Origin of the sequence: Nakamurella deserti (genome assembly GCF_003260015.1) — a bacterium.
In the GTDB taxonomy this organism is placed as follows: Bacteria; Actinomycetota; Actinomycetes; order Mycobacteriales; family Nakamurellaceae; genus Nakamurella; species Nakamurella deserti.
The window spans coordinates 346,030-461,372 of sequence record NZ_QCXS01000002.1; the positions used below are offsets into that span (position 1 = coordinate 346,030).

The following is a 115,343-nucleotide window of genomic DNA, read 5'->3' on the forward strand; positions in this document are numbered from 1 at the left end:
GACGTCACCGCTGATGGTGGCGGCGGAGATGCCACGGGCGATCAGCTCGGAGCCGACGTTCTCCGCGGCGTCCTTGGTGCGGGTGAACACGATGGTCGCGTCGGCCGCGCTGATCTCGATGACGCGGGCGAGCGCATCGGTCTTGCGGCTGAACGGGATGACCGCGTACGTCTGCTTGACGTTCTCCACCGTCGACGACTGACGGCTGACCGCGATGTCGATCGGGTTGGTCATGTGCTGGTCGGCGACGCGCTTGATCGGCGGCGGCATGGTCGCGCTGAACAGCGCGGTCTGGCGACCGGTCTTCGGAGCGTTGGTGAGGATGTTCTCGACGTCCTCGGCGAAGCCCATGCGCAGCATCTCGTCGGCCTCGTCGAGGACGAGGAACTTGAGGTTGCCGAGCTTGAGGGTGCCGCGGTCCAGGTGGTCGATGATCCGGCCGGGGGTGCCGACGACGACCTGCACACCGGAGGACAGGGCCTTCAGCTGCGGGACGAAGCTGGCGCCGCCGTAGACGGCGAGCACGCGAACCTGCGGGAGGTGCTTGGCCATCGTCTCGATGGCCTCGCTGACCTGCAGGGCGAGCTCGCGGGTGGGGGTCAGGACCAGGGCCTGGACGTCGCGGGAGGACGGGTCCATCGCGGCGAGCAGCGGCAGACCGAAGGCCGCCGTCTTGCCGGTGCCGGTCTGGGCCACACCGGTGATGTCCTGGCCGGCCAGCAGGGCCGGGATCGCCGCGGCCTGGATGGGCGACGGCGTGGTGTAGCCGAGATCGGCCACGGCCTTCATCAGGGCCTCGGGGAGTCCGAGGTCGGCGAAGGTGAGGTCAGCGGACTCGAGGTCAGCGCTGACGGTGTCGGTGGTGGATGCGGACAGTGCGGGGACAGCAGGGGATACCATTGCGCCATTTCTCACAGGATCGGAGTTGTCTGGCGCGAGCTGTCAAGCGATGCACCGGCGTCGCATCCGTGCGACGAACTCCGTGAACTTCTTCAAGTTACCCCGATCGGGTGGCAAAGTCGAGGGTCGGGTCGAGGTTCGTCGGGTCACACTCCAGGATCGCCGACGATTCGTCACCTGTACGGCCCCTTCCGCCGACGAAACGTCGGTGCTGAGCGCCGTGTGCGTCGGGAAGAATGGTCCCGGCGCCGGACCCGTCCACGGGACCCCGGCACACCGCCGCCGGGCCGTCTACCCGGGGGAGGCCACCGCAGCCGTACAGCGCTGCCGAACCAGAGGAGTCCGCCCGTGATCCGCACCCACGACGCCGGCACGTTGAGAGCCACCGACGACGGGCAGACCGTCACCCTGGCCGGCTGGGTCGCCCGCCGCCGGGACCACGGCGGCGTCATCTTCGTCGACCTGCGGGACGCGTCAGGCACCGTCCAGGTCGTGTTCCGCGAGGGCGCGATGGCCGAGCAGGCCCACCGGCTCCGCGCCGAGTTCTGCGTCGCCGTCACCGGCGCGGTCAGCGTCCGTCCGGAGGGCAACGAGAACGCCGACGTGCCCACCGGTGCGATCGAGGTGCTGGCCGATGAACTGGTCGTGCTCTCCGAGAGTGCGCCGCTGCCGTTCCAGATCGACGACCACGTGGAGGTCGGCGAGGAGACCCGGCTCAAGTACCGCTACCTCGACCTGCGTCGCTCCGGTCCGGCCGCGGCGCTGCGGCTGCGGTCCGCGGTCAACAAGGCCGCCCGGACCGTGCTGGACGGTCACGGCTTCGTCGAGATCGAGACCCCGACGCTGACCCGTTCCACCCCCGAGGGCGCCCGCGACTTCGTGGTGCCGGCCCGTCTCCGGCCTGGCTCCTGGTACGCGCTGCCGCAGTCCCCGCAGCTGTTCAAGCAGCTGCTGATGGTCGCCGGGATGGAGCGGTACTACCAGATCGCCCGCTGCTACCGGGACGAGGACTTCCGCGCCGACCGGCAGCCGGAGTTCACCCAGCTGGACGTCGAGATGAGCTTCGTCGACCAGGACGACGTGATCGCCCTCGGCGAGCAGGTCGTCGCGGCCCTCTGGAAGCTGATCGACCACGAGATCCCGCTGCCCATCAAGCGGATGACCTACCTCGACGCGATGGATCGCTACGGCTCCGACAAGCCCGACCTGCGCCTGGATCTGGAGATCCACGAGATCACCGCGTACTTCGCGAACACGCCGTTCCGGGTCTTCCAGGCGCCCTACGTCGGCTACGTCGTGCAGGCCGGTGGCGCCTCGCAGCCCCGCCGCTCGTTCGACGCCTGGCAGGAGTGGGCCAAGCAGCGCGGCGCCCGCGGACTGGCCTACGTGACCGTCGCCGAGGACGGCAGCTTCGGCGGCCCGGTCGCCAAGAACCTGTCACAGGAGGAACGCGACGGCCTGCTGGAGGAGACCGGCGCGAAGCCCGGTGACGCGGTGTACTTCGCCGCCGGTGCCCGCAAGCCCACCCAGGAACTGCTGGGTGCGGCGCGTCTGGAGATCGGCCGTCGCGCCGGCGCCATCGACGAGAACCGCTGGGACTTCGTCTGGATCGTCGACGCACCGCTGTTCGAGTCGACCGCCGAGACGACCGACGTCGCGGTCGGCAGTGGCGCCTGGACGGCGGTGCACCACGCGTTCACCTCGCCCAAGCCCGACTCGATCGACACCTTCGACACCGATCCGGGGTCGGCGCTGGCCTACGCCTACGACATCGTCTGCAACGGCAACGAACTCGGCGGCGGCAGCATCCGTATCCACCGTCGCGACATCCAGGAGCGGGTGTTTGCCGTGATGGGGCTGACGGCGGAGGAGGCGCAGGAGAAGTTCGGGTTCCTGCTCGACGCGTTCTCCTTCGGCGCCCCGCCGCACGGCGGCATCGCGTTGGGTTGGGACCGGGTGGTCATGCTGCTGTCGGGCGCGAGCTCGCTGCGGGAGGTCATCGCGTTCCCGAAGTCGGGTGGCGGTTACGACCCGCTGACCGCCGCCCCCGCGCCGATCACCCCGCAGCAGCGCAAGGAAGCCGGCGTCGACTTCGTGCCGCCGGCGGCCTGACCCCGGTCCGGGAGGTGCGCACCGCGCACCTCCCGGACACCGGGCGCCCGATCGGCGGCACCGATCGCCGTTGCCGCGGCGAAACAATGCCGCCCTACAGTGACCCCGGCACGTCCACCCGCCACCATCCGGCCGTCACGGTCCGGCCGACGCCAGGGTCGACGACGCCAGGGTCGACGACGACGAGGTGGACGACAACAGGTGAGTGACGACCAGGGTGGACGACGACAGAGGGGGTCCGCGTGGGTGTCACCGTCTCGGCCGGTCACCTCGTGAACCGCGTCCCGATCGCGTGAGGACGACCCTGCTCCCCGCCACCGACCCGGCTTCCGCTGCGACCGAGGGTCCCGCTGCCGCCGCTCCCGCTGCGGCCGACGGCCCCGCTGCCGACGCTCCTGCTGCGGCCGACGGTCCCGCTCCCGCTCCGGCCGACGGCCCCGCTCCCGCTCCGGCCGACGGTCCCGCTCCCGCTCCGGCCACCGGTCCCGCTCCGGCCGACGGCGCCGCTCCCGCTTCGGCCGACGGTCCCGCTGCCGACGCTCCCGCTTCGGCCGACGGTCCCGCTCACGCTCCGGCCACCGGCCCCGCCGTCGCACCGGCCACCGGCCCCGCTGCCGCCCCGGCCCCGCTGGTCGGGGCCTACGCCGGACGCCGTGCGGCCACACCGGGGCGGTCGGGTCCGCGGTACGACGAGATGATCGACGCCACGGGCACGGTCCGGCCCGGCTGGTCCGAGATCGCCGCCGGCCTGGACGGCGTCGGCACGGCGGGCCTGCACCGCCTGCAGCGTCAGGTCGAGCGGCTGCTCGACGACGACGGCGTCACCTACACGCCCGTCGGCGGGGCCGGCACCATGCCCCCGGCGGGAGCCCCTGAGCAACGCGGCACACCGACGCCCGGACCGGACCCGGGCGATCCCCTCGCCCCCGAGCGGTGGCGGCTCGACCCGGTGCCGTGGGTCGTCGACGCCGCGGAATGGGCGGGCCTGTCGTCGGCGCTGCGGCAGCGGGCCACCCTGCTGGATCTGGTGCTGACCGACCTGTACGGACCGCGGACGCTGATCCGGCGCGGGCTCATCCCGCCGGAGCTGGTGTTCGGCAGCCACGCCTACCTGCGGCGCGCCCACGGACTGACCGTGCCGGGACCGCACCAGCTGTTCCTGCACGCCGCCGACGTCGTCCGCGGCCCCGACGGCGCTTTCGTGGCCATGGGAGACCGCACCGAGGCGCCGTCCGGGGCCGGCTACGCGATGGCCGACCGCCGGGTGATCGCCCGGGTCGCGCCGGACGTCGTCCGCCGGTCCGCGCCGGAGAGCCTGACGCCGTTCTTCCGCAGCTTCCTGCTCGCGCTGCAGGCGGTGGCGCCGCGGTCCGCCGAGGATCCGCGGGTGGTCGTGCTGAGCCCCGGCACCCACTCGGAGACGGCGTTCGACCAGGCGTTCCTGGCCGGCCTGCTGGGTCTGCCGCTCGTCGAGAGCGAGGACCTGACGGTCCGCGAGGGCCGGGTGTGGATGCGGGCACTGGGTCGTCACGAGCCGGTCGACGTCATCCTCCGGCGGGTGGACGCCGCCTACGTCGATCCGCTGGAGCTGCGCCCGGACTCCCGGCTGGGCGTCGTCGGGCTGCTGCAGGCCGCCCGCCGTGGCAGCGTCTCGGTGGTCAACACCCCGGGCAGCGGCATCCTGGAGAACCCGGGACTGCTGCCGCTGCTGCCCGCGCTGGCGGACGCGCTGCTCGGCGAGGAGCTGAGACTGCCGTCCGCGCCGACCTTCTGGTGCGGTGAGCCGACCGGTCTGTCGCACGTGCTCGCCTCCTTCGACGACATGGTGCTGCGGCCCACCGACGGCGTCGGACGCGGCCGCATCGTCGGCCGGCTGAACCGCGCGGCCGCCGCGGAGTTGCGGAACCGGGTCCGGGCCCAGCCGACCCGGTGGGTCGGCCAGCCGTTCGTGCCGTTCTCGGTGGCGCCGGTGGCCGACGGTGACGGCCTCCGGCCGGGGCAGGTCGGCATGCGGCTGTTCGCGGTGGCCCAGCAGACCGGTTACCTGGTGATGCCGGGCGGCCTCGGCCGGGTGCTCCCGCTGGACCAGCAGACCCGCGCGGCGTCCACGCCGACCGCGGCCAAGGACGTCTGGGTGCGGTCGGCCTCCCCGGCCGTGGCCGTCGACCGGACCGCGACCCCGTGGGCGGCCGACCGTCCCGCGACGGTCGGCCCGTCCGGCGCGATGACCTCCCCGCGGGCCCTGGAGGACCTGTTCTGGTTCGGCCGCTACACCGAACGCACCGAGGACTTCGCCCGGCTGCTGATCGCCACCTGGGACCGGCTGGACGAGTTCCGCCAGCGCGGCACCGCGTCGGAGACCGAGCTGACCCCGGTGCTGCTCGCCACCGTCACGCACTCCAGCGCCACCTACCCCGGCTTCACCGGCCGTCCCGCCGAGGTGCTGCCGGAGCTGCGGTCGCTGGTGCTGGACGGCCGTCGGTCCGGCAGCATCGCGCAGGCGCTGCGGGGTCTGACCGAGGCGGCCAGCGGGGTCCGCGACCAGTTGTCCCGGGACACCTGGCTGGTGCTCGCCGGGGTCGAGCGGGCGCTGGCGACGCTGCGCGACGATCCCCACGACCAGGGGTCCACCCTGCAGAACACGCACACCGCGGTGCTGTCCGGGATGCTCGCTCTGTCCGGGCTCGCGGCGGAGAACATGATCCGCGATCCCGGCTGGTACGTGATGGACATCGGCCGCCGGCTGGAGCGCAGCCTGCAGCTGGTGACGGTGCTGCGCTGGGCGCTGGCCCGGGTCGCCCCGCCGGCGGTCGAGGTCCAGCTCATCGAGTCGGTGCTGCAGTCCGCCGAGTCGATCCTGACCTACCGTCGCCGCTACCGGGGTCGCACGGCCGTCGGCACCGTGCTGGAGCTGCTGTTGCTGGACGCCGGCAACCCGCGTTCGCTGGCCTTCCAGCTGCAGACCCTCGGCGCGGACCTGCGCGCGCTGCCGGACGCGTCCGGCACCGCGCTGCCCGACCGGCTGCTGGACGACCTCGTGGCCACCGTGCGCCGCACCGACATCGCCGACCTCGACCACGCCGACGGGCAGGGTGAGCGCACCGGGCTGGTCGTCTTCCTCGAGGAGATCCGGGGGGCGCTCACGGCGATCGCAGCCGCGGTGGCCGCGCAGCGCTTCCGGCACCCCGCGCCGATGCGGCCGCTCGACCGGCCGTGGGACCTCGGCGTCGCCGGCGGTGCGTCATGACCGCCGCGGACCGGGTCCGCCGTTACGCCATCGAGCACCGCACGACCTACAGCTACTCCGACGACGTCTCCGCCAGCTACGGCCGTGGTCACCTGCGTCCGCGGGACCTGGCCTGGCAGCGCTGTCTGGAGCACGAGGTGGTCACCAGTCCCGCCGCGGCCGACGCGTCGCACGGCGAGGACGTGTACGGCAACCGGGACTTCTTCTTCCACGTCACCGCCGCGCACCGCACGCTGGAGGTGGTCAGCCGCTCGCTGGTCGAGGTGCGAACGCCCCGTCCCGATCCCGCGGCGCTGGCGCTGCCGTGGGAACAGGCGCGGCCCCGGCACGCCGGGGAGCCGGACGCGGTCGACTTCGTGGTCGACTCGCCGCGGATCGACCGCCCGGACGCCGTCGGGGACTACGCACGGCCGTCCTTCCCCCCGGGACGGGGGATCCGCGCGGCCGTCGTGGACCTCACCCACCGCATCTTCGCCGACTTCACCTACCGCTCGGGGTCGACCACGGTCACCACCGGGGTGGCCGAGGTGCTCGCCCGCCGCCAGGGCGTCTGCCAGGACTTCGCGCACCTGGCGGTGGCGTGCCTGCGATCGCAGGGGTTGGCCGGCCGCTACGTGTCGGGCTACCTCGCGACGCAGCCGCCGCCCGGGAAGGAACGGATGATCGGCGTCGACGCCACCCACGCCTGGGCCGCGGTGTGGCTGCCCGGCGGTGACTGGCTGGCGTTCGACCCGACCAACGACCAGCTCGTGGACGAGCGGTACACGACCGTGGCGTGGGGTCGCGACTACGGCGACGTGCCGCCGCTGAAGGGTGTGATCTTCACCGATGCGACGACCTCGTCGATGAAAGTGCAGGTCGACGTGGCTCCGGTGGGTATAGCCGAGTCCGGCGACGGGGGCAGCCGCCCGCTTCCCGGCTGAGCTCCACCCCGTCGTCCGCTGCGCGGTACCGGCTGCGCAGCCCATCGGCGTCACCTGTGGAGGAACCACCCTCATGCGCGATTTCGCGTGCCCGAACTGCGGCCAGCGACTGGCCTTCGAGAACTCGCTGTGCCTGTCCTGCCGGTCGGCGGTCGGGTTCGACCCGGCACTGATGGCGTTCGTGGTGGTCGGCCCCGACGGGGTCGTGCAGGACCCGAACCCGCCGCGGCGGATGTGCGCGAACCTGCACCGGTCGGCCTGCAACTGGGTGGTCGCCGACGCCGACGGCAACGAGCTGTGCCTGTCCGACCGGTTGACCCGGACCCTGCCGCCGCACGACGACACCGAGGCGATGGCGGCCTACGCCGACGCCGAGCAGGCCAAGCGGCGGCTGATGGTGGAGCTGCTCGAGCTGGGGCTGCCCGTCGTCGGACGCGACGAGGACCCGGAGAACGGGCTGGCGTTCGACCTCAAGTCCAGTCGCGACGAGCAGGTCCTCACCGGTCACGCCAACGGGCTCATCACGCTCAACCTCGCCGAGGGTGACGACGTGCACCGCGAGCAGCTGCGGATCTCGATGGGCGAGCCGTACCGGACCGTGCTCGGCCACTTCCGGCACGAGATCGGCCACTACTTCTTCTTCACGCTCATCGGCACCGGACCGCTACGGGCCGACTTCGAGGAGCTGTTCGGCGATCCGGACGCCTCCTACCAGGACGCGCTGGACCGGCACTACTCCGAGGGTGCGCCGGCCGGCTGGGAGTCCGACTACGTCTCCTCCTACGCCACCATGCACCCGGCGGAGGACTGGGCAGAGAGCTTCGCCCACTACCTGCACATCCGCGACACCGTCGACACCGCAGCCGCCTTCGGCTTCGCGCCGTCGGGTGCCGCCCTCGACCGCAACCTCCCCGGCGAGGCCGGCTTCGACCGGTTGATCCAGCTGTGGCTGCCGCTGTCGTGGTCGCTGAACATGATCAACCGCTCGATGGGCCACAAGGACCTGTATCCCTTCGTCCTGCCGCCGAAGGTGCTCACCAAGATGAAGCTGGTGCACCGCGCGGTCGAGGCGGTTCCCGCTTCCTGAGTCCCATGTTCTGCCGCGGCGGTCGACCCTCGGGTCGGCCGCCGTCGCTGTGTCCGCACGGCGAGCGGCGGTGGCCGGCGGGCCGGTGAGGGGCGTGGGCGGTCGTGGGGGTTCCCGGGCTGCGTTCCGGCCGTCCCGCGCCTACGGTGGATCCATGGCAACGATCGCCTGGGTGGGACTCGGACACATGGGCGCGCCGATGACGGCGCGGCTGGTCGCCGCGGGACACGAGGTCCGTGGGCACGACCTCGACGCCGAGGCGGTCCGCGTCGCGGTGGCCGGTGGGGTGGTCGCGCCCGGTTCGCTGGCCGCCGCCCTGGACGGCGCCGACGTCCTGATCACCATGCTGCAGCGGGGGTCCCAGGTGCGGGCGGTGCTCGCCGAGGCGCTGCCGCTGCTGCCGCCGGGCACGCTGGTCATCGACTCCTCGACCATCGCCATCGACGACGCCCGCGAGCTGCACCGGACGGTCGCCGAGGCGGGCCTGCCCTTCCTCGACGCCCCGGTCAGCGGCGGCGTCCCGGGGGCGACCGCGGGCACCCTCACGTTCATGGTGGGCGGCGCGGCGGCGGATCTGGAGCGGGCCCGGCCGGTCCTGGAGCCGATGGCCGGGCGGATCTTCCACATCGGCCCGGGCGGGTCGGGCCAGGCCGCCAAGATCGTGAACAACCTGATGTTGGGCATCACCCTGGCCGCGACGTGCGAGGGTGCCGTGCTCGCCGACCGGCTCGGGCTCGATCACCGCGTCTTCCAGCAGATGGCCAGCGTCTCGTCGGGCGACAGCTGGGCGCTGCGCACCTGGTACCCGATGCCCGGCGTGCTCGAGACCGCCGCGGTGAACCGGGATTTCGACGGCGGCTTCGTCGTGGACCTGATGGCCAAGGATCTCGGGTTGGCGCTGGCGGCCGGGGCCGCGACCGGCACCGGTCTGCCCTTCACCGCCGAGGTGGCCGCCGGTCTGCAGAGGCTGCGGGACGCGGGGCTGGGCGGGAAGGACAGCTCGGTGTTCGTCAAGCTGGTGGACGGCTCGCTCGACTGAGCCGGCCGCGCCCTCAGTCGGCGGTGGCCTCCGCGAGCGCGGTGGCGTCGGCGGAAGTCCTCGGTGCGGCGTCGTGGGCGGTGGCGGCGTCGGCCGGGGCCAGCTGCCGGGCGAAGCCGACGGCCACCCCGGCCGCCACCACGAACCCGGCCGCCCCGAACCAGAACGCGGCGGCCGGCGCGAGGTGCTCGGCCAGCTTGGTGGCGACGAACGGCGCGATCGCGCCGCCCATGAACCGGACGAAGCTGTACCCCGCCGAGGCGATCGGCCGGTCGACCGGCGCGATGACCATGACGGTCTGGGTGACCAGTGTGTTGGCGCAGCCGGAGAACAGCCCGGACACGACCACGCAGGTGGCCAGCGTGGCGGGGGAGTCCACGCCCAGCGCCATCACCACGAGGATCACCGTCAGCGCCCCCATGATGACGGCGAGGCTGCGGTGGGTGCCGAGCCGGCGCTGGGCGATCGGCGCGACCCACACCGACGACACGGCCACCAGCACGCCCCAGCCGAAGAACACCCAGCCCAGGGCCAGTGCGCTCATCTCCATTGGATAGGGCGCGTAGGCGAGCAGGGTGAAGAAGCCGACGTTGTAGAAGAACGCCACGACCGCGATGACCGCCAGCCCCGGGTGCCGCAGCGCCCGGAACGGCTCCAGCAGCCCGTACCGGCGGGTGGGGGCGGCCACGTCGCCGAGCAGTACGACGGTGGCGACGAACGCCAGCGCCATCAGCACCGCGACGCCGAAGAACGGTCCGCGCCAGGAGATGTCGCCGAGCAGCCCGCCGACCAGCGGGCCGGTGGCGATGCCGATGCCCAGTGCGGACTCGTACAGGATGATGGCGCCACCGATCCCGCCGCTGGCCGCACCGACGATCACCGCCAGCGCGGTGCCGACGAACAGCGCGTTGCCCAGACCCCAGCCGGCCCGGAACCCGACGATCGCGCCGATGGTGTCCGACGACCCGGCCAGCGCACTGAACACCACGACCATCGCCAGACCGGCGAGCAGCGTGCGCTTGGGTCCGAGGCGGCTGGACACCCACCCGCTGAACACCATCGCGAACGCCATGATGAACAGGTAGGAGGTGAACAACAGCGAGATCTGCGACGGCGTCGCGCCGAGGTCCTCGCGCAACGTGGGCAGGATCGGGTCGACGAGCCCGATGCCCATGAAGGCGATGACACAGGCGAAGGCGACGGCCCAGACCGACTTCGGCTGGTGCAGCAGGCCGGTTTTCGCGGGAGCGGAGGGAGTGGTGGGGGTGGTGGAGTGCGTGGTCACGACGGACAATTTAGCACTGCTAACGATCGTCGTCACGCCGTCGACCGTGGCGCCGCTCACGGTCGCGGGTACGGTCTGTGGCGCGGTGCGCGCGGCGCCGCGGGTGGCACGACGGACGCCGGGACGACGGCAGCGGGGGAGGCGACCATGAGCGACGACGGACTCTTCGCCGACCCGACGCAGCCCGCCGCCGGGGTCTTCACGACGACGCCGACCGCGACGGCGCCGCGGTTCGACGCCAACGCCCCGCTGGCGGCCCGGATGCGGCCCCGTACCCTCGACGAGGTCATCGGTCAGCAGCACCTGCTCGGCCCCGGCGCGCCGCTGCGGCGGCTCGTGCACGGCGGCGCGCCGTCGTCGATGCTGCTGTACGGCCCACCCGGCACCGGCAAGACCACGCTGGCGACCCTCGTCGCGGGGGCCACCGGGCGGCGGTTCGCGCAGCTGTCGGCGATCGCCGCCGGGGTCAAGGAGGTCCGCGGCGTCATCGAGCAGGCGCGGTACACGCTGCGCAGCACCGGTGAGCAGACCGTGCTGTTCATCGACGAGGTGCACCGCTTCAACAAGGCGCAGCAGGACTCGCTGCTCGGTGCCGTCGAGGACCGCACCGTCATCCTCATCGGGGCGACCACCGAGAACCCGTTCTTCTCGGTGGTGTCGCCGCTGCTGTCCCGTTCGCTCATCCTGCAGCTGCAACCGCTCACCGACGACGACATCGTCGGGGTCCTGACCCGCGCGGTGACCGACGACCGCGGGCTGGCCGGCCGGGTGACGCTCGCCGACGAGGCGCGCGCCCACCTCGTCGCGCTGTCCGGCGGCGACGCGCGACGCTCGCTGACCGCGCTCGAGGCCGCCGCCGACTCCGTGCTGGACGAACACCCCCGGGCGACCCGGGAGGAGCCGGCCGCGGTCGATCTCGCCGCCGTCGAGCGGGCCGTCAACCGGGCCGCCGTCCGCTACGACAAGTCCGGCGACCAGCACTACGACATCATCAGCGCGTTCATCAAGTCGATGCGCGGCTCCGACGTGGATGCGGCGCTGCACTACCTGGCGCGGATGATCGAGGCCGGCGAGGACCCGCGCTTCATCGCCCGCCGGCTGATGGTGCACGCCAGCGAGGACGTCGGGATGGCCGACCCGACCGCGCTGCAGACCGCCGTCGCCGCCGGACAGGTCGTGCAGATGGTCGGGATGCCGGAGGCGAAGCTGGCACTGGCCCAGGCCACCATCCACATCGCCACCGCACCGAAATCCGGCGCGGTGACCTCCGCGCTGGGTGCGGCGATGGGCGACGTGCAGGCGGGCAGGAGCGGATCGGTGCCGCCGCACCTGCGCGACGGGCACTATCCGGGAGCGGCGAAGCTCGGCAACGCGCAGACCTACGTGTTCCCGCACGCGCTGCCCGACGCCATCGCCACCCAGCAGTACCCGCCGGACGAACTCGTCGGGCGCGACTACTACGAGCCGACCGGCCGGGGCGCCGAACGCGCCCTGGCCGAGCGGGTGCCGCGGCTGCGCCGGGCGGTCCGCGGGCAACCCGGGAACACCACGACGGAAGGATGCAACGCATGACGACCTACAGGGCGATCCGTGTCGAGCAGACCGGCGGTCCCGAGGTGCTCCGGCTCGCCGAGCTCGAACCCGCGCCGCTGGGGCCGGGGCAGGCCCGGGTGCGGATCGCCGCCGCCGGGGTCAACTTCATCGACATCTACCACCGGGACGGCAGCTACCCCCGCAAACTCCCGTTCACCGCCGGCCTCGAGGGCGCCGGCACCGTCGTGGAGGTCGCCGACGGGGTCACCGAGGTCACCGTGGGCGACCGGGTCGCCTGGGAGAACCTGCCCGGCTCCTACGCGGCGGAACTCGTCGGCGAGGCGGCCAAGCTGATCCCGGTGCCCGACGACGTGAGCGACCTCGACGCGGCCGCCTTCCCGCTGCAGGGCCTCACCGTCCAGTACCTCACCACCAGTTCGTACGCGCTGCGGGCGGGCGACGACGTCCTCGTGCACGCCGGGGCGGGCGGGGTCGGGCAGCTGCTCATCCAGGTCGCGTCGCGGCTGGGTGCGCGGGTCGTCGCCACGGCCTCCACGCCCGAGAAGCGGCAGCTGTGCACGGACGCCGGGGCCGCCGACGTCATCGGGTACGAGGGCTTCGACGAGGTGGCGCGCGATCTCACCGGCGGGCAGGGCGTCCACGCCGTCTACGACGGCGTCGGCAAGGACACCTTCGACCGCTCGATGAACGCGCTGCGGATCCGCGGGTCGATGGTGCTGTTCGGTGCCGCCAGCGGTCAGCCCGCGCCCGTCGATCCGCGGCGGCTGGCGGCGAAGTCGCTGTTCCTCACCCGACCCAAGCTCGCCGACCACGTCCTCACCCGGGACGAGCTGCTGATGCGGGCGGCCGACGTGCTGGGCCGGATCGCCACCGGCGAGCTCGCGCTGCGGATCGGTGGCCGGTACGACCTCGCGGACGCCGCCCGGGCGCACGAGGACCTGGCCGGGCGCCGCACCACCGGGAAGTTGCTGCTCATCCCCTGAGCCGACGCCCGACGCCCGGCCGGCCGGTGGTCGCCGCAGGCCGGTCCGCCCCGCCCCGCGGCGGAGTTCCGGTCGCCCGCGGGACGGATCCGGCCGGGCGGCACCGGCCGATACCGTGGGGCGGTGCTGACCGAACGCGTGCGGGGCTGGTGGCGACGCATCGTCGTGCCCGGCTGGGTGCGGCCGCGGCCGACCGCCGCCCAGCGACGCACCGACGTCCTGCTGGTGGTGCTGTTCTTCGTGGTCGCGCCGTTCAGCGCGGTGGTGGCGGACAGCCTGGCGTCCGCGTTCGGCCGGACGCTGCCCGACTGGCGCTGGCAGGCGCTGTGGATCGTCGCGCTGGGGCTGCCGCTGATGTGGCGCCGGCGGTTCCCGATCAGCTCGATGCTGGTGGTCGCGGCGGTGTTCCTGCTGTCCCAGTGGGCCGGGTTCCCGGACAACCTGGCGGCGTCGGTCGCGCTGTTCTGGTCGCTGTACTCCGTCGGGGCGTGGTCGCGGCACCGGGTGGCCGCGTTCTGGGCGCGGGTGTTCGTGGTGGCCGGCATGTTCGTGTTCATCGCCGTCAGCTTCGTGCTGGCCGGCGCCGACGTGCTGCCCGACAACCCGCAGACCCAGCCCGGGCCGCTCTCGGCGTACGCGGCCACCGTGCTCAACAGCGTGCTCGCCAACGTCGTGTACTTCGCCGCCAGCACCTACTTCGGCACGGTGTCGTGGACGTCGGCGCGGCGGGAGAGTCAGCTCGCCGACCAGGCCGCGGCGCTGGAGGCGGCCCAGCGGGAGAACGCGGAGCGCGCGGTCACCCGCGAGCGGCTGCACATCGCCCGGGAGCTGCACGACGTCGTCGCCCACCACGTCTCCGTGATGGGCGTGCAGGCCAGCGCGGCGCGGCGGGTGCTGGGCCGCAGTCCCGAGCTCGCCAGCGATGCGCTCAGCGCGGTGGAGAACACCGCACGGGTCGCGATCACCGAGCTGCGCGCGCTGCTCGGGGTGCTGCGCGACGAGGCGCCGACGGACGAGCTGACGCCGGGCGGCGCCGGCACCGCCCTAGGGCCCGCGGGCGAGAGCCTGCACGCCGCACCCGGGGTGGAGCAGATCCCGGCGCTGGTCGGCCAGGCGGAGGGGGCCGGGCTGCAGATCCGGTTCGGGGTGTTCGGCACCCCACGGCCGGTGCCGGCGGGAGTGTCGTTGTCGTTGTTCCGGATCGTGCAGGAGGCGCTGACCAACGTGCTCAAGCACGCGTCGGCGACGAACGTCGAGGTGCGGTTGCGCTACCGCGACGTCTCGGTGGAGGTGGAGATCACCGACGACGGGCTGGGCGCGGCCGGCCGGACCGCCCGGCCGGGAGCGGCGCCCGGCTACGGTCTGGTGGGCATGCGCGAGCGGGTCGCAGTGCACGGGGGCGAGCTGGTGACGGGGCCGCGGGACACCGGTGGCTTCCGGGTCCGGGCGGATCTGCCCACCGACGTGAGCCGCCGCGGGGGCGAGCGGGGAGTGGGGGCCGCCCCCGGCGGGAGGCCCCCGACGGAGCACGACGAGCGGATCGAGGCGTTCCATGAGTGACCCCCTGCGGGTGGTGATCGTCGACGACCACGAGCTGGTGCGCGCCGGCTTCCGCATCATCCTGGACGCCGAGGACGACATCGACGTCGTCGGGCAGGCCGCCGACGGCGCCGCCGGGGTGACGGTGGTGGGCGAGCTGACGCCGGACGTGGTCCTGATGGACGTGCAGATGCCCGGGATGGACGGCATCGAGGCGACCCGGCAGATCCTCGCCGGGAAGGCCGTCGCCTCCGGGGCGCGGTGCGGCCCGGCGGTGATCATCCTGACCACCTTCGACCGTGACGACTACCTGTTCGCGGCGCTGCGGGCCGGCGCCAGCGGCTTCCTGCTGAAGAACTCGAGCCCCGAGGACCTCATCGAGGCCATCCACGTCGTCGGCCGCGGCGATGCGCTCCTGGCGCCGGAGATCACCCGCCGGGTGATCGAGCGGTTCGTGGCCGCCCCGGCGGCGCAGCCCTCGATGCGGCCGGGGGCCGCCGCGCAGCTCGCCGAGCTGACCGAACGCGAACACGAGGTGCTCGTCCGGCTGGCCGGTGGCGCGTCCAACGCCGAGATCGCCGGCCAGCTGTTCCTCGGTGAGGCGACGGTGAAGACCCACGTGTCGCGGGTGCTGATGAAACTCGGTCTGCGGGACCGGACACAGGCCGTCGTGTTCGCCTACGAGAACGGGGTGGTGCGGCCGAGGGTCTGAGGCGTGCGAGCGGCGGTCCGGGCGCAGCCCGGAGATCGCGCGCACGCGACACCGGGAACGGTGCGACACGGCACCCCGCGGCGACGCGCGGACCGCAGCGGTGGTGACCGAGCGGTCCATCCGAGACCCGCGAGCTGTCCGCCCCTTTCGCCCACTCCGGGACCCGTCGACGGCCGCGATGCCCACCGGGACCATCGAGATCCTGGGTGACCCGGGTCCGGAGCCGCGCGCCTCCAGGCGGCCGTCCGGCGTCGGGCCGCTCCTGACGTTCCACTGGCTCAGGGCGCCCGGGCTGCGCCCGCGGGGCCCGGCGGGCCGCCCGCCGGCGGCGCGGTCTCATCCCCGTGACGGACCCGACCACACCGCTCGGCGGACCCGCGCCCTCGGCTCCGCGGCGGATGCCCACGGGTGTCACCGCTGCCTAGCGTCGACAGGGACAGCGTTGACCACGGACGGCCGCGTCATCCAGCCGTCGGGACGAGAGGTGGGACCGTGCTGGAACTCCGATCCGTCAGCCGCCGGTTCGGCGACCGGACGGTGGTGGACGACGTGTCGTTCACCGTCGGCCCGGGACGACTGACCGGCTTCGTCGGCGCCAACGGCGCCGGCAAGACCACCACCATGCGCATCGTGCTCGGTGTGCTGGCCGCCGACCGCGGTGAGGTGCACTGGCAGGGCCGACCGATCACGACGGGGGAGCGCCGCCGCTTCGGCTACATGCCGGAGGAGCGCGGGCTGTACCCGAAGATGAAGGTGGCCGACCAGATCACCTACTTCGGTCAGCTGCACGGGATGTCCCGCCGGGACGCCGCCGCCTCGACGTCCGCACTGCTGGAACAGCTCTCGCTCGACGACCGCAGCAACGACACCCTGGAGTCGCTGTCGCTGGGCAACCAGCAACGCGCCCAGATCGCCGCCGCCCTGGTCCACGACCCGATCGCGCTGATCCTCGACGAGCCGTTCTCCGGGCTGGACCCCCTCGCGGTGGACACCGTGGTCAGCGTGTTGCGCGAGCGGGCCGCCCGCGGTGTGCCGGTGCTGTTCTCCAGCCATCAGCTCGACGTGGTCGAGCGGCTCTGCGACGACGTCGTCGTGATCGCCGGCGGCCGGGTCGCCGCCGCCGGCGAGCGCGACCAGTTGCGGCACGCCCACGCCGGACTGCGCTACCGCCTCACCGTCGACCCGGACGCCGGCTGGCTGCGCGACTGGGCCGCCGCCAACGGAATGCGCGTCGTGGACATCGACGGACCCCGCGCGGTGATCGAGCTGAGCCGTCCCGACCTCGAGCAGCCGCTGCTCACCGAGGCGCTGCGCCGCGGACCGGTCCGTGAGTTCGCCCCCGTCGTCCCCACCCTGTCGCAGATCTTCCGGGAGGTCATCCGATGAGCACGTCCACGCTCGACAAGGCCGCGGCCCCGCCCACCGCCACCGGCACCTCCGAGTGGCAGGCCACCATGCTGGTCGCCAAGCGCGAGATGCGGGTCAAGCTGCGTGACCGGGCCTTCCTCATCGGCAGCCTGTTCACGCTCGTGATCGTGGCGGCGGCGACGATCCTGCCGTCGTTCTTCTCCGGCGGGGCCACCACCGTCGCCGCGGTCGGGGACGCCGCCCAGCGTGCGGCAGCCACCGCCGGTGCCGAGGTCACCGTCGCCGCCACCCCGGACGCCGCCGAAGCGCTCGTCCGCGACGGCAGCGTCGACGCCGCCCTCATCCCCGACACCGCCGGCACGTCGCCGTTCGGGGTCAGCATCGTCGCCCTCGAGGAGGCGCCGACCGATCTGGTCACCAGCCTGTCGCTGCCGACCCCGGTCCAGCTGCTCGAGCCGTCGTCGGTCGACCCGGCGCTGGCGTTCCTGATCCCGTTCGCCTTCGCCATCATCTTCTTCATGACGTCCCTGACGTTCGGGCTGTCCATCGCCCAGAGCGTGGTGGAGGAGAAGCAGACCCGCATCGTCGAGATCCTGGTCGCCGCCATCCCGGTGCGGGCCCTGCTGGCCGGCAAGGTCCTGGGCAACACCGTCCTCGCCGTCGGGCAGATCGTGCTGATCGTCGCCGCCGCGCTCGTCGGGATGCGGATCAGCGGCACCGACCTGTTCTCCGGCGACGTGCTGGCCCAGCTGAGCGAGGCGATCCTGTGGTTCGTGCCGTTCTTCCTGCTCGGATTCCTGCTGCTGGCCGGGTTGTGGGCGGTCGCCGGCGCCCTGGTCAGCCGCATCGAGGACCTCGGCTCCGCGACCACGCCGGTGCAGCTGCTGGTGATGCTGCCGTTCTTCGGCGTCATCTACGGCAGCTCGCAGCCGACGCTGATGACCTGGCTGTCGTACGTGCCGTTCTCGGCCCCCACCGCGATGCCGGTGCGCATCTTCAACGGGGAGGTCGGCGTCGTCGAACCGCTGATCTCACTGGCCGTCCTGGCCGCCACCGCCACCGTGGTGGTGCTGCTCGCCGCCCGTCTCTACCAGGGCTCGGTGCTGCGGACCAACGGCAAGACCTCCTACGCCCAGGCCTGGAAGTTCCGCGAGAAGGTCTGACCCGTCAGGACCCGCGCGGCCGGCAGTCCGGACACCTACTCCGTCCCGACACCGACACCGACACCGACTCCGTCCCGACACCGACACCGACTCCGTCCCGACACCGACTCCGTCCCGACCCCGACTCCGTCCCGACCCCGACTCCGTCCCGACACCCACGGGCAGTCCCGACCCCGACGGGCACCGCCACACCGGCGCGCAGCCCACACCGACCGACGTCGCGACCCGATCGGCGTCCCACCGCCCGGACGGCCCACCCGGCCGTCCGGGCGGTGTCGCGTTCCGCGCCCGGATTCCGCTTCCGTGAGCGGAGCGGCCGCCCACCGGCCCGCCGCTCCGCTTCCCCGCCGGTGGCGCCGGGTAGTCTTCTGCGTGCCCGGCGACCCTTGCCGGCAGCGGAGTGATCCGTTCATCTCGGCCGGCAAGGAGACACCTATGACGGTGGGAGAAATTGCCCTCCTCGTTATCGCGGGCGTATTTCTGATCCTGGCGGTCGTCGCCGTCCTCACGCTGATCAAGGTCGGCAAGACCATGGACGCGGCCCGTGAGGCCATCGCGAACACCCAGACCGACACCCGCCCCGTGCTGCGCAAGGCCGACGCCACCCTCGGGCTGGTCAACACCAACCTCAAGCACATCACCGGGGTCACCAACGCCGCGAGCGCCATCACCGGCAACGTCTCGGGTCTGGTCAGCATCGTCGCAGCGACCCTCGGCGGTCCCGCCGTCCGGGCCGCCTCGTTCACCTACGGCGTCCGCAAGGCCCTCTCGGCCCGCAGCGCCAAGGCCGTGAAGAAGGCGCAGAAGAACGCCAAGAGGCTGAGCCGCTGATGCGCCGCACCTTCTACCTCGCCGTCGGCGCCGCCCTGGGCGTGGCCGCCACCCGCCGCACCCGCCGCGCCAAGGAGCAGGCGATGGCCGCGTTGACCCCGACCTCGGTCGCCGGCAACGTCGCCGACGCCATCGCCGAGCTGGGCAACGCGGTCGGCTCCTTCGCCGCCGACGTCAGGGCCGGCATGGAGGAGCGCGAGTCCCAGTTGGTCGCCGTCATCGACGAAGCCACCGGCGTCGTGGTCCGCACGCCACCGGAGCTCGCCGGTCCGGCCCGGCCGCTGGCCGAGGCCGCCGACCGCTGGAGTCCCCGCCGGCGCAAGCGCACCTGACCCGGCGCTCCGGCGGCACCCGCGGAGGCGCCGTCGGACGACAGCCCCGTCACGGGCGCCCCGCGTGGCCGAGATGCCCGACCCGCCCCGACCGGGTCCGTGCCACGTCGCGGACCTCGGCTCCCGGCGCCCGGTCCCACCGGGTTCGCGACCAGCCGCCCGCACGAGGGATCATGGACGACGGCCGTCGTCCAGCCGCCGGCCGTGCACCACCCGATTCCGCAGCACGCACCACACGAGCGAGGACCCACGCATGCAGACCCTGGAGATCCAACGCCGCTTCCTGGAGTACTTCCAGCGCAACGGACACACCGTGGTGCCGTCGGCCTCGCTGATCAGCCAGGACCCCACCGTCCTGTTCACCATCGCCGGGATGGCCCCGTTCAAGCCGTACTTCCTCGGCCAGCAGACCCCGCCGTGGCCGCGCGCCACCAGCGTGCAGAAGGTGCTGCGGACGCTGGACATCGAGAACGTCGGGCAGACCACCCGGCACTGCACGTTCTTCCAGATGGCCGGCAACTTCTCCTTCGGCGACTACTTCAAGGCCGGCGCGATCACGCACGCCTGGACGCTGATCACCAGCTCCGTCGAGGACGGCGGGCTCGGCTTCGACCCGGAGCGCATCTGGGTGACCGTCTACAAGAACGACGACGAGGCCATCCGGCTGTGGGAGGAGATCGCCGGGCTGCCCGCCGAGCGGATCCAGCGCCGCGGCGGCGAGGACAACTACTGGGACATGGGCGTCCCCGGCCCCGGCGGCCCCTGCTCGGAGATCTACTACGACCGAGGCCCGGAATACGGCCTCCCCGGCGGCCCGGTGGCCGACGAGGACCGCTACATCGAGATCTGGAATCTCGTCTTCATGCAGGACGTCCGCGGGGAGGACAGCCCCAAGTACGACTTCCCGCCGGTCGGCTCGCTGCCGGAGAAGAACATCGACACCGGCATGGGCGTCGAGCGCGTCGCGTTCCTGCTGCAGGGCGTGGACAACGTCTACGAGACCGACCTGATGCGTCCGTTCATCGCGACCGCGGAGCAGCTGTCCGGCCGTACCTACGGCGAGAACCACACCGACGACGTCCGGTTCCGGGTCATCGCCGACCACGTCCGGTCCGCGGCGCTGGTCATCGCCGACGGGGTCACCCCCAGCAACGAGGGCCGCGGCTACGTGCTGCGCCGGCTGATCCGCCGGGTCATCCGGTCCATCCGCCTGCTCGGCGTGACCGAACCCGTGATGGCCACGCTCCTCACCCAGGTCCGCGACCTGCTGGGACCGATCTACACCGACCTGGCCACCGACTTCGACCGCATCCTGCGGGTCGCGGTCGCCGAGGAGGACAGCTTCCGCAAGACGCTGGAGTCCGGGTCGAAGCTGTTCACCGACGCCGCCGCGCAGACCACCGCGGCCGGCAGCAGCGCGGTCAGCGGCTCGACCGCCTTCGCCCTGCACGACACCTACGGCTTCCCGCTCGACCTGACGCTGGAGATGGCCGACGAGGTCGGTCTGAGCGTGGACGTCGCCGGCTTCAAGCGGCTGATGGACGAGCAGAAAGCCCGTGCCCGCGCCGACGCCAAGGCCCGCAAGGGCGGGTTCGCCGACCAGCACGTCTACCGGGAACTGCTCGAGCTCGGCGCCACCGAGTTCACCGGCTACGACGAGCTGACCAGCGAGGGAACCATCCGCGGCCTCATCGCCGACGGTGAGCGGATTCCCGCCGCGAAGGCGGGGGACATCGTGGAGGTGGTCCTGGACCGCACCTCGCTCTACGCCGAGGCCGGCGGCCAGGACTCCGACGCGGGTCAGATCCTCGGCTCCGGGCTGTCCGCCGAGGTGCTCGACGTGCAGAAGATCGCCCGCAAGCTCTGGGTGCACCAGGTCCGCGTCACCGAGGGCGAGCTGACCGAGGGTGCCTCGGTGATCACCGCCGTCGACGCCGCCAACCGGGCGCGCGCCAACCAGGCGCACTCGGCCACCCACCTGGTCAACGCCGCCCTGCGTGAACTCCTCGGCCCGGACGCCCTGCAGGCCGGCTCGTACAACAAGCCCGGCTACCTGCGGCTGGACTTCACCTGGTCCGGCGGGCTGTCCGGGTCCGCCAGGGCCGAGATCGAGGCCGCGGCGAACCGGGCCATCACCGACAACCTCGCGGTCACCACGTCGCTGTCCACCGTGGCCGAGGCCAAGGCCCGCGGGGCGGTCGCGTTGTTCGGCGAGGTCTACGGCGACGTCGTCCGCGTGGTGGAGATCGGCGGCCCGTGGTCGCTGGAACTCTGCGGTGGCACCCACGTCGCCCGCTCGTCGGAGGTCGGCAGCCTGGTGCTCCTCGGGGAGTCCAGCGTCGGTTCCGGGGTGCGACGGGTCGAGAGCTACGTCGGGTTCGACGCGTTCAACCACCTCGCCGCCGAGCGCGCGCTGCTGGAGAACCTCACCGGCCTGCTCAAGGTGCCGTCCAAGGAACTGCCGAGCCGGGTCGCCGGGCTCGTCGAGCGGCTGAAGACCGCGGAGAAGGAGCTCGCCGCGATGCGGGCGGCCGCGGTGCTGTCGTCGGCGGGTTCGCTCGTCGACGGCGCCCAGCGCCTCGGCGACGTCGAGCTGGTCGCCGCGGCGCTGCCGTCCGGCACCTCCGCCGGGGACCTGCGTGCGCTGGCCGGCGACGTGAAGGGCCGCCTCGGCGGCCGCCCGGCGGTGGTGGCGCTCTTCGGTGAGGTGGACGGCACCGTGCCCTTCGTCGTCGCCGTCACCGACGCCGCCCTGGCCACCGGACTCAAGGCCGGTGAGCTGGTCAAGGCGTTCCTGCCCGACATCCAGGGCCGCGGTGGTGGCCGCCCCGAGCTCGCCCAGGGCTCGGGAACGAACGCCGCGGGCACAGACGACGCCCTCGCGTCACTGCGCGTCACCCTCGGTGGATCGAACGGGTGAGGTCGGTCTCAGACGACACACCGCCGGCGCCCGCAGGGGTGCGATTGGGGGTGGACGTGGGTAGCGTGCGGGTCGGTGTCGCGATCAGCGACCCGCACGGGATCCTCGCCACCCCGGTCGGCACGTTCGCCCGGGACGGTCGTTCGGCGGCCGTGCTCGACAGGATCGCTGCCCTGGTGGACGAGAACAACGTCGTGGAGGTCGTCGTGGGGCTACCCCGATCGCTCTCCGGACGCGAAGGTCCCGCCGAGACCGCCGCACGCGATTTCGTCCGTCGTCTGCAGCCGCGCATCGCCGTCCCCATCGTCTTCGTCGACGAACGGTTCACCTCGGTCACCGCGAACCGCATCCTCGCCGAGCGCGGTGTGCGCGGCCGCAAGGCCAGGGCGACGGTCGACCAGGTGGCGGCGGTGCAGATCCTCCAGCAGCACCTCGACATCCGGCGGAGCCGGGGCGACGCGGGGTGAAGGACTCACTCGGACTGTTCGGGCACACCGACGATCCGGACGGTCGCGGCTCGGGGGGAACCGACCACACCGGTGAATACGACATGGCGGAGCTGCGCGCCGCGCTCCGGACGTCCCGCACCGACCAGGCGACCCTCCCGCGCGAGCCGACCCGGGAGCGGCGGGCCCTGCGGCTGGCCGACGAGAACCGGCGGCGACGGCGACGCCGCTCGTCGCTGGTCGCGGTGATCGTGCTGCTCCTCATCGCCGGGGGCACGTTCTTCCTGGTCCGGACCTGGTCGACCGAGGAGGTCGTGCCGCCTGCGGACTTCGTCGGCGCCGGCACCACCGAGACCGTGGTCCGGGTCAACGCCAACGACGGCTCGCGCCAGATCGGCACCGCCCTCTTCGACGCCAAAGTGGTGGCCAGCGTCGAGGCGTTCGTCGCCGACGCCGACGGCGACGACGGGATGCGGGGCATCCAACCCGGCTACTACAAGGTGCGGCAGGGTGCGTCGGCGTCCGCCGCGGTCGCGGCCCTGCTCGACGACCAGAACCGGGTGGGCCGGATCGACCTCATCCCGGGCGTCACCCTGGCCGACACCCGCACCCCCACCGGTGAGACGGCGTCGCCCGGGTACGTCACCCAGATCACCCAGGCCGCCTGCGTCCCGCTCAACGGCGTCGCCGACTGCTTCACCACCGACGAGCTGTGGCAGCAGATCCGCACCGCCGATGTCGCCTCGATGGGCCTCGTCGACTGGGCGGTCCAGCGGGTCGCGGCCAATCCCGACCTGGACCATCGTCTCGAAGGCATGATCGCCCCCGGCGTCTACAACATCCCGCCGACCGACGACCCCGCCGTGGTGCTCCGGTACCTGCTCGGCGCCTCCGCGGTGTACTGGAACACCAGCGGCATCTCGACGCAGGCCGCCGGCGCCAACGGCGACGACCCGTACGAGCTGGCCGTCATCGCCTCCCTCATCGAACGGGAGGCGATCACCGGCGACATGGGCAAGGTCAGCCGGGTCATCCAGAACCGGCTCGGGGTGCCCATGCGGCTGCAGCTGGACTCGACGGTCAACTACGCCAGGAACGAGTCGCAGATCGCCACCACCGAGGCGGACCGCCTCGACGCGGGCAGCCCGTACAACACCTACGCGCACGAGGGGCTGCCACCCACCCCGATCGGCGGGATCGGACCGGACGCGTTGGCCGCCGCCCTCCGTCCCGCCGACGGTGACTGGTTGTACTTCGTCAAGGTCAACCCCAAGACCGGCCAGTCCTGCTTCAGCGCGACCCTCGAAGCACACAACGCATGCGTGGAACAGGCCCGGGCGGCTGGTGTCTTCGGCTGATCCGCGGCGCGCGGCGGTCCTGGGATCCCCGGTCGGTCACTCGCTCTCACCCGTCCTGCACCGCGCCGCCTACGCCGCGCTGGGGCTGACCGGATGGACCTACGACGCCATCGACATCGGCGCCGACGGCGCGCTGCTGCCCGACATCGTGCGGCGCAGCGGGACCGGGTGGGCCGGCTTCAGCGTGACCATGCCCGGCAAACCGGGGGCGGCGGCCATCGCCGACGACCGCAGTACCCGGGTCCGACGGCTCGGGGTGGCCAACACCCTCGTCCGGCACGACGGCGGCTGGGCCGCGGAGAACACCGACGTCGACGGTGTGGCCGGCGCACTCACCGCCGCCGGCGCGACCGGACTGCGACGGGGCCTGATCATCGGAGCCGGCGGCACCGGCATGGCGGCGCTGCTCGCCCTGTCCGAGCTCGGCGTCACCGACCTCGTCGTGGCGGGCCGCCGCGAGAGCAGCACCGCCGCCGCCCTGGAACTCGCGCATGCGCTCGGGCTCGGAGCCCGGCACGCCGCGCTCGATCCGGACGGCATCGCCGCGGTCGCCGCCGAGGTCGACGTCGCCGTGGCCACCGCGCCGGCCGGTGCGCTGGACGCACTGGCCGCACCGCTGGCCGGCGTTCCGGTGCTGTTCGACGCGATCTACCACCCCTGGCCGACCGCGCTGGCCGCCGCGGGTGCCGCCGGCCGCATCACGGTCACCGGGCTGGACATGCTGCTGCACCAGGCGTTCCGTCAGGTCGAGCTGATGACCGGCCGGGCGGCTCCGCGGGCGGCGATGCGGGACGCGTTGATCGCCGCCGCCGGCGCGACGCTGCCGCTGCCGTACTGACGCACGTCGAATCCGCGCGGTGACCGCGCCCCGACGCCGCCGCCGTGACCCGGCCGCTGCGACGCCGCCGCTGCGACCGCGTCGCCGCGACCGCGTCGCCGTGGACCGCGATGCGCCCGCCGCGCGGTCCGGGCCACCGCACGCGTCGCGGCTCGCCGCGAGGACGTCGGTGCGCGGCCGGCCAGGCCGGCCCCGGGAGCCCTAGCCGGGCTGGTCGCCCCCGGGTCGGTCCCGGTCCGGAGCCGTGCGGAACGGTGCCTCGCACCGAGGTGGGGACAGGTCCGTCGCTGCGCGCAGTCGGTCTGACACAGTGGGTCGATGTCCAGCTGGCTCGTCCCCGCGCTCTGCGCCCTCGGCGGTGCCGCCGCCGGCGCGGCGTCCCGGGTGCTGCTCGGCCGGTTGCGCCGGGGGACCGTGGTGCGCCCGGGGCCGCTGGAGGTGGCGTCCGCGCTCCTCGCCGGCCTCGGTGGAGCGTCGTCGTTCCCCGACGGGCCGTGGCCGCTGGTGCTCTGGGTCGGGGTGCTGGCCGTTCCGCTCGCCGCGGTGGACCTGCGCCACCACCGGCTGCCCGACGCGCTGACCCTGCCGGCCGTGCCGCTGACCCTGGTGGTGTGCGCGATCGACCGGTGGTGGGGCGGCGGCACCGGAGACCTGGGGCGGGCGGCGGTCGCCGGCGCCGCCGTCGGCGGGCTGTTCCTGCTGCTGGCGACCCTCCGGCCGGACGCGATGGGCCGCGGTGACGCCAAACTCGCGTTCGGCCTGGGGATCGCGCTGGGCTACGTGTCGTGGCCGGCGGTGCTGCTGGGGATGTTCGGCGGCTTCCTCGCCGGGTCACTCGTCGGGCTGGCCGGCGTGGTGACCCGGCGGTTCGGCCTGCGCTCGGCCATCGCGTTCGGGCCGGCGCTGCTGCTCGGTTGCTGGGTGGTGCTGGCGGTGCCGTCGCTGCCCGCCTGGTTCAGCGGTACTGCTGGAGCTTCCGCTGCAGCAGGTTGGCCTTGACCGTGCGGAAGTACTCGCTGGACGCCGGCAGGTACATCAGCACGATGCCCGCGATGGCGAGGACGGCGCCGATCCACCCGGTGAGCGACGACGTGGACGACGTGTAGGTGCGGTCGGCCACCGTGACCGAGCCGGTCGCGTTGACCGTGGACAGCAGCGACAGCGCGGACAGCACGGTCAGGGTGATGCGGGCCCAGTTGCGGCCGGCACGCATCTTGAACGCGAACAGCAGGTACAACCCGAAGAACACCACACCGACGCCGATGAGGATGCCCTTGGCGACGTTGACGACGCTCTGCACCGACACCCCGTTGAGGTCCCGCTGCGCACTGGCGCCGGCCTCCCGCACGGCCTGGTCCCAGATGTCGGAGTTCAGCGCGAGCACGATGCCGATCAGCGCGATCACCGCGGTCAGGACGTACACGCCGAAGGCCGCGGTGACGGTCGTCGGGGTGGCGGTCTTCCCCGCCGCCCGGCTCGGGTCGTCGTAGCCGCCGCCCGGGTAGCCCTGCTGCGGGTAGTTCTGCTGGGGATACCCCTGCTGCTGCGGGTAGCCCTGCTGACCCGGGTACTGCTGGTGGCCCGGGTACGGCCCGGAGCCGCCCTGCTGCGGGTACGCCTGGCCCTGCTGCGGATACTGCGGGTACTGCTGCGGCTGCTGCGGCTGGTTCTGGGGCGGTTGGTACGGATCCGACATGACGTGCTCCTGGGGCCGTGCGGGCGGGAAACCTCCGGGGCGAAGTATGCCAGCAGGTCACAGCGCGCGACGGGGAATGCGTCAGTCCACCGGGTGGGCCGCCACGACCGCCGCGCAGCCCGCCGGATCGAGGTCGAACACGGTCGCGGCCCCGTCCACCGGGATCACCGAGACGGTGTGCGTGTCGCGGTACAGCCGCACCAGGTTGAACGCCGTGGACCGGGTGGTGTGCTCGTGGCCGGCCGGGCCGAGGGGATCGGTGCGGATGGCGGTGGACCCGGCCACGGCGACCGGCACGCCGCCCAGCGTGCCGCTCTGCGCCAGGTGGTGGTGCCCGGCCAGCACCAGCCGGACGTCGGTGCCGGCGATGACGTCGGCCAACGCGCGGCGGGAGGCCCGTTCGAGGGTGAAGTAGGTCAGCAGCGGGGTCGGCGGCGGGACCGGCGCGTGGTGCAGGACCACGACGGTGCCGTCCGGCGCGGGCGTGCCGAGGATGCGCGAGAGCTCGGCGAGGGTGTCGTCGGTCAGGCGGCCGTGTCCCTTGCCGACGATGGTGCTGTCCAGCGTGACGATCCGCAGCCGGTCGCCGAGCAGGATCCGCTGTACCCGGGGATCGGTGTCGTCCACGCCGAGGAGCTCACGGTGGAACGCCACCCGGACGTCGTGGTTGCCGGTGGCGTACACGAGCGGCACCCCGAGGGGTTCGACCGCGGCCCGCAGCCGCCGGTAGGCGTCCGGGTCGCCGGTGTCGGTCAGGTCCCCCGACAGCACGATGGCGTCGAAGCGGTGCCCGTTGGCCTGCCCGCGGCGCAGCTCGGCCACCACCGCGGCCAGCGTGACCTCCGGATCGACCACGCCGTTGTAGAGCACACCGGTCGACGTCAGGTGGCAGTCCGACAGGTGCACGATCGTGTGTCCGGCGACCTCGGGAGGCTCTCCGTCGGGGGTCACCGGCGTCGGTCCTCCCGCCGTCGGCGGCATCGGCTCAGCGGTCAACGGGGGCCTCCGGATCGGTCGACCAGCGGACGAGGGCGGGCAGCAGCGGCGCGAGTTCGGTCGCGCGCCACGTCGGCGTGCCGAGGCGACGGTCGAAGCGGTCGATGTGCGCGGTGCGGCCGCCCGCCTCGTGGACGGCGGCGAGATCGGCCGCCCAGCGGTCACCGATGCCCAGGACGCGGCGGGGGTCGCCGGTGCGGGCGACGGCGTCCGCGGCGATGGCGCGCAGTCCGTCGGGCTTGCCGGCCCCGCTGATGATCCGGTCCACGGCGGCGGTCAGCCCGACCGCGTCGAGCACCTCCGCGATGCCCGCCTCGGGGGCGTTGGTGACCAGCCACACCTGGTCGGACTCGTCGAGACCGTCGAGCCAGTCGGTGAGTCCGGGTTGCGCGTCGAGGGCGAACGCACTGCGCACGACATCCTCCCGGCTCTGCGCGTAGGCGGCACGACGCGCGTCCAGGGGCACCCCGGCTCCGTCGCTCATGGCGTGGACCACCTCGTAGCCGTCCTCGGCGGTGGCGAAGACGTCGGGGACGCCGGGCGGCGCGACGCGGCCCTCCAGGAACGATCGCATGCCGCCGATGATGAGGGTGGCGGTGGTCGGGTCGACCAGCTCGGCAACGCGCCGGGCGTAGGCCTGGACGGCGAGGTCGCCGACGTAGGCGGTGCCGTCGAAGTCGAGCAGGATGGCGAGCGGCACCGGGCCTCCGTGTCGTGGGTGGGGGCGGGCAGCGGACGTGCCCGTGCCCCGGTCGATCCTGCCAGCCGTCCCGGGCGCCGTGGGGCGGGTCCCGCCCCGTGCGCGGGTTCCCGCCGGTTCCCGCTCCCGCCCTGCACACAATAGACCGATGACCGACCTCTCGAGGCCCGCCGGCCGCCCTGCGGCGGGGACCGTGGCGTGACGCCCCGCACCGGACGGCTGCTCGGGGCCGGCATCGTCCTGACCGGGTTGCTGCTGATCCTGTTCGGATTCCTGACCTGGGCCGACGTCGCCCTCGCCGGCGCCGACAGCTCGTCGTTGAGCGGGTGGGGGGCGATCAGCGGCGGCCCCGGGGCGGCGGCCGGCGACAACATCAACGAGGTGATCACCAGCCTCGGCGGCGTCGGTTCCTACCGGCCGGCCCTGCTGCCGACGGTGCTGGCCGGGTTCGGGGTCGTGGCCGGGCTCGGGGTCGTGGTCCGGACGTCGAAGGTGGCCGCGGCCGGGGCGGTCGCGGTGGGTCTGTTCGTCGTCGGCTGGGGGCTGTACCGGGCGTTGCGTCCGGGCGACGTCGCCGGCCTGCTGGTCGAGGGTGACGTCGCGACCGCCGCCGTCGGCCCGTGGGTGACGTCGGTCGGTGGGCTCGCCATGGTCGCTCTGGCCGTCGCCGTCCTGGCGGCCCGGGCACCGGCGCCGCCCGTCGCGCCGCGCCGCCGGGGCATCCAGCCGCGGCGGTGACTCCCGGTGGGTGCCCCGGGCGACCGGGAGGCCCGCGAGATTCCGTCGGAGGTGCGTACTCGGGGGTGGTCGGGCGGCGGCGCCCGATCAGCGTCCGAGGCCCGGGAAGAAGCCCGGCAGCCGGGCGGCGACCGACGGCAGCAGCGCGCCGGCCACGAACAGCACTCCGACGCCGGCGAAGAGCACCGCCGCGATCAGCCGGAACGGCCCCGGCCCACCGGCCAGCCCGACCGCGACCAGCACCACGATCACCAGTCCGGCGACCCCGGTGAGCGGCCGGCGGTGACGGTCGACCACGGCGAACGTCGGGCGGCTCAGCAGCAGCACCAGCACCGCTCCGACCGGGAGGAACACCCCGCCGGCGTCGAACGGCTCCCCGGCGGCGGCGTCCGACGCGGCGGCCACTCCGAGCAGGGCCAGGATCACCGCCAGCACGATCGCCTTGCGCAGCACGGCGGGCCGCAGCCCACCCGGGTCCGCCTGGGTCACCGTGCCGCTCCCGTCCTCAGCGCGGCCGGTCGCCGTCGCCCGTCGCTCATCGCCCACCGGAGAGCCCGCCCGGGTCAGACGGTGCCGCCGGGCCCGAGTCGACCGGCCACCTGCTCGAGCACCGCGGGGTCACCGACGAACTGCTTGGACTCCCGCGGCCAGTGCACCACCACGTCGGTGAAGCCCAGTGCGGCGGCCCGGCCCACCGCGTCGTCGAAGACGTCGACGCTGCGCAGCGAGAACACCGGCGCGCTGTCGAGGTTGAGGTAGCGGGCCACACCGGGCCGCTCGGCGGTGATCCCGGCGAACCGGTCGGCCAGCTCCGCGATGCCGCGCCACCAGGAGTCGAGGTCGTCGGCGGGGGAGCCCACCGTCGCCCAGCCGTCACCGAACCGGGCGGCGATCCGCATGCTGCGAGGCCCGTTGGCCGCCACCACGATGGGCAACCGGGGACGCTGCACGCACCCCGGAAGCAGATGCGCGTCCACCGCCCGGTAGTGCGCGCCCTCGAAGCTGGTGACCGGCCGGCGCAGCAGCAGTTCGGTGAGCTCGACGAACTCGGCCAGCCGGTCGACCCGCTCCCGCGGCGGCAGGTCGTCCGCGCCGAACACCCGGGAGTCCCAGCCGAGCCCGCCCGCGCCCACCCCGGCGGTCATCCGGCCGCCCGACAGCACGTCCAGCGTCATCAGGTCCTTGGCCAGCGTCACCGGGTGCCGGAAGTTCGGGCTGGTCACCCAGGTGCCGATCCGCAGCGTCGACGTCGCCAGCGCCGCGACCGTCAGCGTCGGCATCGTGGCGTGCCACGGCTCGTCCGCCAGGTCCCGCCACGCCAGGTGGTCGTAGGTCCAGCCGTGTGCGAAGCCCATGTCCTGCAGCGCCTTCCAGCGCGCGGTGGTCTCGGCGGCGTCGAACTGGGGGAGGATGACGACCCCGACACGCATGAATGCCCCTCACTCTCCGGCGCGCGGGCGCGCACCGTGCCGACAGTCGATCAGAACCCGAGGTGCTCGCGGGCCCGGTCCACCGACGGGCCGGCCCACAGCGCCTGGTACACCCCGTTCTCCGACAGCGAGCGCAGATCGGCCCGGTCCAGGTACAGCGTGCCCGCCAGGTGGTCGGTCTCGTGCTGGACGATGCGGGCCTGCCAGCCCCAGTACTCGGCGTCGATGGTCGATCCGTCGGGAGCTGACGCCCTCAGGTGCACCGCGGCCGGCCGGTCGACGGCCGCCTGGTAGCCGGGCACCGACAGGCAGCCCTCGTAGAAGAACGCCCGATCGTCGCCGACCGCGGTGTACACCGGGTTGAGCAGCACCAGGAGATCGAGCGGACGCCGGTCACGGGCGGCCGCGACGTCCTCGGCCACCTCGGCGGAGTCCTCGAGGACGGTCAGCTGCAGGCCGATCCCGACCTGCGGCGCCGCGAGGCCGACCCCCGGTGCGGCGTGCATGCTCTCGCGCATCGCCGCGATCAGCTCGGTCAGCACCGCGTCGTCGAGCTGGCCGTCGTAGCGGTCGGCGGGCCGCCGGAGCACGGGCAGCCCGGCCGGCACGATGGGCAGCGGTCGCGGTCCGGAGAGCAACCGGTCGACCCGGTCGGCGTGCGTCATCATCGCCACCGACCTTATGGCCCCGAGGGTCGGTCGCGTCCCCGTGACTACGCTGACCGCATGCCACGATCCGTCGCGACCACCACCGCCGTGCCGCTCGACGAGCTCCTGGAGTTCGTGCGCACCCGCCGGCACCTGCTGCTCGCCACCACCCGCACCGACGGCCGCCCGCAGCTCTCGCCGGTCAGCGGTGGCGTCGACGGCGAGGGGCGGCTGATCATCTCGACGTATCCCGGACGGGCGAAGACGGCCAACGCCGCGCGCACCCCCGAGGTGAGTGTGTGCGTGATGAGCGACGACTGGGACGGCCCCTGGGTGCAGATCGACGGCACCGCCGAGGTCCTGGACATGCCCGAGGCCGAGGACGCGCTGGTCGACTACTACCGCAGCCTGGCCGGTGAGCACCCCGACTGGGACGAGTACCGCGCCGCGATGCGCCTGCAGAACAAGTCGTTGATCCGCATCACCCCCACGAGGTGGGGGCCGGTGGCCACCGGCGGCTTCCCGCCGGACGTGGCGGCGCAGCTCGACGCCCGCGACGCGGCCGGGGCGTCGGCATGACCGTCGCCCACATCCCCCTCGTCGGCCTCAACCACGGCGGTCCGATGCCGCAGCTGGGGCTGGGCACCTGGCCGCTGGACGACGACGAGGCCGAAGGCGCGGTGCTCGCCGCGTTCGAGGTCGGTTACCGGCACATCGACACCGCCGTCAAGTACGGCAACGAGACCGGCGTCGGACGGGCCGTCGCGCTCGGCGGGCTGGACCGTGACGAGCTGTTCATCACGACCAAGCTGGACGGCACCTACCAGGGCGCCGACCGCGCGGTCGCCGGCCTGCAGGGCTCACTGGAGCGGCTCGGCCTGGACCACGTCGACCTGCTGCTCATCCACTGGCCGCTGCCGGCCCGGGGTGAGTTCGTCTCCACCTGGCGGACGTTCGAGCGGCTCCTCGCCGACGGGCTCACCCGCGCCATCGGGGTGTCGAACTTCAAGCCGGCACACCTGGCCACGCTGGCCGCGGAGACCTCGGTGGTGCCGGCGGTGAACCAGGTGCAGCTGTCCCCGTTCACGCCCCGCCGGGCCGAGCGCGAGTACGCGGCCGCGCACGACATCGTGATCCAGTCCTACAGCCCGATCGGTGCCGGGGGCGAGCTGCTGCACGCCGACCCGGTGCAGGAACTGGCCGGCAGGCACCACCGGACGCCGGCCCAGATCGTGCTGCGCTGGCACGTGCAGCAGGGCCTGGTTCCGGTGCCGAAGTCGGCCGACCCGACCCGGATCGCCACCAACTCCCAGGTCTTCGACTTCGAGCTCGACGAGGACGACATGGCCCAGCTCGCCACCCTGGACCGGGGACCGGACGTGGGCATCGACTCCGACGTGGACGGACACTGACCCGGACCCGGTCCGGACCCGCGGCGCGGGCGGGCGGGGGAGGGGGACGGTCGACCGCGTCCCCGGGGAATGGATCGGCGCCGACGGGACTTGTGCTGGGTCGAGAGCACGTCCCCGACCCGTCAGGAGATTCTTGCCGTGAGCACCGCCACCGCCATCTACACCGCCTCCGCCACCGCCTCCGGTGAGGGCCGCAACGGCCATGTCGCCAGTTCCGACGGTGTGCTGGACTTCGACCTCGCGGTGCCGAAGGAGATGGGTGGCCCCGGCGGTGCGCTGACCAACCCCGAGCAGCTCTTCGCGGCCGGCTACGCGGCGTGCTTCCACAGCGCGCTCAAGGCCGTGGCCCGCATCGAAAAGCAGACCCTCACCGATTCCGCGGTGGTCGCCGACGTCTCGTTCGTCGGTGGTGAGGGTGGTCCGCAGCTCGCCGTGGCGCTGCACGTCGAGATCCCCGGCCTGGAGCACGCCGTCGCGCAGGACCTGGTCGAGAAGGCGCACCAGATGTGCCCGTACTCCCGGGCCACCCGCGGCAACATCGACGTCACGCTGTCGGTCGACGCCGGCTGAGCGCGTCCGACCGGGAACACACGAGAGGCCGGTACCCGTGACGGGTACCGGCCTCCCGGCACTCCGGAGTTCACCGTCGGCGTGCCACCAGCACCCGCTGCAGCACGATGAAGAACAGCACCAGCACACCGATCATCACGCGCGTCCAGCCGGTGTTCAGGTCACCGTCGAACTCCTTGTAGGCATAGATGACGCCCAGGGTCAGCACGCCCAGCAGCGACCCGAGGACGTAACCGGACCCGCCGGCGAGCAGGGTGCCGCCGATGACCACCGCGGCGATCGCGTTCAGCTCGTACCCGATGCCGGCGACGGGGTCGCCGGAGGCGGTGTAGAAGGAGAACAGGATGCCGGCGAGGCCCGCGCACAGCCCGCTGATGGTGTAGACCGCGACCTTGGTGCGCGCCACCGACAGCCCCATCAGGTTGGTCGACGACTCGCCGCCGCCCAGTGCGTAGACGGTGCGGCCGAAGCGCGTGTAGTGCAGCACCACGAAGGCGATCACCAGGACGCCGAGGGCGATGAGCACGGCGGGGGTGGTGTACACCTCGGTGACGCGGGTGCGGCCGCGGGCGTTGGTGGTGGTCGCCTCCCAGAGGTCCACGTGGGCCTGGTTCATCGTCTGGAAGAAGCCGTTGTCGATGGCGATCGACCGGTCGGTGATGACCAGGCACAGGCCGCGGGCGAGGAACATCGCGGCCAGCGTCGCGATGAACGGCTGGATCTTGAAGTGGTGGATCATCATCCCGACTGCGAAGCCGAGGCCACCGCCGACGACCAGGACCACCGGGATGACCACCGGGGCCGGCCACCCCTGCTGCAGCAGCGTCGCCGCCACCACGGTGCCCAGCGCCATCACCGCACCGACCGACAGGTCGATACCGCCGGTCAGGATGACGAACGTCATGCCCACCGCCAGCACGATGAGGAACGAGTTCTTGCTGAACAGGTCGAGCAACGCCTGACCCGAGGTGAAGTTCGGGTAGAGCGTGGCGCCGACGACCAGCATGATCGCGAGCAGCACCACGGTGGCGCCGATCTGGGAGTACTGCTGGAAACGGCTCAGCGGCCGGCGCTTCTTCGGCGGCGCGGGCGCCGGCGAGTCCTGGACAACCGTGGTCATGAGGTCCTCGTCCCTGTTGTCGGGGTCAGGGTGGGGGTCGGGGTGACGGCAGGGGCGGCCGCACCGGCGGTCGTGCCGGGCGTCGCGGGGCTGCTGCCGGAGAGCGGGGTGGCGGTCACCGGGGAGCCGGTCGAGGTGTCGCCGCCACCGGACCTCCCGCGCCTGAACAGGCCGGCGATCCAGGCCCGGGCCTGCGGCGACTGCATGATGCAGACCACGATGACCACGCAGGCCTTGAACACGTCGGTGGTCCGCGGCGACACGGCGATGACGATGAAGTTGTCCATCGTCTCGATGATGAACGCGCCGATCAGCGTGCCGGCCAGCGAGAACCGGCCGCCGGCCAGGGATGTCCCGCCGATGACGACGGCGAGGATGGCGTCCAGCTCGATGAACAGGCCGATGGAGTTCGGGTCGGCCGACGTCGAGTTGGAGGTCAGCATCAACCCGGCCAGGCCGGCGCAGAGGCCCGCGAAGATGTAGACGATCCAGGTGATGGACCGCGACTGCACACCGGCCAGCCGGCTCGCCTCGGGGTTGACACCGACGGACTCGATCAGCGTGCCCAGGGCGGTGCGCCGGGTGAGCAGCGCGGTGATGCCGAAGATGGCGCCGGCGATGAGGATGGAGAACGGCACCGACAGCCAGTAGCCGCCGCCGATGAGCTTGTAGGCGGGGGAGTTGTCGGGGTAGAGGATCTTCTCCCCGGTGATGACCTGGGCGAGGCCGCGGCCGGCGGTCATCAGCACCAGGGTGGCCACGATCGGCTGGATGCCCAGCACCGACACCAGGAAGCCGTTCCAGGCGCCGGCGACGACGGCCATCAGCAGCGCGACGCCGACGGCGGTGAGCACGACGGTGACCGAGCCGCGGTCGCCGGAGTCGATGATGTACATCGACGCCCAGGAACCGGAGATCGCCGCCACCGCACCGACACTCAGGTCGATGCCGCGGGTGGCGATGACCAGCGTCATACCCAGCGCGACCAGGATGATCGGTGCGGCGCGGCGCAGGATGTCCACGACCGGTCCGAACAGGTTGCCGTCGAGGACGGTGACGGAGAAGAACGAGTTGTTCGCGACGAAGTTCGCGACGAGCAGTGCGACGAGGACCAGCGCGGGCCAGACCAGCCGGTTCGCGGTGAGCTTCTTCATGCCGACACCTGCTGTCCGGCCGCGGCGGTGGTGGTGGGCGTCCCGGGGCCGTCGGGGGCATCCCCGGTGGCGGCGATCCGCTCCATGATGTCGTTGACGGTGACTCCCTCGTTGACGATGTCGGCGATCTTCACGCGGTCGCGCATGATGCCGATGCGGTGGGACAGTCGCAGCACCTCCTCCATCTCGGCGGAGATGTAGACGACGGCCATCCCGTCGTCGGACAGCGACGCGACGAGCTTCTGGATCTGCGCCTTGGCGCCGACGTCGATGCCGCGGGTCGGCTCGTCCAGGATGAGCAGCCTGGGCTCGGTGATCAGCCAGCGGGCGAGCAGCACCTTCTGCTGGTTGCCGCCGGAAAGGTTGCGCACCAGCGCGTCCGGGTTGGCCGGGCGGATGTCGAGGGCCTTGATGTACTTGTCGGCCAGCTCGTCCTGGGTGCGGCGGGGGATCTGCCGCAGCCAGCCGCGGGCCGACTGCATGGCCAGCACGATGTTGGCGCGCACCGACAGGTCGCCGATCAGCCCCTCCGCCTTGCGGTTCTCCGAGGCGAAGGCGATCTTGCGGTCCAGTGCCACGCGCGGGCTCTTCAGCTTCACCGGGGTGCCGCTGACGGCGGTGTCGCCGGCGTCGTTGCGGTCCGCGCCGTAGAGCAGCCGGGCGACCTCGGTGCGCCCGGAGCCCAGCAGACCGGCCAGGCCGTAGACCTCACCGGGGTGGATCTCCAGGTCGAAGGGCTGCACCGAGCCGCTGCGGCCGAGACCCTCGGCGGTGAGGAAGGCGCCACCTTCGACCCGGTCGCGGGCGTCGCGCTTGGTGCCGGCCTCGAGCTCCTCGAGCGCGGCGAAGTCCTTGCCGATCATCTTCGAGATCAGCGAGATGCGGGGGAGCTCGGCGATCGGGTACTCGCCGACCAGCTCGCCGTTGCGCAGCACCGTGATCCGGTCCGAGATCTCGTAGATCTGGTCCAGGAAGTGCGAGACGAACAGCACGGCCACGCCGTTGTCGCGGACCCGCCGGATGATGGTGAAGAGCTCCGCGACCTCGCGGGCGTCCAGCGAGGAGGTCGGCTCGTCCAGCACCAGCACCGAGGCGTTGATGTCCACGGCGCGGGCGATGGCGACGAGCTGCTGCACCGCGATCGAGTGCGAGGCCAGCATCGACGACGGGTCGATGTCGAGGTTGAGCGAGGTGAGCACCGCGCGGGCCCGCTTGCGCATCGCGCGCCAGTCGATGAGGCCCAGCTTGCGGGGTTCACGGCCGAGCATGATGTTCTCGGCGACGGTCAGGTTGGTGACCAGGTTGACCTCCTGGTAGACGGTGGCGATGCCCGCCGCCTGGGCCTGCGCCGGTCCGTTGAACGCGACCTCGGTGCCGCCCACCCGGATGGTGCCCGAGTCGATCGTGTACACACCGGTCAGGGCTTTGATCAGGGTCGACTTGCCCGCGCCGTTCTCACCCATGAGCGAGTGGACCTCGCCGGGGAACAGCCGGAACGCGACGTGCTGCAGTGCTTTGACGCCCGGGAACGAGATGCTGATGTCGTTCATCTCGACGATGGGTGTGCTGCTCGGCGTCATGGACGACCTTTCGTGGAGCCCGGATCCGGCTGAACCCGTTCTCGGTCGACGCCGGCCGGGTGGAGCGATCCTCGACGGGAGGAATGAGTCACCTGCGCGCCACCGAGTCTGGCAGTGGCGCGCAGGCGGGTCCAGGGGAGAGGGCCGGACGGTCGCGTCCGGCCCTCCCGTGGGTGCTACCTGCGGGAGCGGGTGGTGCCGACTTCCTGGTACGTGCTTCCTAGTACTTGCGGTCCGGCAGCGCGGCGGTGGCCTGCTCCTGGTCGAACTCACCCTCGATGGTGACGATGCGGGCCGGGATCTCCTGGTCGCTCAGCACGGCGCTGGCGGCCTGCATCAGCTGGTCACCCAGCAGCGGCGAGCACTCGACGATGTAGTTGATCTTGCCGGCGGACAGGGCTTCCATCCCGGCCTTGACGGCGTCGATGGTCACGATCTTGATGTCCTTGCCGGGCACCTTGCCGGCGGCTTCGATGGCCTCGATGGCGCCCAGGCCCATGTCGTCGTTGTGTGCGTAGACCAGGTCGATGTCGGGGTAGGTGGCCAGGAAGCCCTCCATGACCTTCTTGCCGCCGTCACGGGTGAAGTCGCCGGTCTGCGAGGCCAGGGTGGTGAACTTGGCGTCGGAGCCCAGGACGTTCTCCCAGCCGGTCTTGCGGTCGTTGGCCGGCGCGGAGCCCGTGGTGCCCTCGAGGACGACCATGTTGACGGCGTCGGCGTCGGCGAACTCGGTCTTGGCCCAGGTCGCGGCCTTCTCACCCTCGGCGATGAAGTCCGAGCCGATGAAGGTCTTGTACAGGCTGGGGTCGGCGGTGACCGAACGGTCGGTCAGGATGACCGGGATGTCGGCGTCGGCCGCTTCCTGCAGGACGGCGTCCCAGCCGGTCTCGACGACCGGGGAGAAGGCGATGACGTCGACGCCCTGCGTGATGAAGGTCTTGATCGAGGCGATCTGCTTGGCCTGGTCACCCTCGGCGGAGGTGAACTGCAGGTCCACCTTGTTCGCCTCGGCGGCGGCCTTGATGGAGTCGGTGTTGGCCGAACGCCAGCCGGACTCCGAACCGACCTGGGCGAAGCCGAGGACGGCGCCGTCGAGGACGGCGGGGTCGACCGGAGGCAGCTCGCCCCCGGCGGCGGCGGGGGCGCTGCTCTCCGAGCCCGACGAGGACGCCGACGGCGCGGAGCTCGAGGCGGAGGACGAGCCGGCGGTGCTGCTCGCGCTGCTGCTCGCGCTGGTGGACGAGGGGGCCGACGAGCTGCTCGGGGCGGCGCTGTCGCTGCCGCCGCACGCGGCGAGGGTCAGGGCGACCGCCGCGATCGCGGCTGTCGTGAAGGTCTTCTTGAGCACTGCAATCCTCCGACGCTGGTGGACCTGGTGGTAGTACGGGGATACCTGACGGGAGCTCGGACCGGGAGCTGTCGCGGATCGCCGACGCTGTCGGCGAGGGGCGAACGTGGTGCCGGTGGTCGACCTTCCGATCCGGGATCGCCTCGCGCTGTGACCGAGGGCGGGTCTCCTTCGACCTGCAGGGATAGTGTTAACGTTCACACCCAAGCGCGTCAAGTGGCTGAGGTCACTTTTCGGACACGGCTCACCGGAGGACCGCTGGTGGTCGCGCGCCGGCATCCCGGCCCGCCGCTGGGACGCCGTCCCGGCCGGGACGTACATTCTGACGATCAGCCAACGGGAAGGGGGCCGTCGGACGTGAACACCGACCAGCCGCTCGTGCGCCCCCGGGCGCCCGGCATGTACGACGTGGCCCGGGCGGCGGGTGTCTCGCACCAGACCGTGTCCCGGGTGCTCAACGCCCACCCCCGGGTCCGCGAGGAGACCCGGGCCCGGGTGCTCGCGGCCATCGAGGAGCTCGGGTACCGCCGCAACACCGCGGCCCGGGCGCTGGTGACCCGCCGTTCGGGCACCCTCGGGGTGGTCACCGCGCGCAGCGCCCTCTACGGGCCCACCAGCGTGATGCTCGCGCTCGAGGCCGCCGCCCGCGAGGCGGGGTACTACGTGTCGCTGGTCAGCCTGGCCGACACCTCGGCCGAGCAGATCCAGGCGGCGTTGGAGCACTTCCAGGACCAGAGTGTCGAGGGTGTCGTCATCATCGCCTCCACGCCGGACCTCGCCGACGACCGCCTGACGGCGGGGCTGCCGATGCCGGTCGTCACCATCTCCCCGCTGGCCGCTCCGCACGACGGCGTCTACGTGACCGCCGTCGACCACCTGCTCGGCGGCCGGATGGCGACCCGGCACCTCGTCGACCTCGGGCACCGCCGCCTCGCTTTCATCGGAGGGCCGGCCGACTCGCTGGACTCCACCGCCCGCCAGCGCGGGTGGGAGCTCGAGTCCGCCGCCGCCGGGTTGCCCGAGGGGCGGCTGCTGCGTGGCGACTGGTCGGCCCAGTCCGGGTACGACGCCGGCCGGCAGCTCGTGCGGCGCGCACTGCCCGACGCCGTCTTCGCCGGTAACGACGAGATGGCCCTCGGGCTGCTGCTCGCCCTGCACGAGGCCGGATTCAGTGCGCCGCACGACATCTCGGTCGTCGGCTTCGACGACATCCCGGGAGCGGCGTTCTTCTCACCGCCCCTGACCACCGTGCGCCAGGACTTCTCGTCGTTGGGCGTCGGCTGCATCGACCTGCTGTCGTCGGCCCTGCAGGGCCGCCCGGCGCTCGAGCCGGTGCTGGTGCCGCCGGAGCTCGTCGTGCGGGGGAGCACCGCGGCGCGCGCCGCCCGCTGAGCTCCGTCCCGGGTCCCGCGGTGGCGATCAGGGTGCCGTCCGTCCGGTGCCTCTTGACGCGCTGCTGTGTTAACGCTAACAATATGACCGCCGGGTGATCGGACAACAGCTCGACGCCGGGGAAGACAGGAGCAAGGCACAGTGGTCAACGCTGATCATGACGAAGCACTGGTGGTGGGTGTCGACTACGGCACCCTGTCCGGCCGGGCCGTCGTCGTCCGGGTGCGGGACGGGGCCGAACTCGGTTCCGCCGTGCACGAGTACACCCACGGTGTCGTCTCCGAGACACTGCCCGGCACCGGCGCGCCGCTGCCGCCGGAATGGGCGCTGCAGGTTCCGTCGGACTACACCGACGTGCTGAAGCAGGCCGTGCCCGCCGCCATCGCCGCGGCCGGCGTCGACCCGGCGCACGTCATCGGCATCGGCACCGACTTCACCGCCTGCACGATGGTGCCGACCACCGCCGACGGCACGCCGCTGTGCGACCTCCCCGAGTTCGCCGACCGCCCGCACGCCTACGTGAAGCTGTGGCGTCACCACGCCGCCCAGGGGCAGGCCGACCGCATCAACGCCCTGGCCCGCGAGCGCGGGGAGTCGTGGCTGCCGCGGTACGGCGGCTTCATCTCCTCCGAGTGGGAGTTCGCCAAGGGGCTGGAGCTGCTCGAGGACGACCCCGAGGTCTACGCCCGCACCGAGCGCTGGGTCGAGGCCGCCGACTGGATCATCTGGCAGCTGTCCGGCCGCTACGTCCGCAACGCCTGCACGGCGGGCTACAAGGGCATCCGCCAGGACGGTGCGTACCCGTCCCAGGGGTTCCTGGCCGCGCTCAACCCGGCCTTCGCCGGTTTCGTCGAGGACAAGCTCGACCAGCCCATCGGCCAGCTCGGCTCCGCCGCCGGGACGCTGACCGAGGAGGCGGCCGGCTGGACCGGTCTGCCCGCCGGGATCGCCGTGGCCGTGGGCAATGTCGATGCGCACGTGGCCGCACCCGCGGCGAACGCGATCGCGCCCGGACAGCTCGTCGCGATCATGGGCACGTCGACCTGCCACGTCATGAACGGCACCGGACTCGTCGAGGTCCCGGGGATGTGCGGCGTCGTCGACGGCGGCATCACCGCGGGGCTCTACGGCTACGAGGCCGGCCAGAGCGGCGTCGGTGACATCTTCGGCTGGTTCACCCGCACGGGGGTTCCCGCCGACTACGCGGAGGTCGCTGCCGCGCAGGGCGTCTCGATCCACGAGTACCTCACCGAGCTGGCCGCGCGGCAGGCCGTCGGCGAGCACGGCCTCATCGCGCTGGACTGGCACAGCGGCAACCGCTCGGTACTGGTCGACCACGAACTGTCGGGCCTGGTCGTCGGACAGACGTTGGCGACCAAACCCGAGGACACCTACCGCGCGCTGCTGGAGGCGACCGCCTTCGGCACCCGCACCATCATCGAGACCTTCAACGCCGCCGGGGTTCCCGTGACGGAACTGGTCGTCGTCGGTGGTCTGATGAAGAACGCGCTGCTGATGCAGATCTACTCCGACGTGACGAACCTGCCGCTGTCGCTGGCGACCTCCACCCAGGGCCCGGCCCTCGGATCGGCCATCCACGCCGCCGTCGCCGCCGGTGCCTACCCGGACGTGCCCGCCGCCGCCGCGGTGATGGGCAGCAAGTCCGACGCCGTCTACACCCCGAACCCGGACAACGCCGCCGCCTACGACGTGCTGTTCGCCGAGTACACCGCCCTGCACGACCACTTCGGCCGCGGCGGATCGTCGGTGATGCGCCGGCTCAAGGCCATCAAGCGGGACGCCGTGAGCCGCCGCCGGGCGGCCGGCGCCGGGGTCGCCGGCCCTCAGGTCGACGCCGCCCCGCCCGCCGACACCGAACAGGAAGCCTTCCAGTGAGCCCGCTGAGCATCGCCGCCGAGATCACCCGCCTGCGGCGCGAGGTCAGCGACCTGCACGCCGAACTCACCCGCTACGACCTGGTCGTCTGGACCGCCGGCAACGTCTCCGCCCGGGTCCCGGGCGCCGACCTGCTGGTGGTCAAGCCGTCCGGGGTCGACTACAACGACCTGACGCCGGAGAACATGGTCGTCACCGACTTCGACGGCACCGTCGTCGAGGGCGACCACGCGCCGTCCTCCGACGCCGCCGCCGCCGGCTACGTCTACCGGCACATGGACCGGGTCGGTGGCGTCGTCCACACTCACTCCACGTTCGCCACCTCGTTCGCCGCCCGCCGCGAGCCCATCCCGTGCGTGCTGACGATGATGGCCGACGAGTTCGGCGGTGAGATCCCGGTCGGCCCGTTCGCCCTCATCGGCGACGACTCCATCGGCCGCGGCATCGTGGAGACGTTGCGGCACAGCCGTTCCAAGGCCGTCCTGATGGCCAACCACGGCCCGTTCACCGTCGGCGGGACCGCCCGCGCCGCGGTCAAGGCGGCCGCGATGTGCGAGGAGGTCGCCCGCACCGTGCACATGGCCCGCCAGGGTGGCGCCGTCCATCCGATCGACCAGACCGACATCGACGCGCTGTACGACCGCTACCAGAACGCGTACGGACAGCACTGACCCGACGGCACGACCCCCGACCGCGACCCGGACCTCCCGGCGGCCGCGTCACCCTCTGAGCAGATCCCCGTCTGCACCACCCCTCACAGCAAGGACGACGACGTTGACAGCATCACGAGCGCAGGTGTGGTTCCTCACCGGCAGCCAGGGCCTCTACGGCCCGGAGACCCTCGACCAGGTCGCCGCCCAGTCCCGCGAGATCGCCGAGACCCTCGACGCCGCCAAGGAGATCGACGCCGACGTGGTCTGGCGTCCGGTGCTCACCACCGCCGACGCGATCCGCCGCACGATGCTCGAGGCGAACTCCGGCGACGACTGTGTCGGTGTCGTCGCCTGGATGCACACGTTCTCGCCGGCGAAGATGTGGATCGCCGGGATCGACGCGCTGCGCAAGCCGCTGCTGCACCTGCACACGCAGGCGGGGGAGTCGCTGCCGTGGGCCGAGATCGACATGGACTTCATGAATCTCAACCAGGCCGCGCACGGTGACCGCGAGTTCGGGTACATCCAGACCCGGCTCGGAGCGGCCCGCAAGACCGTGGCCGGGTACGCCGCCCATCCCGAGGTCCAGGCGTCGGTCGGCTCCTGGGTCCGCGCCGCCAAGGGGGCCGCGAAGATCCGCAGCCTGAAGCTCGCCCGCTTCGGCGACAACATGCGCGACGTGGCCGTCACCGAGGGCGACAAGGTCGAGGCGCAGCGCCGGTTCGGCGTCTCGGTGAACACCTACGGTGTCAACGACCTCGTCGAGATCGTCGACGCCGTCGGCGACGCCGAGGTGGACACCCTCGCGGCGACCTACGACGAGCAGTACGACGTGATGGCGTCGCTGCGGCCCGGCGGCGAGCAGCGGGAGTCGCTGCGGTACGCGGCACGCATCGAGCTCGGCATGCGGCAGTTCCTCACCGCCGGCGGCTTCGGCGCCTTCACCACCAACTTCGAGGACCTGGGTGGGCTCCGGCAGCTCCCGGGCATCGCCGTCCAGCGGCTGATGGCCGACGGCTACGGCTTCGGCGGCGAGGGTGACTGGAAGACCTCCGTCATGCTGGCCACCATCAAGGCCATGGGCGAGGGCCGCTCCGGCGGGACGTCGTTCATGGAGGACTACACCTATCACCTGGTCCCCGGCGAGGAGAAGATCCTCGGCGCCCACATGCTCGAGGTCTGTCCCACCATCACCAGCTCCCGGCCCAAGGCCGAGATCCACCCGCTGGGCATCGGCGGCCGCCAGGATCCGGTCCGGTTGGTCTTCGACGCCGACCCGGGCGCCGCGGTCATCGTCGGCATCGCCGACATGGGGGAGCGGTTCCGCCTCGTGCTCAACGCCGTGGACGTGGTCGCCCCGACCGAGCCGCTGCCGAAACTGCCGGTGGCGCGGGCGGTCTGGGAGCCGCAGCCGGACTTCCGGACCTCCACCCAGGCGTGGCTCACGGCCGGTGGCCCGCACCACACGGTGCTGTCCACCGCGGTCGGCGTCGAGGAGATCGACGACTTCGCCGAGATGATGCGCACCGAGCTGCTGGTCATCGACAACGACACGACCATGCGCGGTTTCACCAAGGAGATCCGCTGGAACCAGGCGTACCACCGACTGGCCCAGGGCTTCTGAGATGACCGACCGTCCCGACGAATGGCGGCTGCACAGCGGCGGCTACGCCGCCGCGGTCACCGCCGTCGGCGCCACCCTGCGGTCGCTGACGCTGGACGGGCGGGACCTGGTGGTCCCGTTCCCGGCCGGCGCGGTGCGCCCGCTCTACCGCGGCGCCCATCCGGTGCCGTGGCCGAACCGGATCGCCGACGGCCGGTACACCTTCCGCGGCGTCACCCACCAGGCGGCGCTCAACGAGGTGGACCGCGGTCATGCGCTGCACGGCCTGGCGCACTGGGTGCGGTGGGAGGCGACCGATGTCGCCGCCGACCGGCTGGTGCTGGTGCACGACCTGGTCGCCCAGGACGGCTACCCGTTCCCGTTGCGGCTGCAGATCACCTTGGTGCTCGACGGCGACGGGCTGCACACCACGCTGGAGGCGAACAACACCGGCACCGGAGAGGCTCCCTACGGCTGCTGCCCGCATCCGTACCTGGTCGCCGGCGCCGGTCCGCTGGACAGCTGGGAGCTCACCGCGCCGGTGGCCCGCCGCCTCGAGGTGGACGAGCGGCTCGTCCCCACCGGACTCGTCGCCGTGGACTCCGTGGACAACGACTTCCGCACGCCCGACGTCATCGGCGGCCGCGAGATCGACCACTGCTTCACCGATGTCACCTTCGACGACGGTGTCGCCGTGGTCCGGGTGGTCGACCCGGCCGCCGGGACGGGCGTCGAGCTGAGCTGGGGTGCCTGGGCGCCCTGGCTGCAGATCCACACCGGCGACCGCCCGGAGCCGGAGCACGACCGGGCCGGCCTGGCCGTCGAGCCGATGAACTGTCCGCCGGACGCGTTCAACCTGCCCGACGCCGAGGTGCCGGTGCTCGCCGCCGGCGCCACCCACACCGCGAGCTGGTCGATCCGGGGGATCTGACCGCTCGTCGGACGCCGCCCACCCGGCGTCCCGCAGACCGTCGCCGGCGGGAGTTGACGGGGCTCCTGCCGGCGGCGCCTTCCCTGGCGCCCACCGGGCCGTTCGCCGGGCCGCGTGGCCGCGGCCGCGTTGCCGGGGCCGGTTCGCCGGGTCGGTTCGCCGCCCCCGGCGACACCGGGCAAGCTGGGTGCCGACCCCGACGGCGGACGGCCCTCGGGAACGATCCCGAAGGCGGCACCCATGAACCCGACCGAGCCGGACACCACCGCACTGACCGACCTGGTGAGCCGGCTGGACCTGGCGTCGAAGGTCCGGCTGCTCACCGGGGCGACCGCGTTCACCCTGCCGCCCGAACCCCGGATCGGCCTCGGCGAGCTGCGGCTGTCCGACGGCCCGACCGGTGTCCGTGGCCTGAAGTTCGCCGGCGGCCGGGTCGTGTCGCTGTTCCCCAACGCCACCCTGCTCGCGTCCGCCTGGGACGTCGACGGCGCCTACGAGGTCGGCCGGCTGCTCGCCGAGGAGGCCCTCGTCCAGCAGATCCACGTCGTCCTCGGCCCCACCATCAACCTGCACCGCTCGCTGCTCGGCGGCCGGCTCTTCGAGGCCTACTCCGAGGACCCGCTGCTCACCGGGCATCTCGCCGCGGCCTACGTCCGCGGCATGCAGGACGCCGGCGTCGCGGCGTGCCTGAAGCACCTGGTCGCCAACGAGTCCGAGACCGAGCGCAACACCGTGAACAGCGTCGTCGACGAGGCGACGCTGCGGGAGCTCTACCTGCTGCCGTTCGAGATCGCCGCCACCGACGCCCACGCCTGGACGATGATGGCCGGCTACAACGACGTCAACGGGGTCGCGGCGACCGAGCAGGTCCACGTCAACAGCGGGATCGTCAAGGGCGAGTGGGCCTGGGACGGCCTGCTGATGTCGGACTGGACGGCGACGAAGACCACCGCCGCGTCGGCCAACGGCGGCCAGGACCTGGTGATGCCGGGACCGGTCGGTCCGTGGGGCGACGCGCTCGTCGCCGCCGTGCAGGCCGGTGAGGTCGCCGAGACGACCGTCGACGACCACGTCGTCCGGCTCCTCCGGTTGGCCGGCCGGGTCGGCGCGCTCGGTGACCTGCGGGAGTACCCGACCGATCTGCCCGCGCCCGATTCGGCCGTCCGCCGGCGACAGCTGCGCGACCTGGCGACCGCCGGCATGACGGTGCTGACCAACGAGGGCGTGCTCCCGCTGGCCGGATCGGGTGGCGTCGCCGTGATCGGCCGGCACGCCGTCGAGACCGCCGGGATGGGCGGCGGCTCCGCGCAGGTCAACGCGCCGTACCAGGTGAGCGTGGCCGACGGGTTGACCGCGCTGCTCGGGGACCGGGTCACCGTGGTCGACGGCGTCGAGGTCCGCACCAAGGCCGTCGCCGCGCTGCCGGCGATGGTCACCGACCCGGAGAGCGGCCTGCCCGGGGTGGGGTTCACGCTGTACGACGCCGCCGGCACGGTGCTGGAACGGCGTTCCAGCCCGACGGCGACCACCGTCGTGGGCTTCGACGACGACTTCGAGGGCACCGTGGCCCGGATCCGGCTGCAGGCCCGCCTCACGTCCGACGGGCCGCTGGACATCGGCACCATCGGCGTCGGCGACTGGCGACTCCGGGTGGACGGCCGGACGTCGGACTGGACACTGGCGGTGGCGAACCCGGGACCCGGGGCGGAACTGCTCGACCCGCCCTCGCGGGCGACCCCGGTCGCGGTTCCGGCCGGGACCGAGGTGGAGGCCGTCCTCGAGGTTCCGGCGCTCGCCCCGGGGAGCCCGGCGCTGGCCGGCCTCATCGTGCGCCGGTCCGCCCGCGAGGTGGACACCGTGCTCGCGGAGGCCGCTGCGGCCGCGGCCGCCGCCGACGTCGCCGTGGTGGTCGTCGGTCTCACCGCCGAGCAGGAGACCGAGGCCGTCGACAAGTCCACCCTGGCCCTGCCCGGCCGCCAGGACGACCTGGTGCGGGCCGTCGCCGCGGCCGCGGCAAAGACCGTCGTGGTGATCAACGCGGCCACCCCGGTGCTGATGCCGTGGCTCGACGAGGTCGACGCGGTGCTGGTGGTGGGGCTGCCCGGCCAGGAGGCGGGCCACGCGGTGGCGGCGGTGCTGACCGGGGCCGCCGAGCCGAGCGGCCGGCTGGTCACGACCTGGCCGGTCGCCGACGGGGCCACCCCGGCCTGGAACGTCACCCCGGTCGACGGCGCCGTCGTCTACGACGAGGGCACGTTCATCGGCTACCGCGGACATCACGCCGGCCGCGCGCCGGCGCCCGCGTTCTGGTTCGGCCACGGGCTGGGCTACACCAGCTGGGACTACAGCGACGTCACCGCCCACGGTGACCCAGCGGTGTCGACCACGGTGTCGGTGACGGTGCACAACACCGGCGACCGGGACGGCCGTGAGGTGGTGCAGCTGTACTTCGCACCCGCGGACCCGGCGCAGCCCGTCCGGCTGGTGGGCTGGACGCCGGTGACGGTGGCGGCCGGCGGGTCGGCGACGGTGACCGTCACCGGTGACCCGCGGATGTGGCGGCGCTGGGAGGGCGGCCCCGACGGCTCGTGGGCCACCCTGCCGTCCGCCGGTGAGCTGCTCCTGGCCCGCGGGCTGGGCGACATCCGTGAGCGGATCACGGTGGGCTGAGCCGGGTGTGACCGCGGTGTCCTCAGGGGGCGAGACCGTCAGTCGTAGAGCTGCGACTTGTCGAACCTGGGCTTCCGCGGCTTGCCCGTCCCGACCGTCCCGGGAGCGGCGGGCGCCCGGCCGGGCGGGCCGGCCGCCGACCCCGGGACCGCCGCGACGTCGGCGGCGTCCGCCGGGTCGGCGGTGGGGTCGGTCGGCGGACCGGGGGAGGCCGCTCCGGTGGTCTCGGGGTCGTCGCCGGGCGGGTCCGTGACCTCGCGGTAGGCGAAGAAGCCGGCGGCGAGCAGCGCCACCGCACCGAACACCGCCCACTGCAGGGCGTAGGACAGGAACGGCCCGCCGTCGCGGTCGGGGACGCCGATCTCGTTCAGCACGCCGGGGGTGCCGTCGACGAGCTGCACGAAGCCCAACCGGGCGCCCGGCTCGTCACCGAGCAGCACCGCCGAGTCGATGCCGTAGACGTCGATGCGTCCGTCGACCTCCTGGCGGGGGCGGTTCGACGGATCGGGCTGGTCGGCGCTGACCCGGCCCGTGACGGTGATCTCACCGGACGGCACCGGGGCGGGCAGGTCGCCGGCCTTGAGGTCGTCGTTGGAGACGTAGCCGCGGTCGATCAGCACGCGGGTGCCGTCGGTGAGCTTGAACGGCAGCACCACCTCCGAGGCGCTCGAGCCGTTCTGCTGGCGGAGGCGGACGTACACCTGCTCGTCGGGGACGAACGACCCGGTCGCGGTGACCAACCGGAACTCGCTGCTCGCCGGCGGCTCCGCCCCGCTGACGAGCAGGTCCTGGACCGGCGCCGGCGGGGCCGCCAGCGCGGTCTCGATCTGGTCGTTGAGCGCCTCGCGCTCCTGGTGGCGGTGGTACTGCCACGGGGCGAGCACGAACCAGCACGCGCCCGCGAACACCGTCGCGAGGGCGACGACGGCGAGCCAGCCCGGCGTCAGGATGGCCCTGATCCCGGCGCGGCGGGGTGCCGGCGCCGGTGGGGTGGGGCGGGCGGTGAGGGTCATCCGAGCCGCCGGCGGATCTCGGCGACGATGCCCGGTACCGCGGCCCGCACCATGGTCATTACCTGCACGTACTCCTCGTGAGGGCCGCCGTACGGATCGGGGATCTCGTCGGAGTCGGCGTCCGGGTCGAAACTGCGGAACAGCACGATCCGGCTCGACCCCACCGCCGCCGCCGGCGCCCGGCGACCGCGCCCGGCCGGTCCGTCCAGACTGGTCAGAGCGGCCAGATGGGTGCGGTCGGCCGCCAGCAGCAGGTCCACGGTGGGCATCTCGTCCCGGGTGATCTGGTGGGCGATGTGGTCGGTGTCGAAGCCGGCGTCGGCGAGGACCCGCCGGGTGTTGGCGTGGGCCGGGCCGCCCGCGTGCCACGGCCCCGTACCGGCGCTCGTCACCCGGACCCGGTCCGCCAGACCGGCCTCCTCGACGGCGTGCCGCAGGATGACGGCCGCCATCGGCGACCGGCAGATGTTGCCGGTGCACACCACGCTGACGTGGAACCGGTCGTCGGTCTCGTCACGTCTGGACTGTCGCACCCCTCCATTGTGGCCGACCCCGGCACCGGCGGATCGTCGCCGCGACCGCGGGGCCACTGCCAGACTGGTCGGATGCCCGATCCCCGCACCGTGACCCTGGCCGAGGTGCGCGCCACCCTCGACGCCGCCTACCCGCCCGCCCTGGCCGAGGACTGGGACACCGGCATCGGGTTGACCTGCGGCGACCCCGCCCAGCCGGTCGGCACCGTCCTGCTGGCCGTCGACGTGGATCCGGTCACCGTCGACGAGGCCGTCGAGGTCGGGGCCGACCTGCTGCTCACCCACCACCCGCTGCTGTTCCGCCCGGTGCAGTCCGTGGCCGCCGACACGGCCAAGGGCCGCCTGATCCACCGGCTGATCCGGGGCGGGGTGGCGCACCTGGCCGCGCACACCAACGCCGACCGGGCCGCGGGCGGCGTCAACGACGCCCTGGCGGCCGCTCTCGGTCTCACCGACACCCGCCCGGTCGCGCCCGCGGACGCCGACCCCGCCCTGGGGCTCGGCCGGATCGGCACCCTGGCCGCGCCGACGACGGCCCGGGCCTTCGCCGCCGCGATTGCGGCGGCCCTGCCGGCCACGGTCACCGGCGCGCGCCTGGCGGGTGACCCCGACCGGCGGATCCGGCGGGTGGCGGTCTGCGGCGGCTCCGGCGGGTCGCTGCTGTCCACCGTCTCCGGCGCCGGTGTCGACGCCTTCGTCACCTCCGACCTCGGGCACCACGTCGCCCAGGAGTACGTCTCCGGCGGTGACGACCGGCCGGTGCTCGTCGACGTCGCCCACTGGGCCGGCGAATGGCCGTGGCTGCCGGTCGCCGCGGCGCTGCTCGAGCGCGAACTCGGCGTCCGCGCGGTGGTCTCGGAGCGGCGCACCGACCCCTGGACCGCGCGGGCCTGACCGCCGGGGTGACGCGTCCGCGGCGGCCACGCGATAGGTTGACCCGCACAACTCGAGAAGATCTCCGCAAGAAGGTGGACAGGTGCCGCTCAAGCTCGATCCGTTCGTCCAACGCACGCTGCTCGACCTGGCGGCGACCGACCGGGTGATCAGCTCCGCCGAGCACCGCCGGTCGCACCTGCCCGCGCTCGCGGTGATCGCCGACGGCGAGGCCCGGGCGACCGTGGTCCGGCGGGCCGTCGTCGCCGCCGAGACCGAGGTCTCGGACCTGCAACGCGCGACCAACAAGCTCGACACCGAGGTGGAGCAGGTGCGGGCCCGGGCCCGCCGCGACGCCGACCGGCTGGCCTCGGGTTCGGCCAGCCCCAAGGAGCTGGAGAACCTGCAGCACGAGATCGAGTCCCTGAAGCGCCGTCAGGCCACCCTCGAGGACGCCGAGTTGGAGCTGATGGAGCAGCGGGAGGCCGCCGAGGGTGTGCTCGCCGCCGCCCGCCGCGACCTCGCCGCCATCGACGCCGAGACCGCCGAGGCGGTCGCCACCCGCGACGCGGCCTTCGCCGAGATCGACGCCGTGCTGGCCACCGAGCGCGAGAAGCGGGCCGCTCTGGTACCGCGCTTCCCCGACGACGTGCTCGCGCTGTACACCCGGGTCAAGGACCAGGGCAGGGTGGCGGCCGGCGAGCTCCTCGGCGGCCGCTGCGGTGCCTGCCGGATGGAGATCGACCGGACCGCGTTGGGCGAGCTGAAGGCGGCGCCGGTCGACGCCGTCGTCCGGTGCCCGGAGTGCGGCGCCATCCTCGTCCGCGCCTGACCGCGGCGTCCGCGGGTGAACCGACGATCGCGGGACCGGGCCGCCGGTGTCACGTCCGTGCTGATCGTGCGGCACGGTGAGACGACGTGGGGCGCCGCCGGGCGGTACGCCGGGCAGGTCGACGTCCCGCTGACCGACCTGGGGCGGCGGCAGTCCCGCCAGGTGGCCCGCCGGCTGGCCCCGCTGGCCGCGGACGTGGTCCTCACCTCACCGTTGGACCGCTGCCGGGCCACCGCCGAGGCGATCGCGGCGTCGGCGTCGGCACGGCGGGGCCCGCGGTGCGAGGTGCGCGTCGACGAGCGGTTGACCGACCAGTCGCTGGGCGAGTGGACGGGACGGTCGGAGACCGAGATCGCCGGCCGCTGGCCCGCGGACTTCCGCCGGTGGCGCGACGACGTGCACGCCGCGCCGCCGGCGGGGGAGTCGTTGGCCGACCTGCGGGTCCGGTGCGTGGCCGCCACCGAGCAGGCGGTGGACGGGCACCGGGGGAAGTCGATCGTCGTGGTCTCCCACGCCGCGCCGATCCGGGCGCTGCTGACCTGGGCACTGGGTACCCCCGTCGACGTCGCGTACCGGCTGCGGGTGGACAACGCGTCGGTGTCCGGGGTGCTGGTGGATCCGCAGGGGGCGACGACGGTGTGGACGATCAACGAGACCGGCCACCTGCTCGGGTAGTGTCCACGCCGGACGAGTCGGCCGGGCAGTCGCGGCACCGCTTGCGGTGTCGAGGAAAGTCCGGGCTCCACAGGGCAGGGTGGTTGTCAACGGCAACCCGGGGTGACCCGCGGGACAGTGCCACAGAGAACAGACCGCCGGCCGGTGCTCGCGCACCGCGCCGGTAAGGGTGAAACGGTGGTGTAAGAGACCACCAGCGCGCCGGGTGACCGGCGCGGCTCGGTAAACCCCACCCGGAGCAAGGTCGAGAGCCGGTCGGAGACGGCCGGTGCGCAGGTGTTCGAGGGCGGCCCGCCCGAGCCTGCGGGTGGACCGCACGAGCGCACCGGTGACGGTGCGCCCAGATGGATGACTGCCGAACGGGAGGCCGCGAGGCGCCCGGGAACAGAACCCGGCTTACAGGTCGACTCGTCCCCCGACCATCAGCACCCGGTGGCCGGTACCGCCCCGCGCGGTGCCCGGCCCCGGGATCGCCGAGAGTTCGGCCGCTGTCCGCGTCGTGTTCACCTCCGGCGCCGCCCGCGGACACGGCCCCGCCGTGCACTGAGCGGGTGAACAGTCTGCTGGCCGTCGTGACGGCTCTCCTCGCGGTGCCCGCGGCCGCCGTGTCGCTGCGGCTGCGTCCCCTGACGGAACTGGACCGGCGGCTGTCCGCGGTCGACGCCGAACTCGACGCCGCCCGCTGACCCGGCGCCCGGTCGGGTCAGGTCTTGGTCAGCACCACGATCAGGATCACGATCGCGGCGATGATCAGCACCGCACCGATCCCGATCAGCACCTTCGCGTTCAGGGCGCCGCCCGGTTGCTGGCGCTTCAGGTCCTCGTCGTCTGTGTTCTGCCCGGCCATCGTCGGTTCCTTCCCACTGCCCACTGCGGAATGCGCCGGCGGTCGTCCGGCGGCGATGTGTCTCAGACTGTTGTGCCCCGCCGGGCGCCGATCACACCGGTTCCGACCATCAGGACGAGACCGGAGACGGCGAGCCTGGCAGGCCCTCGGCGACGAACCCGACCACGCTCACGGCCGACCACGCCACCGGGAGCACGAGCAGGAGTCTCGCCATGCCTCCATTCCTACCCCACCGCCCCGCGGGCCCGGCCCACTAGCCTCGGACCGGTGAGCCAACGGAGGATCTACTCGTCTGCCGCGCCGATCGACTTCGCCGCGATCCGCGCCGAACAGAACGTGCCCACGGCGTTCTCGCCGGAGGTGGAGGCCGACGCCGCGGCGGCGGTCGCAGCGGGCCCGTTCGTCGCGCCCGACCGTGACGACCGCACCGACCTGCCCCTGGTGACGGTCGACCCGCCCGGGTCGATGGATCTCGACCAGGCCGTGCACCTGACCCGTGCCGACGACGGCCTCGGCTACGTGGTGCACTACGCCATCGCCGACGTCGCCGCCTGGGTCCGGCCCGGCGGCCCGGTCGACGAGGAGTCCTGGCGGCGCGGACAGACGCTCTACAGCCCCGACCTCTCGACCCCGTTGCATCCCCGCGCGCTCTCGGAGGGCGCCGGCAGTCTGCTGCCGGACCAGCGTCGCCCCGCCGTGCTGTGGACGATCACGCTGGACACCGCCGGTGAGGTCACCGACGTGGGACTGGAACGGGCCTGGGTCCGTTCCCTCGCCCGGCTGGACTACCCCGGCGTCCAGGCCGATGTCACCGCGGGCACGCTGCACCCGTCGATCGCGCTGCTGCCCGACGTCGGCAAGCTGCGGCAGGGCCTGGCCCGGCAGCGGCACGCGCTGACCCTCGACCTGCCGGACGTGGAGATCGTGGCCACCGGCGGCACCGGCCGCGCCCGCGGTTGGGACCTGGTGCTGCGGGCGCTGCCGGACGTGGAGGCCTGGAACGCCGAGATCAGCCTGCTCACGGGGATGTGTGCGGCACGCATCATGCTCGACGGCGGGGTGGGGATCCTGCGCACGCTGCCGGACCCGTCGGACAAGCAGGTCGCCGAACTGCGGCGCGCCACCGCGGCGCTGGGCATCCCGTGGCCGGACGGCGTCGCCCCCGCGGACGTGGTGGCCCAGCTCGACCCGGCCGAGCCCCGGCAGGCGGCGTTCCTGGAGTACGCGGTGAAGCTGCTGCGGGGAGCCGACTACCACCCCTTCGACCGGGACTCCACGGACCACCCCACCCCGGAACGCACCGGTCACGCCGGCATCGGCGCGCCGTACGCCCACGTCACGGCACCCCTGCGGCGGCTGGTCGACCGCTTCGGCACCGAGATCTGCCTGGCGCTGCACGCCGGCCGGCCGGTACCGGGGTGGGCCCGGGACCGGCTGGGTGAGCTGCCTGCGGTGATGGGGAGCTCGGCCCAGCGGGCCAGCGCGCTGGAGAAGGCCTGCACCGGCGCCGTCGGGGCGTTCCTGCTGGCCGGTCGGGAGGGCGACGTCTTTCCCGCGACCGTGCTGCAGGTCGACCGCGAGAAGGACCGGGCCCGGCTGGTGCTCGACGACCCGCCGGTGCGTGCGACCTGCCCCGCCGACGGTGTCGCGGAGGGGGAGCAGGTGCGGGTGGAGCTGGTCGCGGCGGATCCGGCGACGCACACCTACACCGTGCGGCTGGCCGATCGCGCCGGTGCCACGTGACCGTGGCAGGCTGTGCACATGCCTGATGAGATCGGACAGAACACCCAGTGGTTCTACTGCCTGAAGCACAAGACGGTGGAGCCGGAGGGCGTGTGCAAGGCCAAGGACCGGTTGGGGCCGTTCCCCGACCGGGCGTCGGCGGCGAACGCGCTGGAGACCGTGCACGACCGGGAGGCCCGGCTCGAGTCCGAGGACGCCCGCTGGCGCAACGGCTGACGACCGTCGGCCGGTATCCGCTCCTGACGCCGGGACGCCTCAGCCGCAGGGGGCGAACGGCTCCGCGGTGACCGGCCAGTTCTTCACCGCGGGCGGGATCCGCACCGTCGGCTGCGCCGCCGCATCGCCGGCGGCGGGCACGGTGAAGTGCAGCGTGACCGTCGATGTCGACCGCGGCGTGAAGTCGGTCTGGAAACGCCCGGCGTCCCGGCCGAAGTCGGTGCCGCGGGTCAGCTCGACCGGCACCCCGTCGACCTCCGCCCCGGTGAGCGTGCCGCCGGTGGGTGCGAACACCCGGAACTCGTCGGTGAGCGTGTAGGCCTTCGGGCCCGCGCCCGACACCTGTTCCGGAAGGCCCGAGGTCGGCCCGTCGAAGGCGAGGTCGAGGGTGACCGTGGCCTCCCGGCTGCCGTCGGCCGCGCAGGCGCCGGCGGTGACGCCGACCTTCCCGGTCAGGTAGTAGGAGAGCTTGGACCCGAGATAGGTCCGGTCGGCCAGGAACACCCCGAACGTGGGCGCCGTGGCGGGGTCGGCGGCGGGCAGCTCGCCGGTCAACCCCGCCCGCACCAGGGACGACTGCTCGTCGGGGTGGGCACTCCACAGCAGCAGGCGGTGTTCGGCGACCGATCGCCGCAGACCCGCCAGCGCCGCGCCCGGGTCGGCCGGCGGGGACATCAGGGCCGTGAGGGCCTGGCCGGTGGCCGCCGCGGTGTAGGCGTCACGGAGACTCTTGTCCTTGTCGTCGGGGAACTTCGTGTAGATGTCGGACAGCAGGAAGGCGGCCAGCTCGTCGGGGGCCACCGTGGTGCCGCCCAGGTCCACCGGCCCGTACCCCTCGAGGATCCGGCCCAACGCCACCGGGTCGACGGCGAACGCCCCGTCCAGCGGCGTCGGATCGATCCGGTCGGCGTACATCACGCTGAACAGCTCCGCGGCCCGCGGGAAGTCCGGGGTGAAGTTGACGTCCATCGCGATGGTGGCGATGTTCTCGCCGTACAGCTGCCGCTCGTCGTCGCTGATCGGCGCCACCGGGGCGTCGAAACGGTCGATGGTGCGCTGGGTGGCGCCCTGGCCGCCGACGCTGATCCGCCCGTCGTCCACGGTCATCACCGCGTAGGACCCGAACATCCCGCCGGTGGAGCGCGCCTCGGCGAGGTTCTGGAAGAGCACCAGGTACCGGCGCGGGCCGTCGGACCCGAGCATGGGCGGCAGAAGCTCGGTGGTGGTGGCGGCGCCGGCGGTCACCGACGCGACCGTGTCCAGCTTCGCCGCCAGGTCGTCCGCGGCGGAGGCGATCGCCCCGACGACGTCGTCGTGGGGGATCGCCGCGATCTCGCCGCGGAACCGGGCCACCTCGTCGTCGGCGTGCCGCAGTGCCGGGGCGGCGTCGACGAACGGCTGCAGGTCCACCCGGCCCTTCTCCGGCAGCAGCACCGCGGGGTCGGCCAGCCGGGTCAGGTCGACCAGCGGCGGCAGCACCTGGGTGGCCATGTCGTCCACGGTGGTGGCGATGGTGCGCACCGCAGACAGGTCGGCGCCGACGAACGGCAGCGCGGTGGCCAGCCGGAACACCGGGTCGTCGACCGCGTCGCGGGCGCGGGACGCCTGCTCCTGCAGCGTGGTCACCGCCGGTCGCAGCGAGGCCGAGCCACCCTCGAGGAGGGTGGCCGTGTCGAGATCGAAGTCGGCGGCGATGGTGGCCCGTGCGTCGGTGAGCGCCGAGTACGCCTGCCAACTGCGGAACGCCACCCAGCCGCCGCACAGGACGAGGACCAGGCCGGCGAACGCCACCCACCGCCACCGGCGGCGCCGGCCCGGGCCCCGCGTGACGGGCGGGGCGTCGGTGTCCGTCGGCGGACTGTCCCTCGGTTGACCCGGCTCCATACTGGGAACCGTACTGGGAACGACCGCGTCGAATGTCACGGACAGTCTCGAAAGCTCACGGTGGGTCGCAGTCGTGGGTGGGTCCGGTCCGGCGCGCCGCCCGCTGCAGTCCGCAGCGGGGCCCAGCGGCACAGATCGGCAGAGGAGCCCCGATGACCACAGCAGACAGCACCCCGGAGACCAACGACCCGACCGGCGGCCAGGTCCCCAACCCGGAGACCGGAGCCGGCATCGGCGCCAGCGACGAGCCCAACACCATGGAGCCCGAGGAGAACCCCGAGGCGGTCGACCTCCCGACCCCGTGACCGCACGGGCCGGAGCGGCGAGGCCGTTCCGGCCCGGCCCGGTCCCGCGGGCTGGCACGATCGTGGGGTGCGCACTCCGAACCGGATCCTGGCCGTCCTGCTCGCCGGCACCGTCCTGACCACGGCGGCCTGCACCGGTGGGGTGTCCGGACGGGCCGCTCTCCCCGGCGCGGACGCGGGGTCCCCGTCGATCACCGTGCCGTCCGGGCCGGCCACCGCCGGCTCCGGGACCGACACCCCGGCCGGCGGCGGCGCGATCGAGGGCGAGATCCCGCGGCCCACCCCGGGTGGGACGGGGGCCGGCGCCGTCCCGGACGGCCTCGGTGAGTTCTACTCCCAGCAGCTCCGCTGGCAGGACTGCGCGCCGTTCAACGCCAACCCCGACTACGACGAGTTCTACGCCGCGCCGGGGCTGGAGTGCACGAACCTGATCGTGCCGTTGGACTACGCCGACCCGGCGGGACCGACGGTCGCCCTGGCCGTGATCCGGGCCGCCGCGACCGGGACGTCCGAGGGGGTGGTGCAGATCAACCCCGGCGGACCCGGCGCGTCCTCGCTGGACACCGTCGCCGCCATCGCCACCCAGGGCAGCGCCGCGGCCCTGCAGGAGACCTTCGACCTGGTGGGCTTCGACACCCGCGGGGTGGGCGCCTCCCGACCGCAGGTCGAGTGCCGGACCGACGCGCAGACCGACGCGGACCGGGCCGCCAACCACCGCACCACCACGCCGGAGGGCATCGCCGCCGCCGACGCCGCGCTCACCGCGTACGTCGCCGCGTGCGTGGCCAACACCGGCGCCGACGCCGGGATCGACGGCACCGCCTTCCTGGAGAACATCGGCACCGCCAGCACGGTGCGCGACATGGACGTGCTGCGGTCCGCGCTCGGCCAGGAGCAGCTGACCTACCTGGGTTTCTCGTACGGCACCCTGCTCGGCTCCGTCTACGCCGACGAGTTCCCGGCGAACGTCCGGGCGATGGTGCTCGACGGTGCGGTCGACCCGAACGCCGACTCCGACCAGCGGACCATCGACCAGAACGCCGGCTTCCAGGGCACCTTCGAGGCGTTCGCCGCCTGGTGTGCCCAGCAGGCGAGCTGCCCGCTGGCCGGTGATCCCGCGCAGGCGACCGCGGACTTCCAGGCGCTCGTGCGGCCACTGCTGGACACCCCGCTGGAGCTGCGTGACGGCCGGGTCCTGACCTTCGATGACGCCACCACCGGGCTCGCCTCGGCGCTGTACTCCCAGCAGGCCTGGCCGACGTTGCGCACCGCCCTGATCGACCTCGCCGACGGCGACGGGTTCGTTCTGATGGCGCTGGCCGACCAGTACGAGGAGCGCGACTCGCAGGGGCACTACTCGTCCACCCAGGACGTGTTCAACGCCGTGCGCTGCGTGGACTCGCCGCGCGACCCGGCCGGGGACACCGACACCTCGTTCGAGGAGAAGGCCGCCGCGGCGGCACCGGTGTTCGACAGCGGTGACCCGGTGGTGGCCTTCGACGACACCTGCAGCCGCTGGCCGGGCACCACCACGCTGGACGTCGACGTCACCGCCGCTCCGGACCTGGCGACCCTCGTGGTCATCTCCACCACCGGCGACCCGGCCACCCCGTACGCCGCCGGCCAGGAGCTGGCCAAGCTGTTGAACGCGCGGCTGATCACCGTCGAGGGGGACCAGCACACCGCCTACCTCGGCGGCATCGACTGCGTGGACGACGCGGTGAACGCCTACCTCACCGAGCTCACGCTGCCCGAGGACGGCCTCGTCTGTCCGTGACGGGGTCTGCCCTAGGGTGAGGGGCATGGATCGCCAGCGTCAGTTCGTCCTGCGCACCCTCGAGGAGCGCGACATCCGGTTCGTGCGGTTGTGGTTCACCGACGTGCTGGGTTACCTGAAGAGCGTGGCGGTCGCGCCGGCCGAGCTCGAGGGTGCCTTCAACGAGGGCATCGGCTTCGACGGCTCCTCGGTCGAGGGTTTCGCCCGGGTGTACGAGTCCGACATGGTGGCCAAGCCCGATCCGGCCACCTTCCAGGTGCTGCCCTGGGAGACCGACGGCGGGCGGGTCTACTCGGCCCGGATGTTCTGTGACATCGCGATGCCCGACGGGTCGCCGTCCTGGGCCGATCCTCGGCACGTGCTGCGCCGGGTGATGGCCGACGCGGCCGCCATGGGATTCACCTGCTACGTGCACCCGGAGATCGAGTTCTTCCTGCTCAAGGACCTGCCGCAGGACGGCTCGTCGCCGGTGCCGGCCGACTCCGGGGGCTTCTTCGACCAGGCGTCCCACGACGCGGCCCCGCACTTCCGGCGTCGCGCGATCGAGAGCCTGGAGGCGATGGGGATCTCGGTGGAGTTCTCCCACCACGAGGGCGCGCCCGGCCAGCAGGAGATCGATCTGCGCTACGCCGACGCGCTCACCATGGCCGACAACATCATGTCGTTCCGCTACGTCATCAAGGAGGTGGCCATCACCCAGGGGGTGCGGGCCACCTTCATGCCCAAGCCGTTCGCCGATCAGCCCGGTTCGGCGATGCACACGCACTTCTCGCTGTTCGAGGGCGAGAGCAACGCCTTCTACGACCCCGAGGACCCGTACCAGATGTCGGCCACCGGAAAGGCGTTCCTGGCCGGCGTGCTCCGGCACGCGCCGGAGTTCACCGCTGTGACCAACCAGTGGGTCAACTCCTACAAGCGGCTGGTCCTCGGTGGGGAGGCGCCCACCACCGTGTGCTGGGGCCAGGCGAACCGCTCGGCCCTGGTCCGGGTGCCGAACTACTCGCCCGGCAAGGCGTCGAGCCAGCGCATCGAGGTCCGCTCGCCCGACTCCTCGACCAACCCGTACCTGATGTTCGCGGTGATCATCGCGGCCGGCCTGCGCGGGATCAAGAACAACTACCCGCTGCCCGCGCCCGCGGAGGACGACGTCTGGTCGCTGTCGGACGCCGAGCGCCGCGCGATGGGCTACGTCGACCTGCCGAACTCGCTGGGACTGGCCGTCGAGGCGATGGAGCGGTCGGAGTTCATCGCCGAGACGCTGGGCGAGCACGTCTACGAGTTCTTCCTGCGCAACAAGAAGGCCGAGTGGGACGCCTACCGCCGGCAGGTCACGCCCTACGAGCTGAGCCGCTACCTCGGTCTTTGAGACCGGGTACGGCAGCAACAGAACCACGAAAGCCCCGGACGGCAGCTGCCGTCCGGGGCTTCCGGGTGGGGTGTGTGCGAGGCGGTCAGTCGACGACGTCGCCCGGCCGCAGACGCGCCCGCGGAGCCCGGAAGCGGCGCGGCAGCATGGCGCGGTTGAAGGCGTAGTAGCCCAGCGCGGACCCCTTGGTCGAGATGCCCGTCGGGTCACCCTTGGGGAACTTCGCTTGCACCCGGCGGCTGATCTGCCGACCGAGCACGATCGAGTCGGCGAGCGCCGCGAGGATGACCACCAGCATCAGCAGCATGCCGTAGACCTGCAGCACCGGTGACAGCGTCGACAGCACGAACGAGAGGATCAGCACCGGCAGCAGCAGGCCGCTGATGTTGCGGCGGGCGTCGACGACGTCGCGGACGTAGCGGCGGACCGGGCCGCGGTCGCGGGGGAGGACGGCGGAGTCGTCGCCGCGCATCATCCGCTCGCGGCGGGTGGCCGCCGCGGCCTTGCGCTCCTCCTTGGTCATGGGCGTGCCGCCGACCGTCTTCGCGCGCTTGAACGCCTCGCGCTGGGTCATGGGGGGCGGCGGGACCGGGCCGCGGTGCGGCACCTTCTCGCGCCGCTTCGGCGTCGGGGCGCCCTTGCCCACCACCGGCTCGGTCGGTTCGACCGGCGCCGCGGGGGTGGTGACCGCGGGCTTCTTGCTGAAGATGCTCACCGGCACAGCTTAATGGCCGTGCGGATCGGACACACTCCGCGGAACGGCGGGCGATCCGTGGCATCATCGAAGGGCATACCTGCGTTGCACTCCACGGTGTGCCCATGCACGACCACAGCACCACCACAGATGCAGTACCTCAGATAAGGGGATGCCCATGACGACCGCCGAGACCGTCGCGCCAGTCGGCGACACCGCCGCACCCGTCGCCGCCCACGGTGCCACCCTCACCCCCAGTGCCGCGGCCAAGGCCCGTGCGCTGCTCGAGCGAGAGGGCAACCCGGAGATGGTGCTCCGCATCGCCGTGCAGCCCGGTGGCTGCTCCGGCCTGCGCTACGAGCTGTTCTTCGACGACCGGACCCTCGACGGCGACGCCGTGGTGGAGTTCGACACCGTCGGCCTGGCCATCGACCGGATGTCCAAGCCGTACCTCGACGGCGCGACGATCGACTTCGTCGACACCATCGAGAAGCAGGGCTTCACGATCGACAACCCGAACGCCGGCAACTCCTGCGCGTGCGGGGACTCGTTCCACTGATCGACCGAACACGCTGCACCGACGGCCCGCCGGGGACACCCGGCGGGCCGTCGGCGTGTGCGGGCCGTGTGGACGGACGCGGACCGCGTGACACACTTCCGACGTCTGCTGTTCGTCCTGCCGTCACCCCCTGATGCTCGTGGAGGTCCCCGTGACCGTTGTCGTGGCCGGTTCGATCGCCACCGATCATCTGATGCACTATCCGGGCCGGTTCACCGACTCGCTGCTGCCCGACCAGCTGCACCGGGTGTCGCTGTCGTTCCTGGTCGACGACCTGGTGGTGCGCCGCGGCGGGTGTGCCGCGAACATCACGTTCGGCATGGGCCTGCTCGGGACCGTGCCGGTGCTGCTCGGCACGGTCGGCGCCGATTTCGCCGACTACGAGGCCTGGCTGCGCCGGCACGGCGTGGACTGCGACTGGGTCGGCACCTACACCGACGTCCAGACCGCCCGTTTCGTGTGCACCACCGACGACGACATGAACCAGATCGCCACCTTCTACGCCGGGGCGATGGCGCGCTCCCGGGAGCTGGAGATCGGGCCCATCGCGGCGGCGCACCCGGTCGACCTCGTCGTGATCAGTGCCGACGACCCCGAGGGCATGCTGCGGCACGCCCGCGAGTGCCGTGAGCGCGGCTTCCCGTTCGCCGCCGACCCCTCCCAGCAGCTGGCCCGGATGGACGGCGAGCAAGCGGCGACGCTCATCACCGGCGCCGCGCTGCTGTTCAGCAACGACTACGAGCTGGGGCTGCTGACCGCCAGGACCGGCTGGTCGGTCGAGGAGATCATGACCCACGTCGAGTGCCGGGTGACCACGCACGGCAAGGACGGCGTCCGGATCGTGCACCGCGACGGCACCAGCATCACCGTCGGCGTCGTGCCGGAGATCGTCAAGGTCGACCCCACCGGCGTCGGCGACGGTTTCCGGGCGGGCTTCCTTGCCGGCCGCGAGCGCGGCCTGGACCTGGAGCGCTCCGCGCAGCTCGGGTCGCTGATCGCCACCCTGGTGCTGGAGACCGTCGGCACCCAGGAGTGGATCCTGGACTGGGACCTGAGCTACCCCCGGCTGGAGGCCGCGTACGGCACCCCGGCGGCGACCGAGATCATGGCCGCCCTCGGGGTGCTCGTCCCCAGCGCCTGAGTGCGGCGGCGCTCAGAGCGTCACCGGGTAGTGCTCCTCCGGGATCGCCGGGGTGATCGCCCCGGTCACGAAGATGCCGTGCCACAGCAGGAAGACCAGGATCGCCCAGATCCGGCGTGAGTGGTCGGCCGTCCCCGCCCTGTGCGCCTCCAGCAGCGCGAGCGCCGCGGTGCGGTCCAGGAACTCCTCGGCCTGCGACGACACGATGATGTCGCGCGCCCAGTCGTGGGCCTCGTCGGCGAGGTAGTGCCGGATCGGCACCGGGAAGCCCAGCTTGCGCCGGTCGAGCACGTGCGGCGGGACGATGTCGGTGAGCGCCCGGCGCAACGCGAACTTGCTGGTCTCCCGGGTGATCTTGAGGTGGGAGTCGACCTTGCGGGCCACGTCGAACACCTCGACGTCCAGGAACGGGACCCGCAGCTCGAGCGAGTTGGCCATGGTCATCTTGTCCGCCTTGACGAGGATGTCGCCGCGCAGCCAGGTGAACAGGTCCACGTGCTGCATCCGCGAGATCGGGTCCCAGCCCGCACTGGTGGCGTACACCGGGTCGGTGACGTCGCGGAACGACACGTCCGGACGGTAGGTCCTCAACAGACCGGCCAGCTGCTCCTCGCGGAAGATCCGGGCGTTGCCGTAGTAGCGGTCGTGCAGGTCGATGGCGCCGCGGCGCAGCAGGTCCTTGCCGCGGAAACCGTCCGGCAGGGTACGGCCGACCGCCCCCAGGCCACGCCGCAGCGCTCCCGGCAGCCGGGTGATCGGCGCCAGGCTCTGCGGCTCCCGGTAGATGTTGTAGCCGCCGAACAGCTCGTCGGCGCCCTCGCCGGACAGCACCACCTTCACGTGCTTGCGGGCCTCCCGCGCCACGAAGTACAGCGGCACCAGCGCCGGGTCGGCGACCGGGTCGTCGAGGTACCAGACGATCAGCGGGAGGGTGTCCATCAGCGCCTGCGCCGACACCGTCCGGACCACGTGCCGCACACCCAACGCCTCCGCGGTCTCGGCGGCCACGTCCACCTCGGAGTAGCCCTGCCGCTGGAAGCCGGTGGTGAAGGTGATCAGGTCCGGGTTGCTGCGCTTGGCCAGCGCGGCGATGGCCGTCGAGTCGATGCCACCGGACAGGAACGCGCCGACGGTGACGTCGGCCCGCATGTGCTTGGCCACCGAGTCGGTGAGCACCTCCGCGATCTCGGCGTACAGCGCCGGCCGGGACGGCCCGGTGGCGGCGCGTGGCTCGGGGGTGAACACCGGGTGGAAGTAGCGGTGGAACGCGGGGCGGCCCGCGTCCGGTGCGACCGTGAAGCGGGTGCCGGACTCGACGCGGCGGACGGCGGTGTCCATGGTCGCGGGCTCGGGCACGTACTGCAGCACCAGGTAGTGCTGCAGGGCGGTCGGGTCGACCACGGCGGGACCGGTCAGCTCGCGCGCGCCCTTGGCCTCCGAGGAGAAGATCCAGCCGGCGCCGGGAACCTCGGCGTAGAACAGCGGCTTGATGCCGAACGGGTCGCGGGCACCGAACAGCGTCCGGGTCGCGGTGTCCCAGATGAGGAAGGCGAACATGCCGCGCAGCCGGTCGACGACGTCGGCGCCCCAGTGGTGGAACCCGGCGACGATGGCCTCACCGTCGCCGTGCGTGAGAAACGTCGCACCGAACTCCCGGGTGAGCTCGGCACGCAGCTCCAGGTAGTTGTAGATCTCCCCGTTGAACACCAGGGCGTAGCGCTGCGGATCCTCCGGAGGCCCCCAACGCAGGGGCTGGTGGGCGTGCTCGATGTCGATGATCGACAGTCGGTTGAATCCGAACACCACGTCCTGGTCCTGCCAGGTCCCGCCCTCGTCGGGCCCGCGGTGCCGCGCACACTGCATGCCGGCCGCGACGGCGTCGACGCGCGAGGCGGCGTCGCCGGTGGTGGACAGATACCCCATGAGTCCGCACATACCGTCGAGTCTTGCGCATCCCGGCGGCACCGTCGGCCGCGCGCGCCCGGCCACGTGGGAAGTCGCTGTGTGAAGTAGCCTGAAGCCCTAGGAACGATGAAAGGCGTGTGACTGTGGCTGGATCTCGACTGCGGCGTTTCACCCTCGTGGGTGGGCTCGCGGGCGCCTCGCTGCTGCTGAGCGGGTGTTCACTCGCGGACCTGCCGCGTTTCGGCTGGCCGGAGGGGCACACCGACGAGGGCGCGGCCATGCAGTACTTCTGGTCGGCGACGTTCATCGCGGCCCTGGTCATCGGTATCGGCGTCTGGGGCCTGATGTTCTGGTCCTTCGCGCTGCACCGGAAGAAGAAGGGCTCGCCGCTCTACCCGAAGCAGACCAAGGAGAACCTGCCCTTGGAGATCGTCTACACCGCGATCCCCATGGTGCTGGTGATGATCCTGTTCTATTTCACCGTCACCACCGAGAACAAGGTCCTCAAGATGGAGGCCAACCCCGACGTCACCGTCGAGGTCACCGCGTTCAAGTGGAACTGGGACTTCTCCTACCAGGGCACGGTCAGCCCGGACGGCACCGCCGACGGCCTCGTGCACACGATCGGCTCCAGCTCCGAGATCCCGGTGCTCATCCTGCCGACCAACAAGGTCATCCAGTACGAGCTGCAGTCACGTGACGTCATCCACTCCTTCTGGGTGCCGGACTTCCTGTTCAAGCGCGACGTCTTCCCGTCGCCGGAAGCCAACCAGGTCGACAACGGCGACAAGTTCCAGAACACCATCACCGTCGAGGGCGCCATGGTGGGCCGCTGCGCCGAGCTCTGCGGGCAGTACCACTCGATGATGAACTTCGAGGTCAGGGCCATGCCCGAGCAGCTCTACAACGACTACCTCGACCTGCGGCAGGCGGTGAACCCGGGCACCGGCCGTGGCTACACCAACGCCGAGGCACTGGCCGAGATGAACTGCGGTGAGCTGTGTGCGCCCACGGCGACCACCACCGAGACGTTCGACACCCGCCGCACCGCGGATAACATCATCGCCGGGGGGAACTGACGATGAAGGTCGAATACCGCCTCTTCCTCTGGCTCGCCGTCTTCTTCTTCGTGGCGGCCCTGATCTACGGCATCTTCGCCGGCGCGGACGAGCCGGTCGGTGTCGTCGGTATCGCGCTCACCGGTGGCCTGTCGCTGATCGTCGGCTCGTTCCTGTGGTTCTCCGCGCGGCGGCTGCAGCAGGTCCGGCCCGAGGACAACATCGACGCCGAGGTCTCCGACGGCGCGGGCGAGCTGGGGTTCTTCTCCCCGGGTTCCTACTGGCCGATCTGCATCGCCGGATCGGCGGCCGTGTTCGCGGTCGGCACCGCGTTCCTGCAGGTCTGGCTGATGATCATCGCGGGCATCTTCCTGGTCATGAGCATCTGCGGCCTGCTGTTCGAATACCACCGGGCGCCGGCCGACCACTGACCCACCGCGCACCGTGCATCCCGCTTCGACGAACCCGCCGGCCCTGCCGGCGGGTTTTTCGTTGCGTGCGCTGACCCCGGACGACGCGGCAGCGGTCGTGGAACTGGTCCGGGCGGACGAGATCGCGGTGCTGGGGGAGGCGTTCCTCGACGTCGCCGACCTGCTGGGCACCTGGGCGCGGCCGAGCTTCCGTCTCGACACCGACACCGTCGGCGTGATTGATCGGCAGGGCCGGCTGGTCGCCTTCGCGGAGCTGTCCACCCCCGAGCGCGCCGAGGCCGTCGTGGCGCCGGCGGTCCGCGGCCTGGGGATCGGCTCGGTCCTCGCGGGCTGGCTCGAGCGCCGCGCCGTCGAGCACGGGTCGGTCATCGTCGGCCAGACGCTCGCGTCGCAGCACCACGGGGCCGTCCAGTTGCTCCGCAGCCGCGGTTACGCACCCCGGTGGACCTCCTGGGTTCTCCGCCTGCCCCCGACCGCGCAGATCGTCCAGCCGGCGCTGCCCGCCGGCTGGGTGATCCGGGCGTTCCTGCCGGGTCGCGACGAACAGGCCGCCTACCGCACCGTCGAGGACGCCTTCGGCGAGTGGCCGCACCGTCCGCCGGTGACCTACGACGACTGGGCGGCGATGATCCTGGGCCGACCGCGATTCCAGCCGTGGCAGCTGCTGCTGGCGACCGACCCGGAGGGCGCTGTCCGGGGCGTGGCGGCCCTGGCGCTGTCCGACGACGGCCAGGGCTGGATCGAGCAGCTGGCGGTCGCACGCGACCACCGGGGGCGTGGGCTGGGTCGTGCGCTGCTGGCGGCGGGCTTCGCGGCGACCCGGGACCACGGCGCCCGCGACGCGATGCTGTCCACCGATTCCCGCACCGGCGCGCTGGACCTGTACCTGCACGTCGGCATGGTGGTGCAGGCCGAGTTCGTGCAGTGGGCGAAGCGGATGACCGCGACGGCCGGGTCCTGACGCCTCCCGCCGCCTGACCGCAGGACGACGTGGCCCGGCGGCGCCGAACCGCGCGACCGGTCCGGAAACGACGGAACCGCCGCCCCCGGGTGGGGGAGCGGCGGTTCCGGTACAGCGGGTGGGTCAGCGATCCAGCGTCTTCGTCGCGCTCTTGGCGCCGGCGATCGGCGAGTTCTCGCCTCCGAGATCCGGACCGGAGTCGAGATGACCGCGGTCGTCCTTCGGCCGGAGCACGCCCTTCACGGCGTGACCCGCGGAGCCGAGCTGGTTCATCCGCTTCGGCACCGACGCGCCCTGGTACTCCAGCGGGATCGGGTGACCGTGGCTGTCGACACCGTCGAGGCTCTGGTGCACCTCGATGAACTCACCGTGCGGGAGCCGCTTGATGATGCCGGTCTCCACACCGTGCTCCAGGACCGCCCGGTCGGCATGCTGCAGGCCGAGGCAGATCCGGTAGACCGCGATGTAGGTGATGATCGGCGCGACGAACGAGCCGATACGGCCGATCCAGGTCATCACGTTCAGCGAGATGTCGAACTTGAGCGCGATGATGTCGTTGCCGCCCATGATCAGGTTCATCACGTAGAAGGCGATGAACGCCGACCCGAGGGCGGTACGGACCGGCACGTCGCGCGGCCGCTGCAGGATGTTGTGCAGCGCGTTGTCCTTGGTGAACTTGCGTTCGATCCACGGGTACGCCGACACCAGGATGAGCAGCACCGTCGCCCCGACGATCGCCGGGAAGAACACCGCGGGGATCTGGTAGCGACCGAACAGGTTGTGGATCTCCCAGGCGGGCCAGATACGCACCAGGCCGTCGAGGAAGCCCATGTAGAAGTCGGGTTGCACACCGGCCGACACCTGCGACGGGTTGTACGGACCCAGCAACCACACCGGGTTGATCTGGAAGACACCCGCCATGACGACGGTGATGCCGGCGACGATGGCGAAGAAGCCGGTGGCCTTGAGACCGAACACCGGCATGACGCGGACGCCGACGACGTTGTTCTCGGTGGCGCGGGGGCCGGCGAACTGGGTGTGCTTCTGGAACCAGACCAGGCCGACGTGCACCGCGATCAACGCCAGGATGATGCCGGGGATGAGCAGGATGTGCAGGCTGTAGAACCGGCCGATGATGATCTCGCCCGGGTAGTCGCCGCCGAACGCGGCCCAGTGGATCCAGGTACCCATCACCGGGATGGACAGCAGGAAGGCGGAGACGGCGCGGAGGCCGGTGCCCGACAGCAGGTCGTCGGGGAGCGAGTAGCCCATGAAGCCCTCGGCCATGCCCAGCACCAGCAGCAGCACGCCGATGACCCAGTTTGCCTCGCGCGGCTTGCGGAAGGCGCCGGTGAAGAACACCCGCATCATGTGCAGCATCATCGACGCCAGGAACAGCAGCGCCGCCCAGTGGTGGATCTGCCGGATCAGCAGACCGCCGCGGATCTCGAACGAGATGTCCAGCGAGGACGCGTAGGCGACCGACATCGGCACGCCGCGCAGCTTGTCGTAGACACCCTGGTAGACGGTCTCGGTCATCGAGGCGTCGAAGAACAGGGTGAGCCAGACGCCGGACAGCAGCAGGATGACGAAGCTGTACATCGCGACTTCACCCAGCAGGAACGACCAGTGGGTGGGGAAGACCTTGTTGAAGATCTGGGTCCGCAGCGGACGGGCGCCGTGGTAACGGACGTCCATCTCGTCCAGCTGCTTCACCACCAGCGACGGCTTGGTCGGTGCCGTTGCTGTCGTGAGTCGGCTCATGATTCGTATCTCCCCTTGTTCTCCCAGAAACCGGGCCCCACGGGTTCGGTGAAATCGCTGACGGCGATGAAGTAGCCCTCATCGTCGAGGGTGATCGGCAGCTGCGGGAGCGGCCGACCGGCCGGTCCGAAGACCGGGCGGGCGCCGTCGTTCACGTCGAACTGCGACTGGTGGCACGGGCACAGGATGCGGCCGGTCTGCTGCTCGTAGAGCGAGACCGGGCACCCGACGTGCGTGCAGATCTTGGAGTAGGCGTAGTAGTCACCGAAGCGGTACGTCTCGTGGCCCTCGCGGACCTTGACCGGCTCGTTGGACCGCAGCCGGAACAGCATCACCGGGGCGTCGGACGCCTTGGCGCCACCCGGGACGGCCGGGAAGACGGTCATCATCGCGCCGGCCGCCATGTCACTGGGCCGGACGGGAGTGCCGTCCTGCCCGACGAGGCGGACCTTCGTGCCGTCGGCCGCCGGGGCCCACGGGGTGACCCACAGCTGCGACTCGTCGCCCTCGGCCCACGGGTTCTTCACGAATCCGCCGAGCACCGGGACGGCCGCGGCGACGGTGAGACCGCCACCGGCCAACAGCAGCGAGCCCTTGAGCATGCCGCGGCGCTTGATCAGGCCGGACTTGTCACCGACGTCGGTGAGCTCTCCGGCGAGCGTGCGCCGGTCCAGCTCGGCCGAGAGGCCGTCATGGCGCTGCTGCACGGCCAGCTCGTGCGGCATGATGCGCCGCGCGATTCCGACCACCCCGACGCCGAGGCACAGGATGGTCAGTCCGAGGCTGAGTCCGAGCAGCGGGTTGTACAGTGCGTAGACCCACTGGTCCGCGTCGTACCAGGGCTTGTACTGCTGGGGCCACCAGATGAACACGACCGCGGTGAGCACGCCGAACACGGCGGTCAGCACGAACCACTTGGCCACCGCCCGCTCGGCGTTCTTGTCGGCGGGGCTGCCCGGCACGTAGCGCGGGCCGTACTCGACGAGCTCGACCCCGTCGAGCCGGGCGCCGAGGCGCGCCAGCTCGTCCCGGGACATGGTCGCCAACTGCTCCGGCGTGGGGGTGTCCGTGGTGGAGACCTCGCCGTTCACTACCTCGCCGCTCACGCGCGCGCTCCCATCCACAACATGACACCGACGATGAGACCCATGCCCACGATGAAGGCGAAGAAGCCCTCCGAGACCGGACCGAAACCACCCAGGCCGTAGCCGCCCGGATCCATCGACGCCTTGGCGCTCTGCACGTACGTGACGATCGCGACCTTCTCGTCCGGGGTCAGCTGGCCGTCGGAGAACTTCGGCATGTTCTCCGGGCCGTGCAGCATCGCCGCGTAGATCTGGGAGTCGGTGGCCGGACCGAGGTCGGGTGCGTACTTGCCCTGCGACAGCGCACCGCCCTTGCCGGTGAAGTTGTGGCAGGACGCGCAGTTCAGGCGGTAGAGCTCGGCGCCCTTGGCGACGGCCGCGTTGTCGCGGAGCTCGGCGCTGGTGCCGTCGGGTGCGGTGGGGACCTCGGGGCCGCCGCCGTTGGCCTGGATGTAGGCCCCGAGCGCCTGGACCTCCTGCGGGTTGAAGAACGGCTCCTTGCGGGGCGCCTGCGCGGAGTTGTCGGCGAGCGGCATCCGGCCGGTGGACACCTGGAAGTAGGTGGCCGCCTGGCCGACGCCGATCAGCGACGGCCCGCGGTCCGGGACGCCCTGCAGGTTCTCACCGTGGCAGGTGATGCAGGAGTTGGAGTAGAGCGCCGCACCGGCGGCGATCTGGGTCTCGTCGACCGCGCCCGCTTCGGCCTGGTTGGGCGCGGGGGTGATGGCGGAGAACAGGAAACCGAAGCCGACCAGCGCGATCAGCAGGGTCAGCACGCCGCGGAGGCGGCGGTGTGACTTGCTGCGCGCGCGGATGCGCACCCGTGGGGGGAGCGTTGGCCGTTTCATGGGGACACCTCGTCTGCAGTCGTTGCGGCGGGTCGTGCGGGTGGAGCGGTGGTGCGGCCGACTGCCTTGATCACTACCGGGATCAGGGTGGCGGCGGATGCACCGTGGGAAGACGATGTGGCGAGCACGTGAGGGAACTACTTCACGATATAGATCGTCGCGAACAGGGCGATCCAGACGACGTCGACGAAGTGCCAGTAGTAGGACACGACGATGGCCGAGGTCGCCTGCGCGGGCGTGAACTTGCTCAGCCGGGTTCGCTGGATCAGCAGCAGGAACGCGACCAGACCGCCGATGACGTGCAGGCCGTGGAAGCCGGTCGTCAGGTAGAAGACGGTGCCGTAGGCGTCGGAGGAGAGCGTCATGCCCTCCTCGGTGACGAGGTGGAGGTACTCGTAGGCCTGTCCGCCCACGAAGACCAGGCCCATGATCAGGGTGATCGTGTACCAGAACCGGAGCTTGATGACGTCGCCCTGCTCCGCGGCGAACACGCCGAGCTGGCAGGTGAACGAACTGGCCACCAGAATCGTGGTGAACACCGTGGCGTACACCACGTTGAGCTCGTGCAGCGGCCATTCCTCGGAGGTGGCCTTGGCGGTGAAGTAGATGCCGAACAGTCCGGCGAAGAACATCAGTTCGCTGGCGAGCCAGACGACCGTGCCGACGCTGACCATGTTCGGCCGGTTCAGCGTGTGGATACGGGAGCTCAGGTTGCCGGGCGGCGGCGTCTGCACAGTGGTCACACATGGATTATGGACCGAGAAAACAGAAGATGCCCGCGCGGGTGGCGGCGCGGCGCCCGTCGCGAGCGTTCCCCTACGATGCTCGTGTGTCCGGTCCCACGATTCTGGTCTACAGCCACCGTGCCGCAGTGCGCGAGGAGCTGATGTTCGCCATCGGCCGCCGTCCGGCCGCTGACCTGCCCAGGGTCACGTTCCTGGAGTGCGAGGGTGTCGCCGAGGTGCTGATGGCCATCGACTCCCGGGCGGCCGACGTGGTCATCCTCGACGGCGAGGCGCAGCCCACCGGCGGGATGGGGATCTGTCGGCAGATCCACAACGAGGCCGCCGATCCGCCGCCGGTCATCCTGGCCGTCCGTCGCGCCGCCGACCGCTGGTTGGCCACCTGGTCCAAGGCCGAGGAGGTGCTCGTGTACCCGCTCGACCCGGTCACCGCCGCCGAGACCGTCGCCAAGGTGCTGCGCGCCCTCCCCGTCCGGTGACGGGTCCCACACCCGCACCGCTGAGCTGGCCGGTCCTGCTCCGGCGGTTGATGGCCGGCGGCGACCTCACCGCGGACGAGTGCACCTGGGCGATGGGACGCATCATGGCCGGCGAGGCCACCGGCGCGCAGATCGCCGGCTTCGCCGTCGCCCTGCGGGCCAAGGGCGAGACCGCGGTCGAGGTCAGCGGGCTGGCCGACGGGATGCTGGCGCACGCGCGCCGGTTCACCGTGCCGGCCCGCGCCGTCGACATCGTCGGCACCGGCGGGGACAACTCCAACTCGGTCAACATCTCCACGATGGCGGCCGTGGTGACCGCCGCGGCGGGCGCCACCGTGGTCAAGCACGGCGGTCGCGGCTCGTCCAGCATGACCGGGGCCGCGGACGTGCTCGAGCGGTTGGGCGTGGTGATCGGGCTGAGCCCGGCCGCGGTCGAGCGCTGCGTCCGCGAGGTGGGCATCGGGTTCTGCTTCGCGGCCGCGTTCCACCCGTCGATGCGGCACGCGGCCGGGCCGCGCCGCGAGCTCGGGGTACCGACCTTCTTCAACATCCTCGGCCCACTGACCAACCCGGCGCAGCCGGCCGCCGCGGCGATCGGCTGCGGCAGTCTGCCGCTGGCGCCGCTGATGGCCGACGTCCTGGCCGTCCGGGGCATCGAGGCGCTGGTGTTCCGGGGTGACGACGGGTTGGACGAGTTGACCACCACCACCACCTCGACGGTGTGGCGAGTGCGCGGCGGCGTGGTGGACGTCACCTCGGTGGACCCGGCGCGGCTGGGCATCGCGCCGGCCACCGCCGACGACCTGCGGGGTGGCGAGGCGGCGTTCAACGCCGACGTGGTGCGCCGGCTGGTGGCGGGGGAGACCGGGCCGGTGCGGGACGCGGTGGTGCTCAACGCCGCCGCGGCCCTGGCCGCACACCGCGGGCTGACCGACGACCTGGAGGCCGATCTCGCGGCCGGGTTGGTGGCCGCCCGGGAGGCGCTCACCAGCGGCCGGGCCGCGACGCTGCTGGACCGCTGGATCGCCGTCTCGCAACAGGCCGCCGCGGCTCTGCCCGCCTGACGGCACCGCCGTCGCGGCTTCGGCCGGCTCGCGGTGCGGTCAGCCGCCGATGGAGAAGGCGTCCTCGCTGTCCCGGCTCGCGTACGAGCGGAAGGCGATGTGGGTCGTCGTGCGCTTCACCCCGGGCACCTTGCTGATGTGACCCGGCACCAGATCGGCGATCGACTCGTGGTCGGGGAGCCGGACGAGCACCACCAGGTCCACGTCGCCGGCGCAGGAGTACACCTGGTCGACGCCGGGCAGGTCGGCGATCCGCTGGGCGGCCTCCGGGATCAGGTCGGCCTCGACCTCGATCATCACGATGACGGTGATCATCGGTCATGTCTATCACTGCCGCCACGCCGCGCCCGGGGCGCGGTCGGGCCGGTCGAGGGCCCACCGGTGGCGCCCCGCTCCGCCGATCGGCGACGACCACTCGCCGTCTAGCTGCACCAGCCGTACGCCGGGGGCCTCCAGCCAGCGCAGCAACGTGCCGACCTCCTCGGCGCCCGACGCCGGGAGCGGTCCGGTGCCCGGCAGCACGGTCTCGGCCGAGGCCACCAGCAGGTCGATCACCGGCATCGGGTTCACCCCGCAGGGAGCGTGCCCGGACGCGGCCAGCCGGCCGTGCCGGACGACCACGAGCCACCACCCGCCGCTGCCGTCGCGGGCCGCCGCCACCAGTTGCGGCACCGCGGCGAGCGCGCCCAGGCGCTGGCGGCGGTGCAATCCCTTGACCAGCGCGACCGTCCGGTCGCGGTGCAGCGCCGCGTCCTCGAACCGGCCGGCGACCGCCAGCCGGTCCAGCCGCTCCAGCAGCCGGCCCACCACCGTGGTGGGCCGCCCGGCTACGGTGTCGGCGAAGTCGCGGACGTGCGCGGCGTAGTCCTCCACCGACTCGCGGCCGGCGCAGGGCGCACCGCAGCGTCCCAGTTCGGCCAGCGCGCACGGGGTGCCGTCGGGGTTGCGTCGCCGGATGCGCTGGCTGCAGCGGCGCAGCCGCAGCACGCTCGACACCGCCTCGAGAGCCTGCTCGGCGGCCGCGCGGGTGCGGAACGGCCCCAGCAACACCCGCTCGGCCCTGCGGGCCGGGCCGTCGGGCGACGACACGATGCTGAGCCGGGGGAAGGCCTCGTCGGTGAGGGTGATCCAGGACGCCTTGGCCGGCTGCTTCGACCGCCGGTTGTAGGGCGGCTGGTGGGCGGCGATCAGCCGCTGCTCGCGGACGTTGGCCTCCAGCGGGTGCGCGCAGCGCACGTGGTCGACGCGCTCGGCCAGCGTCACCATCTGTTTCACCCGGGCCCGGGTCTCGGCCGCCGAGAAGTACGACCGCACCCGACGCCGCAGATCGGTCGCCGTGCCGACGTAGAGCACCTCGTCCCGGCGGCCGCGGAAGAGGTAGACCCCGGGCGCCGACGGCAGCCGGTCGGCGAGGTGGCGCTTGCGGCGGCGGGCCGGTGTGAGGTCCCTGGTGACGTCGATCAGCTCGGGCAGGGTGTGCACGCCCAACGAGCCGACCCGGCCGATGAGGGCGTGCAGGACGTCCACGGTGGCCTGGGCGTCGTGCAGGGCGCGGTGGTCGGGGGTGACGGTCGCGTGCAACAGCGGCGCCAGCACCCCCAGCCGGACGCTGGGCGCCTCGTCGCGGGTGAGCACCTTGCGGGCCAGCTGGACGGTGTCCAGCACCGCCGGCGCCGGCCAGCGCAGCCCGTGCCGGGCGCAGGCGTGCCGCAGGAAGCCGACGTCGTAGGGCGCGTTGTGGGCCACCAGCACGGCGCCGCGGAGGAACTCCAGGAACGCGGGCAGCACCGCCTCGATGCGGGGCGCGTCGTAGACCATCGCGTTCGTGATGCCGGTCAGCATGGTGATCTGCGGGGGGATGGCCCGGCCGGGATCCACCAGGGTCGCGAACTCGCCGAGCCGCTCGCCGCCGCGGACCTTGACCGCACCGATCTCGGTGATGCCGTCGGCGTCCTTGGCCGACCCTCCGGTGGTCTCCAGGTCCACGACGACGAAGGTCACGTCGGACAGCGGCTCCCCGAGGTCGGAGAACGCCTGCTGGAGGGTCGCGCCGGTGGTCACGGTGGATACCGTAGGGATCACCACCGACAGAGCAGGTGCGACACACGTTCGAAAGGCCGACCTCCCGCCATGACCCTTCCCGACGCCGTCCAGCGGCCCCTGCTGCGGTGGGCCGCCGACACCCTCAGGACACTGCCGCCGGAGCGGGTGCCGGCCACGTTGCGGCCGGTGGCCCGGTTCCGGCCCGCCCGTCGCGCGTCCCTGGGAGCGGCGGCCCTGCTGCAGGCGCTGGACGCCGACGCGGGGTTCCGCGCCGAGGTCGCCCGCTACGTCCGGGCGCGCGGCGTCGACCCGGCCGGGACCGGGGATCTGGCCGAGCGGGCCGCGGCGGCGCAGCTGTGGGACCACCCGGCGGCGGTGGATCTGCTGGCCGAGGTCGAGGGTGCCCGGCCCGGTTCCGGGGAGGTCGCGGCGCTGCGCGCCGAGGTCGCCCGGTTGACCGCCGAGCTCACCGCCGCCCGGCGTCCGGTCGCCCGGGCCAGGGCGGCGGCGGCGCCCGCCGAGCCGGCGCCGCACCCGGTCGACACCGAGGCGGTGGACCGGCTCCGACAGCGCCTGCGGGACCAGGGATCGGCACTGCGCTCCGCCCGCGACGCCGCGGCGGCCGCCGAGGAGAAGGCCGGCGCCGAGCTGAAGGTGCTGCGGGTGGCCCACGAGCGGGCGGTGGCCGAACTGCGCAACGCCCGCGACCGGCAGGCCGAGGAGCAGGCCCGTGCCGACCGGCTCCAGCAGCAGTTGGAGACCACGCGGGCGGCCGACCGCTCGGACCGCGACGCCGCCCACCGCCGGGTCGAACTGCTGCTCGACACCGTCGAGCAGGCCTCGCGCGGCCTGCGCCGCGAGTGGCAGCTGACCGCCGGCGGGCCGGACCCGGCGGAGCGGGTGGCCGGTGCCCTGCGCGCTCCGGCGCTCGCCCCGGTCGGCGACACCGCGAGCCTCACCGGACTTCTCGCGATGCCGCGGGCGCACCTCGTGGTCGACGGCTACAACGTCACCAAGTCCGCGTGGCCGCAGCTGACGCTCGCCGAGCAGCGCGACCGGTTGGTCCGCTCGCTGTCCGCCCTGACGGTGACGACACCGGCCGGGGGACCGGAGGTCACCGTGGTGTTCGACGGGGCGTCGGTCGTCGTGCCGCAGATGAACTTCCGCGGGATCCGGGTGCTGTACTCGCCGGCGGGGGTCACCGCCGACGACGTCATCCGGCGCCTGGTCGCCGCCGAACCGCAGGGCCGGGTGCTCCTGGTGGTCACCGCGGACCGGGAGATCGTCGACTCGGTGCGACGCGCGGGCGCCCGGACGGTGGCGCCGGCCGCCCTGCTGTCCGTGCTCGGTACCGAACCCCGCGGGTAGCCACCGACCTCATGCGCATGCATCGTTCGCGCCCACGCCACACGCGGCCGAATGAGTGAACTCGATCACAAGATCACCGGTTTGTGCTGGTGGTGCCAGGGTTCCGCGGGGTGAGACACAGACCTGTCCACACCGGAGGCAACGTCACTGGCGTCGATGCATCGTCTGTCGTAACCTCATCGTGACCTGCGGACGACGCGGCCCAGACGGGCGGCTCCGCGGGACACCGCCGAATCGACGTGTCGGGCGTCGAACCGGGGAACCAGGTGTTACTGGGGTGAATCGCTCACTCCGTGTATCCGCCGTGATCGTCGTGGCTGCGCCCGGTGCGCAGGACACGGCCTGACGGGCGTGCGCACGGTGTGGGGGTAGGGCTACTTCCTTGGCCCGAATCCGTCAGCTAACTCGGTAGGCGGCCAAAGGATGAAAGGCTCGCCCCCCTTGTTCGCTGTGTCCCGCTTCAGGCGTGGTGTCGTTGTCCTGGCCGTCGCCACGGCCGCCACCCTCGCTCTCGGTGCCGCTCCGGTCCTCACCGCCGCCGCCGATCCCACCACCACGACCGAGCCTTCTGTGCCCTCTACGGCGGCCGGTGCCAAGGAGCTGTGGCTGCAGGCCAGCCAGCAGGCCGAGGCGCTCAACGAGCAGTCGCTGCAGGCCGCCGAGGCCGTGGACGCCTCCGCCGCCGCCGTCACCGCCGCCGACGCCGCGGTCGCCGCCGCCACCGCCGCGGTCGGCACCGCCGAGGGGCAGCGCACGCAGGCCCAGGCCGTGGTCGACTCCTACTCGGGCAAGCTGAGCGCCTTCGCCAACGCGAGCTTCCGCGGTGCCCGGATGAGCGAGCTCTCGTCGCTGCTGACCGCCGACTCCGCCGACGACTACCTGGACTCGGTCACCGCCCTGGACCGGGTCGCCGGCGACACCAGCGACATGCTCGTCGAGGCGCGGGACGCCAAGACCGCCGCCGACGCCGCCGCGCTCGCCGTGGACGCCAAGAAGACCGAGGCCGAGACCGCCCAGCGGGCCGCCGTCCAGGCCAACGCCGACGCGGTCACCGCCCAGCAGACCCTGGCCGCCTCCAAGACCGCGCTCGACGCCCAGGTCGCGGAGTACCAGGCCCTGTACGACCAGCTGACCGAGCAGGAGCGGGAAGCCGCGATCCTGGCCGAGCAGGCGCGTCTCGCCGCCGAGGCCGAAGCCGCCGCAGCCTCCGCCGCAGCCGCCGCGGCCGCCGCGCCGGCCGTCGAGAACGCCCCGGCCGCCGAGGTCGCGGTCGCCGGCACCAGTGCCAGTGCCGCCCCCAGCTCCGGCGCCGCCCCGAAGGCCGCGGTCCCCGCGGTCAGCGCGCCGAACGCCAAGGCCCAGATCGCCGTCGAGGCCGCGCTGTCCAAGGTCGGCTCCCGCTACGTCTTCGGTGCCGCCGGCCCCGACCAGTTCGACTGCTCCGGCCTCACCTCGTGGGCCTGGAAGCAGGCCGGTGTGAGCATCCCGCGCACCTCCGGCGGCCAGGCCGGACTGCAGTCCGTGCCGATGGACCAGCTGCAGCCGGGCGACCTCGTCACCTACTACTCGCCGGTCCACCACGTGGCGATGTACATCGGCAACGGCCAGATCGTGCACGCCTCGACCTCGTCCAAGCCGGTCTACGTCACCTCGGTCAACTACGGCGGCCCGAACGCCAGCGGCCACCGCGTCGGCTAGCAGCCCCACGCTGACCGGCTAGGTTGGTCGCCACCATGCGACGCACCCTGCTGATCAGCAACGACTTCCCGCCGCGGGCGGGTGGCATCCAGTCCTATGTCCACGAACTGGCCGGCCACCTGCCCGCGGCGGATCTCGTCGTGTACGCCCCGGCGTGGCCGGGAGCCGCGGAGTTCGACGCCGCCCAGCCCTACCCGGTGCACCGGCACCCCACGTCGCTGATGCTGCCGGTGCCGTCGGTCGCCCGCACCGCCGCCCGGCTCATCGCCGAGCACCGCCTCACCGCAGTCTGGTACGGCGCCGCGGCGCCGCTGGCGCTGCTCACCCCGACCCTGCGCCGGCACGGCGTGGAACGGACCGTGGCGAGCACCCACGGCCACGAGGTCGGCTGGTCGATGCTGCCCGGGTCGCGGCAGCTGCTCCGGCGGATCGGCCGTACCAACGACGTCATCACGTTCGTCAGCCGCTACTCCCGGTCCCGGATCGCCGCCGCCCTCGGCGCCGACGCGGCCCTGGAACACCTGCCGCCGGGCGTCGACGCGGCGGCGTTCCGGCCGGACCCGGCACGACGCGCGGCCCTGCGCGGTCGATGGGGGATCGGCGACCGACCCGTCGTGGTCTGCGTGTCCCGGCTCGTCCGGCGCAAGGGTCAGGACGTGCTCATCCGGGCGTGGCCGCAGGTCCTCGCCGGCTGCCCGGACGCCCTGCTGCTGATCGTCGGCGGTGGGTCCGACGAGGCCCGGCTGCGCGTCCTCGCCACGCGACATGCGGTGCAGGACAACGTCATCGTCACCGGACAGGTGCCCGCCGACGACCTCGCCGGGTTCTACGCGGCGGGGGACGTCTTCGCCATGCCCTGCCGCACCCGCGGCCGCGGGCTGGACGTCGAAGGTCTTGGGATCGTCTTCCTCGAGGCCGCCGCGGCCGGTCTGCCCGTGGTGGCCGGCGACTCCGGCGGAGCTCCCGAGACGGTCCGCCCGGGGATGACCGGCGAGGTGGTCGACGGCCGGGACACGGCCGCCGTGGCCGCGGCGTGCCGGACGCTGCTGACCGACCGGGTCCGCGCCCGCCGCTACGGCGCCGCCGGTCAGCGCTGGGTCGCCGACGACTGGACCTGGGCGGCGTCCGGGCGCCGGTTGGTGGAACTCCTCGGCTGAGCCCGGAAGCCGCCGCGCGCCGTCCGTCGGCCGTCCGAGACCAGTGTCACGGCCCGTGATCGTTGAACCCTCATGGGTGCCGTCGTAATCTGATCGTGACATCGATGGTGTGGTGCCTGTCGGCCGCTGCTGCGGGACAGGCCTGACCGCTCGTGTGGACGCGGCCGCCGCCGCGACCGCGGACACGCCATGACGCCCCCCGCTCCGGGTGCCGCCGGTCCGATCCCTGCGATCGCCGACGGCCGATCCCGGCGCGTGCCGTCGGACGCCCGCGCACTCCGGGACCGCGGCCGATCCGAAGGGACCGCCTCCGTGGCGCGCTCGCGACTGCTGCACCTCACCACCGGCACCCTGACCGCCGCCGCCCTCGCCGGCGCGCTGCTGGTCGCCGGTCCGGCGCTGGCCGAGCCGGCCGCCCCGCCGGCGCCGCCCACCACCGCCGAGGACGCGAAGACCGCGTGGATCGACGCCGCGCACGGCGTCGAGGAGCTCAACCAGGCGGTGCTGACCGCCCAGCAGCAGGTCACCGACCGGCAGGCCGCCGCCGCTGCCGCGCAGAGCGCCGCCGCGGCGACCGTCGCCGCCGTCACCGCCGCCGACGCCCAGGTGGCCGCCGCCGACGCCCAGGTCGCCGCGTTCCGCCCGACCCTGGACGCCGTGGCCAACGCGAGCCTCAAGGGCGCCCGGTTCAGCTCGCTGTCGTCCCTGCTCACCGCCGACTCGGCCGACGACTACCTGGACCAGGTCACCGCGCTGGACCAGGTCGCCGGCGACACGCTCGCCACGATGGCCGCCGCCCAGCAGGCCGGCTCGGTGGCCGACGCCGCCAAGGCCGCCGCCGACGCGACCCGCGCGCAGGCCGACCGGGCCGCCGCCGAGGCCGCGGCCGCCGTGGTCGCCGCCGAGCAGGCCGCGGCCGACGTCGCCGCCCGCCAGGTCACCATGCGGGCCGAGATCGTGCGGTACGAGCAGGTGTACTCGGCTCTCACCGTCGCCGAGCGCGGCGAGGCGATCGAGGCGTTCGAGAACTCCAACCTCTCGCCCGAGGCCCAGGTCAAGGTCGACCGGGAGGCCGCCGCCCGGGCCGCCGCCGGCATCACCGAGAACAATCTCAGCGCGATGGCGGTCTCGGCCGCCCCGGACACCGCCGCCGGCATCGCCGTCGCCGCCGCCCTGACCCGCCGGGGGATGCCCTACGTGTGGGGTGCGGTCGGTCCGGACGAGTTCGACTGTTCCGGTCTGATGCTGTGGGCCTGGCAGCAGGCCGGCGTCACCATCCCGCGGACGAGCGCCGAGCAGGCCACCCTGCCGTCGGTCCCGATGGACCAGCTGCAGCCGGGTGACCTGGTGACCTTCTACTCGCCGGTCTCCCACGTCGGGATGTACATCGGTCACGGTCTGCTGCTGCACGCGTCCACCACCGGCACCCCGGTCAAGGTCATCGCGATGGAGAAGGCCGGCCCGAACGCCACCGGGCACCGGGTGCCGCGCTGACCCTCGGCTAGCCTCGACCGGGTGCTGATCTCCGTCGTCGCCGATGTCCACGGCAATTTCGACGACCTCGCCCGGGCGGCCGACGCGGCCGACCTGCTGCTGGTGCTGGGCGACCTGCTCGACTACGTCGACTACCACGACCCCGCCGGCGGCATCCTCGGTGCCGTCTTCGGCGAGGAACTCGTCCGGCCGTTCGTGCGGATGCGCACCCGCGGCGACTTCGCCGCGCTGCACGACTACAACCAGCAGCTGTGGTCCCGGGTGGCCGACCCGGCCCGGGCCATCCACGACATCGTGGTGGACCGCTACGAGCACGTCGTGAAGCTGCTGCCGGACAACGCCCTGGTGCTGCTGGGCAACGTCGACGTGGCCGCCGCCTGGGCCGAGGTCGCGCCGCCGCACCTGCAGGCACTGGACGCCGAGACCCGCACGATCGACGGCGCCGTCTTCGGGTTCGTCGGCGGCGGTTCGACCCGGCCGGGGTCGGTGGTCCGCGACACCGGTTCGCCGTGGAAGCCGTTCGTCCGGTCCGCCGCCGACTTCGGGGTCGCGCTGGCCGCGCTGCCGGCCGTGGACGTGCTGTGCACCCACATCCCGCCGAAGCTGACCACCCTGCGCTACGACACCGTCCCGGCGCGGCTGGAGATGTACGGTCCCGGGCTGGTCGAGTACATCGACACCCACCGCCCGCGGTACGCGCTGTCCGGCCACGTCCACCAGCCCATCGGCGCCCGGCTGCGCCGCGGCCGCACCGAGTGCGTCAACGTCGGGCACTTCCAGCGGTCGGCCCGGCCGTACCTGCTCGCGCTGTAGTGTTTTCGGACATGCCTGACCTGTCGACCCAATCGATCGTGATCAACGCCGACCCCGCTCAGGTGATGGCCGTGATCGCCGATTTCGCGTCGTACCCGGAGTGGACGGGCGCCATCAAGTCGGTCGACGTCACCGTGCCGGGTGAGCCCGGACGGGCCCGTCAGGTGAAGTACGTCATGGACGCCGGGCTGCTCAAGGACACCTACGAGCTCGCCTACACCTGGGCGCCCGACGGGCTGTCGGTCAGCTGGACGCTGGTGTCGGGCTCGCTGCAGAAGTCGCAGCGGGGTTCTTACCGGCTCACCCCGGTCGCCGACGGCACCGAGGTCACCTACAGCCTCAACGTGGAGCCCTCGATCCCGTTGATCGGCCCACTGCGCCGCAAGGCCGAACGGTCGATCCTGGACACCGCCCTCAAAGAGCTGCGCAGACGCGTCGAGAGCGCGTGAGCGGCACCACCGCAGCCGCCGTCGACGGGCCGCGGACGCTGCTGTTCACCGGCAAGGGCGGGGTCGGCAAGACGACCCTCGCCGCCGCCACCGCGGTCGCCGCGGCCGCGTCGGGCCACCGCACCCTGGTGCTGTCCACCGATCCGGCCCACTCGTTGTCGGACGTGCTGGGGACGCCGCTGAGCGGGGAACCCTCGGTGGTCGACCCGGTGCTCGCGCCGCGGCTGTCGGCCGCCGAGGTCGACGTCCAGGGCCGCTTCGAGGCGGGCTGGTCGCAGATCCGGCAGTACCTGGTCGGCGTGCTCGCCGCCCGCGGCGTCGCCGAGGTCACCGCGGAGGAACTCGTGGTGCTGCCCGGCGCCGACGAGATCGTGGCCCTGCTCGAGCTGCAGCAGCGGGCGGCGTCCGGGGCCTACGACGTGATCGTGGTCGACTGCGCGCCGACGGGGGAGACCCTGCGGCTGCTGGCGCTCCCGGAGACGCTGTCGTTCTACGCCGACCGGTTGTTCGGGGCGCCGCAGCGGCTGCTGCGGGCGCTGGCCGCCGGCCTGGGGGGCCGCGGCGGTCTCACGACCGGCCCGGACGGCGAGGTCCGCGACGCCCTGAGCGACCTGCTGACCCGGCTGACCAGTGCCCGGGCGTTGCTGACCGCACCGGGCAGCGGGGTCACCGTGGTGACCACCGCCGAGCACGTGGTGCTGGCCGAGGCCCGGCGGGCCTACACCGCGCTGTCGCTGCACGGGTACCGGGTCGGCGCGGTCGTGGTGAACCGGCTGCTGCCCGCGGAGGCGGACGGGACCTGGGCGGCGCGGCTGCGGGAGGGCCAGCGCCGCGGCCTGACGGCCGTGGCCGAATCGTTCGCCGGGCTGCCGGTCCTGCACGCGCAGCTGCGGGCGGCGGAGCCCGTCGGCGTCGCCGCGCTGACCGCCCTGGCCGGTGAGGTGTACGGCGACCGGGACCCGCTGCCCGGTCCCGACGACGCGCGGATCGGTCTGCAGGTCACGGGCGGGCAGGGCGACTACCGGCTGACCGTGCCGCTGCCGCTGGCCGACCGGGGTCAGGTGCAGCTCACCCGCTCCGGCGACGACCTGGTGATCACCGTCGGGTCGCACCGCCGCCGGATCGCGTTGCCGTCCCTGCTCCAGCGGTGCACCGCCACCGGCGCGAGCTTCCGCGACGACGCGCTGGTCGTCGCGTTCGTGCCCGACCCGGCCCGCTGGCCGGACGCCCTGGTGGGAGCCCGATGACCGACGACCGCACCGGGCACCAGAGCCTCGCGGTGGAGGCACGGGCCCTGCTCGACGTGCTCGCCGACAAGCTCGCCGCGGCCGCCCGGGTCCCCGCCGGCGCCGACCCGGACACCGCACCCGCCGACGCGACCCCGCCGCACCCGCCGCGCTGCACCGGCTGCCCGCTCTGCGCGGCGCTGAACCACCTCGCCGACCACCGGGAACTGTCCGCGCAACTCGCGCAGGGTGCGCTGCTGGTGGTCGGTGCGGTGCGGCAGTATCTGGACCACCCGTTCCCTCCGCCGTCGGCACCGTCGTCGTCCTCCTCACCCGCCCCTTCTCCAGCATCGGTGCAGCGCATTGACATCACATGACCCGGCCGACCCCGCCGCCGTCCGCGACCGCGGGCCCGCGCACACCGTCGGAGTCGACATCGGCGGCACCACGATCAAGGCGGCCGTCATCGACCGCAGCGGGCGGATCGTCGACACCCTGTCCGCGCCGACGCCCGACACCACCGACGCGACCGACGACGCCCTCGTCGCGGTGATCTCCGAGCTCGCCGAACGGCACCCGGTGCGGGCGGTGGGCCTCGCGGTCGCCGGTTTCATCACCGCCGACCGGCAGAGCGTGATGTTCGCGCCGCACCTGGCCTACCGCGACAGCCGGGTGCCGTCGCGGCTGGGTGACCGGCTCGGGCTGCCGGTGGTGATGGAGCACGACGTCAACGCCGCCGTCTGGGCCGAACACCGCATCGGCGCGGCCGTCGGCGCCGACGTGGCCCTGCTGATCGCGCTCGGCACCGGCATCGGCGCGGGCCTGATCGTCGGCGAGCGGATCTACCGGGGCGCGTTCGGGGTCGCCCCGGAGCTGGGCCACATCACGGTGGTCCCGGGGGGCCGGCCGTGCCCGTGCGGCAAGGTGGGCTGCTGGGAGCGCTACTGCTCCGGCACGGCGCTGGCCCAGACCGCCGCCGAGCGGGGGATGGAGGCCCCGGGCCCGATCACCGGGCAGCTGGTCGGCCGGGCCGCGCGCGACGGTCACCCCACCGCGCTGGCCGCGGTGGACGACCTGGGGGAGTGGCTGGCCCGGGGCATGGCCCTGGCCATCGACGTCTTCGATCCGGAGGTCATCGTCATCGGCGGTGGCGTGTCCAGCATCGCCGACCTGTTCCTGCCCGCCGCCGAGGACCGTCTCGGCGAGCTGGTCACCGGGGCCGGCTACCGGCCGATGCCCAAGGTCGTGGCCGCGCACCTGCACGACACGGCGTCGATGGTCGGGGCCGGGTTGCTCGCGCGGGACCCGCACCACTGACCCGCCCCGGCGCGACCCGGGTCACAGCACGGCGCCGTTGGGCCCCTCGAGGTCGTCGTCGTGCGCCCGCAGCCGTGACACCAGGGTGACCGCACCACCGGTCAGCAGCATCAGCCCGACCACCATGGTCAGCTGGGTGTCGATGACCAGCAGCGTCGGGAACACGATCAGCACGAGACCGGCCAGCATCAGCAGCACCGCCCCGAGGGTGGCGGGCCGCAGCCGGGGCAGCGGCGGCGGCTCCGGCGGGGTGAAGTGGTCGTCGTCGGAGTTGTAGGCCGACTCGAGTTCGGCCTTCTCCGCCTGGTACTCGGCCAGTTCGCGCGCACGCTCCTCGCGGCGGCGTTCCCGGCGCAACTCGCGCTCGCGGGCCTCGGTGGCGACACGCTCGGCCTCGGCGCGTTCCCGCGCCCGTTCCTCGTCGGCGACGGCGTCGTCGGAGCGCACGTCGGTGTGCGGGTCCCAGTTCATCGTCGACGCGATGGGCGACACGATCGCGGCGAAGCGCGCCGCGATGTCGTCCTCTTCTGCGGTTGCCACACAGCCATCGTCTCACGGCCGTTGTAGTGTGACCCGGTGTTCTACGCCGTGATGAAGTACGTGCTGATCGGCCCCCTGCTGCGGCTGCTGTTCCCGACGAAGATCTCGGGGACCGCCCACATCCCCGAGACCGGTGGCGCCATCCTGGTCTCCAACCACCTCGCGGTGGCCGACTCCTTCTTCCTCCCGCTGCACATCAAGCGCCGGGTCACCTTCCTCGCGAAGTCCGAGTACTTCACCGAGAAGGGCCTCAAGGGCTGGTTCAAGAAGCAGTTCTTCCTCGGCATGGGCCAGGTGCCGGTCGACCGCACCGGCGCCAACGCCGCCCAGGACGCCCTGGACACCGGCATCCGGCTGCTCCGCGACGGGGAGTTGCTGGGCATCTACCCGGAGGGCACCCGTTCACCGGACGGTCGGCTCTACAAGGGCAAGACCGGGGTCGCCCGGATGGCGCTGGAAGCCGGCGTCGTGGTCATCCCGGTGGCCATGTTCAACACCGGGCGGATCAACCCCATCGGGTCGAAGATGTGGCGACCGTCCAAGGTGCGCATCGAGATCGGCCGCCCGCTGGACTTCTCCCGCTACGAGGGCATGGCTGGTGACCGCTTCGTCGAGCGCAGCATGACGGACGAGATCATGTACCGGTTGATGGAGATGACCGGGCAGGAGTACGTCGACGTGTACGCGGCGAAGGTCAAGGCGGACCTGGAGGCCCGGGCGAAGGCCGAGGCCGAGGTCGTCGAGGGCCGCGGTCCGGGCACCATCACCCGGCTCCCCGGCACGCGCGCGAGCTGACGGGTGCCCCAGCGTCCACCTGAGAGCCGCCGCTCCTGCAGGTACTTCTACGACACCGAGTTCATCGAGGACGGCCGCACCATCGAGCTGGTCTCGATCGGCATCGTCTGCGAGGACGGCCGTGAGTACTACGCGATCTCCACCGGCTTCGACCCGATGCGGGCCGGCAAGTGGGTGCAGCGCAACGTGCTGGACAAGCTGCCGCCCATCCAGGACCCGGCCTGGCGCAGCCGCACCACGATCCGCGACGAGGTCGCCGCCTTCCTGTCCGCCGGTGACGGCGACCCCGAGCTGTGGGCCTGGTACGCCGCCTACGACCACGTCGTGCTCGCCCAGCTGTGGGGGGACATGACGGCGCTGCCGCGGTTCATCCCCCGGTTCACCAAAGAATTGCGGCAGTACTGGGAGGACGCGGGATACCCTCCGGTCCCCGACGGCGGGCGTGACCAGCACCATGCGCTGGCCGACGCCAAGGTCAACCTGGCGCGGTGGCGGGCGATAGTCTCGACGGCGTGAACTGGAAAGTCGACATCCCGGCAGACATCCTGCCGACCCTGCCGCCCCTCCCGGGCAGTCTCCGCGCCCAGCTGGACGCCGCGCTGGCCAAGCCGGCCGCCCAACAGCCGCAGTGGGACAACCCGGACCAGGTGCTGGCGGTGCGGGCCGTCCTCGAGGCGGTGCCGCCGATCACCGTTCCGCTGGAGATCGACCGGCTCAAGCTCAAGCTCGCCGACGTCGCCAACGGGAAGGCCTTCCTGCTGCAGGGCGGTGACTGCGCCGAGACCTACGCCGACAACACCGAGCCGCACATCACCGGCAACATCCAGACCCTGCTGCAGATGGCCGTGGTCCTCACCTACGGCGCGTCGCTGCCGGTGGTCAAGGTCGCCCGCATCGCCGGCCAGTACGCCAAGCCGCGCTCGTCCAACATCGACGCGCTCGGGCTGCCGTCCTACCGCGGCGACATCATCAACTCCCTGGACACCGACCCGGAGGCCCGGCGGCACGACGCGACCCGGATGATCCGGGCCTACGCGAACTCGTCCGCGGCGATGAACCTGGTCCGCGCGCTGACCGGTTCGGGCATGGGCGACCTGTCGACGGTGCACGAGTGGAACAAGGACTTCGTCCTGACCTCCCGCGCCGGCGAACGCTACGAGCGGGTCGCCACCGAGATCGACCGCGCGATGCGCTTCATGCGCGCCTGCGGGGTCGACTCGCACTCGCTGCACGAGGTCGAGGTCTTCGCCTCCCACGAGGCGCTGCTCATCGACTACGAGCGCTCGCTGCTGCGGCTGGTCGACCGGGGTCCCGATGGCAAGCCCGTCGAGGCCCAGCTCTACGACCTGTCGTCGCACTTCCTGTGGATCGGCGACCGCACCCGGCAGCTGGACGGCGCGCACATCGCGCTGGCCGAGCTGCTGGCCAACCCGATCGGCGTCAAGATCGGCCCCAGCACCACGCCGGACGACGCCGTCGAGTACGTCGAGCGGCTCGACCCCGACAACCAGGCGGGCCGGATCACCCTCATCTCCCGGATGGGCAACGGCAAGGTCCGCGACCTGCTGCCGCCCATCATCGAGAAGGTCGAGGCCACCGGACACAAGGTCGTCTGGCAGTGCGACCCGATGCACGGCAACACCCACGAGGCGTCCACCGGCTACAAGACCCGGCACTTCGACCGCATCGTCGACGAGGTGCAGGGCTTCTTCGAGGTGCACAACGAGCTCGGCTCGCACCCGGGCGGCATCCACGTCGAGCTGACCGGTGACAACGTCACGGAGTGCCTCGGCGGCGCCCAGGAGATCTCCGACGCCGACCTGGCCGGCCGTTACGAGACCGCCTGCGATCCGCGCCTGAACGTGCAGCAGTCCCTGGAGCTGGCGTTCCTGGTCGCGGAGATGCTGCGCAGCTGACGTCCCCGTGTGGTCGGTCCTGCGGGGCCGCGCCGCGCTCGTGTCCCCGGCCCGCGTCCGCCCGCGGTGTCGCCGGGAAGCTCCGCGGCCGACCGTCGCCGCCCCGGCCGCCTGACGGCCCTCAGTTGAAGGTGTTCAGCGACACCGTGGCACCCGGCTCGACCCGGGTGCCCGGTGCGGGATCCTGGGACTGCACCGTCGAGCCGAGCCCGAAGAACGACGTGACCTGCACGTACAGGCCCGCTCCGGTCAGCTGACCGCCGGCCTCGTCCACGTTGCGGCCCCGGACGTCGGGCATCGTGACCGCGTTCGACACGGTGACGGTGACCGTCGACGCCGCCGGGTCCACCAGCGTCCCGGCGGCCGGGTCGGTACGGATGACGTCGCCGCCGTCCACGTCGGAGTCGAACTGGGCCGGCCCCACCGTCACGGTCAGTTTCGCGCCCTGCAGCGTCGCCGTCGCGTCGGCCTGGCTGGAACCGACGACGTCGGGCACCACCAGCGAGCTGCTGACCACCAGCTGCACCGTCGCTCCCGCGGCGAGGGTCTCCCCGGCGGCCGGCCGGGTGCCGATCACGGTGCCCGCGGGCCGCTCGGGGTCGAACTGGTCGACCTGCGTCCCGATGCCGAAACCCGCCACCTTGAGCGCGTTCTCGGCGTCGACGACGGTCTTGTCGGTGACCGCGGGCACCGGGACGGGTTCGGCGCCCTTGCTCACGACCAGCGTGACGGGAGCCCCGATGTCCAGTGCGGTGCCGGCGGCCGGCTCCGTGCGCACCACCGCGCCGGCCGGTACCTCGGCGTCGAAGACGGCCGCGGCCTCGTCCCTGGTCACGGTGAGATCCGCGGCCGTCAGGGCGGTCTCGGCGTCGTCCGGAGCCGTACCGGCCTCGATCGCCGGTACCACCGGCCGCCCGGTGCTCACCACCAGCCGGATCTCCGATCCGCGGAGCTCGCGGGCGCCCTCGGCGGGGTCGACGGCGGCCACCCGGCCGGCCGCCATCCGGTTGTCGTGGGCTTCGCTGACCACCGCGACCAGGCCGGCCGACTCCACCGTCTGCACCGCCGACTCCCGGGCCTGCCCGACCAACGTCGGCACCGTGGTGTAGCGGCCGCTGCCGAACCACCAGCCGCCGACGCCGGCCGCCGACGCGAGCAGCAGCACGACCACGCCGATGATCCAGGCGCGACGCCGCCGGCGGCGACGCTGCGGCTCCGCCGGCTCCGGGCGCCGGGCGACCACCTGGGTCGCGCCGTCGGCGACCGGTGCCGTCTGCCGCTGCGGCGGGGTCGCCGTGGTGAGGAAGGTGGTGTCGCCGGCGCCGGGTCCGGTGTCGCGCCGGTCGGCGACCCGGCCGCTGTCGGTGTCGCCGTCGGTCCGGGGCCGGGCCGCGGGCATCACCCGGGTGGCGTGGGCCGGCCGCGCCGGGGTCGGCACCGGGACCGGCACCCGGCGGATCAGCAGCCGGGCGCGCATCCGGATCAGTTCAGACAGGAACTCCGCGGCGTCGGCCGGGCGGTCCGATGAGTTGCGGGCGGTCGCGCGCACCATGATCTCGTCCAACGGCGCCGGCACCCCGATGGCCAGCGTCGACGGGGCCGGCACGTCCTCGTGCACGTGCTGGTAGGCCACGCTGAGCGCGGTACCGCCGTCGAACGGCGGCCGCCCGGTGAGCATCTCGAACCCCAGCACGCCCGCGGAGTAGACGTCGGAGCGGGCGTCGGAGAACCCGGTCGAGACCTGCTCGGGGGAGAGGTAGGCGACGGTGCCGAGGATGACGTCGCCGGTGGCCACCGTCGTGGACGTGACCGCTCGGACCAACCCGAAGTCGGCGACCTTGACCTCGCCGCGGGTGGAGATGAGCACGTTCTCCGGCTTGACGTCGCGGTGCACCAGCCCCGCCTCGTGGGCCGCGCCCAGGGCCGACAGCACGGGCTCCAGGATCGACAGCGCCACCGGCACGCTCATCGCGCCGTGCTCGGTCAGCAGGTCGCGCAGGGTGCCGCCGTCGACCAGCTCCATCACCAGGAACACGGTGTCGCCGTCGCGGCCCTGGTCGTACACGGCCACGATGCCGCGGTGGTGCAGGGCGGCCGCGGTTCGGGCCTCGCGGTCGAAACGGGCCAGGAAGGTCGGGTCCCGGACGAGGTCGTCCTTGAGGATCTTGATCGCCACCGGCCGGTCGAGGCGCAGGTCCACGCCCCGGTACACCGCCGACATACCGCCCCGGGCGATCAACGCACCGAGCCGGTACCGGCCGTCGAGCACGGTGGACCGGGGACCGTCCGGCGTCGTCGTCTCCGCCGGGCGGCCCGCTTCCATGAGGACCGATCCTAACGGCGGGGCGTTGGTGATCGGGCGAGCCGGATGACAGGCTGTGGCGGTGTCCTCCGATCCCACGTTCGTCCCGTTGCCCGACATCGCGATCGCCCTCGACCTCGGCATCACCAAGGTCCACCAGCTGGTGAAGGACCGGGCCGTGCTCGCCGTCCGCCGCGACGGCGTCCGGGTCATCCCCGCCGAGTTCGTCCACGACGGTCAGGTGGTGAAGTCGTTGCCGGCCACCATCACCCTGCTCACCGACGCCGGCTACGACGACGACGAGATCATCACCTGGTTGTTCACGCCGGACGACAGCCTGCCCGGCCGGCCGATCGACGCGTTGCGGGAGAACCGCGGCACCGAGATCAAGCGCCGCGCCCAGGCCGCGGGATTCTGACCGCGACGCCGGAGCGGCCCGCGGCGCTGCCGCGACCGGCCCGGTGGAAGGCCGCCCTGGCCCTGGTCGTCGCCGCGGCGGTGCACCTGTACGCGCAGGCCGGGATGATGCTCGGCGTCCCCGGGTGGACGGCCGGCACCTTCCGCGACTACTACGTGCCCGACCAGCTGGCCTACCTGGCCATCGCCACCGACTGGTCGGCCGGCACCACCGCGTCGCTGGAGCCGTTCACCGAGACCGGGTCGATCTACTACCCGCGGCTGTATTACCAGTTCCTCGGCACCGTGGCCCGGCTGACCGGCAGCACCGCCGCCACCGCGTGGACCGTCGTCGGGCTGACCGTACAGGTGCTGCTGGTCGTGGCCATCGGGCTGACCGCGGTGCTGCTGACCCGTCGCTGGTGGGCGGGCCTCCTCGGGTTCGTGCCGTTCGTCGTGGGGACGCTGGCGAACCTGCGGTACGGCGGCGACACCTGGTTCTGGCAGCAGGGTGCGCACGCGGTGCTGTGGGGACCGTTCGCGTCCGTGTTCACCCTCAACGGCGACAACACGGCGATGGCGCTGGGCACGATGGCGGTGCTGGCGCTGATCCTGGTGGCCGCCGGCCGGATCCGCGGCCGGGCCGCGGTCACGGTGGCCGTCGCGGCGTGCGTGGTCGTCGGCGGGCTGTCGGCGGTGCAGACGTACTCGTTCCTGATCGTCTCCTACGCCATCGCCGCCGCCGGCGCCGCCTGGGGTCTGTGGCACCACCCCCGCCGCCGGCCGTGGCTCGTCGCCACCGCGGCGCTGCTGGTGCTGCTGTTCGCGGCGGGTGACGTCGTGCTGCCGGTCACCGGTCCGTTGGTGCTGCTGGTGCTCGCGATGACCCCGGCGCTGCCGGGTCTGTTCCTGCTGTGGCGGCAGGTCGGCCGGACGGTGCTGTTCGCCGTCCTCGGGTACGGGCTGGCCGCCGCGCCGCAGGTCGTGCTCACGCTGGCCGGCATCCTCGGCGGTGACGCGTTCCTGAGCTTCCGCACCGGCAACGCCAACGACCTGTCCGTGCGTCCGCTGGACGGCCTGGTCGCGGCCGGCCCGGTGCTGCTGCCGCTGGTGCTGATCCTGGTGGCGGGACTGCGCCGACGGGAACCGCTGTGGGTCGCCGTGGCCGGCGGCGGCGCGGCCGCGTGGTTCGTGGCCGCCACCAACGACCTGTGGGGCGCCGACCAGGAGCCCTACCGGATGTACCTCAATTCGTTCGCGCTGCTGGCCGCGGTCGCCGTGCCGGTGGGGTCGTGGGTGCTGGTCCGGTCGTGGTCGGGCCGGGTGCGGGGGACGCCACCCCGGCGGCGGCTGCTGGTGGCCGCGACCGTCGCCGTCGCCGGTCTGGTGGCCGCGGCGTTCCCGGACTTCCTGCTGTGGCGCAGCCACGTCACCGGGGAGGGCTACGTCGCGTTCGACACCCCGCAGCTCACCGCGGCGGTGCAGGTGCTGGAGCGGGTCGGCGACGAGGACGGCCTGGTCCTGGCCGGTCCGTGCCTGGACCCGTTGCTGCTCAAGCCCGCCTGGACGGGGCGGGTCGCGCACTTCAACCGCGGTCTGGCCTGGCCGGACACCCCGGCGCCGCTGTACGTGCTCGGCAAGGGGATCGGCGACGGCTTCCTCGACCCGCGGCTGGCCCGGGCGTCCGGGGTGCGCTGGGTGCTGACCGACACCGCCTGCGACATCGGCCTGATGCCCTCGCCGCTGACCTTCGTGGCCGCGGTCGACTACGCCGGTCCGGACGGCGCCGGGGCCGTCCGGCTGTGGAGCCTGGACGCCGCCTAGCGGGTCCGGGCGGTGGCCATCCCGGCGAGTTCGGTCAGGGCGGTGCGGGCCGGCTCGGGCACCTCGGCGATGCTCGCCAGCCCGGCCGCGAGTTCCCGGCCGATCTCGTCCTCGATGACCTCCGGGGCCCCGGACGCCGCCACCAGCGCGACCAGCCGCTGCACCCGGGCGGGATCACCCAGCCCGGCGTCGAGCTCGGCGAGGTCGGCGCCGGCCAGCCGGTCCCGGGCGGTGGCCAGCAGCAGGGTGCGTTTGCCCTCGACGAGGTCGTCGCCGGCCGGCTTGCCGGTGACCGCGCTGTCGCCGAACACCCCGAGCAGGTCGTCGCGCAGCTGGAACGCCTGACCGAGGTGCACGCCGTAGCCGCGCAGCGCCGTGACCAGTTCCGCCGACCCACCGGCCAGCGCGGCGCCGAGGTGCAGCGGCCGCTCGACGGTGTAGGCCGCCGTCTTGTAGCGGTTGACCTGTCGCGCGTCCGCGGCCGAGCCGTCCGCGGCCAGGTCGAGCAACTGCCCGGCGATGACCTCGGTCCGCATGCCCCGCCACGCCGCGAACGCCGCGGCCGGCGAGCCGAGGGCGACCGCACCGTCGGTGAACAGGTCGTCGGCCCAGGCCAACGCCAGGTCGCCGAGCAGGATGGCCGGGTTGACCCCCACGGACACGTGCACGCTGGGCTCACCGCGGCGGGTGTCGCTGTTGTCGATGATGTCGTCGTGCACCAGGGCACTGGCCTGGATCAGCTCCAGCGACGCCGCCGACGCCCACGCCGCCTGCGCCCGGGGCCCGTCCGGATCGCCGCCGGCCGCGCGCCACCCCCACCACAGGAACTGCGGCCGCAGCCGCTTCCCGCCGGTCGAGGCGAACCGCAGCAGCCGGTCGATCAGCGGCAGCAGCCGCTCGTCGACCGCGGCGACGTCGGCGCGGCGGCGCCGCAGTTCCCCGCGCAGCACGGCGTCCAGGATGTCGCCGTCGGGGAGCGCGGAGCGGGTGCTGGCGGGTCGGATCACCGTGCCACAGTAAGCTGAGCGCTCATGGAGACAGTCCGCGACCGCCTCGCCGCGGGCGGCCCCACGTTCTCCGTCGAGTTCATGCCGCCCCGGGACGACGCGGCCGAGATCCAGCTGTGGCGGACCATCCGGGAGCTGGAACCGCTGCGTCCGGCCTTCGTCTCGGTGACCTACGGCGCCGGTGGCTCCAGCCGCGACCGCACCATCCGGGTGACCGGCCGGATCGCGGCCGAGACCTCGCTGCTGCCGGTCGCGCACCTCACCGCGGTCGACCACACCGTCGCCGAGCTGCGGCACGTGATCGGCTCGTACGCCAACGTCGGGGTGCGCAACATCCTGGCCCTGCGCGGCGACCCGCCCGGCAACGTCCAGGGCGAGTGGGTGCCCACCCCGGGCGGGCTCGACTACGCCGCGGACCTCGTCCGGCTGGTGCGCTCGCTCGGCGACTTCTGCGTCGGGGTGGCCGCCTATCCCGAGATGCACCCGAAGTCCCCGGACGCCGACAGCGACACCCGCCATTACCTGGCCAAGCTGCGCGCCGGCGCCGACTTCGCCATCACCCAGATGCTGTTCACCGCCGACGACTACCTGCGGCTCCGCGACAAGGTGGCCGCGCACGACCCGGCGCTGGCGGCCGTCCCGCTGCTGCCCGGCATCATGCCGATCACCTCGTGGAAGGGCATCTTCCGGATGGCCACCCTGGCCGGCCAGCAGGTGCCGCAGGCGATCATCGACCGCTTCGAGCCGCTCTCCCACGACCCGGCCGCGGTCCGCCAGGAGGGGATCGCGTTCGCCACCGAGATCGCGCAGCGGCTGCTGCCCGAGGACGTGCCGAGCCTGCACTTCTACACCCTCAACCGCTCGCGGTCGACGCTCGCGGTGCTGGACAACCTGGGCCTGACGTCGCGCGTCGGTGTGCCGGGCTGAGTGGACGCACAGACGCTGGAACGCGCCATGGGGATCAGCGCCCTGGTCCTGCTTCTGGCTCTGGTCGCCATCCGGTTCTCCCGGAAGCTGGGACTCCCGTCGCTGCTGCTGTACCTGGGCATCGGCGTGCTGCTGGCCACCGGGCTGGGTATCCAGTTCGGCAACACGCCGGCCAGCACCCTGCTCACCGAGCAGGTCGGGCTGGGGGCGCTGGTCTTCATCCTGGCCGAGGGCGGCCTGACCACCCGGTGGAGCAACGTCCGGCCCGCGCTGGGCCTGGGCATCGCGCTGTCGACCGTCTCGGTCGTGGTGTCGATCGGGGTCGCCGGCGTCGGGGTGCACTTCCTGCTCGGACTGGACTGGCGGATGTCGTTCCTCTGGGGTGCGGTCCTGAGCTCCACCGACGCGGCCGCGGTGTTCTCGGTGCTGCGCGGCATCGGGGTGAAGTCACGTCTGGCCGCCACCCTGGAACTCGAGTCCGGCCTCAACGACGCGCCGGTGGTCATCGCGGTGCTGCTGCTGTCCGCCCCCGACCCGCTGCACTGGACCGACCCGCTGCTGGTGGTCTCCGAGCTGGGCATCGGCGCCGCGGTCGGGGCGGGGTTCGGGTTCGGCGGCGCCTGGCTGCTGCGCCGTGGTGCGCTGCCCGCGGCGGGGCTGTACCCGCTGGCCACCATCGCCGTGGTGTGCGGGGCGTACGCGGCCGGGCAGACGCTGCACGGGTCCGGCTTCCTGGCCACCTACCTCGCCGCGCTGATCCTGGGCAATTCCCGGCTGCCGCACCGGGCGGCCACGCTGTCGTTCGCCGAGGGGCTGGGCTGGCTCGCCCAGATCGGGCTGTTCGTGATGCTCGGGCTCTACGTCGACCCCGGACGGTTGCCCGGGGTGCTGCTCACCGGCATCGGCGTCGGGTTGATCGTGCTGCTGGTGGCCCGGCCGCTGTCGGTGATCGCGGCGGCGGTGCCGTTCCGGTTGCCGTGGCGGGAGCAGGCGATGCTGTCGTGGTCGGGCCTGCGCGGGGCGGTCCCCATCGTGCTGGCGATGATCCCGCTGATGCAGCGCAACGACGAGGCGTCGGTGCGGCTCGTCGACACGGTGTTCATCGTCGTGGTCATCTTCACCCTGCTGCAGGGGACCACACTGCCCTGGGTGGCCCGCCGGCTGGGCGTGCTGCAGCTCGGCGAGGCGCACGAGGTGGAGGTCGACGCGTCCCCGCTGGAGGAGATGAACGCCCAGCTGCTGCAGGTCCGGCTGCCGCCCGGGTCCCGGATGCACGGCGTCTACCTCGACCAGCTGCGGCTGCCGCCCGAGGCCACCGTCTCGCTGGTGCTGCGCGACGGCCGGTCGATGCGGCTGTCGGGGGAGCTGCGGCTGCAGGTCGGCGACCAGCTGCTCGTCGTCGTCCCGGAGAAGGTGCTCGAGGTGACCGAACGGCGGCTGCGGGCCATCGGCCGCGGCGGTGCGCTGGCCACCTGGTTCGGTGACCGCGGTGACGTCCGGTCCGGATCCCGCGACGATCCGTCCGGGGAGGCGCCGAACTCTGGGAGACTGGGCAGGTGAAATCCCGCGTGCGTCTGCTGGCGACCCTGGCCCTGACGATCATCGCGCTCGACCTGGTCACCAAGATCATCGCCGTCGCCACCCTCGACGAGACGACCCCGCCGGCCGAGCAGCCGCGGATCCTCGGCGGGCTGGTGTACTTCTCGCTGATCCGCAACCCCGGAGCGGCGTTCTCGATGGCCACCGGGATGACCTGGATCCTGGCGTTGATCGCCATCGGCGTCGTCGTCTACATCATCCGCATCGCCCCCAAGCTCAGGTCCACCTGGTGGGCGGTGTGCCTGGGGCTGGTCCTCGGCGGCGCGATCGGCAACCTGATCGACCGGATCTTCCGCTCGCCCGGCTTCCTGCAGGGCCACGTCGTGGACTACGTGTCGGTGTTCGGCCCGAACGCCGAGTACTTCCCGGTGTTCAACGTGGCCGACTCGGCGATCACCGTCGGCGGCATCCTGCTGGTCTTCACCGCACTCGTGCTGGGGATCGATCTGGACGGCACCCGCTCCAGGGACACTTCGAAGAACAAGGATGCCGATGTCTGACCTGCGTTCCCTGCCCGTCCCCGACGGACTGGCCGGTGAGCGGGTCGACGCGGCGCTGGCCCGGCTGCTCGGGTTGTCCCGGACCGTCGTCGCCGGCCTGGTGGACGCCGGGGACGTGCTGGTCGACGGCACCACCGTGCCCAATTCGCACCGCCTCGTCGCCGGCTCCTGGCTGGAGATCACGCTGCCCAGCCCCAAGCCGGTCTCCACGATGGCGGCCGCCGACGTCTCCGGACTCACCGTGCTGCACGAGGACGACGACATCGTCGTCATCGACAAGCCCGTCGGGGTCGCCGCGCACGCCTCGCCCGGCTGGGACGGCGCCACCGTCACCGGGGTGCTGGCCGCCCGCGGCATCCGGCTCGCCGACTCCGGCGCCGCCGAGCGGCAGGGCATCGTGCACCGCCTCGACGTCGGCACCACCGGCGCGATGGTGGTGGCCAAGAGCGAACGGGCGTACCGGACCCTCAAGGCCGCGTTCAAGGAGCGCACCGTCGACAAGATCTACCACGCGATCTGTCAGGGCCACCCGGACCCGTCGACCGGCACCATCGACGCACCCATCGGCCGGCACCCCAAGTCGGACTGGAAGTTCGCGGTCGTCGCGGGCGGCAAGGACTCCGTCACCCACTACGACACCCTCGAGGCGTTCCCGTCGGCGACCCTGCTGGAGATCCACCTGGAGACCGGCCGCACCCACCAGATCCGGGTGCACATGTCGGCCCTGCGGCACCCGCTGGTGGGCGATCTGACCTACGGTGCGGACCCGACGATCGCCACCCGGCTCGGCCTGAGCCGGCAGTGGCTGCACGCGTTCGCGCTCGGTTTCACCCATCCCGGGAGTGGCGAGCACGTGCAGTTCGACGCGCCCTACCCGGCCGACCTGCAGCATGCCCTGACTGTCCTGGCGACTCCGTAAGGTCGTAGGAATGGCTGTCACGGACTCCTTCGTCCACCTGCACGTGCACACCGAGTACTCGATGCTCGACGGTGCGGCCCGACTCACCCAGTTGTTCCAGCGCGCCAACGATTTCGGCATGCCCGCGATGGCGATGACCGACCACGGCAACGTCTTCGGCGCCTACGACTTCTACCGTCAGGCCACCGCCGCGGGGGTGAAACCCATCATCGGCATGGAGGCCTACCTCACGCCGAACACCTCGCGGTTCGAGCGCAAGCGGGTGCGGTGGGCGTCCGGCGGCGAGGACGACGTCTCCGGCGGTGGCGCGTTCACCCATATGACGTTGCTGTCGACGTCGCGGCAGGGCATGCACAACCTGTTCCGGCTGGCCTCACGGTCGTCGCTGGAGGGCTTCTTCTACAAGCCGCGCGCCGACCGGGAGCTGCTCGCCGAGTACGCCAAGGACCTGATCGGCACCACCGGCTGCGCGTCGGGGGAGATCCAGACCTGGCTGCGGATCGGTGACTACGCCCGGGCCCGGGAGGTCGCCTCGGAGTTCCGCGACATCTTCGGCGAGGGCAACTTCTACGTGGAGCTGATGGACCACGGCCTGGGCATCGAGACGCGGGTGATGCCGGACCTGCTGCGGCTGGCCAAGGACCTGAACCTGCCGATGGTCGCCACCAACGACCTGCACTACACCGACGCCGCCGACGCCGACACCCACGAGGCGCTGCTGTGCGTCCAGTCCGGCAAGACGCTCGACGACCCCAACCGGTTCAAGTTCGACGCCCGCGACTTCTACGTCAAGTCCCCGCGGGAGATGCGTGACCTGTGGGAGGGGCGCTACCAGCTCCGCGAGGCCTGCGACAACACGCTGCTGATCGCCGAGCGGTGCTCCACGGCGTTCGACACCGACTCGTCCTACATGCCCAGGTTCCCGCTGCCGGACGGCGAGACCGAGAAGTCGTGGTTCGAGAAGGAGGTCCAGAAGGGGCTGAACTTCCGGTTCCCGGCGGGCATCCCCGAGGAGGTGCAGACCCAGGCCAACTACGAGGTCGGGGTCATCCTGGGGATGAACTTCCCCGGCTACTTCCTCGTCGTCGCCGACTTCATCAACTGGGCCAAGAACAACGGCATCCGCGTCGGCCCCGGTCGTGGCTCCGGTGCGGGCTCGATGGTCGCCTACGCGATGCGCATCACCGACCTCAACCCGCTGCAGCACGGCCTGATCTTCGAGCGGTTCCTCAACCCGGACCGCGTCTCGATGCCCGACTTCGACATCGACTTCGACGAGCGGCGACGAGGTGACGTCATCCGCTACGTCACCGAGAAGTACGGCGACGACCGGGTCGCCCAGATCGTCACCTACGGCACCATCAAGGCCAAGCAGGCCGTCAAGGATTCCGCCCGGGTGCTGGGGATGCCGTTCTCCGTCGGCGACCGGATCACCAAGGTGATGCCGCCGCCGGTGATGGGCAAGGACGTGCCGCTGGCCAAGCTGTTCGACCCCGCCCACGACCGCTACTCCGAGGGTGGCGAGTTCCGGGCGCTGGTGCAGACCGACGCGGAGGTCGCCCGGGTCGTCGACATGGCCAAGGGCCTCGAGGGCCTGAAGCGGCAGTGGGGGGTGCACGCGGCCGGCGTCATCATGTCGTCGGACCCGCTGCTGGACCTGATCCCGATCATGAAGCGGGAGCAGGACGGGGCGATCATCACCCAGTTCGACTACCCGACGTGCGAGACGCTCGGCCTGATCAAGATGGACTTCCTGGGGCTGCGCAACCTCACCGTCCTGGACGACGCGCTGCGCAACATTCAGGCCAACCGCGGCGAGACCGTGGTGCTCGAGGACCTCGAACTCACCGACCAGACCACCTTCGACCTGCTCGCCCGCGGCGACACCCTCGGGGTGTTCCAGCTCGACGGCGGGCCCATGCGGGCGCTGCTGCGGTCCATGCGCCCCGACAACTTCGAGGACATCTCCGCGGTCGGCGCGCTCTACCGGCCGGGCCCGATGGGCGCCAACTCGCACAACGAGTACGCCGACCGCAAGAACGCCCGCAAGCCGGTCATCCCCATCCACCCCGAGCTCGAGGAGCCGCTCGCGGACATCCTCGGCGACACCTACGGCCTGATCGTCTACCAGGAGCAGGTGATGGCCATCGCGCAGAAGGTGGCCGGCTACTCGCTGGGCCAGGCCGACCTGCTGCGCCGCGCGATGGGCAAGAAGAAGAAGTCCGAGCTGGACAAGCAGTTCGAGGGGTTCTCCGCGGGCATGGCCGAGCGCGGCTACTCCGCCGCCGCGGTCAAGACGCTGTGGGACATCCTGCTGCCGTTCTCCGACTACGCCTTCAACAAGGCGCACTCGGCCGCGTACGGGCTCGTCTCGTACTGGACGGCCTACCTCAAGGCGAACTACACGCCGGAGTACATGGCCGCGCTGCTCACCTCGGTGGGCGACGACAAGGACAAGATGGCCATCTATCTGGCCGAGTGCCGGGCCCGCGGCATCAAGGTGCTGCCGCCGGACGTCAACTCCTCCGAGCGGGACTTCTCGCCGGTCGGCACCGACATCCGGTTCGGTCTCGGTGCGGTCCGCAACGTCGGCACCGGTGTGGTCGCCTCGCTGACCGCCACCCGCCGGGAGAAGGGGGCGTTCACCGACTTCAGCGACTTCCTGGCCAAGGTGGACGCGGTGGTCTGCGGCAAGAAGGTCGTGGAGTCGCTGATCAAGGCGGGGGCGTTCGACTCGCTGGGGCATCCGCGCAAGGGCCTGCTGATGATCCACGTCGAGGCCGTCGACTCGGTGATGAACGTCAAGAAGGCCGAGGCGGCGGGGCAGTTCGACCTGTTCGGCGAGATGAGCGTCGAGGACACCGGCGACGCCTTCCGCATCACCATCCCCGACACCGAGTGGGACACCAAGCTGCGGCTGGGCTTCGAGCGGGAGATGCTCGGGCTCTACGTCTCCGGGCACCCGCTGGCCGGCGTCGAGCACATCCTCGCCTCGCACACCGACGCCTCGATCACCGACATTTTGGACGGCACCGTGCCCGACCGGGGGACCGTGACCGTCGGCGGCATCCTCACCAACTTCGCCAAGCGGGTGACCAAGAAGGGCGACGTGTGGGCGTCGGCGGCGCTGGAGGACCTGGCCGGCGGGGTGGAGGTGCTGTTCTTCCCCAAGGTCTACTCCGAGAACGCCATGCAGCTCGCCGAGGACGCGATCGTGCTGGTCAAGGGGCAGGTGTCGCGGTCGGACGAGCGGTTGTCGTTCCGGGCGACCTCGGTGGTCACCCCCGACCTGACCACCGCCGACAACCGCGGGCCGCTGCGGGTGAAGCTGAACCCGGGGCGGGTCACCGAGCCGGTGATCGACCGGTTCCGCGACATCCTGAAGGAACACCCGGGCACCACGAGCGTGCAGATCCGGCTGCAGTGCCAGATGGAGGAGCAGCTGTGGGGCCTGCCCGATCACCTGCGGGTGACGTTGACCTCGGCGTTGATGGGCGATCTGAAGGCGCTGCTGGGGGCGGACTGCATGGCATGACCGGCTTCCTGCGGGCGTCCGGGGCCGTGGTGCTGGCCGCCGCCGTGCTGGCCGTCGTCCAGGGCTGGCTGTGGTCGGCCGTCGCGCCGGGCGTGCAGTACCAGGTCTTCTCCAACCAGACCTGGGCGCCGCTGCCGACCGAGACACAGCACGTCTTCTTCGGGTTCGGCATCTTCGCGGTCACCGGACTGGCCGTCGGCGTGCTGCTGGGGCTGCTGGGCTGGTCGTTCACCGGGCAGCGCGGACCCGCGATGATCCTCGTGGTGGGTGGCGCGGCGTTCCTCGGGGCCCTGGCGGCCGGCGCGCTCGGTGACCTGCTGGTCTCCGGCACCGACCCCGCGTCGGTCGCGGCGACCCTCGGCGCGCAGCGGATCGTCACCGCGCCCGCCGTGCTCACCGGGTGGGCCGGGTACCTGGCCGCCCCCACCGCCGCTGTGATCGTCTACACCTTCCTCGTCTCCTGGAACGGACTGCCGAATCTGGGTCGCGGGCGCCCCTAGGCTTACCTGCGTGACTGTCGGACCCCGCCCTGTTCTGCGCCGCATCGATCTGCGCTCCGGCCTGCCCGCCACCAGCGCGCTGCGGACGGTGATGCCGCGCGCCTCGGTCGACGTCGGGACGGCCACCGCGACCGTGGCCACGCTGGTCGAGGCGGTGCGTGACCACGGATCGGTGGCGGTGCTGGACGCGACCGAGCGGTTCGACGGGGTGCGTCCGGCGTCGCTGCGGGTGCCGGCCGCGGTGCTGACGGCGTCGCTGGAGTCCGCCGACCCGCGGGTCGTCGCGGCCCTGCGCGAGTCGATCACCCGGGCCCGGCTCGGGCACGCCGCGCAGGTGCCCACCGGATCGCGCACCGACATCGCCCCCGGCGGTGTCGTCGAGCAGCGCTGGGTACCGGTGTCGCGGGTCGGGCTGTACGTGCCGGGCGGGCTCGCGCTGTACCCGTCGAGCGTGGTGATGAACGTGGTGCCGGCGCAGGTCGCCGGGGTCGCCGGGATCGCCGTCACCTCGCCCGCCCAGAAGACCAACGACGGCTGGCCGGACCCGAACGTGCTGGCGGCGTGTGCGCTGCTGGGCGTCGACGAGGTGTACGCCGCCGGCGGCGCCCAGGGGGTCGCGCTGCTCGCGTACGGCGCGGTCGACACCGACGGCACGGTGATCGAGCCGGTCGACGTGATCACCGGGCCGGGCAACGTCTACGTCACCGCGGCGAAGCGGCTGGTCCGCGGGCTGGTCGCGATCGACTCCGAAGCCGGTCCGACCGAGATCGCCGTGATCGCCGACGCCTCCGCGTCGCCGGCGCACGTGGCCGCCGACCTCATCTCGCAGGCCGAGCACGACCCGTTGGCCGCCGCCGTGCTGATCACCACCTCGGAGTGGCTGGCCGACGCCGTCGACGCCGAGATCGCCCGCCGGGTGCCGGGCACCCGGCACGCCGACCGGGTCACGGTGGCGCTGTCGGGGGAGCAGTCCGGGGTCGTGCTCGTGTCGTCCGTCGACGACGCCGTCGCGGTCAGTGACGCCTACGCCGCCGAGCACCTGGAGATCCAGACCGTCGACGCCGCCGCGGTCGCCGCGCGGGTCCGGCACGCCGGCGCGGTGTTCGTCGGTCCGTGGTCGCCGGTGTCGCTGGGCGACTACTGCGCCGGTTCCAACCACGTGCTGCCGACCTCCGGTATCGCCCGCTTCACCGCGGGCCTGAACGTGCTGACGTTCCTGAAGTCGATGCAGGTCATCACCTACGACGAGACGGCGTTGAAGGCCGTCTCGGAGGACGTGCTGGTGCTGTCGGCGGCGGAGAACCTGCCGGCGCACGGCGAGGCCGTGTCCGCCCGCTTCGAGCAGCGGTTCAGCGCGTGATCGGCGCCGGAGTGACCCTCGCCGACCTGCCGCTGCGCGCGGACCTGGTCGGACAGACCCCCTACGGCGCGCCGCAGCTCACCACCCCGGTGCAGATCAACGTCAACGAGAACCCCTACGCGCCCACCCAGGCGCTCCTCGACGACCTCACCGCCTCGGTGGCCGCGGCTGCGGCGGACCTCAACCGCTACCCCGACCGGGACGCCGTCGCGCTGCGTACCGACCTCGCGGCCTACCTGACCTCGGCGACCGGGGTGCCGCTGGAGGTCGCAAACGTGTGGGCGGCCAACGGCTCCAACGAGATCCTGCAGCAGATCCTGCAGGCGTTCGGCGGGCCGGGGCGGCGCGCGCTCGGGTTCACCCCGTCGTACTCGATGCACCCGATCATCTCGTCGGGGACGCAGACCGACTGGGTCGAGACGCCGCGGCTGGCCGACTTCAGCGTCGATGTCCCGGCCGCGGTGGCGGTCATCGACGAGCTGCAGCCGGATGTCGTCTTCGTGACCAGCCCCAACAACCCGACCGGGGCGTCACTGCCGCTGGACGCGGTGCGGCGGATCGTCGCCGCGTCGCCCGGGGTGGTGATCGTCGACGAGGCCTACGCCGAGTTCTCCCGGCAGCCCAGCGCCATCCACCTCATCGACGAGTTCCCGGGCCGGGTGCTGGTCGTGCGGACGATGAGCAAGGCGTTCGCCTTCGCCGGCGGGCGGCTCGGTTACCTGGCCGCCGCGCCCGCCATGGTGGACGCGTTGCTGCTGGTCCGGCTGCCGTACCACCTCTCGGTGATCACCCAGGCCGCCGCCCGGGCCGCGCTGCGGCACGCCGACGACACCCTCGCCTCGGTGGAGTTCCTGATCTCCGAGCGGCTCCGGGTGGTCGCCGCGCTGGAAGCGCTCGGTCACACGGTCGTGGAGTCCGACGCGAACTTCGTGCTGTTCGGCGTCTTCGCGGACGCGGCCGCCGCCTGGCAGCGGTACCTGGACCGCGGCGTGCTGATCCGCGACCTGAAGATTCCCGGCTACCTGCGGGCCTCCATCGGCACCGCGGCCGACAACGACGCGTTCCTGCGCGCCAGTGAGGAGATCGACCGTGGGTAGGACGGCCCGGATCGAACGCACGACCAGCGAGTCCTCGGTGCTCGTCGAGCTGGACCTGGACGGCACCGGCGTCGTCGACATCTCCACCGGGGTGCGCTTCTACGACCACATGCTCACCGCGTTCGGCGTGCACGGGTCGTTCGACCTGAAAGTCGTCGCCAACGGCGACACCGACATCGACGCGCACCACACCGTCGAGGACACCGCCATCGTGCTCGGGCAGGCGTTCCGGCAGGCGCTGGGCGACAAGAAGGGCATCCGCCGCTTCGGCGACTGCTTCATCCCGATGGACGAGACCCTGGCGCACGCGGCCGTGGACGTGTCCGGCCGGCCGTTCAGCGTCCACACCGGGGAGCCGGAGGCGATCCTCGGGTTCACCGTCGGCAACAACTACCCGGTGGTGCTCAACCGGCACGTCTTCGACTCGCTGGCCTTCCACGCGCAGATCGCGCTGCACGTGCGGGTGCTCTACGGCCGCGATCCGCACCACATCAGCGAGGCGCAGTACAAGGCGATCGCGCGTGCGCTGCGCGAGGCGTGCGAGCCCGATCCGCGGGTGACGGGCATTCCGTCGACCAAGGGCGTGTTGTGACCTGGCAGCCGGTGCTGCTGCTGGGTTTCGCCGGGCTGCTGCTCGGCGGGGTGATCTCGACCTGGAAGAACGACGCGAAGGTCGTGTCGGCGGTGTTGGCGGTCTTCACCGTGGCGCTGACCGTGGGAGGTGTGCTGTGGGTGCTCGGCGAGTAGTGGTGCTGGACTACGGGTCCGGCAATCTGGCGTCCGCGTCGCGGGCGCTGGAGCGGGTCGGCGCGGACGTCGAGGTGACCGCCGACCTGGACGCGGCGCTGAACGCCGACGGTCTGGTGGTGCCCGGGGTCGGCGCGTACGCCGCGTGCATGACCGGGATCAACGAGGTCCGTGGGGGTCGGGCGATCGGTCGGCGGCTGGCCGGCGGGCGGCCGGTGCTGGGCATCTGCGTCGGGATGCAGGTGCTGTTCGAGCGGGGCGTCGAGCACGGCGAGGAGACCGACGGCCTCGGCGAGTGGCCGGGCACCGTGGAGCGCCTGCAGGCGCCGATCATCCCGCACATGGGCTGGAACACCGTGACGCCGGGGGAGGGCTCGGTGCTCTTCGACGGGATCGACCCCGACACCCGCTTCTACTTCGTGCACTCCTACGGGGTGCGGAACTGGGAGCTCGAGGTGCACGAACCGTTCGTCGCACCGGCCGTGACGTGGTCCGAGCACGGTGGCGACCGCTTCGTCGCGGCCGTGGAGAACGGCCCGTTGTCGGCGACGCAGTTCCATCCGGAGAAGTCCGGGGATGCCGGTGCCGAGGTGCTGTCGCGCTGGCTCGGAGTGTTGTAGCGTCGAACGCATGTTCGACAACGACTCCGCCGACTTCCCCGATTGGCCGGAGTTCGAGGGGTCCCCGCCGGTGGGGTCCCGCACCTCCGCGGTGGCCCGGGTGGTGGCGGTGCAGCCCGAGGCGCGGTCGGCGTCCCGGCCGGCGGCGGTCCGGGCCCCGGCCGACCGCCTGCAGGTCGTCGCCGAGCTGCGCCGCCGGTTGGCCGACACCGCGCCGCCGCCCGCGGCGCCACCGTCCGACCGCGACGCGGTGCCGGTCCTCGGTGCCGGTGGTCCGGCCGGGCTGGTGGGGAGTGTGGTCGGGCCGTTGCCCGGCGGGGTGGTGCCGATGCTGTCGCCGCTGGACACCCTGCTGCCGGAGGGTGGGCTCCCGCGCGGGTCGGTGGTCAGCCTGCAGCCGGAGGACGGTGCGACCGGCCTGACCAGTCTGCTGTTCACGCTGCTCGCCGGGCCGTCGAAACCGTGGTCGGCGCTGGTCGGCTTCGGCGACCTCGGACTGGCGGCCGCCGCCGAGCTGGGGGTCGACCTCACCCGGCTGGTGCTGGTGCCCGACCCGGGCGTCGATGTGCTGCAGATCCTGTCGGTGCTCATCGACGGGGTCGACGTGATCGCCGTGTCGGTGCCGAAGGGCCCGATCGGGTCGCCGTCACGGCAGCGGGTGCTCGCCGGTCGACTGCGGCAGCGCGGCGCGGTGCTGCTCGCGGTGGGGCCGTGGCCGGGGGCCGATCTGTCGCTGACGGTGGCCACGGCGGGTTGGCGGGGGCTGGGGGCGGGCCACGGCCGGCTGCGCGACCGCGAACTGGTGGTGCGGTTGACCGGTCGGCGCCGGGGCGGTCAGGTGCCCGAGGTGCGGATGCTGCTGGCCGGATCCCGGCTGGACGACCGGGTGCTGGTGCAGGCCGCGCCGGTCGCGGCCGAGCGGCGTGCGACGGGCACCGGGACCTATCTGCCGGTGGCCGACGCGGGGTAGTCGGTGTCGGTGTTGATGCCGGTGCCGGTGTCGGTGCCGGCTCGATGGTCGAGGTCTGCGCGGATCCGCCGCAGGCAGTCGTCCAACGTCCCGAGCACCAGGGTCGCCGGTACCGCGATCATCAGGTTCACCGGCGCCCCGAAGTCCTCCACGTGCATCCCCGCCGGGTCCAGCCGGGTGCCGTCGGTGCCGGTCGACACGGGCCCGTGGTGCGCGGCGACCCGTTCCGGCATGGTCGGCGGCCCTTCGGTGTAGGCGTAGAGCGCCTTGCCCTTCGCGTAGCCGTAGCCGAGCTCGAAGCAGGTGCCGGAGTCGGGTTCCGGGCCGCGGAACGCGTTGACGTTGGCCGCGACGATGTCGCAGCGGTCGATCAACAGCACGTCCCGGCGGAAGATCTCCGTCGCGAACTCCGCCGGGGTCAGTCCGGTGGGGTCGACGGCGATGTCGGACGGAAACAGGCCCTGGAGTCCGTGCGCGGTGCAGCGCTGCTTCATGACTGCCGCACGGGCGGCGGCGTCCGGATAGAAGACGTCGAAGCCGGCCAGGTACACCGTGGGGGTCATCAGGCTCCTCGGACGTCGGATCGGGACCGGGTGCGGTCCGTGTGCATTTTCCGGTCAGCTCGGGGGTGTCGTGTCACCGGGTGGTGGGTGTCGTCGGGTCCCGCCCCGGCTCGTGGTGGGTCGTGGACTCGCTCGGGTGGACTCGCTCCGATGGACTCCGTCGGGTGGATTCCGTCGGGTGGATTCCGTGAGGTGAATTCCGTCGGGTGGGGTCCGTCGGACACGGTGGACGGGCCCTGGTGTTTCCGCGGAAACATCGTGCCCGTCGCCGGACGACGTGGGCAAGCCTGCCCCCGCCATTGTTTGCTGGAATGGCAAGGATGTTTGCCATCGCGTCATCATCCGGAGCATGCTCGACGCTGACCCGACGTGTCGGCGTCGGACGAAGCGGGAGACGCGATGGACCACGAATTCGATCGGCACTACTGGCAGAACCACTGGCGGGAGCGGGAGGGCGGTGCCGATCCCGCGTCCGGGGTCCGTCCGGCCGTCCGGGACCTCCCGCCGAACCCGCACCTGGTCGGTGAGATCAGCGGTCTGCGGCCCGGATCGGCCCTCGACGCCGGATGCGGCGAGGGGGCGGAGGCGATCTGGCTCGCCGGGCAGGGCTGGCGGGTCACCGGGGCCGACATCTCGGCGGAAGCCCTCGCCCGGGCCGAACGGCGCGCCGCGGCAGCGGGGTCACCGGGGGTGGTGCGATGGCTGGAGGCGGACCTGAGCGTCTGGACACCGGAGGCGCCGTTCGATCTCGTCACCACCCACTACGCCCACGCGACGATCCCGCAACCGGAGCTGTACCGCCGTCTCGCCGGCTGGGTCGCACCCGGCGGCACGTTGTTCATCGTCGGCCACCTGCGCGACGGTGGAGGAGACGGGCACGGCGGCCGGGGGCACGGCGTCTCCGGCTCCGGTGGTCACGACGGGCACGGTCCTGACCGTCCTGGTGTGCATGTTCACGGGGAGCGAGGGGGTGGCGGCGGGCAGGGTGGCACGCACGTGCACGGCGACGCGCACCGGGGTGGCCACGACCCCGGCCGAGCTGCCGGCCACGGTCAGGACGATCGCGGTCACGGGGTGCCGGGGCGGCGGCCGGTCGGCGGGGCGGTGCCGGAACCGCCGCCGGTGGAAGCGACGGTGACCGCGGCCGGTACCGCGGCGATCCTGGACCCGCAGCAGTGGCGCATCGACACCGCCGACGAGCGGACCCGTTCCGTTCCCGACGGTGCGGGCGGCACGCGCGAGCTGCGTGACGTCGTCGTCCGAGCGACCCGTCAGGGCTGATCCGCGTCTCGGGGGTTGGTTCCCCGCCGTCACCGGGAGCTCCGGCGGGTACGCGTGCTCCCGTCATGGCCCGGTGCTCCCGAGCCGCCGACGGGTCGCTCGGTGCCTGACGTCCGGTACTGCACCCGGTGCCGGCGTTCGGGGAGGAGGGCAGGACCAGGGCGAGCTCGACATCGAGCTGAAAGCCGCCCTGAGCAGAGCGGGAAGACGTAGCTGCTGCTGGAGCGGTGTCGAGGTGTCGAGGTCGGACGTCGGAGCGCGGGGGGGGCGCGAGACCGCCCTCCGGGGTGCACCGACCGGACACGGTGGTTGTCCGGTGTTTCCGCGGAAACGCGGCACCGGGCTGGTGGCGATGCCCGGGGTCGCACCGAGCGACCCGGCCGGCCCCGGCCGGGAGACACGGCGTGATGTCGTGCGGTCGCCACCGGGTCGTGACATCCGCCGGACCGGGTCGTGACATCCGCGGACCGGTCGTGACACCCGCGGATCCGGTCGCGACACCCGCGGATCCGGTCGCGACACCCGCAGGACCCGGGTTGCGACAGCCGCCGGACCTGGTGGTGACACCCGCGGACCGGGTCGTGACATCCGCGGACGGGGTCGTCACAGCCGCCGGACCGGGTCGCGACACCCGCAGGCACCGCGCTCACCCCCGTGCGCCGGGACGAAGATGCACCGGGCCGAGGTGGTCGGTTCGGGCGGTGATCCTGCCCGGCTGATCGACGGACGGGTCACTGTCGGACCCCTGCTCTAGAATCGAACTCACGTTCGAACGAGCTGCAGGGAGGTCCGGATGCTCGACCTGAGGCATCACCAGGGTGTCACGGGGTCACCCCCGGGTCCATCGCCCGATCCGGTTCCCGGCCTGCCGCCGCCACCGGGATCACCCGTCGAAGCCGCGTCGGCACTGGGGAAGGTGCCGGACGGCGAACTGAAGGAGCAGATCTGCTCCCTGGCGGCCCGGCTCGCCGCGGCCACCCACACCTGGCTGACGATGGTCGCCGAGTTCGACCGACGTTCGGCCTGGTCGGGGACGGGCATCACCTCCTGCGCGCACTGGCTGGCGTGGTCCTGCTCGATGTCCCCTGCGACGGCACGGGAGCACGTCCGGGTCGCCCGGGCGCTGACGGCGTTGCCGCTGGTGTCGGACATGTTCGCGGCCGGCTCCCTGTCCTACTCGAAGGTGCGTGCACTCACCCGCATCGCCGCCGACACCGACGAGCCGACGCTGGTCCGGCTGGCCCTGGCCGAGTCCGCCTCCCAGCTCGAACGCACCGTGCGCGGGCACCGTCGGGCCACCGGTGCCGGTCTCGCCCAGCAGCGGCGGCGACGGGCCCGGATGTACTGGGACGAGAACGGGATGCTGGTGGTGTCCGCCCGGCTGACCGCCGAGGAGGGAGCGGTCCTGATGGCCGCCGTCGCGGCGGCCCGGTCCACGGCCGACGCCCCGAACTCTCCCGACGACCGGCTCCGTGAGGACCGGGAGGCCGACCGCCTCGACATCGACTACCGCGCACTGTCCACCGCCGACGCCCTCGTCGTGATGGCCCGCACCGCGTTGCACGCCGAACCGTCCGACGACTCCGGGGAGGACCGCCATCTCGTGGTGCTCCACGTCGACGCCGACCGGCTGCCGACCCCCGACCCGGCGGCGCCGGAGCCGGCGGCGGTCGTCCGGCGGATCGAGAACGGCCCGGGGGTCGACCGGCCCACCAGCGAACGGATCGGCTGCGACGCGATGGTCGCCGCCGTCGTGCAGGACACGGTCACCGGCACGCTGTCGGCCGGCCGTCGCACCCGCAGGATCGGTGCCGCGCTCCGACGGGCCCTGCTGGTCCGCGACGCCGGATGCCGGTTCCCCGGCTGCCATCGCCGCACCCACCTCGAGGCGCACCACATCGTGCACTGGTACCACGGCGGCCCCACCGACCCCGACAACCTGGTGCTGCTGTGCCGGTTCCACCACATGGCGCTACACGAGGCCGGCTTCCGGCTGGTCGTCACCGACACCACCGGCGCCCCGCTGACCCTGCAGTTCAGCACCCCCGACGGGTCGCCCGTGGCCGCAGCGCCGGCTCTGGACCCGGGCCCCACCACCGACCTCGATCAACACCTCCACCGGCAACTCGACCCGGGTGGCATCGGTCCCCGTCAGTACGGCGAACGGTTCTCCCTGGCCGACGCCGTGGGGGTGCTCAGCGCATGACCAGGTCCCTCGTCGTGTGGTGTCCGGACTGGCCGGTCGTCACCGCACTCAAGGCCGCCGGCCGACCCACCTCCGTGCCGGCCGCGGTCTTCGTCGCCAACCGGGTCACCTCGTCCACGGCCGCCGCCCGGCGTGAAGGCGTCATCGTCGGGATGCGCCGCCGGGAGGCGCAGTCCCGCTGCCCCGGACTGCTCGTCCTGAAGGCCGATCCCGAGCGTGACGCCCGGGACTTCGAGCCGATCGCCGCCGTCGTCGAAGAGCTCGCGCCGGGACTGGAGATCCTCCGGCCCGGCCTGCTCGGGTGCCCGGCCCGCGGCCCGGCGCGTTACTTCCGCAGCGAGGGGCGGGCCGCCGAGACGATCGTCGACGCCGTCGAAGCGCTGGACGTGGAGTGCCGGATCGGCGTCGCCGACTCCCTCGAGGTCGCCGTGCTGGCGTCCCGGCTGTCGACGATCGTGCCGCCGGGGGAGTCCGCGACCTTCTGCGCCCCGCTGCCCATCGCCATGCTCGCCGCCGAGGCGTCGATGGCCGCCGACGGGCGGTCCGACACCGTCGACCTCCTGCAGCGGCTCGGCATCACCACCTTCGCCGACTTCGCCGCCCTGCCCGACACCAAGGTGGCGACCCGGTTCGGCCCCGACGCGGTCGCCGCCCACCGGTTGTCCCGCGGGCTCGGCGAGCGCCCGGTGTCCCGCCGGGAGATCCCCGCCGACCTCACCGTCGAGCAGGTGTGCGACCCGCCGTTGGACCGGGTCGACACCGCGGCCTTCGCCGCCCGGTCGCTGGCCGAACGGTTCCACCAACGCCTCGCCGACGCGGGACTCGCCTGCACCCGGCTGATGATCAGCGCCCGCACCGAGCTGGACCGCGACCTGACCCGGACGTGGCGGTGTGCGGCACCCCTCACCCCGGCGGCCACCGCGGACCGGTTGCGGTGGCAGCTGGACGGCTGGTTGACCGCGTCCCGTACCGGTGCCGACGGCCCCGGTGCGATCACCCTGCTCCGTCTCGAACCCGTCGAGGCGGTGGGGGCAGGTCTCATCCAGTACGGACTGTGGGGCTCGGAGGGGGAGTCCGACCAACGGGCCGGCTGGGCCCTCGCCCGCATCCAGGGACTGCTCGGCCCGGCCGCCGTCCTCTCCCCGGCGCCGGCCGGCGGTCGTAGCCCCGATCAACGGATCGCCCTCATCCCGTGGGGGCAGGAGCAGTCCGTTCCCCGGGATCCGACGGCACCCTGGCCCGGGCGGCTGCCCGCGCCGTCGCCGACCCGGTTGCTGCGCGCCGCCCAGGGGGTGGTCGCCCTCCGGGACGACCGCGGCCACGACGTCACCCTCACCGACCGCGGCCGGTTCAGCACCGACCCCCGATGGTGCGTCACCGACGGCGGGCGGACCCGGGTGCTCGGATGGGCCGGGCCGTGGATGCTGGACGAGCAGTGGTGGGAGCGCCCCGGCGCCGGCCCGGCGCCGGCCACCGACGACCCCGGTGCACTCTTCCCCGTGTCCGCGACCGCCCCCGTGTCCCGGGCCGTGGACGTCGCCCCGCCCCGGCGGGCCCGGGTCCAGCTCGAACTCGCCGACGGCGCCCCGGTGCTGCTCGGTTACCTGGCCGGCGGCTGGGCCATCGAAGGGGTGTACGACTGATGGGCTGGTACAACCCGCCGGTGCCGTGGTCGGAGCTGGAGCGGGCCCTGTCCGGCCGCAAACCGGCACCGGCCGTCGTCCGCGAGCTGCACCGCCAGGGACGGCCGCTGGCGAGCCGGGCCGCCGACGCGCCCGAGCCGGTGGAGCCGCCCCCGCCGCCCGGCCCCGAACACGTCCCGTTCGCGGAGCTGCACTGCCACTCCGCGTTCAGTTTCCTCGACGGCTCGTCCACCCCGGACGAGCTGGTCGCCGAGGCGGTCCGGCTCGGCCTGGACGCACTCGCGGTGACCGACCACGACGGCTTCTACGGGGTGGTCCGGTTCGCCGAGGCCGCCGCCGACGCCGGGCTGGCCACCATCTACGGCGCCGAGCTGTCGCTGGACCTGCCCGAGCCGCAGATGGGCATCCCCGACCCGGTCGGCACCCACCTGCTGGTGCTGGCCCGCGGTCAGGAGGGCTACTCGCGGCTGTCCCGGGAGATCACCCACGCCCAGCTGGCCGGACGCACCAAGGGCCGGCCCGTCTACGACCTCGACCGGCTCGCGGCCGCCGCCGGTGGGCACTGGATCGTGCTCACCGGCTGCCGCAAGGGAGCCGTCCGGCAGGCGCTGCGCCGGCACGGGCCGGACGCCGCCGGCGCCGCCCTCGACGACCTGGTGCGACGGTTCGGGCCCGGGAACGTCCTGGTCGAACTGACCTGTCACCAGGTGCCCACCGACGACGAGGACAACGACGTCCTCGCCGCCCTCGCCGACAGCCGCGGCCTGCCGGTGGTGGCGACCACCGGTGCGCACTACGCCGCTCCCGACGGCGGTCGGCTCGCCGCGGCGATGGCCGCCGTGCGGGCCCGCCGCAGCCTGGCCGACGCCGATCCGTACCTGCCCGCCGGCCCGGCCGCCCACCTCCGGTCGGGGGCGGAGATGGCGGAGCTGTTCGACCGGTACCCGACCGCGGTGGCCACCGCCGCCCGGATCGGCCGGGAGTGTGCGTTCGACCTCACCCTGGTCGCCCCGCAGCTGCCCCCGTTCGACGTGCCCGACGGTCACGACGAGAACAGCTGGCTGCGCGAACTCACGCTCCGCGGTGCGGCCCGCCGCTACGGCGCCCCGGGCGACAACCCCCGCGCCTACGAGCAGATCGAGAAAGAGCTGCGGATCATCTCCGACCTCGACTTCCCCGGTTACTTCCTCATCGTCGACGACCTGGTGCGGTTCTGCCGCGACAACGACATCCTCTGCCAGGGGCGGGGTTCCGCGGCGAACTCGGCGGTCTGCTTCGCCCTGGGCATCACCGCGGTCGACGCCGTCCGCTACGACCTGCTCTTCGAACGGTTCCTGGCCCCCGAGCGCGACGGCCCCCCGGACATCGACATCGACATCGAGTCCGATCAGCGGGAGCTGGTCATCCAGTACGTCTACACCAAGTACGGCCGCGACTGCGCCGCCCAGGTCGCCAACGTCAACACCTACCGACCGCGGATGGCGGTGCGCGACGTGGCCAAGGCGCTGGGCTACTCGCCCGGTCAGCAGGACGCCTACTCCAAGCAGGTCGACGGTTGGGTGCCGCTGAGCCATCAGGAGGAGAAGGGCAGCGGCGACCCCTCGCAGATCCCGCTGGAGATCATGGAGCTGGCGTTGCAGATCCAGGACCTGCCCCGGCATCTGTCCATCCACTCCGGCGGCATGGTGATCTGCGACCGCCCGGTGTCGGAGGTGTGTCCGGTCGAGTGGGCGCGGATGGCCGAGCGGTCGGTCCTGCAGTGGGACAAGGACGACTGCGCCGCCATCGGACTGGTCAAGTTCGACCTGCTCGGGCTGGGCATGCTGTCGGCGCTGCACTACGCCGTCGACATGATCGCCGAGCACGAGGATCTCGAGGTCGACTTCGCCTCCCTGGATCTCGAGGAGGCCGCCGTCTACGAGATGCTGCAGCGGGCCGACTCGGTCGGTGTCTTCCAGGTCGAGTCCCGCGCCCAGATGGCCACCCTGCCGCGGCTCAAACCCGGCAACTTCTACGACCTCGTCGTCGAGGTGGCGCTGATCCGGCCCGGTCCCATCCAGGGCAACTCCGTGCACCCCTACATCCGGCGCCGCAACCAGCAGGAACCGATCGCCTACGACCATCCGGTGATGATCCCGGCGCTGCGCAAGACGCTCGGCATCCCGGTGTTCCAGGAGCAGCTGATGCAGCTGGCCATCGACGTCGCCGGGTTCGACGCGGGGGAGGCCGACCAGCTCCGCCGGGCGATGGGTTCCAAGCGGTCCACCGCCAAGATGCAACGGATGCGGGCCCGGCTCTACGACGGCATGCGCGATCTGCACGGCATCGACGGTGAGGTCGCCGACCGGATCTTCGAGCGGCTGCTGGCGTTCGCCAACTTCGGCTTCGCCGAGTCGCACGCCCTGTCGTTCGCCGCGCTGGTCTTCTACTCGTCCTGGCTCAAGCTGCACCATCCCGCAGCGTTCTGCGCCGCGCTGCTGCGGGCCCAGCCGATGGGTTTCTACTCGCCGCAGTCGCTCGTCGCCGACGCCCGCCGGCACGGCGTCACCGTGCACCGCCCGGACGTCAACTTCTCCCGCGCCCAGTCCGACCTGGAACGCGTCCCGGGCGCCGGCCCGGCGGTCCGGCTGGGACTCGATCAGGTCCGGGGCATCGGCACCGAGCTCGCCGAGGAGATCGTCGCCGCCCGGGACGCCCGTCCCGAGGGCCGGTTCGCCTCCCTGGACCAGTTGACCCGCGCGGTCACCATGACCAGCGCCCACGCCGAGGCCCTGGCCACCGCCGGTGCGCTGGACAGCCTGACCACCGCCGATCCCGGGGCCGCCGGCCGGGTCGACCGACGGGCCGCCCTGTGGGGGGCCGGTGCCGCCGCCGGCAACCGGGCCGGCACCCTCCCCGACAGCCTGGTCGGGATGGACGCCCCAGCACTGCCCGGGATGAGCGAGATCGAGCTGACCGTCGCCGACATCTGGGCCACCGGCATCTCACCCGACAGCTACCCGACGGAGTTCTCCCGGGAACAGCTCGACCGCTACGGCGCTCTGACGGCCGCCCAGTTGATGCCCGTCCCGCACGGCACCCGGGTGCTCGTGGCCGGCATGGTCACCCACCGCCAACGGCCGGCGACGGCGTCCGGGGTCATCTTCATCAACCTGGAGGACGAGAGCGGGATGCTCAACGTCATCTGCTCGGTCGGACTGTGGAAGCGGTACCGCACCGTCGCCCGCGGCGCCGGGGCGCTGCTCGTCCGGGGCGTCGTGGAGCGCGACGGCGGCGCGATCTCCATCGTCGCCGACCGGATCGCCGCCCTGCAACTGCCCGCGCACACGCCTTCGCGGGACTTCCGGTGATCGCGGCCGGGACCCGGTGCCGGCCCGGTTGGTTAGGGTCAGGGCATGAGCGAGGTGTACGACCGCGCGTCGTTGTCCCTGTCCCTCGCCGACTACGCCGTGACCGACCAGCTGGGCAAGCTGCACGTCGTCGGCGGGGGATTGCAGGTGCTGCACCGCGACCACGGCTCCGGGATGACGTCCGCCTTCGCCCTGATCGTCGCCATGACCTTCTCGCCCGACCTGTTCCAGGAGCAGTACGCCTTCGAGGTCGTCCTCGAGGAAGCCAACGGAGCGCCGGTCCGGCTCGATCACGTACCCGCGGGTGCGACGTCGGACCTGATCCGGTTCGCGCAGAACATGACCGTCGAGGAACCGAACCTGGCCCCGTGGGGTGCGCCCCGTCGCGCCATGCCCGCCCACACCCAGATCGTGGTCTACTTCAACACCGGCCTGCCGCTGCCGGCCGGGCGACCGTTGCTCTGGCGCGCCCGTATCGACGGCGAATCGAAGGAGATCTGGACGTTGCCGTTCTTCGTTCCCGGCCCGCAGCCCACCCCCGTCATCGGATGAGCCGGTGAGCACTCTGCGCTTCGCCACCTGGAACGTGAACTCCGTCCGGGCCCGCACCGACCGTCTCCTCGCCTGGCTGCAGCGTTCCGAGGTCGACGTGGTGGCCCTGCAGGAGACCAAGAGCACCGACGCCACCTTCCCCGCCACGGCGCTGTCCGCGCTCGGCTACGAGACGGCCCACCACGGGGTCTCGCAGTGGAACGGCGTCGCCATCGTCTCCCGGGTCGGACTCGACGACGTCCAGCGCGGCTTCGCCGGCCAGCCCGCGTTCGGTGCCCCCGACACCACCCCCGCGGTCGAGGCCCGCGCCCTCGGTGCCACCTGCGGCGGCGTCCGGATCTGGAGCCTCTACGTCCCGCACGGCCGCGCCGTCGGGGACCCCCACTACGACTACAAGCTGGCCTGGCTGGAGGCGCTGCGCACCGACGCCGCCGGCTGGCTCGCCGCCGACCCGCAGGCCCGCATCGCCCTCACCGGCGACTTCAACATCGCCCCCACCGACGCCGACGTCTACGACGTCGCCGCCTTCGAGGGGCACACCCACATCACCGCCCCTGAGCGCGCCGCGTTCCGGGCCCTCGACGACGCCGGCTACCGCGACGTGGTCCGGCCCTTCACCGACGCGCCGCGGACGTACACCTACTGGGACTACCAGCAGCT

At 72.6% G+C, this 115,343-nt stretch carries 104 protein-coding genes, 1 other RNA gene and 1 riboswitch (2 of these 106 only partly in view); of the genes, 77 read left to right on the forward strand and 28 right to left on the reverse strand.

The features are described from left to right. On the reverse strand, window positions 1-900 hold the 5' portion of the coding sequence (locus tag DB033_RS01775) for a DEAD/DEAH box helicase (RefSeq protein ID WP_111765189.1). The gene continues 969 nt to the left of window position 1, outside the view; only the first 900 of its 1,869 coding nucleotides appear in the window; it begins with the start codon at window positions 898-900; its stop codon lies beyond the left edge, outside the window. Between the two features lie 348 nt (window positions 901-1,248). Here DB033_RS01775 and aspS point away from each other — a divergent pair, with 348 nt between their 5' ends. The 5 genes from aspS (at window position 1,249) to mmsB (ending at window position 9,308) form a co-directional block, all read left to right on the forward strand. Next, complete coding sequence (gene aspS / locus DB033_RS01780) at window positions 1,249-3,012, forward strand: aspartate--tRNA ligase (RefSeq protein ID WP_111765190.1); 1,764 nt, start codon at window positions 1,249-1,251, stop codon at window positions 3,010-3,012. Window positions 3,013-3,706: 694 nt separating this feature from the next. Further along, window positions 3,707-6,259 (forward strand): circularly permuted type 2 ATP-grasp protein, encoded by a 2,553-nt coding sequence (locus DB033_RS01785; protein ID WP_157970454.1) that lies wholly within the window; start codon window positions 3,707-3,709, stop codon window positions 6,257-6,259. Beyond that, window positions 6,256-7,182 (forward strand): transglutaminase family protein, encoded by a 927-nt coding sequence (locus DB033_RS01790; protein ID WP_111765192.1) that lies wholly within the window; start codon window positions 6,256-6,258, stop codon window positions 7,180-7,182. The genes DB033_RS01785 and DB033_RS01790 overlap by 4 nt, the downstream gene beginning before the upstream one ends. A 73-nt stretch (window positions 7,183-7,255) precedes the next feature. Continuing rightward, entirely contained in the window at window positions 7,256-8,269 is a 1,014-nt protein-coding gene (locus DB033_RS01795; RefSeq protein ID WP_111765193.1) for a zinc-binding metallopeptidase family protein, read from the forward strand. A gap of 154 nt (window positions 8,270-8,423) precedes the next feature. Beyond that, entirely contained in the window at window positions 8,424-9,308 is an 885-nt protein-coding gene (mmsB, locus tag DB033_RS01800) for a 3-hydroxyisobutyrate dehydrogenase (RefSeq protein WP_111765194.1), read from the forward strand. A gap of 13 nt (window positions 9,309-9,321) precedes the next feature. Here mmsB and DB033_RS01805 read toward each other — a convergent pair whose 3' ends face one another. Beyond that, the gene (locus DB033_RS01805) at window positions 9,322-10,602 is read right to left on the reverse strand and encodes an MFS transporter (protein WP_111765195.1); all 1,281 of its coding nucleotides are present in this window, start codon (window positions 10,600-10,602) and stop codon (window positions 9,322-9,324) included. Window positions 10,603-10,740: 138 nt separating this feature from the next. Between DB033_RS01805 and DB033_RS01810 the strand changes: the two genes are divergently transcribed. From DB033_RS01810 to DB033_RS01870, 13 genes are all read left to right on the forward strand, one after another. Then, complete coding sequence (locus DB033_RS01810; RefSeq protein WP_111765196.1) at window positions 10,741-12,165, forward strand: replication-associated recombination protein A; 1,425 nt, start codon at window positions 10,741-10,743, stop codon at window positions 12,163-12,165. Then, window positions 12,162-13,130, forward strand: coding sequence for a quinone oxidoreductase family protein (locus DB033_RS01815; protein WP_111765197.1), 969 nt, complete (start codon window positions 12,162-12,164; stop codon window positions 13,128-13,130). Before DB033_RS01810 ends, DB033_RS01815 begins: the two co-directional genes overlap by 4 nt. Before the next feature lie 123 nt (window positions 13,131-13,253). Then, on the forward strand, window positions 13,254-14,690 hold the full coding sequence (locus DB033_RS01820) for a sensor histidine kinase (protein WP_205843604.1): 1,437 nt from the start codon (window positions 13,254-13,256) through the stop codon (window positions 14,688-14,690). Further along, window positions 14,683-15,381 carry a response regulator gene (locus tag DB033_RS01825; protein WP_111765198.1) on the forward strand — a complete coding sequence of 233 codons (699 nt, stop codon included), beginning with the start codon at window positions 14,683-14,685 and terminating at the stop codon, window positions 15,379-15,381. The genes DB033_RS01820 and DB033_RS01825 overlap by 8 nt, the downstream gene beginning before the upstream one ends. A 492-nt stretch (window positions 15,382-15,873) precedes the next feature. Further along, a complete protein-coding gene (locus tag DB033_RS01830) occupies window positions 15,874-16,767 on the forward strand; it encodes an ABC transporter ATP-binding protein (RefSeq protein WP_111765199.1) in 894 nt (297 codons plus the stop codon). 68 nt (window positions 16,768-16,835) lie between these two features. Next, window positions 16,836-17,912 (forward strand): ABC transporter permease, encoded by a 1,077-nt coding sequence (locus tag DB033_RS01835; RefSeq protein ID WP_420814040.1) that lies wholly within the window; start codon window positions 16,836-16,838, stop codon window positions 17,910-17,912. Between the two features lie 435 nt (window positions 17,913-18,347). Then, the gene (locus DB033_RS01840; protein ID WP_111765201.1) at window positions 18,348-18,743 is read left to right on the forward strand and encodes a DUF948 domain-containing protein; all 396 of its coding nucleotides are present in this window, start codon (window positions 18,348-18,350) and stop codon (window positions 18,741-18,743) included. Beyond that, window positions 18,743-19,075 (forward strand): hypothetical protein, encoded by a 333-nt coding sequence (locus tag DB033_RS01845; RefSeq protein ID WP_205843605.1) that lies wholly within the window; start codon window positions 18,743-18,745, stop codon window positions 19,073-19,075. Before DB033_RS01840 ends, DB033_RS01845 begins: the two co-directional genes overlap by 1 nt. A 253-nt stretch (window positions 19,076-19,328) precedes the next feature. Beyond that, window positions 19,329-21,995: an alanine--tRNA ligase gene (alaS, locus tag DB033_RS01850; protein WP_111765202.1), complete on the forward strand. Its 2,667-nt coding sequence runs from the start codon at window positions 19,329-19,331 to the stop codon at window positions 21,993-21,995. Window positions 21,996-22,045: 50 nt separating this feature from the next. Beyond that, the gene (gene ruvX / locus DB033_RS01855) at window positions 22,046-22,462 is read left to right on the forward strand and encodes a Holliday junction resolvase RuvX (protein ID WP_240615685.1); all 417 of its coding nucleotides are present in this window, start codon (window positions 22,046-22,048) and stop codon (window positions 22,460-22,462) included. Beyond that, window positions 22,459-23,799 carry an endolytic transglycosylase MltG gene (mltG, locus tag DB033_RS01860; RefSeq protein WP_111765204.1) on the forward strand — a complete coding sequence of 447 codons (1,341 nt, stop codon included), beginning with the start codon at window positions 22,459-22,461 and terminating at the stop codon, window positions 23,797-23,799. Before ruvX ends, mltG begins: the two co-directional genes overlap by 4 nt. Continuing rightward, window positions 23,786-24,637 (forward strand): shikimate dehydrogenase, encoded by an 852-nt coding sequence (locus tag DB033_RS01865; RefSeq protein ID WP_111765205.1) that lies wholly within the window; start codon window positions 23,786-23,788, stop codon window positions 24,635-24,637. Before mltG ends, DB033_RS01865 begins: the two co-directional genes overlap by 14 nt. Before the next feature lie 318 nt (window positions 24,638-24,955). Then, a complete protein-coding gene (locus DB033_RS01870; RefSeq protein ID WP_111765206.1) occupies window positions 24,956-25,636 on the forward strand; it encodes a prepilin peptidase in 681 nt (226 codons plus the stop codon). Here the strand turns inward: DB033_RS01870 and DB033_RS01875 are convergent. The 3 genes from DB033_RS01875 to DB033_RS01885 all read right to left on the reverse strand — a co-directional run bounded on the left by DB033_RS01875 (window position 25,593) and on the right by DB033_RS01885 (window position 28,029). After that, window positions 25,593-26,333 (reverse strand): hypothetical protein, encoded by a 741-nt coding sequence (locus DB033_RS01875; protein WP_111765207.1) that lies wholly within the window; start codon window positions 26,331-26,333, stop codon window positions 25,593-25,595. The genes DB033_RS01870 and DB033_RS01875 overlap by 44 nt on opposite strands. An 81-nt stretch (window positions 26,334-26,414) precedes the next feature. Continuing rightward, window positions 26,415-27,284 (reverse strand): metallophosphoesterase family protein, encoded by an 870-nt coding sequence (locus DB033_RS01880; RefSeq protein WP_157970455.1) that lies wholly within the window; start codon window positions 27,282-27,284, stop codon window positions 26,415-26,417. A gap of 34 nt (window positions 27,285-27,318) precedes the next feature. Further along, window positions 27,319-28,029, reverse strand: a complete 711-nt coding sequence (locus DB033_RS01885) for an HAD family hydrolase (RefSeq protein ID WP_111765209.1) — start codon at window positions 28,027-28,029, stop codon at window positions 27,319-27,321. Between the two features lie 198 nt (window positions 28,030-28,227). Between DB033_RS01885 and DB033_RS01890 the strand changes: the two genes are divergently transcribed. Next, the gene (locus tag DB033_RS01890) at window positions 28,228-28,767 is read left to right on the forward strand and encodes a hypothetical protein (RefSeq protein WP_111765210.1); all 540 of its coding nucleotides are present in this window, start codon (window positions 28,228-28,230) and stop codon (window positions 28,765-28,767) included. An 87-nt stretch (window positions 28,768-28,854) separates the two neighbouring features. On the opposite strand, the gene DB033_RS01895 is transcribed toward DB033_RS01890, so the two are convergent. The 3 genes from DB033_RS01895 to DB033_RS01905 form a co-directional block, all read right to left on the reverse strand. Then, entirely contained in the window at window positions 28,855-29,256 is a 402-nt protein-coding gene (locus DB033_RS01895; RefSeq protein WP_111765211.1) for a hypothetical protein, read from the reverse strand. A 74-nt stretch (window positions 29,257-29,330) separates the two neighbouring features. Further along, a complete protein-coding gene (locus tag DB033_RS01900; RefSeq protein WP_111765212.1) occupies window positions 29,331-30,197 on the reverse strand; it encodes an LLM class flavin-dependent oxidoreductase in 867 nt (288 codons plus the stop codon). A 50-nt stretch (window positions 30,198-30,247) separates the two neighbouring features. Further along, window positions 30,248-30,865 carry a peptide deformylase gene (locus DB033_RS01905; protein WP_111765213.1) on the reverse strand — a complete coding sequence of 206 codons (618 nt, stop codon included), beginning with the start codon at window positions 30,863-30,865 and terminating at the stop codon, window positions 30,248-30,250. A gap of 57 nt (window positions 30,866-30,922) precedes the next feature. Between DB033_RS01905 and DB033_RS01910 the strand changes: the two genes are divergently transcribed. The 3 genes from DB033_RS01910 (at window position 30,923) to DB033_RS01920 (ending at window position 32,826) form a co-directional block, all read left to right on the forward strand. Next, a complete protein-coding gene (locus DB033_RS01910) occupies window positions 30,923-31,423 on the forward strand; it encodes a PPOX class F420-dependent oxidoreductase (protein ID WP_111765214.1) in 501 nt (166 codons plus the stop codon). Then, on the forward strand, window positions 31,420-32,256 hold the full coding sequence (locus DB033_RS01915; protein ID WP_111765215.1) for an aldo/keto reductase: 837 nt from the start codon (window positions 31,420-31,422) through the stop codon (window positions 32,254-32,256). The genes DB033_RS01910 and DB033_RS01915 overlap by 4 nt, the downstream gene beginning before the upstream one ends. A 138-nt stretch (window positions 32,257-32,394) precedes the next feature. Next, the gene (locus DB033_RS01920) at window positions 32,395-32,826 is read left to right on the forward strand and encodes an organic hydroperoxide resistance protein (RefSeq protein WP_205843606.1); all 432 of its coding nucleotides are present in this window, start codon (window positions 32,395-32,397) and stop codon (window positions 32,824-32,826) included. A 70-nt stretch (window positions 32,827-32,896) separates the two neighbouring features. Here DB033_RS01920 and DB033_RS01925 read toward each other — a convergent pair whose 3' ends face one another. The 4 genes from DB033_RS01925 to DB033_RS01940 all read right to left on the reverse strand — a co-directional run bounded on the left by DB033_RS01925 (window position 32,897) and on the right by DB033_RS01940 (window position 38,028). Beyond that, window positions 32,897-33,946 carry an ABC transporter permease subunit gene (locus DB033_RS01925; protein ID WP_111765217.1) on the reverse strand — a complete coding sequence of 350 codons (1,050 nt, stop codon included), beginning with the start codon at window positions 33,944-33,946 and terminating at the stop codon, window positions 32,897-32,899. Then, window positions 33,943-35,100 (reverse strand): ABC transporter permease, encoded by a 1,158-nt coding sequence (locus DB033_RS01930; protein ID WP_111765218.1) that lies wholly within the window; start codon window positions 35,098-35,100, stop codon window positions 33,943-33,945. The genes DB033_RS01925 and DB033_RS01930 overlap by 4 nt, the downstream gene beginning before the upstream one ends. Continuing rightward, a complete protein-coding gene (locus DB033_RS01935; RefSeq protein WP_111765219.1) occupies window positions 35,097-36,680 on the reverse strand; it encodes a sugar ABC transporter ATP-binding protein in 1,584 nt (527 codons plus the stop codon). Before DB033_RS01935 ends, DB033_RS01930 begins: the two co-directional genes overlap by 4 nt. Before the next feature lie 220 nt (window positions 36,681-36,900). After that, on the reverse strand, window positions 36,901-38,028 hold the full coding sequence (locus DB033_RS01940; protein WP_205843607.1) for an ABC transporter substrate-binding protein: 1,128 nt from the start codon (window positions 38,026-38,028) through the stop codon (window positions 36,901-36,903). 357 nt (window positions 38,029-38,385) lie between these two features. Between DB033_RS01940 and DB033_RS01945 the strand changes: the two genes are divergently transcribed. The 6 genes from DB033_RS01945 (at window position 38,386) to DB033_RS01970 (ending at window position 47,173) form a co-directional block, all read left to right on the forward strand. Next, the gene (locus DB033_RS01945) at window positions 38,386-39,420 is read left to right on the forward strand and encodes a LacI family DNA-binding transcriptional regulator (protein WP_205843608.1); all 1,035 of its coding nucleotides are present in this window, start codon (window positions 38,386-38,388) and stop codon (window positions 39,418-39,420) included. 141 nt (window positions 39,421-39,561) lie between these two features. Beyond that, on the forward strand, window positions 39,562-41,316 hold the full coding sequence (gene araB / locus DB033_RS01950) for a ribulokinase (RefSeq protein WP_111765220.1): 1,755 nt from the start codon (window positions 39,562-39,564) through the stop codon (window positions 41,314-41,316). Beyond that, complete coding sequence (locus DB033_RS01955) at window positions 41,313-41,987, forward strand: L-ribulose-5-phosphate 4-epimerase (RefSeq protein WP_205843609.1); 675 nt, start codon at window positions 41,313-41,315, stop codon at window positions 41,985-41,987. The genes araB and DB033_RS01955 overlap by 4 nt, the downstream gene beginning before the upstream one ends. Before the next feature lie 103 nt (window positions 41,988-42,090). Then, on the forward strand, window positions 42,091-43,593 hold the full coding sequence (gene araA, locus DB033_RS01960; protein WP_111765221.1) for an L-arabinose isomerase: 1,503 nt from the start codon (window positions 42,091-42,093) through the stop codon (window positions 43,591-43,593). Between the two features lies 1 nt (window position 43,594). Next, complete coding sequence (locus DB033_RS01965; RefSeq protein WP_111765222.1) at window positions 43,595-44,503, forward strand: aldose 1-epimerase family protein; 909 nt, start codon at window positions 43,595-43,597, stop codon at window positions 44,501-44,503. A 240-nt stretch (window positions 44,504-44,743) separates the two neighbouring features. Beyond that, a complete protein-coding gene (locus tag DB033_RS01970; RefSeq protein WP_111765223.1) occupies window positions 44,744-47,173 on the forward strand; it encodes a glycoside hydrolase family 3 protein in 2,430 nt (809 codons plus the stop codon). Between the two features lie 38 nt (window positions 47,174-47,211). Here the strand turns inward: DB033_RS01970 and DB033_RS01975 are convergent, their stop codons facing one another. Next, the gene (locus tag DB033_RS01975; protein ID WP_111765224.1) at window positions 47,212-48,186 is read right to left on the reverse strand and encodes an SURF1 family cytochrome oxidase biogenesis protein; all 975 of its coding nucleotides are present in this window, start codon (window positions 48,184-48,186) and stop codon (window positions 47,212-47,214) included. Next, entirely contained in the window at window positions 48,183-48,719 is a 537-nt protein-coding gene (locus tag DB033_RS01980; RefSeq protein WP_240615686.1) for a low molecular weight protein-tyrosine-phosphatase, read from the reverse strand. Before DB033_RS01980 ends, DB033_RS01975 begins: the two co-directional genes overlap by 4 nt. A gap of 72 nt (window positions 48,720-48,791) precedes the next feature. On the opposite strand from DB033_RS01980, the gene DB033_RS01985 reads away from it, so the two are divergent. The 5 genes from DB033_RS01985 to DB033_RS21575 all read left to right on the forward strand — a co-directional run bounded on the left by DB033_RS01985 (window position 48,792) and on the right by DB033_RS21575 (window position 51,785). Beyond that, window positions 48,792-49,613 carry a Nif3-like dinuclear metal center hexameric protein gene (locus DB033_RS01985; RefSeq protein ID WP_111765225.1) on the forward strand — a complete coding sequence of 274 codons (822 nt, stop codon included), beginning with the start codon at window positions 48,792-48,794 and terminating at the stop codon, window positions 49,611-49,613. A gap of 82 nt (window positions 49,614-49,695) precedes the next feature. Beyond that, the gene (locus DB033_RS01990; protein WP_111765226.1) at window positions 49,696-50,424 is read left to right on the forward strand and encodes a zinc ribbon domain-containing protein; all 729 of its coding nucleotides are present in this window, start codon (window positions 49,696-49,698) and stop codon (window positions 50,422-50,424) included. A gap of 15 nt (window positions 50,425-50,439) precedes the next feature. After that, entirely contained in the window at window positions 50,440-51,099 is a 660-nt protein-coding gene (locus tag DB033_RS01995) for a histidine phosphatase family protein (protein WP_111765227.1), read from the forward strand. A 13-nt stretch (window positions 51,100-51,112) separates the two neighbouring features. Then, an RNA gene (gene rnpB, locus DB033_RS02000) (RNase P RNA component class A) lies at window positions 51,113-51,514 on the forward strand. Between the two features lie 136 nt (window positions 51,515-51,650). Then, window positions 51,651-51,785: a hypothetical protein gene (locus DB033_RS21575; RefSeq protein WP_276309181.1), complete on the forward strand. Its 135-nt coding sequence runs from the start codon at window positions 51,651-51,653 to the stop codon at window positions 51,783-51,785. Window positions 51,786-51,802: 17 nt separating this feature from the next. Here the strand turns inward: DB033_RS21575 and DB033_RS20485 are convergent, their stop codons facing one another. Next, entirely contained in the window at window positions 51,803-51,946 is a 144-nt protein-coding gene (locus DB033_RS20485) for a hypothetical protein (protein WP_157970456.1), read from the reverse strand. Between the two features lie 267 nt (window positions 51,947-52,213). Between DB033_RS20485 and DB033_RS02005 the strand changes: the two genes are divergently transcribed. Both DB033_RS02005 and DB033_RS02010 read left to right on the forward strand, forming a co-directional pair. Further along, window positions 52,214-53,689, forward strand: a complete 1,476-nt coding sequence (locus tag DB033_RS02005; RefSeq protein ID WP_240615687.1) for an RNB domain-containing ribonuclease — start codon at window positions 52,214-52,216, stop codon at window positions 53,687-53,689. Between the two features lie 18 nt (window positions 53,690-53,707). Further along, a complete protein-coding gene (locus DB033_RS02010) occupies window positions 53,708-53,905 on the forward strand; it encodes a hypothetical protein (RefSeq protein WP_111767161.1) in 198 nt (65 codons plus the stop codon). 39 nt (window positions 53,906-53,944) lie between these two features. Here the strand turns inward: DB033_RS02010 and DB033_RS02015 are convergent, their stop codons facing one another. After that, window positions 53,945-55,696: a DUF4012 domain-containing protein gene (locus DB033_RS02015; RefSeq protein ID WP_157970457.1), complete on the reverse strand. Its 1,752-nt coding sequence runs from the start codon at window positions 55,694-55,696 to the stop codon at window positions 53,945-53,947. Window positions 55,697-55,941: 245 nt separating this feature from the next. On the opposite strand from DB033_RS02015, the gene DB033_RS20885 reads away from it, so the two are divergent. From DB033_RS20885 to glnA, 3 genes are all read left to right on the forward strand, one after another. Beyond that, window positions 55,942-56,094 carry a hypothetical protein gene (locus DB033_RS20885; protein WP_170315461.1) on the forward strand — a complete coding sequence of 51 codons (153 nt, stop codon included), beginning with the start codon at window positions 55,942-55,944 and terminating at the stop codon, window positions 56,092-56,094. A gap of 67 nt (window positions 56,095-56,161) precedes the next feature. Then, complete coding sequence (locus tag DB033_RS02020; RefSeq protein ID WP_111765230.1) at window positions 56,162-57,871, forward strand: alpha/beta hydrolase; 1,710 nt, start codon at window positions 56,162-56,164, stop codon at window positions 57,869-57,871. Window positions 57,872-57,896: 25 nt separating this feature from the next. Then, the gene (gene glnA / locus DB033_RS02025) at window positions 57,897-59,237 is read left to right on the forward strand and encodes a type I glutamate--ammonia ligase (protein WP_111765231.1); all 1,341 of its coding nucleotides are present in this window, start codon (window positions 57,897-57,899) and stop codon (window positions 59,235-59,237) included. A gap of 85 nt (window positions 59,238-59,322) precedes the next feature. Here glnA and DB033_RS02030 read toward each other — a convergent pair whose 3' ends face one another. Beyond that, window positions 59,323-59,952, reverse strand: a complete 630-nt coding sequence (locus DB033_RS02030; protein WP_111767162.1) for a DUF3043 domain-containing protein — start codon at window positions 59,950-59,952, stop codon at window positions 59,323-59,325. Window positions 59,953-60,109: 157 nt separating this feature from the next. On the opposite strand from DB033_RS02030, the gene DB033_RS02035 reads away from it, so the two are divergent. Both DB033_RS02035 and DB033_RS02040 read left to right on the forward strand, forming a co-directional pair. Further along, window positions 60,110-60,490, forward strand: coding sequence for a HesB/IscA family protein (locus tag DB033_RS02035; protein WP_111765232.1), 381 nt, complete (start codon window positions 60,110-60,112; stop codon window positions 60,488-60,490). A gap of 133 nt (window positions 60,491-60,623) precedes the next feature. Next, window positions 60,624-61,631, forward strand: a complete 1,008-nt coding sequence (locus DB033_RS02040) for a carbohydrate kinase family protein (protein ID WP_111765233.1) — start codon at window positions 60,624-60,626, stop codon at window positions 61,629-61,631. A 12-nt stretch (window positions 61,632-61,643) separates the two neighbouring features. On the opposite strand, the gene asnB is transcribed toward DB033_RS02040, so the two are convergent. Continuing rightward, window positions 61,644-63,566 carry an asparagine synthase (glutamine-hydrolyzing) gene (asnB, locus tag DB033_RS02045; RefSeq protein WP_111765234.1) on the reverse strand — a complete coding sequence of 641 codons (1,923 nt, stop codon included), beginning with the start codon at window positions 63,564-63,566 and terminating at the stop codon, window positions 61,644-61,646. A 113-nt stretch (window positions 63,567-63,679) separates the two neighbouring features. Here asnB and ctaC point away from each other — a divergent pair, with 113 nt between their 5' ends. The 3 genes from ctaC (at window position 63,680) to DB033_RS02060 (ending at window position 65,986) form a co-directional block, all read left to right on the forward strand. Continuing rightward, a complete protein-coding gene (gene ctaC, locus DB033_RS02050; protein WP_111765235.1) occupies window positions 63,680-64,615 on the forward strand; it encodes an aa3-type cytochrome oxidase subunit II in 936 nt (311 codons plus the stop codon). A gap of 2 nt (window positions 64,616-64,617) precedes the next feature. Continuing rightward, a complete protein-coding gene (locus DB033_RS02055) occupies window positions 64,618-65,025 on the forward strand; it encodes a cytochrome c oxidase subunit 4 (RefSeq protein WP_111765236.1) in 408 nt (135 codons plus the stop codon). A gap of 61 nt (window positions 65,026-65,086) precedes the next feature. After that, on the forward strand, window positions 65,087-65,986 hold the full coding sequence (locus tag DB033_RS02060; protein WP_170315462.1) for a GNAT family N-acetyltransferase: 900 nt from the start codon (window positions 65,087-65,089) through the stop codon (window positions 65,984-65,986). Window positions 65,987-66,109: 123 nt separating this feature from the next. On the opposite strand, the gene qcrB is transcribed toward DB033_RS02060, so the two are convergent. From qcrB to ctaE, 4 genes are all read right to left on the reverse strand, one after another. Further along, window positions 66,110-67,750, reverse strand: coding sequence for a cytochrome bc1 complex cytochrome b subunit (qcrB, locus tag DB033_RS02065; RefSeq protein WP_111765238.1), 1,641 nt, complete (start codon window positions 67,748-67,750; stop codon window positions 66,110-66,112). Then, window positions 67,747-68,856 carry a cytochrome bc1 complex Rieske iron-sulfur subunit gene (gene qcrA / locus DB033_RS02070; RefSeq protein WP_240615688.1) on the reverse strand — a complete coding sequence of 370 codons (1,110 nt, stop codon included), beginning with the start codon at window positions 68,854-68,856 and terminating at the stop codon, window positions 67,747-67,749. Before qcrA ends, qcrB begins: the two co-directional genes overlap by 4 nt. Continuing rightward, window positions 68,853-69,683 carry a cytochrome bc1 complex diheme cytochrome c subunit gene (gene qcrC, locus DB033_RS02075; protein WP_111765239.1) on the reverse strand — a complete coding sequence of 277 codons (831 nt, stop codon included), beginning with the start codon at window positions 69,681-69,683 and terminating at the stop codon, window positions 68,853-68,855. The genes qcrA and qcrC overlap by 4 nt, the downstream gene beginning before the upstream one ends. 137 nt (window positions 69,684-69,820) lie before the next feature. Further along, the gene (gene ctaE / locus DB033_RS02080; RefSeq protein WP_240615689.1) at window positions 69,821-70,426 is read right to left on the reverse strand and encodes an aa3-type cytochrome oxidase subunit III; all 606 of its coding nucleotides are present in this window, start codon (window positions 70,424-70,426) and stop codon (window positions 69,821-69,823) included. Between the two features lie 143 nt (window positions 70,427-70,569). Between ctaE and DB033_RS02085 the strand changes: the two genes are divergently transcribed. Both DB033_RS02085 and trpD read left to right on the forward strand, forming a co-directional pair. Beyond that, window positions 70,570-70,905: a hypothetical protein gene (locus DB033_RS02085; protein WP_420814041.1), complete on the forward strand. Its 336-nt coding sequence runs from the start codon at window positions 70,570-70,572 to the stop codon at window positions 70,903-70,905. A gap of 50 nt (window positions 70,906-70,955) precedes the next feature. Next, on the forward strand, window positions 70,956-71,969 hold the full coding sequence (gene trpD / locus DB033_RS02090; RefSeq protein ID WP_111767165.1) for an anthranilate phosphoribosyltransferase: 1,014 nt from the start codon (window positions 70,956-70,958) through the stop codon (window positions 71,967-71,969). 39 nt (window positions 71,970-72,008) lie between these two features. Here the strand turns inward: trpD and DB033_RS02095 are convergent, their stop codons facing one another. Both DB033_RS02095 and DB033_RS02100 read right to left on the reverse strand, forming a co-directional pair. Further along, complete coding sequence (locus tag DB033_RS02095; protein ID WP_111765241.1) at window positions 72,009-72,284, reverse strand: Lrp/AsnC family transcriptional regulator; 276 nt, start codon at window positions 72,282-72,284, stop codon at window positions 72,009-72,011. Between the two features lie 12 nt (window positions 72,285-72,296). Beyond that, complete coding sequence (locus DB033_RS02100; RefSeq protein WP_111765242.1) at window positions 72,297-74,030, reverse strand: DEDD exonuclease domain-containing protein; 1,734 nt, start codon at window positions 74,028-74,030, stop codon at window positions 72,297-72,299. Window positions 74,031-74,099: 69 nt separating this feature from the next. On the opposite strand from DB033_RS02100, the gene DB033_RS02105 reads away from it, so the two are divergent. The 9 genes from DB033_RS02105 to DB033_RS02150 all read left to right on the forward strand — a co-directional run bounded on the left by DB033_RS02105 (window position 74,100) and on the right by DB033_RS02150 (window position 83,534). Further along, window positions 74,100-75,380: an NYN domain-containing protein gene (locus DB033_RS02105; RefSeq protein WP_111765243.1), complete on the forward strand. Its 1,281-nt coding sequence runs from the start codon at window positions 74,100-74,102 to the stop codon at window positions 75,378-75,380. Window positions 75,381-75,597: 217 nt separating this feature from the next. Beyond that, window positions 75,598-75,810: riboswitch (cyclic di-AMP (ydaO/yuaA leader) on the forward strand. A 20-nt stretch (window positions 75,811-75,830) separates the two neighbouring features. Next, a complete protein-coding gene (locus tag DB033_RS02115; RefSeq protein ID WP_157970458.1) occupies window positions 75,831-77,078 on the forward strand; it encodes a C40 family peptidase in 1,248 nt (415 codons plus the stop codon). 35 nt (window positions 77,079-77,113) lie between these two features. Then, window positions 77,114-78,235, forward strand: coding sequence for a glycosyltransferase family 4 protein (locus DB033_RS02120; RefSeq protein ID WP_111767166.1), 1,122 nt, complete (start codon window positions 77,114-77,116; stop codon window positions 78,233-78,235). A 312-nt stretch (window positions 78,236-78,547) separates the two neighbouring features. After that, window positions 78,548-79,729 (forward strand): C40 family peptidase, encoded by a 1,182-nt coding sequence (locus DB033_RS21580; protein ID WP_157970459.1) that lies wholly within the window; start codon window positions 78,548-78,550, stop codon window positions 79,727-79,729. Between the two features lie 21 nt (window positions 79,730-79,750). After that, window positions 79,751-80,542 (forward strand): metallophosphoesterase family protein, encoded by a 792-nt coding sequence (locus DB033_RS02130; protein ID WP_111765247.1) that lies wholly within the window; start codon window positions 79,751-79,753, stop codon window positions 80,540-80,542. 11 nt (window positions 80,543-80,553) lie between these two features. Then, the gene (locus DB033_RS02135; protein WP_111765248.1) at window positions 80,554-80,991 is read left to right on the forward strand and encodes an SRPBCC family protein; all 438 of its coding nucleotides are present in this window, start codon (window positions 80,554-80,556) and stop codon (window positions 80,989-80,991) included. After that, complete coding sequence (locus tag DB033_RS02140) at window positions 80,988-82,238, forward strand: ArsA family ATPase (RefSeq protein ID WP_111765249.1); 1,251 nt, start codon at window positions 80,988-80,990, stop codon at window positions 82,236-82,238. The genes DB033_RS02135 and DB033_RS02140 overlap by 4 nt, the downstream gene beginning before the upstream one ends. Beyond that, on the forward strand, window positions 82,235-82,594 hold the full coding sequence (locus DB033_RS02145) for a hypothetical protein (protein WP_111765250.1): 360 nt from the start codon (window positions 82,235-82,237) through the stop codon (window positions 82,592-82,594). Before DB033_RS02140 ends, DB033_RS02145 begins: the two co-directional genes overlap by 4 nt. Then, window positions 82,581-83,534, forward strand: a complete 954-nt coding sequence (locus DB033_RS02150) for an ROK family protein (RefSeq protein WP_111765251.1) — start codon at window positions 82,581-82,583, stop codon at window positions 83,532-83,534. The genes DB033_RS02145 and DB033_RS02150 overlap by 14 nt, the downstream gene beginning before the upstream one ends. Before the next feature lie 21 nt (window positions 83,535-83,555). On the opposite strand, the gene DB033_RS02155 is transcribed toward DB033_RS02150, so the two are convergent. Then, window positions 83,556-84,074 (reverse strand): hypothetical protein, encoded by a 519-nt coding sequence (locus DB033_RS02155; protein ID WP_111765252.1) that lies wholly within the window; start codon window positions 84,072-84,074, stop codon window positions 83,556-83,558. Between the two features lie 36 nt (window positions 84,075-84,110). Between DB033_RS02155 and DB033_RS02160 the strand changes: the two genes are divergently transcribed. The 3 genes from DB033_RS02160 to DB033_RS02170 are packed head-to-tail and all read left to right on the forward strand — an operon-like array spanning window position 84,111 to window position 86,785. Continuing rightward, a complete protein-coding gene (locus tag DB033_RS02160) occupies window positions 84,111-84,869 on the forward strand; it encodes a lysophospholipid acyltransferase family protein (protein WP_111765253.1) in 759 nt (252 codons plus the stop codon). Between the two features lie 3 nt (window positions 84,870-84,872). Further along, window positions 84,873-85,385 (forward strand): polyadenylate-specific 3'-exoribonuclease AS, encoded by a 513-nt coding sequence (locus tag DB033_RS02165; protein WP_111765254.1) that lies wholly within the window; start codon window positions 84,873-84,875, stop codon window positions 85,383-85,385. Next, window positions 85,382-86,785, forward strand: coding sequence for a class II 3-deoxy-7-phosphoheptulonate synthase (locus DB033_RS02170; protein WP_111765255.1), 1,404 nt, complete (start codon window positions 85,382-85,384; stop codon window positions 86,783-86,785). The genes DB033_RS02165 and DB033_RS02170 overlap by 4 nt, the downstream gene beginning before the upstream one ends. A gap of 121 nt (window positions 86,786-86,906) precedes the next feature. Here DB033_RS02170 and pknB read toward each other — a convergent pair whose 3' ends face one another. Further along, window positions 86,907-89,108 carry a Stk1 family PASTA domain-containing Ser/Thr kinase gene (pknB, locus tag DB033_RS02175; RefSeq protein ID WP_111765256.1) on the reverse strand — a complete coding sequence of 734 codons (2,202 nt, stop codon included), beginning with the start codon at window positions 89,106-89,108 and terminating at the stop codon, window positions 86,907-86,909. 61 nt (window positions 89,109-89,169) lie between these two features. Between pknB and DB033_RS02180 the strand changes: the two genes are divergently transcribed. Then, window positions 89,170-89,505 carry an Rv2175c family DNA-binding protein gene (locus DB033_RS02180; RefSeq protein WP_111767167.1) on the forward strand — a complete coding sequence of 112 codons (336 nt, stop codon included), beginning with the start codon at window positions 89,170-89,172 and terminating at the stop codon, window positions 89,503-89,505. An 80-nt stretch (window positions 89,506-89,585) separates the two neighbouring features. After that, window positions 89,586-91,307, forward strand: coding sequence for a hypothetical protein (locus DB033_RS02185; protein ID WP_111765257.1), 1,722 nt, complete (start codon window positions 89,586-89,588; stop codon window positions 91,305-91,307). Here DB033_RS02185 and DB033_RS02190 read toward each other — a convergent pair. Beyond that, window positions 91,304-92,314 (reverse strand): polyprenyl synthetase family protein, encoded by a 1,011-nt coding sequence (locus DB033_RS02190; RefSeq protein ID WP_111765258.1) that lies wholly within the window; start codon window positions 92,312-92,314, stop codon window positions 91,304-91,306. The two genes, DB033_RS02185 and DB033_RS02190, sit on opposite strands and share 4 nt — an antisense overlap. Window positions 92,315-92,338: 24 nt before the next feature. Here DB033_RS02190 and metF point away from each other — a divergent pair, with 24 nt between their 5' ends. From metF to DB033_RS02245, 12 genes are all read left to right on the forward strand, one after another. Next, window positions 92,339-93,241 carry a methylenetetrahydrofolate reductase [NAD(P)H] gene (metF, locus tag DB033_RS02195; protein ID WP_111765259.1) on the forward strand — a complete coding sequence of 301 codons (903 nt, stop codon included), beginning with the start codon at window positions 92,339-92,341 and terminating at the stop codon, window positions 93,239-93,241. 27 nt (window positions 93,242-93,268) lie between these two features. Continuing rightward, a complete protein-coding gene (locus DB033_RS02200; protein ID WP_111767168.1) occupies window positions 93,269-94,801 on the forward strand; it encodes a potassium/proton antiporter in 1,533 nt (510 codons plus the stop codon). Next, window positions 94,798-95,340: a signal peptidase II gene (gene lspA, locus DB033_RS02205; RefSeq protein ID WP_240615692.1), complete on the forward strand. Its 543-nt coding sequence runs from the start codon at window positions 94,798-94,800 to the stop codon at window positions 95,338-95,340. The genes DB033_RS02200 and lspA overlap by 4 nt, the downstream gene beginning before the upstream one ends. Then, complete coding sequence (locus DB033_RS02210; RefSeq protein WP_111765261.1) at window positions 95,333-96,259, forward strand: RluA family pseudouridine synthase; 927 nt, start codon at window positions 95,333-95,335, stop codon at window positions 96,257-96,259. The genes lspA and DB033_RS02210 overlap by 8 nt, the downstream gene beginning before the upstream one ends. A 10-nt stretch (window positions 96,260-96,269) precedes the next feature. Further along, entirely contained in the window at window positions 96,270-99,794 is a 3,525-nt protein-coding gene (dnaE, locus tag DB033_RS02215; RefSeq protein ID WP_111765262.1) for a DNA polymerase III subunit alpha, read from the forward strand. Continuing rightward, window positions 99,791-100,294 (forward strand): DUF2567 domain-containing protein, encoded by a 504-nt coding sequence (locus tag DB033_RS02220; RefSeq protein WP_111765263.1) that lies wholly within the window; start codon window positions 99,791-99,793, stop codon window positions 100,292-100,294. The genes dnaE and DB033_RS02220 overlap by 4 nt, the downstream gene beginning before the upstream one ends. A gap of 91 nt (window positions 100,295-100,385) precedes the next feature. Then, on the forward strand, window positions 100,386-101,654 hold the full coding sequence (gene hisD, locus DB033_RS02225; RefSeq protein WP_111765264.1) for a histidinol dehydrogenase: 1,269 nt from the start codon (window positions 100,386-100,388) through the stop codon (window positions 101,652-101,654). After that, a complete protein-coding gene (locus DB033_RS02230) occupies window positions 101,651-102,751 on the forward strand; it encodes a histidinol-phosphate transaminase (protein WP_205843612.1) in 1,101 nt (366 codons plus the stop codon). Before hisD ends, DB033_RS02230 begins: the two co-directional genes overlap by 4 nt. Beyond that, window positions 102,744-103,343, forward strand: coding sequence for an imidazoleglycerol-phosphate dehydratase HisB (gene hisB, locus DB033_RS02235; RefSeq protein ID WP_111765265.1), 600 nt, complete (start codon window positions 102,744-102,746; stop codon window positions 103,341-103,343). Before DB033_RS02230 ends, hisB begins: the two co-directional genes overlap by 8 nt. Further along, window positions 103,340-103,498 carry a hypothetical protein gene (locus tag DB033_RS20890; protein WP_170315463.1) on the forward strand — a complete coding sequence of 53 codons (159 nt, stop codon included), beginning with the start codon at window positions 103,340-103,342 and terminating at the stop codon, window positions 103,496-103,498. The genes hisB and DB033_RS20890 overlap by 4 nt, the downstream gene beginning before the upstream one ends. Beyond that, window positions 103,480-104,118 carry an imidazole glycerol phosphate synthase subunit HisH gene (gene hisH / locus DB033_RS02240; protein WP_111765266.1) on the forward strand — a complete coding sequence of 213 codons (639 nt, stop codon included), beginning with the start codon at window positions 103,480-103,482 and terminating at the stop codon, window positions 104,116-104,118. The genes DB033_RS20890 and hisH overlap by 19 nt, the downstream gene beginning before the upstream one ends. A 10-nt stretch (window positions 104,119-104,128) precedes the next feature. Beyond that, on the forward strand, window positions 104,129-105,088 hold the full coding sequence (locus DB033_RS02245) for a P-loop NTPase family protein (protein WP_111765267.1): 960 nt from the start codon (window positions 104,129-104,131) through the stop codon (window positions 105,086-105,088). On the opposite strand, the gene DB033_RS02250 is transcribed toward DB033_RS02245, so the two are convergent. Further along, entirely contained in the window at window positions 105,061-105,651 is a 591-nt protein-coding gene (locus DB033_RS02250) for a nucleoside 2-deoxyribosyltransferase (RefSeq protein ID WP_111765268.1), read from the reverse strand. The two genes, DB033_RS02245 and DB033_RS02250, sit on opposite strands and share 28 nt — an antisense overlap. A gap of 399 nt (window positions 105,652-106,050) precedes the next feature. On the opposite strand from DB033_RS02250, the gene DB033_RS02255 reads away from it, so the two are divergent. The 6 genes from DB033_RS02255 to DB033_RS02280 all read left to right on the forward strand — a co-directional run. After that, the gene (locus tag DB033_RS02255) at window positions 106,051-106,932 is read left to right on the forward strand and encodes a class I SAM-dependent methyltransferase (protein ID WP_111765269.1); all 882 of its coding nucleotides are present in this window, start codon (window positions 106,051-106,053) and stop codon (window positions 106,930-106,932) included. A 916-nt stretch (window positions 106,933-107,848) separates the two neighbouring features. Beyond that, a complete protein-coding gene (locus DB033_RS02260; RefSeq protein WP_170315464.1) occupies window positions 107,849-109,138 on the forward strand; it encodes an HNH endonuclease signature motif containing protein in 1,290 nt (429 codons plus the stop codon). Continuing rightward, window positions 109,135-110,781, forward strand: a complete 1,647-nt coding sequence (locus DB033_RS02265) for a DNA polymerase Y family protein (protein ID WP_111765271.1) — start codon at window positions 109,135-109,137, stop codon at window positions 110,779-110,781. Before DB033_RS02260 ends, DB033_RS02265 begins: the two co-directional genes overlap by 4 nt. Continuing rightward, window positions 110,781-114,131, forward strand: coding sequence for an error-prone DNA polymerase (locus DB033_RS02270; protein ID WP_111765272.1), 3,351 nt, complete (start codon window positions 110,781-110,783; stop codon window positions 114,129-114,131). The genes DB033_RS02265 and DB033_RS02270 overlap by 1 nt, the downstream gene beginning before the upstream one ends. Window positions 114,132-114,176: 45 nt before the next feature. Beyond that, complete coding sequence (locus tag DB033_RS02275) at window positions 114,177-114,683, forward strand: hypothetical protein (RefSeq protein WP_111765273.1); 507 nt, start codon at window positions 114,177-114,179, stop codon at window positions 114,681-114,683. 13 nt (window positions 114,684-114,696) lie between these two features. Then, window positions 114,697-115,343, forward strand: the 5' portion of a protein-coding gene (locus tag DB033_RS02280) for an exodeoxyribonuclease III (RefSeq protein WP_111767170.1). The gene runs 154 nt beyond the window's last position; the window shows 647 of its 801 coding nt (coding positions 1-647); the start codon lies at window positions 114,697-114,699; the stop codon falls past the right edge of the window.

Excerpts from the sequence above, each read along its gene's own strand:
- DB033_RS01785 (WP_157970454.1), top strand. The coding sequence starts at position 3,707 with ATGATCGACGCCACGGGCACGGTCCGGCCCGGCTGGTCCGAGATCGCC.
- DB033_RS01790 (WP_111765192.1), top strand. The coding sequence starts at position 6,256 with ATGACCGCCGCGGACCGGGTCCGCCGTTACGCCATCGAGCACCGCACG.
- DB033_RS01795 (WP_111765193.1), top strand. The coding sequence starts at position 7,256 with ATGCGCGATTTCGCGTGCCCGAACTGCGGCCAGCGACTGGCCTTCGAG.
- mmsB (WP_111765194.1), top strand. The coding sequence starts at position 8,424 with ATGGCAACGATCGCCTGGGTGGGACTCGGACACATGGGCGCGCCGATG.
- DB033_RS01810 (WP_111765196.1), top strand. The coding sequence starts at position 10,741 with ATGAGCGACGACGGACTCTTCGCCGACCCGACGCAGCCCGCCGCCGGG.
- DB033_RS01815 (WP_111765197.1), top strand. The coding sequence starts at position 12,162 with ATGACGACCTACAGGGCGATCCGTGTCGAGCAGACCGGCGGTCCCGAG.
- DB033_RS01825 (WP_111765198.1), top strand. The coding sequence starts at position 14,683 with ATGAGTGACCCCCTGCGGGTGGTGATCGTCGACGACCACGAGCTGGTG.
- DB033_RS01835 (WP_420814040.1), top strand. The coding sequence starts at position 16,836 with ATGCTGGTCGCCAAGCGCGAGATGCGGGTCAAGCTGCGTGACCGGGCC.
- DB033_RS01840 (WP_111765201.1), top strand. The coding sequence starts at position 18,348 with ATGACGGTGGGAGAAATTGCCCTCCTCGTTATCGCGGGCGTATTTCTG.
- DB033_RS01845 (WP_205843605.1), top strand. The coding sequence starts at position 18,743 with ATGCGCCGCACCTTCTACCTCGCCGTCGGCGCCGCCCTGGGCGTGGCC.
- alaS (WP_111765202.1), top strand. The coding sequence starts at position 19,329 with ATGCAGACCCTGGAGATCCAACGCCGCTTCCTGGAGTACTTCCAGCGC.
- DB033_RS01870 (WP_111765206.1), top strand. The coding sequence starts at position 24,956 with ATGTCCAGCTGGCTCGTCCCCGCGCTCTGCGCCCTCGGCGGTGCCGCC.
- DB033_RS01875 (WP_111765207.1), bottom strand. The coding sequence starts at position 26,333 with ATGTCGGATCCGTACCAACCGCCCCAGAACCAGCCGCAGCAGCCGCAG.
- DB033_RS01900 (WP_111765212.1), bottom strand. The coding sequence starts at position 30,197 with ATGCGTGTCGGGGTCGTCATCCTCCCCCAGTTCGACGCCGCCGAGACC.
- DB033_RS01905 (WP_111765213.1), bottom strand. The coding sequence starts at position 30,865 with ATGATGACGCACGCCGACCGGGTCGACCGGTTGCTCTCCGGACCGCGA.
- DB033_RS01910 (WP_111765214.1), top strand. The coding sequence starts at position 30,923 with ATGCCACGATCCGTCGCGACCACCACCGCCGTGCCGCTCGACGAGCTC.
- DB033_RS01915 (WP_111765215.1), top strand. The coding sequence starts at position 31,420 with ATGACCGTCGCCCACATCCCCCTCGTCGGCCTCAACCACGGCGGTCCG.
- DB033_RS01925 (WP_111765217.1), bottom strand. The coding sequence starts at position 33,946 with ATGACCACGGTTGTCCAGGACTCGCCGGCGCCCGCGCCGCCGAAGAAG.
- DB033_RS01930 (WP_111765218.1), bottom strand. The coding sequence starts at position 35,100 with ATGAAGAAGCTCACCGCGAACCGGCTGGTCTGGCCCGCGCTGGTCCTC.
- DB033_RS01935 (WP_111765219.1), bottom strand. The coding sequence starts at position 36,680 with ATGACGCCGAGCAGCACACCCATCGTCGAGATGAACGACATCAGCATC.
- DB033_RS01965 (WP_111765222.1), top strand. The coding sequence starts at position 43,595 with ATGACCGACCGTCCCGACGAATGGCGGCTGCACAGCGGCGGCTACGCC.
- DB033_RS01970 (WP_111765223.1), top strand. The coding sequence starts at position 44,744 with ATGAACCCGACCGAGCCGGACACCACCGCACTGACCGACCTGGTGAGC.
- DB033_RS01975 (WP_111765224.1), bottom strand. The coding sequence starts at position 48,186 with ATGACCCTCACCGCCCGCCCCACCCCACCGGCGCCGGCACCCCGCCGC.
- DB033_RS01985 (WP_111765225.1), top strand. The coding sequence starts at position 48,792 with ATGCCCGATCCCCGCACCGTGACCCTGGCCGAGGTGCGCGCCACCCTC.
- DB033_RS20485 (WP_157970456.1), bottom strand. The coding sequence starts at position 51,946 with ATGGCCGGGCAGAACACAGACGACGAGGACCTGAAGCGCCAGCAACCG.
- DB033_RS02010 (WP_111767161.1), top strand. The coding sequence starts at position 53,708 with ATGCCTGATGAGATCGGACAGAACACCCAGTGGTTCTACTGCCTGAAG.
- DB033_RS20885 (WP_170315461.1), top strand. The coding sequence starts at position 55,942 with ATGACCACAGCAGACAGCACCCCGGAGACCAACGACCCGACCGGCGGC.
- glnA (WP_111765231.1), top strand. The coding sequence starts at position 57,897 with ATGGATCGCCAGCGTCAGTTCGTCCTGCGCACCCTCGAGGAGCGCGAC.
- DB033_RS02035 (WP_111765232.1), top strand. The coding sequence starts at position 60,110 with ATGACGACCGCCGAGACCGTCGCGCCAGTCGGCGACACCGCCGCACCC.
- DB033_RS02040 (WP_111765233.1), top strand. The coding sequence starts at position 60,624 with ATGCTCGTGGAGGTCCCCGTGACCGTTGTCGTGGCCGGTTCGATCGCC.
- asnB (WP_111765234.1), bottom strand. The coding sequence starts at position 63,566 with ATGTGCGGACTCATGGGGTATCTGTCCACCACCGGCGACGCCGCCTCG.
- DB033_RS02055 (WP_111765236.1), top strand. The coding sequence starts at position 64,618 with ATGAAGGTCGAATACCGCCTCTTCCTCTGGCTCGCCGTCTTCTTCTTC.
- qcrB (WP_111765238.1), bottom strand. The coding sequence starts at position 67,750 with ATGAGCCGACTCACGACAGCAACGGCACCGACCAAGCCGTCGCTGGTG.
- qcrC (WP_111765239.1), bottom strand. The coding sequence starts at position 69,683 with ATGAAACGGCCAACGCTCCCCCCACGGGTGCGCATCCGCGCGCGCAGC.
- DB033_RS02085 (WP_420814041.1), top strand. The coding sequence starts at position 70,570 with ATGTTCGCCATCGGCCGCCGTCCGGCCGCTGACCTGCCCAGGGTCACG.
- trpD (WP_111767165.1), top strand. The coding sequence starts at position 70,956 with ATGGCCGGCGGCGACCTCACCGCGGACGAGTGCACCTGGGCGATGGGA.
- DB033_RS02095 (WP_111765241.1), bottom strand. The coding sequence starts at position 72,284 with ATGATCACCGTCATCGTGATGATCGAGGTCGAGGCCGACCTGATCCCG.
- DB033_RS02105 (WP_111765243.1), top strand. The coding sequence starts at position 74,100 with ATGACCCTTCCCGACGCCGTCCAGCGGCCCCTGCTGCGGTGGGCCGCC.
- DB033_RS02120 (WP_111767166.1), top strand. The coding sequence starts at position 77,114 with ATGCGACGCACCCTGCTGATCAGCAACGACTTCCCGCCGCGGGCGGGT.
- DB033_RS02135 (WP_111765248.1), top strand. The coding sequence starts at position 80,554 with ATGCCTGACCTGTCGACCCAATCGATCGTGATCAACGCCGACCCCGCT.
- DB033_RS02145 (WP_111765250.1), top strand. The coding sequence starts at position 82,235 with ATGACCGACGACCGCACCGGGCACCAGAGCCTCGCGGTGGAGGCACGG.
- pknB (WP_111765256.1), bottom strand. The coding sequence starts at position 89,108 with ATGGAAGCGGGCCGCCCGGCGGAGACGACGACGCCGGACGGTCCCCGG.
- metF (WP_111765259.1), top strand. The coding sequence starts at position 92,339 with ATGGAGACAGTCCGCGACCGCCTCGCCGCGGGCGGCCCCACGTTCTCC.
- DB033_RS02200 (WP_111767168.1), top strand. The coding sequence starts at position 93,269 with ATGGGGATCAGCGCCCTGGTCCTGCTTCTGGCTCTGGTCGCCATCCGG.
- DB033_RS02210 (WP_111765261.1), top strand. The coding sequence starts at position 95,333 with ATGTCTGACCTGCGTTCCCTGCCCGTCCCCGACGGACTGGCCGGTGAG.
- dnaE (WP_111765262.1), top strand. The coding sequence starts at position 96,270 with ATGGCTGTCACGGACTCCTTCGTCCACCTGCACGTGCACACCGAGTAC.
- DB033_RS02220 (WP_111765263.1), top strand. The coding sequence starts at position 99,791 with ATGACCGGCTTCCTGCGGGCGTCCGGGGCCGTGGTGCTGGCCGCCGCC.
- hisD (WP_111765264.1), top strand. The coding sequence starts at position 100,386 with ATGCCGCGCGCCTCGGTCGACGTCGGGACGGCCACCGCGACCGTGGCC.
- DB033_RS02245 (WP_111765267.1), top strand. The coding sequence starts at position 104,129 with ATGTTCGACAACGACTCCGCCGACTTCCCCGATTGGCCGGAGTTCGAG.
- DB033_RS02250 (WP_111765268.1), bottom strand. The coding sequence starts at position 105,651 with ATGACCCCCACGGTGTACCTGGCCGGCTTCGACGTCTTCTATCCGGAC.
- DB033_RS02255 (WP_111765269.1), top strand. The coding sequence starts at position 106,051 with ATGGACCACGAATTCGATCGGCACTACTGGCAGAACCACTGGCGGGAG.
- DB033_RS02265 (WP_111765271.1), top strand. The coding sequence starts at position 109,135 with ATGACCAGGTCCCTCGTCGTGTGGTGTCCGGACTGGCCGGTCGTCACC.
- DB033_RS02270 (WP_111765272.1), top strand. The coding sequence starts at position 110,781 with ATGGGCTGGTACAACCCGCCGGTGCCGTGGTCGGAGCTGGAGCGGGCC.
- DB033_RS02275 (WP_111765273.1), top strand. The coding sequence starts at position 114,177 with ATGAGCGAGGTGTACGACCGCGCGTCGTTGTCCCTGTCCCTCGCCGAC.